The organism is Lentzea fradiae, assembly GCF_900100955.1.
Lineage (GTDB): Bacteria > Actinomycetota > Actinomycetes > Mycobacteriales > Pseudonocardiaceae > Lentzea > Lentzea fradiae.
The window spans coordinates 505,934-621,276 of the sequence record NZ_FNCC01000001.1; the positions used below are offsets into that span (position 1 = coordinate 505,934).

General features: G+C 71.7%; 102 protein-coding genes and 1 riboswitch (2 of these 103 running past the window's edge). Of the genes, 65 read left to right on the forward strand and 37 right to left on the reverse strand.

Features of this window, described 5'->3' with window-relative positions; translation table 11 throughout:
• The 3 genes in view from BLT23_RS02380 to BLT23_RS02390 are tightly spaced (each overlapping or abutting the next) and all read left to right on the forward strand, a layout consistent with a single transcriptional unit that may run on beyond the window.
• A protein-coding gene (locus BLT23_RS02380) for a phosphoglycerate dehydrogenase (RefSeq protein WP_090044979.1) crosses the window boundary here: on the forward strand, positions 1–635 show its 3' portion. It extends 337 nt beyond the left edge of the window; only the last 635 of its 972 coding nucleotides appear in the window; the start codon falls outside the window, past its left edge; the stop codon is at positions 633–635.
• Positions 632–1,999 carry an acyclic terpene utilization AtuA family protein gene (locus BLT23_RS02385; protein ID WP_090044980.1) on the forward strand — a complete coding sequence of 456 codons (1,368 nt, stop codon included), beginning with the start codon at positions 632–634 and terminating at the stop codon, positions 1,997–1,999. The genes BLT23_RS02380 and BLT23_RS02385 overlap by 4 nt, the downstream gene beginning before the upstream one ends.
• On the forward strand, positions 1,992–2,315 hold the full coding sequence (locus BLT23_RS02390; protein WP_090044982.1) for a DUF4387 domain-containing protein: 324 nt from the start codon (positions 1,992–1,994) through the stop codon (positions 2,313–2,315). The genes BLT23_RS02385 and BLT23_RS02390 overlap by 8 nt, the downstream gene beginning before the upstream one ends.
• Positions 2,316–2,570: 255 nt before the next feature.
• Here BLT23_RS02390 and BLT23_RS02395 read toward each other — a convergent pair whose 3' ends face one another.
• Positions 2,571–3,386, reverse strand: a complete 816-nt coding sequence (locus BLT23_RS02395) for a helix-turn-helix domain-containing protein (protein ID WP_090044984.1) — start codon at positions 3,384–3,386, stop codon at positions 2,571–2,573.
• Positions 3,387–3,463: 77 nt separating this feature from the next.
• On the opposite strand from BLT23_RS02395, the gene BLT23_RS02400 reads away from it, so the two are divergent.
• From BLT23_RS02400 to BLT23_RS02415, 4 genes are all read left to right on the forward strand, one after another.
• Complete coding sequence (locus tag BLT23_RS02400; RefSeq protein WP_090044986.1) at positions 3,464–4,306, forward strand: helix-turn-helix transcriptional regulator; 843 nt, start codon at positions 3,464–3,466, stop codon at positions 4,304–4,306.
• A 241-nt stretch (positions 4,307–4,547) separates the two neighbouring features.
• A complete protein-coding gene (locus BLT23_RS02405; RefSeq protein WP_090044988.1) occupies positions 4,548–5,384 on the forward strand; it encodes an SDR family NAD(P)-dependent oxidoreductase in 837 nt (278 codons plus the stop codon).
• Between the two features lie 29 nt (positions 5,385–5,413).
• Complete coding sequence (locus tag BLT23_RS02410) at positions 5,414–6,193, forward strand: SDR family oxidoreductase (RefSeq protein WP_090044990.1); 780 nt, start codon at positions 5,414–5,416, stop codon at positions 6,191–6,193.
• Positions 6,194–6,442: 249 nt separating this feature from the next.
• Entirely contained in the window at positions 6,443–7,831 is a 1,389-nt protein-coding gene (locus tag BLT23_RS02415; protein ID WP_090044992.1) for an amidohydrolase family protein, read from the forward strand.
• 76 nt (positions 7,832–7,907) lie between these two features.
• On the opposite strand, the gene BLT23_RS02420 is transcribed toward BLT23_RS02415, so the two are convergent.
• Together BLT23_RS02420 and BLT23_RS02425 are read right to left on the reverse strand one after the other, a co-directional pair.
• Positions 7,908–8,930, reverse strand: coding sequence for an alpha/beta hydrolase (locus tag BLT23_RS02420; protein WP_090044995.1), 1,023 nt, complete (start codon positions 8,928–8,930; stop codon positions 7,908–7,910).
• A 120-nt stretch (positions 8,931–9,050) separates the two neighbouring features.
• Entirely contained in the window at positions 9,051–10,208 is a 1,158-nt protein-coding gene (locus BLT23_RS02425; protein WP_090044997.1) for a mandelate racemase/muconate lactonizing enzyme family protein, read from the reverse strand.
• Between the two features lie 139 nt (positions 10,209–10,347).
• Here BLT23_RS02425 and BLT23_RS02430 point away from each other — a divergent pair, with 139 nt between their 5' ends.
• The 4 genes from BLT23_RS02430 (at position 10,348) to BLT23_RS02445 (ending at position 16,111) form a co-directional block, all read left to right on the forward strand.
• Complete coding sequence (locus BLT23_RS02430) at positions 10,348–11,034, forward strand: FadR/GntR family transcriptional regulator (RefSeq protein WP_245743470.1); 687 nt, start codon at positions 10,348–10,350, stop codon at positions 11,032–11,034.
• A 414-nt stretch (positions 11,035–11,448) separates the two neighbouring features.
• Entirely contained in the window at positions 11,449–12,831 is a 1,383-nt protein-coding gene (locus BLT23_RS02435) for an extracellular solute-binding protein (protein ID WP_245743480.1), read from the forward strand.
• 74 nt (positions 12,832–12,905) lie between these two features.
• Positions 12,906–14,837 carry an ABC transporter permease gene (locus tag BLT23_RS02440; RefSeq protein ID WP_245743482.1) on the forward strand — a complete coding sequence of 644 codons (1,932 nt, stop codon included), beginning with the start codon at positions 12,906–12,908 and terminating at the stop codon, positions 14,835–14,837.
• Entirely contained in the window at positions 14,834–16,111 is a 1,278-nt protein-coding gene (locus BLT23_RS02445; RefSeq protein WP_090045006.1) for a mandelate racemase/muconate lactonizing enzyme family protein, read from the forward strand. Before BLT23_RS02440 ends, BLT23_RS02445 begins: the two co-directional genes overlap by 4 nt.
• A gap of 12 nt (positions 16,112–16,123) precedes the next feature.
• On the opposite strand, the gene BLT23_RS02450 is transcribed toward BLT23_RS02445, so the two are convergent.
• Positions 16,124–16,864: a ribonuclease activity regulator RraA gene (locus tag BLT23_RS02450; protein ID WP_090045009.1), complete on the reverse strand. Its 741-nt coding sequence runs from the start codon at positions 16,862–16,864 to the stop codon at positions 16,124–16,126.
• A gap of 200 nt (positions 16,865–17,064) precedes the next feature.
• Between BLT23_RS02450 and BLT23_RS02455 the strand changes: the two genes are divergently transcribed.
• The 4 genes from BLT23_RS02455 to BLT23_RS02470 all read left to right on the forward strand — a co-directional run bounded on the left by BLT23_RS02455 (position 17,065) and on the right by BLT23_RS02470 (position 21,048).
• Complete coding sequence (locus tag BLT23_RS02455; RefSeq protein ID WP_090045012.1) at positions 17,065–18,294, forward strand: PucR family transcriptional regulator; 1,230 nt, start codon at positions 17,065–17,067, stop codon at positions 18,292–18,294.
• 293 nt (positions 18,295–18,587) lie between these two features.
• The gene (locus BLT23_RS02460; protein ID WP_090045015.1) at positions 18,588–19,646 is read left to right on the forward strand and encodes a baeRF3 domain-containing protein; all 1,059 of its coding nucleotides are present in this window, start codon (positions 18,588–18,590) and stop codon (positions 19,644–19,646) included.
• 26 nt (positions 19,647–19,672) lie between these two features.
• Positions 19,673–20,035, forward strand: coding sequence for a TraR/DksA family transcriptional regulator (locus tag BLT23_RS41505; protein WP_090045018.1), 363 nt, complete (start codon positions 19,673–19,675; stop codon positions 20,033–20,035).
• A 158-nt stretch (positions 20,036–20,193) separates the two neighbouring features.
• Positions 20,194–21,048: a universal stress protein gene (locus BLT23_RS02470; RefSeq protein ID WP_090045021.1), complete on the forward strand. Its 855-nt coding sequence runs from the start codon at positions 20,194–20,196 to the stop codon at positions 21,046–21,048.
• Here BLT23_RS02470 and BLT23_RS02475 read toward each other — a convergent pair.
• A complete protein-coding gene (locus BLT23_RS02475; protein ID WP_090045027.1) occupies positions 20,991–21,485 on the reverse strand; it encodes a cation:proton antiporter regulatory subunit in 495 nt (164 codons plus the stop codon). The genes BLT23_RS02470 and BLT23_RS02475 overlap by 58 nt on opposite strands.
• Before the next feature lie 146 nt (positions 21,486–21,631).
• Between BLT23_RS02475 and mbhE the strand changes: the two genes are divergently transcribed.
• The 8 genes from mbhE (at position 21,632) to BLT23_RS02515 (ending at position 28,379) form a co-directional block, all read left to right on the forward strand.
• Complete coding sequence (gene mbhE, locus BLT23_RS02480) at positions 21,632–23,905, forward strand: hydrogen gas-evolving membrane-bound hydrogenase subunit E (protein ID WP_090045029.1); 2,274 nt, start codon at positions 21,632–21,634, stop codon at positions 23,903–23,905.
• Complete coding sequence (locus BLT23_RS02485; protein WP_245743484.1) at positions 23,902–24,366, forward strand: MnhB domain-containing protein; 465 nt, start codon at positions 23,902–23,904, stop codon at positions 24,364–24,366. The genes mbhE and BLT23_RS02485 overlap by 4 nt, the downstream gene beginning before the upstream one ends.
• The gene (locus BLT23_RS02490) at positions 24,363–24,806 is read left to right on the forward strand and encodes a sodium:proton antiporter (RefSeq protein ID WP_090045032.1); all 444 of its coding nucleotides are present in this window, start codon (positions 24,363–24,365) and stop codon (positions 24,804–24,806) included. Before BLT23_RS02485 ends, BLT23_RS02490 begins: the two co-directional genes overlap by 4 nt.
• Positions 24,806–26,188, forward strand: coding sequence for a complex I subunit 5 family protein (locus tag BLT23_RS02495; RefSeq protein WP_176946556.1), 1,383 nt, complete (start codon positions 24,806–24,808; stop codon positions 26,186–26,188). Before BLT23_RS02490 ends, BLT23_RS02495 begins: the two co-directional genes overlap by 1 nt.
• Before the next feature lie 24 nt (positions 26,189–26,212).
• Positions 26,213–26,716, forward strand: coding sequence for a Na+/H+ antiporter subunit E (locus BLT23_RS02500; protein ID WP_245743486.1), 504 nt, complete (start codon positions 26,213–26,215; stop codon positions 26,714–26,716).
• Positions 26,717–26,722: 6 nt separating this feature from the next.
• Positions 26,723–26,992: an MrpF/PhaF family protein gene (locus BLT23_RS02505; RefSeq protein ID WP_090045035.1), complete on the forward strand. Its 270-nt coding sequence runs from the start codon at positions 26,723–26,725 to the stop codon at positions 26,990–26,992.
• Positions 26,989–27,351: a monovalent cation/H(+) antiporter subunit G gene (locus BLT23_RS02510; RefSeq protein WP_090045038.1), complete on the forward strand. Its 363-nt coding sequence runs from the start codon at positions 26,989–26,991 to the stop codon at positions 27,349–27,351. The genes BLT23_RS02505 and BLT23_RS02510 overlap by 4 nt, the downstream gene beginning before the upstream one ends.
• 134 nt (positions 27,352–27,485) lie before the next feature.
• On the forward strand, positions 27,486–28,379 hold the full coding sequence (locus tag BLT23_RS02515; RefSeq protein WP_090045041.1) for a universal stress protein: 894 nt from the start codon (positions 27,486–27,488) through the stop codon (positions 28,377–28,379).
• A 63-nt stretch (positions 28,380–28,442) separates the two neighbouring features.
• Here BLT23_RS02515 and BLT23_RS02520 read toward each other — a convergent pair whose 3' ends face one another.
• The 4 genes from BLT23_RS02520 to BLT23_RS02535 form a co-directional block, all read right to left on the reverse strand.
• Entirely contained in the window at positions 28,443–28,784 is a 342-nt protein-coding gene (locus BLT23_RS02520) for an STAS domain-containing protein (protein WP_090045043.1), read from the reverse strand.
• A 73-nt stretch (positions 28,785–28,857) separates the two neighbouring features.
• Positions 28,858–30,375: a hypothetical protein gene (locus tag BLT23_RS02525; protein WP_090045046.1), complete on the reverse strand. Its 1,518-nt coding sequence runs from the start codon at positions 30,373–30,375 to the stop codon at positions 28,858–28,860.
• Between the two features lie 195 nt (positions 30,376–30,570).
• On the reverse strand, positions 30,571–32,001 hold the full coding sequence (locus tag BLT23_RS02530) for an MFS transporter (protein WP_176946557.1): 1,431 nt from the start codon (positions 31,999–32,001) through the stop codon (positions 30,571–30,573).
• Positions 32,002–32,259: 258 nt separating this feature from the next.
• On the reverse strand, positions 32,260–33,756 hold the full coding sequence (locus BLT23_RS02535; protein ID WP_090045051.1) for a SulP family inorganic anion transporter: 1,497 nt from the start codon (positions 33,754–33,756) through the stop codon (positions 32,260–32,262).
• Between the two features lie 217 nt (positions 33,757–33,973).
• Between BLT23_RS02535 and BLT23_RS02540 the strand changes: the two genes are divergently transcribed.
• Positions 33,974–34,435: a hypothetical protein gene (locus BLT23_RS02540; protein WP_090045054.1), complete on the forward strand. Its 462-nt coding sequence runs from the start codon at positions 33,974–33,976 to the stop codon at positions 34,433–34,435.
• Between the two features lie 95 nt (positions 34,436–34,530).
• Here the strand turns inward: BLT23_RS02540 and BLT23_RS02545 are convergent, their stop codons facing one another.
• On the reverse strand, positions 34,531–35,814 hold the full coding sequence (locus tag BLT23_RS02545) for an extracellular catalytic domain type 1 short-chain-length polyhydroxyalkanoate depolymerase (RefSeq protein ID WP_090045056.1): 1,284 nt from the start codon (positions 35,812–35,814) through the stop codon (positions 34,531–34,533).
• A 147-nt stretch (positions 35,815–35,961) separates the two neighbouring features.
• On the opposite strand from BLT23_RS02545, the gene BLT23_RS02550 reads away from it, so the two are divergent.
• Together BLT23_RS02550 and BLT23_RS02555 are read left to right on the forward strand one after the other, a co-directional pair.
• The gene (locus BLT23_RS02550) at positions 35,962–36,795 is read left to right on the forward strand and encodes a PaaX family transcriptional regulator (RefSeq protein ID WP_090045059.1); all 834 of its coding nucleotides are present in this window, start codon (positions 35,962–35,964) and stop codon (positions 36,793–36,795) included.
• Between the two features lie 175 nt (positions 36,796–36,970).
• Positions 36,971–37,660, forward strand: a complete 690-nt coding sequence (locus BLT23_RS02555) for a glycoside hydrolase family 11 protein (protein ID WP_281248813.1) — start codon at positions 36,971–36,973, stop codon at positions 37,658–37,660.
• On the opposite strand, the gene BLT23_RS02560 is transcribed toward BLT23_RS02555, so the two are convergent.
• The 3 genes from BLT23_RS02560 to BLT23_RS02570 all read right to left on the reverse strand — a co-directional run bounded on the left by BLT23_RS02560 (position 37,647) and on the right by BLT23_RS02570 (position 40,649).
• Entirely contained in the window at positions 37,647–38,420 is a 774-nt protein-coding gene (locus BLT23_RS02560; protein ID WP_090045062.1) for a hypothetical protein, read from the reverse strand. The genes BLT23_RS02555 and BLT23_RS02560 overlap by 14 nt on opposite strands.
• Positions 38,421–38,447: 27 nt before the next feature.
• A complete protein-coding gene (locus BLT23_RS02565) occupies positions 38,448–39,308 on the reverse strand; it encodes a coiled-coil domain-containing protein (protein ID WP_090045065.1) in 861 nt (286 codons plus the stop codon).
• A gap of 162 nt (positions 39,309–39,470) precedes the next feature.
• Positions 39,471–40,649, reverse strand: a complete 1,179-nt coding sequence (locus BLT23_RS02570; RefSeq protein ID WP_245743488.1) for a multidrug effflux MFS transporter — start codon at positions 40,647–40,649, stop codon at positions 39,471–39,473.
• Between the two features lie 252 nt (positions 40,650–40,901).
• On the opposite strand from BLT23_RS02570, the gene BLT23_RS02575 reads away from it, so the two are divergent.
• On the forward strand, positions 40,902–41,372 hold the full coding sequence (locus tag BLT23_RS02575; protein WP_090045070.1) for a winged helix-turn-helix transcriptional regulator: 471 nt from the start codon (positions 40,902–40,904) through the stop codon (positions 41,370–41,372).
• A gap of 5 nt (positions 41,373–41,377) precedes the next feature.
• Here BLT23_RS02575 and BLT23_RS02580 read toward each other — a convergent pair whose 3' ends face one another.
• Entirely contained in the window at positions 41,378–42,553 is a 1,176-nt protein-coding gene (locus tag BLT23_RS02580; RefSeq protein WP_090045072.1) for a thiolase family protein, read from the reverse strand.
• A 112-nt stretch (positions 42,554–42,665) separates the two neighbouring features.
• On the reverse strand, positions 42,666–44,102 hold the full coding sequence (locus tag BLT23_RS02585) for an alpha/beta fold hydrolase (protein WP_090045721.1): 1,437 nt from the start codon (positions 44,100–44,102) through the stop codon (positions 42,666–42,668).
• A gap of 83 nt (positions 44,103–44,185) precedes the next feature.
• Between BLT23_RS02585 and BLT23_RS02590 the strand changes: the two genes are divergently transcribed.
• Positions 44,186–44,980, forward strand: coding sequence for an alpha/beta fold hydrolase (locus BLT23_RS02590; RefSeq protein ID WP_218133604.1), 795 nt, complete (start codon positions 44,186–44,188; stop codon positions 44,978–44,980).
• Positions 44,981–45,028: 48 nt separating this feature from the next.
• On the opposite strand, the gene BLT23_RS02595 is transcribed toward BLT23_RS02590, so the two are convergent.
• Entirely contained in the window at positions 45,029–45,364 is a 336-nt protein-coding gene (locus BLT23_RS02595; protein WP_143035784.1) for a winged helix-turn-helix transcriptional regulator, read from the reverse strand.
• A 157-nt stretch (positions 45,365–45,521) separates the two neighbouring features.
• On the opposite strand from BLT23_RS02595, the gene BLT23_RS02600 reads away from it, so the two are divergent.
• The 8 genes from BLT23_RS02600 (at position 45,522) to BLT23_RS02635 (ending at position 55,815) form a co-directional block, all read left to right on the forward strand.
• Complete coding sequence (locus tag BLT23_RS02600) at positions 45,522–46,253, forward strand: SDR family NAD(P)-dependent oxidoreductase (protein ID WP_090045077.1); 732 nt, start codon at positions 45,522–45,524, stop codon at positions 46,251–46,253.
• 72 nt (positions 46,254–46,325) lie between these two features.
• Positions 46,326–47,825: an FAD-dependent monooxygenase gene (locus BLT23_RS02605; RefSeq protein WP_090045079.1), complete on the forward strand. Its 1,500-nt coding sequence runs from the start codon at positions 46,326–46,328 to the stop codon at positions 47,823–47,825.
• Between the two features lie 297 nt (positions 47,826–48,122).
• Complete coding sequence (locus BLT23_RS02610) at positions 48,123–49,334, forward strand: NAD(P)/FAD-dependent oxidoreductase (protein ID WP_090045082.1); 1,212 nt, start codon at positions 48,123–48,125, stop codon at positions 49,332–49,334.
• 231 nt (positions 49,335–49,565) lie between these two features.
• Entirely contained in the window at positions 49,566–50,480 is a 915-nt protein-coding gene (locus tag BLT23_RS02615; RefSeq protein WP_090045085.1) for a polyphosphate polymerase domain-containing protein, read from the forward strand.
• Positions 50,477–51,154, forward strand: coding sequence for a DUF4956 domain-containing protein (locus BLT23_RS02620; RefSeq protein WP_090045088.1), 678 nt, complete (start codon positions 50,477–50,479; stop codon positions 51,152–51,154). Before BLT23_RS02615 ends, BLT23_RS02620 begins: the two co-directional genes overlap by 4 nt.
• A complete protein-coding gene (locus BLT23_RS02625; protein ID WP_090045090.1) occupies positions 51,154–52,884 on the forward strand; it encodes a CotH kinase family protein in 1,731 nt (576 codons plus the stop codon). The genes BLT23_RS02620 and BLT23_RS02625 overlap by 1 nt, the downstream gene beginning before the upstream one ends.
• A gap of 380 nt (positions 52,885–53,264) precedes the next feature.
• Complete coding sequence (locus tag BLT23_RS02630; protein ID WP_245743492.1) at positions 53,265–55,067, forward strand: DUF1996 domain-containing protein; 1,803 nt, start codon at positions 53,265–53,267, stop codon at positions 55,065–55,067.
• 166 nt (positions 55,068–55,233) lie between these two features.
• Positions 55,234–55,815 (forward strand): hypothetical protein, encoded by a 582-nt coding sequence (locus tag BLT23_RS02635; protein ID WP_090045094.1) that lies wholly within the window; start codon positions 55,234–55,236, stop codon positions 55,813–55,815.
• A 54-nt stretch (positions 55,816–55,869) separates the two neighbouring features.
• Here the strand turns inward: BLT23_RS02635 and BLT23_RS02640 are convergent, their stop codons facing one another.
• Positions 55,870–56,121 carry a hypothetical protein gene (locus BLT23_RS02640; RefSeq protein WP_090045097.1) on the reverse strand — a complete coding sequence of 84 codons (252 nt, stop codon included), beginning with the start codon at positions 56,119–56,121 and terminating at the stop codon, positions 55,870–55,872.
• A 120-nt stretch (positions 56,122–56,241) separates the two neighbouring features.
• Complete coding sequence (locus tag BLT23_RS02645; RefSeq protein ID WP_281248814.1) at positions 56,242–56,727, reverse strand: MarR family winged helix-turn-helix transcriptional regulator; 486 nt, start codon at positions 56,725–56,727, stop codon at positions 56,242–56,244.
• 145 nt (positions 56,728–56,872) lie between these two features.
• On the opposite strand from BLT23_RS02645, the gene BLT23_RS02650 reads away from it, so the two are divergent.
• On the forward strand, positions 56,873–57,811 hold the full coding sequence (locus BLT23_RS02650) for an NmrA/HSCARG family protein (RefSeq protein WP_090045099.1): 939 nt from the start codon (positions 56,873–56,875) through the stop codon (positions 57,809–57,811).
• Between the two features lie 53 nt (positions 57,812–57,864).
• Here the strand turns inward: BLT23_RS02650 and BLT23_RS02655 are convergent, their stop codons facing one another.
• Positions 57,865–58,812 (reverse strand): cyclase family protein, encoded by a 948-nt coding sequence (locus BLT23_RS02655; RefSeq protein WP_090045102.1) that lies wholly within the window; start codon positions 58,810–58,812, stop codon positions 57,865–57,867.
• A gap of 129 nt (positions 58,813–58,941) precedes the next feature.
• Positions 58,942–59,859: a LysR family transcriptional regulator gene (locus tag BLT23_RS02660; protein WP_218133605.1), complete on the reverse strand. Its 918-nt coding sequence runs from the start codon at positions 59,857–59,859 to the stop codon at positions 58,942–58,944.
• Between the two features lie 112 nt (positions 59,860–59,971).
• Here BLT23_RS02660 and BLT23_RS02665 point away from each other — a divergent pair, with 112 nt between their 5' ends.
• From BLT23_RS02665 to BLT23_RS02685, 5 genes are read left to right on the forward strand one after another with little or no spacing between them, the layout of a single operon-like run.
• Positions 59,972–60,934, forward strand: coding sequence for a fumarylacetoacetate hydrolase family protein (locus BLT23_RS02665; RefSeq protein ID WP_090045107.1), 963 nt, complete (start codon positions 59,972–59,974; stop codon positions 60,932–60,934).
• Positions 60,931–62,055 (forward strand): FAD-dependent monooxygenase, encoded by a 1,125-nt coding sequence (locus BLT23_RS02670; protein ID WP_090045109.1) that lies wholly within the window; start codon positions 60,931–60,933, stop codon positions 62,053–62,055. The genes BLT23_RS02665 and BLT23_RS02670 overlap by 4 nt, the downstream gene beginning before the upstream one ends.
• Positions 62,052–63,071 carry an amidohydrolase family protein gene (locus BLT23_RS02675; protein WP_090045112.1) on the forward strand — a complete coding sequence of 340 codons (1,020 nt, stop codon included), beginning with the start codon at positions 62,052–62,054 and terminating at the stop codon, positions 63,069–63,071. Before BLT23_RS02670 ends, BLT23_RS02675 begins: the two co-directional genes overlap by 4 nt.
• On the forward strand, positions 63,071–64,009 hold the full coding sequence (locus BLT23_RS02680; protein ID WP_090045115.1) for a VOC family protein: 939 nt from the start codon (positions 63,071–63,073) through the stop codon (positions 64,007–64,009). Before BLT23_RS02675 ends, BLT23_RS02680 begins: the two co-directional genes overlap by 1 nt.
• On the forward strand, positions 64,009–64,953 hold the full coding sequence (locus BLT23_RS02685) for a fumarylacetoacetate hydrolase family protein (protein WP_090045120.1): 945 nt from the start codon (positions 64,009–64,011) through the stop codon (positions 64,951–64,953). The genes BLT23_RS02680 and BLT23_RS02685 overlap by 1 nt, the downstream gene beginning before the upstream one ends.
• A 63-nt stretch (positions 64,954–65,016) precedes the next feature.
• Here the strand turns inward: BLT23_RS02685 and BLT23_RS02690 are convergent, their stop codons facing one another.
• Positions 65,017–65,580, reverse strand: a complete 564-nt coding sequence (locus BLT23_RS02690) for a TetR/AcrR family transcriptional regulator (RefSeq protein ID WP_090045123.1) — start codon at positions 65,578–65,580, stop codon at positions 65,017–65,019.
• An 81-nt stretch (positions 65,581–65,661) separates the two neighbouring features.
• Between BLT23_RS02690 and BLT23_RS02695 the strand changes: the two genes are divergently transcribed.
• The 6 genes from BLT23_RS02695 (at position 65,662) to BLT23_RS02720 (ending at position 71,224) form a co-directional block, all read left to right on the forward strand.
• Positions 65,662–66,123: a DoxX family protein gene (locus BLT23_RS02695; protein ID WP_090045126.1), complete on the forward strand. Its 462-nt coding sequence runs from the start codon at positions 65,662–65,664 to the stop codon at positions 66,121–66,123.
• 70 nt (positions 66,124–66,193) lie between these two features.
• On the forward strand, positions 66,194–67,453 hold the full coding sequence (locus BLT23_RS02700) for an SMI1/KNR4 family protein (RefSeq protein WP_176946558.1): 1,260 nt from the start codon (positions 66,194–66,196) through the stop codon (positions 67,451–67,453).
• A gap of 266 nt (positions 67,454–67,719) precedes the next feature.
• Positions 67,720–68,841 carry a sensor histidine kinase gene (locus tag BLT23_RS02705; protein WP_090045130.1) on the forward strand — a complete coding sequence of 374 codons (1,122 nt, stop codon included), beginning with the start codon at positions 67,720–67,722 and terminating at the stop codon, positions 68,839–68,841.
• Positions 68,838–69,542, forward strand: a complete 705-nt coding sequence (locus tag BLT23_RS02710) for a response regulator transcription factor (RefSeq protein WP_143035785.1) — start codon at positions 68,838–68,840, stop codon at positions 69,540–69,542. Before BLT23_RS02705 ends, BLT23_RS02710 begins: the two co-directional genes overlap by 4 nt.
• A gap of 54 nt (positions 69,543–69,596) precedes the next feature.
• The gene (locus BLT23_RS02715) at positions 69,597–70,241 is read left to right on the forward strand and encodes a DUF2306 domain-containing protein (protein WP_090045134.1); all 645 of its coding nucleotides are present in this window, start codon (positions 69,597–69,599) and stop codon (positions 70,239–70,241) included.
• Positions 70,238–71,224 carry an NAD(P)-dependent alcohol dehydrogenase gene (locus tag BLT23_RS02720; protein WP_090045137.1) on the forward strand — a complete coding sequence of 329 codons (987 nt, stop codon included), beginning with the start codon at positions 70,238–70,240 and terminating at the stop codon, positions 71,222–71,224. Before BLT23_RS02715 ends, BLT23_RS02720 begins: the two co-directional genes overlap by 4 nt.
• 4 nt (positions 71,225–71,228) lie before the next feature.
• Here BLT23_RS02720 and BLT23_RS02725 read toward each other — a convergent pair whose 3' ends face one another.
• Entirely contained in the window at positions 71,229–72,077 is an 849-nt protein-coding gene (locus BLT23_RS02725; protein WP_090045140.1) for a helix-turn-helix domain-containing protein, read from the reverse strand.
• Entirely contained in the window at positions 72,074–72,580 is a 507-nt protein-coding gene (locus BLT23_RS02730) for an SRPBCC family protein (RefSeq protein ID WP_090045142.1), read from the reverse strand. Before BLT23_RS02730 ends, BLT23_RS02725 begins: the two co-directional genes overlap by 4 nt.
• A 148-nt stretch (positions 72,581–72,728) precedes the next feature.
• On the opposite strand from BLT23_RS02730, the gene BLT23_RS02735 reads away from it, so the two are divergent.
• Positions 72,729–74,192, forward strand: coding sequence for a helix-turn-helix domain-containing protein (locus tag BLT23_RS02735; RefSeq protein ID WP_218133606.1), 1,464 nt, complete (start codon positions 72,729–72,731; stop codon positions 74,190–74,192).
• A gap of 504 nt (positions 74,193–74,696) precedes the next feature.
• Entirely contained in the window at positions 74,697–77,186 is a 2,490-nt protein-coding gene (locus BLT23_RS02740) for a helix-turn-helix transcriptional regulator (protein ID WP_143035786.1), read from the forward strand.
• Here the strand turns inward: BLT23_RS02740 and BLT23_RS02745 are convergent.
• From BLT23_RS02745 to BLT23_RS02755, 3 genes are all read right to left on the reverse strand, one after another.
• Positions 77,173–78,618, reverse strand: a complete 1,446-nt coding sequence (locus BLT23_RS02745; protein WP_090045148.1) for a dynamin family protein — start codon at positions 78,616–78,618, stop codon at positions 77,173–77,175. The genes BLT23_RS02740 and BLT23_RS02745 overlap by 14 nt on opposite strands.
• The gene (locus tag BLT23_RS02750; RefSeq protein ID WP_090045151.1) at positions 78,615–80,414 is read right to left on the reverse strand and encodes a dynamin family protein; all 1,800 of its coding nucleotides are present in this window, start codon (positions 80,412–80,414) and stop codon (positions 78,615–78,617) included. The genes BLT23_RS02745 and BLT23_RS02750 overlap by 4 nt, the downstream gene beginning before the upstream one ends.
• A gap of 138 nt (positions 80,415–80,552) precedes the next feature.
• Entirely contained in the window at positions 80,553–81,767 is a 1,215-nt protein-coding gene (locus BLT23_RS02755) for an IniB N-terminal domain-containing protein (RefSeq protein WP_090045154.1), read from the reverse strand.
• Between the two features lie 284 nt (positions 81,768–82,051).
• On the opposite strand from BLT23_RS02755, the gene BLT23_RS02760 reads away from it, so the two are divergent.
• Positions 82,052–83,854 (forward strand): Hsp70 family protein, encoded by a 1,803-nt coding sequence (locus tag BLT23_RS02760; protein WP_143035787.1) that lies wholly within the window; start codon positions 82,052–82,054, stop codon positions 83,852–83,854.
• A gap of 154 nt (positions 83,855–84,008) precedes the next feature.
• Here BLT23_RS02760 and BLT23_RS02765 read toward each other — a convergent pair whose 3' ends face one another.
• On the reverse strand, positions 84,009–84,638 hold the full coding sequence (locus BLT23_RS02765; RefSeq protein ID WP_090045160.1) for a superoxide dismutase: 630 nt from the start codon (positions 84,636–84,638) through the stop codon (positions 84,009–84,011).
• 224 nt (positions 84,639–84,862) lie between these two features.
• Positions 84,863–85,075, forward strand: a riboswitch (cobalamin riboswitch).
• Positions 85,076–85,186: 111 nt separating this feature from the next.
• Between BLT23_RS02765 and BLT23_RS02770 the strand changes: the two genes are divergently transcribed.
• Together BLT23_RS02770 and BLT23_RS02775 are read left to right on the forward strand one after the other, a co-directional pair.
• Complete coding sequence (locus BLT23_RS02770; RefSeq protein ID WP_245743494.1) at positions 85,187–87,523, forward strand: ribonucleoside-diphosphate reductase subunit alpha; 2,337 nt, start codon at positions 85,187–85,189, stop codon at positions 87,521–87,523.
• On the forward strand, positions 87,520–88,548 hold the full coding sequence (locus BLT23_RS02775; RefSeq protein ID WP_245743497.1) for a ribonucleotide-diphosphate reductase subunit beta: 1,029 nt from the start codon (positions 87,520–87,522) through the stop codon (positions 88,546–88,548). Before BLT23_RS02770 ends, BLT23_RS02775 begins: the two co-directional genes overlap by 4 nt.
• A 58-nt stretch (positions 88,549–88,606) precedes the next feature.
• On the opposite strand, the gene BLT23_RS02780 is transcribed toward BLT23_RS02775, so the two are convergent.
• On the reverse strand, positions 88,607–89,560 hold the full coding sequence (locus tag BLT23_RS02780) for a GlxA family transcriptional regulator (RefSeq protein ID WP_090045166.1): 954 nt from the start codon (positions 89,558–89,560) through the stop codon (positions 88,607–88,609).
• Positions 89,561–89,675: 115 nt separating this feature from the next.
• Here BLT23_RS02780 and BLT23_RS02785 point away from each other — a divergent pair, with 115 nt between their 5' ends.
• On the forward strand, positions 89,676–89,981 hold the full coding sequence (locus BLT23_RS02785; RefSeq protein ID WP_090045170.1) for a putative quinol monooxygenase: 306 nt from the start codon (positions 89,676–89,678) through the stop codon (positions 89,979–89,981).
• A 3-nt stretch (positions 89,982–89,984) separates the two neighbouring features.
• On the opposite strand, the gene BLT23_RS02790 is transcribed toward BLT23_RS02785, so the two are convergent.
• On the reverse strand, positions 89,985–90,965 hold the full coding sequence (locus BLT23_RS02790; RefSeq protein WP_090045173.1) for an NAD(P)H-dependent flavin oxidoreductase: 981 nt from the start codon (positions 90,963–90,965) through the stop codon (positions 89,985–89,987).
• A gap of 126 nt (positions 90,966–91,091) precedes the next feature.
• On the opposite strand from BLT23_RS02790, the gene BLT23_RS02795 reads away from it, so the two are divergent.
• Both BLT23_RS02795 and BLT23_RS02800 read left to right on the forward strand, forming a co-directional pair.
• The gene (locus tag BLT23_RS02795; protein WP_090045176.1) at positions 91,092–91,643 is read left to right on the forward strand and encodes a PadR family transcriptional regulator; all 552 of its coding nucleotides are present in this window, start codon (positions 91,092–91,094) and stop codon (positions 91,641–91,643) included.
• Positions 91,644–91,781: 138 nt separating this feature from the next.
• Positions 91,782–91,979 carry a hypothetical protein gene (locus BLT23_RS02800; RefSeq protein WP_090045179.1) on the forward strand — a complete coding sequence of 66 codons (198 nt, stop codon included), beginning with the start codon at positions 91,782–91,784 and terminating at the stop codon, positions 91,977–91,979.
• 6 nt (positions 91,980–91,985) lie between these two features.
• Here BLT23_RS02800 and BLT23_RS41990 read toward each other — a convergent pair whose 3' ends face one another.
• A complete protein-coding gene (locus BLT23_RS41990) occupies positions 91,986–92,117 on the reverse strand; it encodes a hypothetical protein (RefSeq protein WP_281248815.1) in 132 nt (43 codons plus the stop codon).
• Positions 92,118–92,385: 268 nt separating this feature from the next.
• Between BLT23_RS41990 and BLT23_RS02805 the strand changes: the two genes are divergently transcribed.
• Positions 92,386–93,540 (forward strand): SMI1/KNR4 family protein, encoded by a 1,155-nt coding sequence (locus BLT23_RS02805; protein WP_143035788.1) that lies wholly within the window; start codon positions 92,386–92,388, stop codon positions 93,538–93,540.
• 56 nt (positions 93,541–93,596) lie between these two features.
• Positions 93,597–94,523: a helix-turn-helix domain-containing protein gene (locus BLT23_RS02810; RefSeq protein ID WP_090045185.1), complete on the forward strand. Its 927-nt coding sequence runs from the start codon at positions 93,597–93,599 to the stop codon at positions 94,521–94,523.
• 28 nt (positions 94,524–94,551) lie between these two features.
• Here the strand turns inward: BLT23_RS02810 and BLT23_RS02815 are convergent, their stop codons facing one another.
• Positions 94,552–95,268, reverse strand: a complete 717-nt coding sequence (locus BLT23_RS02815) for a spermine/spermidine synthase domain-containing protein (RefSeq protein ID WP_090045188.1) — start codon at positions 95,266–95,268, stop codon at positions 94,552–94,554.
• Positions 95,269–95,617: 349 nt separating this feature from the next.
• On the opposite strand from BLT23_RS02815, the gene BLT23_RS02820 reads away from it, so the two are divergent.
• The 3 genes from BLT23_RS02820 to BLT23_RS02830 are packed head-to-tail and all read left to right on the forward strand — an operon-like array spanning position 95,618 to position 99,453.
• Positions 95,618–96,826 carry a hypothetical protein gene (locus BLT23_RS02820; RefSeq protein ID WP_090045191.1) on the forward strand — a complete coding sequence of 403 codons (1,209 nt, stop codon included), beginning with the start codon at positions 95,618–95,620 and terminating at the stop codon, positions 96,824–96,826.
• 13 nt (positions 96,827–96,839) lie between these two features.
• Positions 96,840–98,924, forward strand: coding sequence for a tetratricopeptide repeat protein (locus BLT23_RS02825; protein ID WP_090045194.1), 2,085 nt, complete (start codon positions 96,840–96,842; stop codon positions 98,922–98,924).
• A gap of 10 nt (positions 98,925–98,934) precedes the next feature.
• Positions 98,935–99,453, forward strand: a complete 519-nt coding sequence (locus BLT23_RS02830) for a flavin reductase family protein (protein ID WP_143035789.1) — start codon at positions 98,935–98,937, stop codon at positions 99,451–99,453.
• On the opposite strand, the gene BLT23_RS02835 is transcribed toward BLT23_RS02830, so the two are convergent.
• A complete protein-coding gene (locus BLT23_RS02835; protein WP_090045200.1) occupies positions 99,424–100,272 on the reverse strand; it encodes an AfsR/SARP family transcriptional regulator in 849 nt (282 codons plus the stop codon). The genes BLT23_RS02830 and BLT23_RS02835 overlap by 30 nt on opposite strands.
• A gap of 408 nt (positions 100,273–100,680) precedes the next feature.
• Here BLT23_RS02835 and BLT23_RS02840 point away from each other — a divergent pair, with 408 nt between their 5' ends.
• Positions 100,681–101,187, forward strand: a complete 507-nt coding sequence (locus BLT23_RS02840) for a hypothetical protein (protein WP_090045203.1) — start codon at positions 100,681–100,683, stop codon at positions 101,185–101,187.
• 214 nt (positions 101,188–101,401) lie between these two features.
• On the opposite strand, the gene BLT23_RS40495 is transcribed toward BLT23_RS02840, so the two are convergent.
• Positions 101,402–101,713 (reverse strand): hypothetical protein, encoded by a 312-nt coding sequence (locus BLT23_RS40495; RefSeq protein ID WP_090045729.1) that lies wholly within the window; start codon positions 101,711–101,713, stop codon positions 101,402–101,404.
• Positions 101,714–101,934: 221 nt separating this feature from the next.
• On the opposite strand from BLT23_RS40495, the gene BLT23_RS02850 reads away from it, so the two are divergent.
• Positions 101,935–102,606 carry a hypothetical protein gene (locus tag BLT23_RS02850; RefSeq protein WP_090045206.1) on the forward strand — a complete coding sequence of 224 codons (672 nt, stop codon included), beginning with the start codon at positions 101,935–101,937 and terminating at the stop codon, positions 102,604–102,606.
• 3 nt (positions 102,607–102,609) lie between these two features.
• On the opposite strand, the gene BLT23_RS02855 is transcribed toward BLT23_RS02850, so the two are convergent.
• On the reverse strand, positions 102,610–104,208 hold the full coding sequence (locus BLT23_RS02855) for an aldehyde dehydrogenase family protein (RefSeq protein WP_090045209.1): 1,599 nt from the start codon (positions 104,206–104,208) through the stop codon (positions 102,610–102,612).
• Positions 104,205–111,470 (reverse strand): type I polyketide synthase, encoded by a 7,266-nt coding sequence (locus BLT23_RS02860; RefSeq protein ID WP_143035791.1) that lies wholly within the window; start codon positions 111,468–111,470, stop codon positions 104,205–104,207. Before BLT23_RS02860 ends, BLT23_RS02855 begins: the two co-directional genes overlap by 4 nt.
• Positions 111,471–111,684: 214 nt before the next feature.
• Between BLT23_RS02860 and BLT23_RS02865 the strand changes: the two genes are divergently transcribed.
• Together BLT23_RS02865 and BLT23_RS02870 are read left to right on the forward strand one after the other, a co-directional pair.
• Entirely contained in the window at positions 111,685–112,827 is a 1,143-nt protein-coding gene (locus BLT23_RS02865; RefSeq protein ID WP_090045730.1) for a serine hydrolase domain-containing protein, read from the forward strand.
• A gap of 291 nt (positions 112,828–113,118) precedes the next feature.
• On the forward strand, positions 113,119–113,781 hold the full coding sequence (locus BLT23_RS02870) for a VldE C-terminal domain-containing protein (protein ID WP_090045214.1): 663 nt from the start codon (positions 113,119–113,121) through the stop codon (positions 113,779–113,781).
• Positions 113,782–113,987: 206 nt separating this feature from the next.
• Here the strand turns inward: BLT23_RS02870 and BLT23_RS02880 are convergent, their stop codons facing one another.
• A complete protein-coding gene (locus BLT23_RS02880; RefSeq protein WP_176946560.1) occupies positions 113,988–114,284 on the reverse strand; it encodes a DUF3040 domain-containing protein in 297 nt (98 codons plus the stop codon).
• An 86-nt stretch (positions 114,285–114,370) separates the two neighbouring features.
• A protein-coding gene (locus tag BLT23_RS39820; protein WP_143035792.1) for an ATP-binding protein crosses the window boundary here: on the reverse strand, positions 114,371–115,343 show its 3' portion. 959 nt of this gene lie beyond the right edge of the window; only the last 973 of its 1,932 coding nucleotides appear in the window; its start codon lies off the right edge, out of view; the stop codon is at positions 114,371–114,373.

The window sequence follows — 115,343 nt, forward strand, 5'->3', positions numbered from 1 at the left end:
TGCTGCTCGCGGGTGCCCGGCGGCTGGTGCAGTCGGCCAGGGGAGTGGAACGCGGCGAGTGGCCGCGTGAGGACGGCTACGAGCTGCGCGGTTCCGTTCTGGGCCTGATCGGGTACGGAGCTTCGGCACGGGCTGTGGTCCCGTTGGCGCGTGCCTTCGGCATGACGGTGCTCTGCACCACGAACGTGCCGGAGGACCAGCGTGACGGTGACGTGTCCTTTGTGGAGCTTGACGAGCTGCTCGCGAGCTCGGACTACGTGTCGGTGCACACGTCGTTGACGGAACGGACCGGAGGGCTGTTGAACGAGGCCGCGTTCCGGCGGATGAAGCCGACGGCGTTCCTCGTGAACACCGCCCGCGGCCCGATCGTCGACGAGACCGCGTTGGCGGAAGCGGTGTGGTCCGGGCAGATCGCGGGCGCCGCGCTCGATGTCGCGAGCGAGGAACCGCTGCCGCTGACGAGCCCGCTGCGGGACGTGGACAACATCGTCGTCTACTCGCACCTGGCGGGCCAGACCGCGAACGCACGGGCGGCCGCCGGTCTGCGGGGCGCGGAGGAACTGGTGGCAGCCCTCGAAGGCCGGGCGCGGTACGTCGTGAACACCCCTCCGAAGTCAGGGAGCAAGAGGCGATGAAGGAATCGGTCCGGGTGTTGACGCCCGGTGGCATGCTCGGCCAGGGCTGGGACCACGCGACGGTCGAACGCGGCATCGCGCTGGGCGCCGACGTGATCAGCATCGACGGCGGGTCCACGGACTCCGGCCCGCACTACCTGGGGTCCGGCAAGGCGAAGACGACGGCGAAGGCGGTGGCGCGCGACCTGCGCAGCCTGCTCACGGCCGCGGCGGGCGCGGGCATCCCGCTGATCGTCGGCTCGTGCGGCACGAGCGGTACGGACAGCGGCGTCGACTGGGTGGCGGGCATCGCCGCCGAGGTGATGGCGGAGGAGAAGCTCGACCTGAAGGTCGCGCGGATCTACAGCGAGCAGCAGGCCGCCGACCTCAAGGAGCACCTCTCCGAGGGCAGGGTGCACCCGTTGCCGCCGCTGGGTGAGCTCGCGGCGGAGACGCTGGAGAGCTGCACCCACATCGTCGGCGTGATGGGACACGAACCCATCGTCGAGGCGCTGCGGGCCGGTGCCCAGGTGGTGTTCGCCGGCCGCGCCACGGACACGGCGCTCGCCGCCGCCTACCCGCTGATGATGGGCATGCCCGCCGGACCGTCCTGGCACGCGGCCAAGATCGTCGAATGCGGCGGCCAGGCCACCACGAACCCGCGCAGCGGCGGCGTGCTCGCCACCATCGACCACGACGGCTTCACGATCGAGCCGCTCGACCCCGAGGTGTCGTGCACGCCGATCACCGTCGCCGCGCACATGCTGTACGAGACCGTGAACCCGTTCGAGATGCGGGAACCCGATGGCACGCTTGACGTCCGCGACGCCGTCTACACCGCCGTCGACGACCGGATCGTCCGCGTCGAGGGCTCGAAGTTCCACGTCGCCGACCAGTACACGATCAAGCTGGAGGGCGCCAGGATCACCGGCTACGAGACCATGTCGTTCACGGCGATCCGCGACCCGCTGATCCTGCGCGACATCGACGCCTGGGCGAACCTGATGCACGAGATCCTGCGCCAGCGCGTCGCGCAGACGCTCGGGCTGGAGGAGCACGAGTACGCCTACGACCTCCGTCTCTACGGCCACAACGCGGTGCTCGGCGACCTGGAGCCCGAAAGCGGCCCGCCGCGCGAGGTCGGCGTGATGCTGCTGGTGAACGCACCGGACCAGGCGACGGCCACCGCCGTCGCGAAGGTCGCGAACCCGTTGATGCTGCACCTGCCGACACCGAGCATGGAGTACCTGCCGAGCCTCGCCTTCCCGTCCTCGCCCGCCGAGGTCGAACGCGGCCCCGCCTACGAGTTCGTGCTGCACCACGTCGTCGACTGCGACGACCCGACGAGCCTGTTCCGCACCGAGATGGGGGAGACCCGTGCCTGATCCCGTTCCCACCCTCGCCGACCTCGCGCTGGAGGTCCGCTCGAAGAACGCGGGACCGTTCTGGGTCACGATGGAGCTGTTCATGCGCGACGCCGACGGCTACCGGATCGCGGCCGACGAGTCGTTCCTCAACGAACGCGTCATCGCCGAGCTGTACAAAGTGGACGAGAGCGAGATCCTCTTCTTCCGCATCCCGTCGCTCAACGTCGTGAAGATCTCGTTCCCCCGGCCGATCAGCCAGGGTTCGCTGCGCGACCGCGACATGCACGCGGGCCAGCACCACGTCCCGCTAGCCCGGATGCGGATCGCGGCGTGAGGAGGCGCCGGAACACCTCCGCCCTCAGGGGTGTTCCGCCACCGTCCGCCCCCTTGCAGAAGTGCTGTCCGTAACGCCCCGCCCACACCTGACTCCCTTTCGTGTTTCCCGTCGGGTACGCGGGGGCCCTACGTACTGTCTGCGGGTACGTAGGGCCCCCGCGTACCCAAGCAACGTCACGGAGAGGAGTCGGGACCGCTGTATGGATGACGCGCGGGCGGGTGGGAAGGAACGGCGGGACGGAATCTCAGGCGCTCAGCAGGCGACGAGTGTGCTCAGCAGCGTGAGTGCCTCCTCGCCGCGGGAACCGGGCTCGGCGGGGTGGGCGACGAGTCGCTGGCCGGGCGCGCTGGTGATCTCGAAGACCTCCGTGCGCAGGTCCAGCTCGCCGACGTCCGGGTGGACGAACCGGCCGCTCGGCACGGGCGTGTTCCTGGCCTCGGCCCACAGCCGGGCGAACTCGGGGCCGGCGAGCGTGAGCTCCCCGACGAGGTCGCGCAGCTCGCGATGACCGGTGCCGTTCTCGGCGGTGCGGCGCAGGACGTGCACGGCGTGACGCGCGGTGGCGGGCCAGTCCCGGAAGAAACGGCGTGCCGCCGGGTCGAGGAAGACCATGCGCGGCAGGTTGCCGGTGTGGGTGAACGGGCTGTGCAGCGCCGTCGCGAGGGGGTTGCGGGCGAGGACGTCGCCGTGCCGGCCGAGCACGTAGGCGGGGGCCGTCGTCCAGGCCGCGAGGAGGGTCGCCACGTCGGTGCCGACGCGTTCGCCGTGACCGCGCGACCGCCGGGGGGACGCCGACCGCGTCAGCCGGTGCAGCTCGACGGCACTACCCGCGTCCAGGCGCAACGCCCGTCCCAGGCATTCGACCGTCTCGTGCGTCGGCCGCTGGTGCCCCTGTTCGAGCCGGGCGTAGTAGCCGGGGCTCAGGCCCGCGAGGAGCGCGACCTCGTCGCGGCGCAGTCCCGGGACCCGCCGGTGGGCGCCCGCGGGCAGCCCCACCTGCTCGGGCCGCACGAGAGCACGACGTGCGCGCAGGAACTCGCCCAGCGCCTTGTTCCGCTCTCCGTCCATGAGATCGAGATTAGAAGAGTCCGCGAGTGGTTACCCGGGTGCAGGACACCCAGCGTTGCGCTGACAGGGGTTTGACGATGAGCACGACACCTTTGGGCGAGTTCCTGCGGGCGCGGCGCGAGGCGTTGAGGCCGCAGGACGTCGGTCTTCCCGAGCACGGGCGTCGCCGCGTCAAGGGCCTGCGGCGCGAGGAGGTCGCGATCCTCGCCGGGGTGAGCAGCGACTACTACATGCGCCTGGAACAGGGCCGCGAGTCGAGCCCGTCACCCCAGGTCGTCGACGCGGTGGCGCGAGCACTGCGCCTGGACGACGCCGCGACCGAGCACCTGTGGCTGCTGGTCCGCCCGCGCGAGGCGAACCTGTGGGCGAACACCGACGGCATCCCGGTCAGCCCTCAGCTGCGGCAGCTCATGGACACCTGGATCGGCTCGCCCGCGTTCGTCATCGGGCCCGCGCTCGACATCCTCGCCTGCAACGCGATGGCCACCGCCCTGCACGACGGCTTCGCCGCCGGGGACAACCTGGCGCGCATGGTGTTCCTGGACCCGGCGGGCCGCGAGTTCTACCAGGAGTGGGAACGCGCGGCCGACTCGTGCGTGGCGGAGATCCGTGCCGCCTACGGCCACGACCCCGCCAACGCGCGCATCACCGAGGTGGTCGCGGAGCTGTCCGCGGGCAGCCCCGAGTTCGCGCGTCGGTGGGCCGCGCACGAGGTGAAGCCCAAGACGCAGGAGGGCAAGCACCTGAGGCACCCGGACGTCGGCGACCTGCACATCCTGTTCTCGGCCTTCTCCGTCAACGGCGCCCCGCACCAGCAGCTCGTCGTGTACCAGGCCGAGCCGGCCTCGCCGACCGCGGAGGCGTTCGACCAGCTGCGCGAGCGCGCGGAACGTTCCTCGGGAGCCGTGCCCGCGCAGTGACCTTCCGGCAATGCCCGGTGTCCCTGTGGACGCCGGGCATTTTCGTGTGTCCGGAAAGCATTTCCGCGCCGTCAACCGAGTGAGGTACCCGCTGGTCAGCCGCCTCAAAGCCCCTTGCCCGGGTGCGTTTCTCCCAGGAAGTCCGCGGCCTTCTTCCGCTCGTCCCACCCGGACAGACTCGAACTTGTCCGCAGCGAGACCGACTCGCCGCACAGGGACGAGACCGGAAGGACGAGAGAGCATGACCACCTGGTTCATCACCGGAGCTTCCCGCGGCCTCGGCGCCGAGATCGCCCGCACCGCACTGCGCAACGGTGACGACGTCGTCGTCGCGGTGCGCAACCCCGACCGCGTGCCGGAGGACCTGAAGTCCGCCGCGCTGGTCGTCCGGCTGGACGTGACCGACGCCGCCGCCATCCCCGGCGCCGTGCGGGAGGCCACCGACCGCTTCGGCCGCATCGACGTGCTGGTCAACAACGCGGGTCGCGGCCTGCTCGGCGCGCTGGAGGAGATCAGCGACGCCGAGGCGCGCTCGTTGTTCGACCTGAACGTGTTCGGTCTGGTCAACATGACCCGTGCGGTGCTGCCCGTCATGCGCCGCCAGGGTTCCGGCAAGATCGTCCACATCGGATCGCGGTCCGGTTTCGAGGGCGAGCCCGGCGTCAGCATGTACAGCGCGTCGAAGTTCGCGGTGGCGGGCATCAGCGAGGCGCTGTCCGCGGAGCTCGCGCCGTTCGGCATCCAGTCGATGGTCGTGGAGCCCGGTGTGCTGCGCACGGACTTCCTGGACGCCAGCTCGCTGTCCGTGGCCGCCGAGCGCCTCGCCGACTACGACGGCACGCCCGCGCACGTGACGCTCGACTGGGCGGGCGAGGCCAACCACACCCAGCTGGGCGACCCGGTCAAGGGCGCCGCCCTGATCCACGAGGTCACCAGCGGCGCCGAGTTGCCCACCCACCTGTACCTGGGCCCGGACACGCTGGAACGCCTGCGCGTCAAGCAGGAGCAGATCCGGCGCGACCTGGCGCCGTGGCAGGAGAGGTCCGCCGCCACCGCGTTCGAGGAAGTCAGCGTCTGACCCCGGCCCGACCGGAAGAGGAGACCGCCATGTCTGCCGCACTGCTCACCGAAACCCCGCTCTCCGGCCGCGTCGCGGTCGTGTCCGGTGCCTCCAGCGGCATCGGCGCGGCCACCGCGACCCGCCTCGCCGAGCTGGGCGCTTCCGTCGCGCTCCTCGCGCGGCGCAAGGAGAAGCTCGACGCGCTCGCCGAAACCATCACCGGCGCAGGCGGTACCGCCGTCGCCCTCCCGGTCGACGTGACCGACCGCGAGGACGTCCACGCCGCCGCACGACGGGTCGAGGCCGAGCTGGGCACCGCCGACCTCGTCTTCAACAACGCCGGGGTGCAGCTCATCTCGCCGATCACCGACCTGCGCCAGGACGACTGGCAGCGTCAGATCGACCTGAACGTCACGGGCGTCATGAACGTGATCGGCGCGTTCGTGCCGCAGCTCACCGCCGCGGCCGAGGCGGGCAAGCCCGCCGACCTCATCACCACCTCGTCGATCGCGGCCACCCGCATCCTGGAGAAGTTCTCCGTCTACTCCGGCACCAAGGCGTACATCAGCCACCTCACCCGGCTGCTGCGCGTCGAGCTGGGGCAGAAGAACGTCCGGGTCGCCACGATCGAGCCCGGCATGGTCGACACCGAGCTGCCCGACCACGTCACCGACCCCGACGCCAGCACGCTGATGACGGACCTGATCGACCGGATCGACGTGCTGCAGTCCGCCGACGTCGCCGAGACCGTGGCGTTCATCGCCGCCGTGCCGCGGCACGTCAACCTCACCGAGATCACCATCCTGCCCACCGCGCAGGCCATCTGAGCACCGGGAGGAACGACATGACCGCGACGGACACCGGGCCAACCTGATGACCAGCGGCTTCACCATGCCGGTCGCGCACGGCGCTCATCGGCCCGTGGGACCACAGCTTCGACGCGCTGCGCGAGTTCCACCGCCGCGGCGGCGGCACGTTCTCCGCCAACGCGTCCACTGTGGACCTGCCAGACCGCGTGGCCAAGTGGCGCGATCTCACCCACTGACCAACCCCACTGCCGGAAAGCAGGGAAGACCATGTCCGCGAACGACCCCGGCGCCACACTCGACGCGTTGCGCCACCACGCCGCCGACCCGCACCGCCGGGTCCTGTTCACCGGCGCCACGATCGTCACGATGGACCCCGAGCTGGGAGTGCTGCCGAAGGGTGACCTGCTGGTCGAAGGCGACCGGATCGCCGCCATCGCACCAGAGCTGGACGTCGAGGACGCGATCGTCGTCGACGCCTCCGGCTCGATCGTGGCACCCGGTTTCGTCGACACCCACCGGCACGCCTGGGAGGCGCAGCTGCGGCGCGTCATGCCCGACGTCAACGACCTCGGCGAGTACGTCATGTCCACGCTGGCGGGCCTGGCACCGGCCTACCAGCCGGAGGACATGTACGTCGGCACGAAGCTGGCCGCGCTGACCGCCCTCGACAGCGGCATCACGACGATGCTCGACTTCTCGCACAACTCCCGTTCGGCCGCCCACTCCGACGCCGCCGTCCAAGCCCTCGTCGACACCGGCATCCGCGGTGTGCACGCCTCGATGCGACCGCACTTCGGCGAGTGGGACGGCCAGTGGCCCGCCGACGTGGCGCGGTTGAAGAGCACCTACGCCTCGTCGAACGGCCTGGTCAGCGTTCGGCTCGCCGCCCTGGCCACCGATGAGGTCGCGGGCCCCGACCTCGCCTACGGCAGGCGGCTCGCCGAGGTGGCGGACGATCTCGACGTCGGCGTGAGCGTCGACGCCGTCTTCGGCACCTCCTCGTCGGAGGCGATCCTGCGCTGGGCCGCCGAGGGCCTGCTCGGCCCGGACGTCTCCCTGATCCACTGCACGGGCCTCACCGCCGAGGCGTGGCTGGCGATGGCCGACACGGGTGCCGCGGTGTCCCTCGCACCCACCTCCGACGCCCAGATCGGCCTGGAGACCGCGGTCCCCGCCATCGACGAGGCACTCGCCGCCGGCATCCGGCCCGGGCTGAGCATCGACGTCGAGGTGGCGCTGGTCAGCGACATGTTCACGCAGATGCGCGCCCTGCACACGATCCAGCGGATGCGGGCCGTCAACGCCGTCTACGGCACCACCGCGGCACCCAGCCGGATCGGCGTGCACGACGTGCTGGACTTCGCGACCCTGCAGGGCGCCGCCGGCATCGGCCTCGGCGCCGTCACCGGGTCGCTCACCCCCGGCAAGCAGGCCGACCTCCTGCTGGTGGGAGCGGAGGACCTGAACAACATGCCGCTCAACGACCCCATCGGCACGCTCGTGCTCGGCACCGACCCGCGCAACGTCCACGCCGTGTTCGTCGCAGGCCGCGTCCGCAAGTGGGCGGGCACGGTCCTCGACGTCGACCTGACCGCGCTGCGCGACGACGTCCGGACCTCGCGCGACCGCGTGATGAAGGCCGCGCAGCCGGTGTGACCGCGGCCGGGCTGTCGCGTCCCGGCGACAGCCCGGCCACCAGTCGTGCTCGTGCTTCAGGGCAGGTGCTGAGCGGTCACGACGGCACCCGCTCAGTGATGGTCCGCGTCGCCCAGCGGTTGATCAGCGAGGTGGTGGAGGACGCGTTGCGGTGCAGCGCCAGGTCGTGCCCGGCGTCGCGGACCAGAGCCACCTGGACGCCGGGTGCGGCGGCGAAGGCGGTGCGCTGGTCGGGTTCGAACGCCGCCGGGTCGTTGCCCCGGTACAGGTGGTCGTGCTCGCCCACGACGACGAACACCGGCACGCGGACCGCCTTCGCGAAGGCACCGCCCAGGAACTCCTCGGTGAAGCCGGGGATCTCCGCCGCCGTCGTGGTCGACTTCGACCGCTCGTCCGCGGCGAGCACCGCCGGGCTCGTGTTCGGGACGTGGTGGAAGAACTTCCGCGACCCCGGCTCGGAGGTCAGGTAGTCCGCGGGCAGCTTCTTCTTCCGCAGCACCGGGTCGGTGGCCGCCGGCAACAGCTCGGGGAAACCCTCGAACGACGGTGCGGTCCGCCGGTACAGGAAGCCCGTGACCACCAGCGCGTCGACCTTGTCCGACCGTGCCGCCACGCCTTCGGCGACCACGCTGCCGTACGAGTGTCCGATCAGGACGATCGGCAGACTCCGGTACATCGCGTCGATCCGGTCGACGAAGCTGTCCAGCGACGCCACCTGCACCGCCGTCGTGACGGACGCGGCGGGCGGCTTCGACGACTCGCCGGTGCCGACCCGGTCGACCGCGATCACCAGCCAGCCCTGCTCTGCCGCCTGCCTCGCCTGGGACGGGACGGCGCCGATCCCGAGGTCGAAGTAGCGGTGGTCGTAGGTCGAGCCGGGCACCATGACCTGCACCCCGCGCGGCCTGCCCGCCGGGGTGTACCGCTCGGCGTGGATCTTCGCCGTCGCCACGCCGTCGACCCCGACCGAGACCTGCACGTCCAGGTCGTCGTTGTGCGGTGCCGGATGACCGGCGTGGGCCACGGCCGGGCCGGCGGCGACGGCCAGCGCGACGCTGACCGCGGCCGCCCGCCACCACCGGAATCCGTTGTCTCTCACTGCGTTCTCCTAGCGCACAGAACTGTCGTGCCGACAGTGAGAGTGTTCACGGCCCCGGACGATCCCGTCCAAGACCGATCGGATCATCTGTGATAGCCGTGGGGTATCAGGGATTTCCCGTCACTCGAACACGCCGTACCCCGCGACGGCGTGCCTGCGGACGCCGTCGAGGTCGAGCTCCACGCCGATGCCCGGTGTGTCGGGCAGCGTGATGTAGCCGTCCTTCACGATCGACCCGCTCCCGTCCGGCGCGTGCACGTAGCTGTCCCAGACCTCCCGCTCCTCCAGCGCGTGCCACTCCTGGACGTAGAAGTTGGGGATCGACGCGCACTGGTGCGCCGTCGCCATCGTGCCCAGCGGCGTCGACACCAGGTGCGGCGCGAACGGGACGTAGTGCAGCTCCGCCAGGTTCGCGATCTTCTTCGCCTCCGCGAGACCGCCGCACTTCGGCACGTCCGGCTCGATCACGTCGACCGCGCCGCGTTCGAGCAGCTCGCGGAAACCCCATCTCAGGTAGAGGTTCTCGCCCGCGCAGATCGGGGTGCGGGTCTGCGCCCGCACCCGCACCAGCGCGTCGACGTTCTCCGCCGGGATCGGTTCCTCCAGCCACATCAGGTTGAACGGTTCGAGCTCCCACGAGATCCGGCAGGCGCTCGGCACGTCGTAACGGGCGTGCAGGTCGATCGCCAGGTCGACGTCAGGGCCGATGGCCTCCCGGACGGCCGCCACCCGTTCGACCATCGACCGCAGCTCTGCCGCGTTCACGGTGTGGTTGTACTCGTCGAACTTCGAGGGGTGGCTGAGGTTGTCGATGTCGAACTTGAGCGCGGTGAAGCCCTCGGAGACCATCCGCTGCGCCCGGTCGACGCAGCCGGAGACCGAGCCCGCCGGGTCGTCGCCGTCGCCGCAGTCGGCGTAGAGCCGGATGCGGTCGCGGAACTTGCCGCCGAGCATCCGGTGCACGGGTTGTCCCGCAGCCTTGCCCGCGATGTCCCACAACGCGAGCTCGATGCCGGACAGGGCGATCACGAACACCCCGGCCTGCGGGCCCGCGAAGACGCGCTGGCGCCGCAGCTTCTCCCAGCACCGCTCGACGTTGCGGGGGTCCTCGCCGATCAGGAGGGGGGTCAAAAAGTTGATCATTCCGACGACGGCTCCCGCGCCGGCGTCGGGGTTGGCCTCACCGTACCCGCTGAGGCCCTCGTCGGTGTCGATGCGCACGAGGGTGGCCTCACCGTGGTAGGCGACCACTGCCGTCGTGACGTTCACAATCCGCATTTGCTCTCCCGCCGCTGGGTCGTGCATTTGAGACGGACTGTTGCTCTGTTGCCGGGTCCAACTTGTCCTATAAGCTGATGACATGCAAAGGGGACAAGAGTCTCCGGACGCTGTCAAGGTCCGGACTCTTCCGGTTCAGGTGGCGGCACACCTGACCCGGCGCATCGTCAGCGGTGAGATCGCGGACGGTCGCGCCCCCTCCGAGCTCGACATCACCCGGGAGTTCGGGGTCTCCCGGGTGGTGGCCAGGGAGACGCTCAAGATCCTCGCCTCGTTGGACATCGTCGACGTGGCGCAGGGGCGCCGGGTCGTCGTGCGTCCCCGCGCGGAGTGGGACTACCTGAGCCCTCTGCTGATCGAGTGGCTGCCGCCGGAGACCGTCGGCGAGCTGCTGCAGGAGCTGCACCAGATGCGCGTGCTGCTCGAACCCGAGCTCGCCGCGATGGCCGCCGTCAGCGTCTCCGACGAGACGCTGGCCCGGCTGGAGGACGAGATCGGCCGCATGGCGGCACTCGAGGTGGATCCCAACGCCTACCTCGAGGTCGACCACGAGTTCCACATGGAGATCTGCCGGGCGGCGGACAACCGCATACTCGACCGGATCATGTACTCCGCCCGCTGGCTCGGCACCGCCAGCAGGCGCATCACCAACGAGGCGCCGGCCGCGCTGCGCAAGGCCACCGCCGACCACAAAGCGATCTACGAGGCGCTCGTGGCGCGCGACCCGGACCGGGCCCGTGCGGCGATGCGCAAACACCTGGCCAACAACTCCGCGTTGCTCGCGGAGAAGGAAGAGCGGACCAGGCGTGCCGCACGGCGGCGCTAGGACACCTGCACCACCCGGATCCGGACCGATGACGAGGACGGACGAGGAATGGCGGCACCCGCGAACCCGCCCGCCAGGCGGACGCTGACCGGTACCCGGCTCGAAGCGGAGCCGCGCCGGGTGGCTGCGCGCGGGCGCGCCACAGGCACAGTGCTCATCCCCGGACGGGCGGCGTCGTGGCGCCGTCCGGCCCGGCGTTCGACATCCCGTTCGACGTTCTGTTCGACCTGAAGTCAGCACATCGCATCAGCAGTTCGGCGTTCTTCGCCGCATGAACGACCCGGCAGCGGGCCCCGAAACCCCGCTGTCCCGCCGGTTGCAGCGTCGCCCCGTCGGTAAGCGTCCGCTCGCTCGGACGCGAGAGGAGTGGTCATGGAAGAGAGAAGTGGCTTATCGAGGCGCTCGTTCTTCGGGGTGAGCGCACTGGGAGCGCTCACCCTGGCCGGGTGCGGGGGCGGTGGTCCCACCACACCTCAGGTCGACGTCCAAGTGCCCCAGGCATTGCTGGACGAAGCCGCCTCGTTGCGCGGCGGTTCCGTGGGGATGTTGTCGCAGAAGCTCTACTCGGAGACCGCCAACCAGGCGCTCGACAAGTCCTTGCAGGCGTTCGCCCAGGCCACCGGCACGACGATCAGCAACGACCTGGTGTCCGGGGACGCGGGCGACATGGTCGCGAAGATGCACGCCGAGGTGGAGGCGAACACGACCCGCGACCTGGCGTTCGTGAGCGACGTGCGGTTCGTCGGCCAGCTGCACAACCTGGGCGACCTCACCGACGTGACCGACGTCGTCGAGTCGATGCGCGGCCTCTACGGGGAACCCGCGGCGGAGGCGAAGAACTACTGCGTCTTCGACGGCCGCTGGTTCGCCATCCCGTACCACTTCATCGGCACGGGCATGTACCTGCGCAAGGACTGGTACGAGGAGAAGGGCCTGCCGATCAAGCCCTACTACTCGTGGGAAGAGCTGCGCGACAACGCCTTGGAGGTCTCCGACCCGGCGAAGCGGCGCTTCGGCTGGGGCCTCACGGTGAACCGCTCCGGTGACGCCAACGGCTTCATCGCGAACGTCATCAACTGCTACGGCGGGGCGCTCGCGGACAACACCGGCACCAAGGTGGTGTTCAACTCGCCGGAGACGGTCGAGGCCGTCACGTTCATCGGCGACATCTACACCAACCCGAAGTACCAGCCGATGCTCCCGCCGGGGGTGGGCAGCTGGACCGACTCGAGCAACAACGAGAACTGGCTGGCGCAGATCCTCGGGCTCACGCTCAACCAGTACAGCGTCTACGCCGACTCGAAGACCAAGAACAACCCGGTGTACGCCAACACCCACCCGTTCAACGGCGCCACCGGCCCGGCGATCGACAAGCCCATCGCGTTCGGCCAGTCCAACTCGTTCGTCGTCTTCAAGGGCGCCAAGAACCCGGACCTGGCCAAGGTCGTCGCGAAGTTCATGGTCGGCGGCAGCGCGCTGCTCGGCGTCGCGAAGGGCGCGCCGTGCCTGGTCAACCCCGCGTGGGAGAAGGTGTGGGACTCCGACCCGTACTACACCAGCGGTGACCCGGCGTTCGCCGCGCTGCGGGAGCAGACCCGCGTGCAGCTCCCGATCAGCACGAAGACCGGGTACTCGTTCCCGCAGGCACCGAGCCCCGGCGAGCAGGCGGCCACAGCGGCCTACCTGCTGACGGACATGATGCAGTCGGTCATCCAGGGCACCAAGCCCGCCGACGCCGTCGCGGCGACCCACGCCAGGATGGTCCAGGTCTTCGAGCAGCAGGGCTACAAGCAGTGACGGTCCTGCGCACGCGGCCGGCGCCGGTTCCCCCGGCGCCGCGTCCGTCTTCCTCGTTGTCGCCGTCCCAGCGGGTGCTGGGACGCGACTGGCGACTCGCGGCGGTGTTCATCGGGCCGACGCTGCTGCTCGTCGCGGGCCTGATCCTGTTCCCGATCGTCAGCTCGGTCTTCACCAGCACCACGGAACGCCACGGTGCCGAGACCGTCTTCGTCGGGCTGGACAACTACACGGCCCTCATCGGCGACACCCTGTTCCACAAGGGTGTGCTGAACTCGTTCGTCTTCACCGCGTACGCCGAGATCTTCAAGGTGGTCCTCGGCCTCATCGCGGCGCTGATGCTGCACCACATGCGCCGCGGCCGGGCGGTCATCGCCGGCGTGATCCTGCTGCCGTGGGTGGTGCCGACGGTCGTCACGGCCTTCACCTGGCGGTCGCTGTTCGACCCGATCTTCGGCAGCGTCAACGTGCTGCTCACCGACTCCGGCATCGGGCCCGCCCTCGCCGCGGTCGGGCTCGTCGACCGCTGGCCCGCGGAGTGGCTGTCCGACCCGGCGCTCGCGATGCCGTCGGTCATCCTGGTCAACGTCTGGAAGGGCATCCCGTTCTTCACGGTGACGTTCCTGGCCGGCCTGAAGGCCATCGACAGTGCCCTGTACGAGGCGGCGATCGTGGACGGCGCCACGCCGTGGCAGCGCTTTGTGCACATCACGCTGCCCGGCCTGCGCAACATCATGATCGTGACGGTGCTGCTGTCGTCGATCTGGACGTTCAACAACTTCGACCTGATCTGGCTGCTGACCCAGGGCGGGCCGGGGGACGCGACAGCTCCGTACGTGATGGTCGCCTACTCGAAGGCCATCCAACAGCTCCAGCTCGGCGCGGGCGCCGCGGTCACGCTGGTGATGCTGCCGGTCGTCGCGATCCTGGTCGTGATCCTCGTGCGGATGATGCGGCGCAACGACATGCCGAACGCGAAGGACCTCGGCCGCAGGCGGCTCACCCCGGCGCAGCGCGCCGCGATGCCGTGGGTGATCGTCGCCGTCTCGGTGCTCGTGCTCGTCTGGGCCTCGCCGCACATCGTGTGGAAGGCCGCGGCCGTGCTGGGCGTGTTCGTGCTGCTCGCCGCGCTCGTCGGACGGGTCGTCTCGGTGCTCGCCGCGCGGGGCAACCGGGTGGCGGCGCGGGTCGTCAGCGGCACCGGCAGCGGGATCGCGCTCATCGGCCTGCTGGGGTTCGTGCTCGCCCCGCTCTACTGGATGACGGTCACGGCCTTCAAGTCCGACAACCAGATCGTCGCGCGCACCGACGACCTGTGGCCCACCCCGTGGAGCACCGAGCAGTTCACGAACCTGTTCACCGGCAGGGCGTTCGGCACCTGGTACCTCAACACCGTCCTGGTGTCGCTGGCGTCCACGCTGATCGCGCTGGTCTGCGCGGCACTGGCCGGGTACGCGTTGGCGCGACTGAAGTTCCGGGGCTCGGAGAGCTTCACGGTGACGATCCTGCTCACCTACGTGATGCCGGGCGCGCTGCTGTTCATCCCGCTGTACCAGATGATGAGCGGCCTCGGCCTCAACGACTCGTTGTGGTCACTGGTGCTCGCGTACCCGACGTTCACCCTGCCGTTCGCGACGTGGCTGCTCGTCGGCTACTTCCGGTCGATCCCCGCGGACCTCGAAGAGGCGGCGCTGGTCGACGGCTGCACGCGGTTCGGGGCGTTCCTGCGGGTCGTGCTGCCGCTGGCCAAACCCGGTCTGCTCGCGGTCGCTCTGTTCACGCTCACCAACGCGTGGAACGAGTTCCTGTTCGCGTTCGTGTTCATCACCAACGACGACTACAAGACGCTGCCGGTCGGCATGCAGTCGATGATCTTCGGTGACGTCGTGCCGCAGGGACAGCTGGCGGCGGCCTCGCTGCTGATCAGCATCCCGGTCGTGGCGATGTACGCGTTTGGGCAGCGGTTCCTGACCGAAGGGCTCACGGCGGGGGCGGTGAAGGGATGAGCGAGACAGCGCCGGTCACGGAGGAACACGTCGCCACGGGCTCACGGCCGAGCGACCTCCGCATCACCGATCTGCGGGTGGCCACCGTGACCGGCGTGCCGTTCCGCTCGTCGATCATCCGCATCGACACCAACCAGGGTCTCGTCGGGTACGGGGAGGTGCGCGACCAGGCCAGCGCGACGTACGCGCTGGTGCTGAAGAGCAGGCTGGTCGGCGAGAACCCGTGCAACCTCGACAAGGTCTTCCGCAAGATCAAGCAGTTCGGGCACCACGGCCGGCAGGGCGGAGGGGTCTCCGGCGTCGAGATGGCGCTGGTGGACCTCGCCGGCAAGGCGTACGGGGTGCCCGCGTACGCGTTGATCGGCGGCAAGTTCCGCGACCGGGTCCGTTGCTACGCGGACACGCCGACGTTGCCCGACCCGCGCGCGATGGGCGCCCGGCTGCTGGAACGCAAGCAGCGCGGGTTCACGATGCTCAAGATGGACGTGGGCATCGACCTGCTGTGGGACGTGCCGGGGGCGTTGATCGCGCCGCCGGGCGCCCGCGAGAACCGGACGACGATGCACCCGTTCACCGGAATCCAGGTGACGGCCAAGGGGGTCGAGCATCTGGCGTCCTATGTGGACGTCGTCAGGTCGGTCGTCGGCTACGACGTCGCGCTGGCGGCCGACCACTTCGGGCACATCGCGCTCGACTCGTGCATCCGGATCGGCCGCGCGCTGGAACCGTTCACGCTGGCGTGGATCGAGGACCTGATCCCGTGGCAGTACACGGACCAGTGGCGTCAGCTCACCGAGGCCGTCGCCGTCCCCACCTGCACGGGTGAGGACATCTACCTGCTCGACGGCTTCCGGCCGCTGCTCGACGCCGAGGCCATCCGCGTCGTGCACCCGGACCCGGCGACGTCGGGCGGGATCGCCGAGACCAAGCGGATCGGCGACTACGCGCAGGACCGCGGAATCCCGATGGCGCTGCACCTGGCGGCGTCGCCGATCGCGACGATGGCGTCGGTGCACCTGGCCGCCGCGACGGAGAACTTCCTGGCGCTGGAACACCACGCGGCCGAGGTGGAGTTCTGGAGCGACCTCGTCACCGACCTGCCCCGGCCGCTCATCCAGGACGGCCACATCACCGTGCCGGACACGCCGGGGCTGGGCTTCGGCGACCTGGACGAGGACCTGCTGCGCCGGCACCTCGACCCCCGCGACCCGGTGTTCTTCGCCGAGACGACGCACTGGGACGGGGAGTCGAGCCACGACCGGTTGTGGAGCTGAGGATGCGGACCGTCAGCCCTTGCCCTGCTCGGCGCGCCAGCGCTCGTACTCGGGCCGGGCCTCGTCCGAGAGCGGGTAGTACAGCCGCAGGTCACCGCCCTGGGACAGGCGCAGCCGGGAGAACTCCTCCCACTCCGCGTGTTCCCGCGCGACCGCCACCAGCGCGGGCGCGAGCTTCACCGGCACCACGACCGCCCCGTCGTCGTCCGCGACGACGATGTCACCCGGCTCGACGATCGTGCCACCGCAGGCGACCGGCACGTTGACGGCGGTGGGCACGATGTCGGTCTGCGCGTGGTAGTTCGGCGTGGCACCGCGGATCCACAGGCCCAGCCCCAGTTTCTTGGCCTCGCCGATGTCGCGCAGGCACCCGTCGACGACGACACCGGCGCCACCGCGGCCTTTGAAGTACGTCAGCATCATCTCGCCGAACACGCCGCTGCCCATGTCGCCGCGGGCGTCGACGACGATCATGTCGCCGGGCTGCGCGTGGTACATGACGTGCCGGTGCAGCTGCTTCTCCGGTTCCTCGTACTCGTCGACGGGGTAGAGGTCCTCCCGTTTCGGCAGGAACTGCAGCGTGAGCGCCGGTCCGGCCACGCGCACGCCCGGAGTCACCGTCACGGGGCCGCGGATGAACGCGCTGCGGATGCCCATCCTGCTCAGCTCGGCGCTCGCTGTGGCACTGCCGATGGCGGCCAGTGCCGCGCTCAGCTCGGCGGGCGGGCGGGCGATGTCGTGCGTCTCGACCACGTGGGTGCTCCCTCGGTTTTCGTGCTACCGCAACAGATGGAGAGTGCGCTGTGGATCTGCCTCCGAGCCTAGCCGGGGTGAAGCCGTTGTGGCGTGAAAAAGTTCGCTCGTTCTGTCCTCGGGCCGACGTGTCCACATGGCACGGTTGCGGTGCGATCACACGGGGGTAGGGTCGGACCCGGCACACGTCGGGGGTGGGGATGAGCGGGCAGGCCCGCGGCAGGAGCCGCAGGGGAAGGCGGACCGACGTCGACGACTGGCTCGCCGGCGTGGCCCGTGACGCGAGCGCCGCGGCGGGTGACGTGCCGGTCGAGCTGCTCGGCGACTACCTGCCGTTGCTCGCCGACGCCGCCGCGACCGGCCGCAGGCCCAAGCGCGCCGAGCTGGAAGCGGTGGAGGAGCTGGGCCGCAGGGCCGCGGAGCTCGGGGTGTCCGCCGGTAGCGCCGTGCAGCTGTACCTGTCCGCGTCCTGGCGGCTGTGGCGGGAGCTCCCGGCGGTGGCCCGCTCCGACGACAGCGAGGTGGTGCGCGACGCCGCCGAGACGGTGCTGCGCGTGGTCACCGACGCGGTCGCGAACCTGGCCGACGGCTACAACACCGCACGGCGGCAGATGGTCCGGCGCGAGGAGACGTTGCGGCGCGAGCTGGTCGACGACCTCCTGCGCGGTGACGCCGACGTCGGCGGCATGGTGGAACGGGCGGAGCCGTTCGGCCTCGACCTGGCCCGCCCGCACCAGGTCGCGCTCGCCGCGCCGCACCAGCGCCTCCCCGACGTGGACGCGGCCACCAGCTCGCTCGAACGCACCGTGCTGGACCGCCTCGGCGACCGGGACGTGCTGGTGGCGACGAAGGACGGCCTGGTCGTCGTGCTCGCGCCCGGCGAACCCGAGGCGCTGGGCAGGACGCGCGCGGTGAGCGACCTGGGCGCGCTGATGCACTCCGAGCTGGAACGGCTGCCCGGCGGCAGGCCGTGGCAGGTGGCGGTCGGCAGGTCCTACCCCGGCTCGTACGGCATCGCCCGCTCCTACGAGGAGGCCCGCGAGGCGCTGACGATGGCGTCCCGGCTGAACCTCGACACCCCGGTGATCCGCGCCGACCAGCTGCTCGTCTACCGCGTGCTGGTCCGCGACCAGCCGGCCATCGCCGACCTCGTCACCTCCGTCCTCGGCCCGCTCCGGCGGGCCCGCGGCGGCGCGGAACCGCTGCTGGCCACCCTGGAGGCGTACTTCGCGACCGGCGGCGTGGCGACCGAGGCAGCCCGGCGGCTGCACCTGTCCGTGCGGGCTGTCACCTACCGGCTCAGCCGGATCAGGGCGCTGACCGGGTACGACCCGGCCGACCCCGCGCACCGGTTCACCCTGCACGCCACCGTGCTGGGAGCTCGGCTGCTGGGGTGGCCGGACCGTGAGCTGGACCCCACGTCGGGCTGAGCCCTCCGCTGGCGCCGGCTTGTGGAGGGCCGCCCCACGCCGGAGCGCCCGCCAACCGACCTTGCCGGTGACCGGCGGTCCCCGTGCGGCCTCCACCACACTGCCCGTGGCCTCCATCACCCGTCGCTCGAACCGATCAGGCCGCGCCCGGAGCCCACTGGCTCGCCAGGCCGACATTGCCGGTGACCGGCAACGTGGCGCCACCCCAGTTGGCCGGGCGGAGCCGCTGACCCGGCCGGTGCGCGAGGGCACGATGGAGGTCAGTCGGGTTCCCGAGCACGTTGGAGGGTGAAGTGCGTTCCGCTCAGGTTGCCGCGGCGCCCGGCAGCGGGCACGGCCGCGCTCAGGGCGCACCGGGTCTGCAGGCGGACCGGCTCCTGCGCCTCGCCGCCGACCGCGGTGAGGGCAGGGTGTCGTTGTTCCTGCCCGGACGGCGGGCCGGCCAGTCCTTCCCGGACGACCGCATCCGCTTCACCGGCCTGGTGCGGCGGGTGGGGAACACCCTGCGGCAGGACGGGTTCAGCGCCTCCGAGGCCGAGGCGGTCCTCGGTGGCGCGTGGGACCTGGTCGACGACCTGTGGCTGTGGGAGACCGCGGGCAACGGCCTGGCGGTGTTCACGAGCCCGGAGTCGACGCGGTGCTTCTGGGTGCCCGCGCCGTTGCGGGAGCTGGCCACGATCGGGGACAGGTTCGCCGTCGGGCCGCTCCTGCCGTTGCTGAACGGGACCGCGCCGTACCTGGTGCTGCTGCTGACCGGCGACGAGACGCGGTTGTTCCGCGGCACGCGGTTCGAGGTGGAGGAGATCCTGGCCAGCAGCCTGCTCTTCGACGACGGGATGTCGCTGCGCCTGCACTTCCGCCGCCTTGACGCGGTGGTGCGGGAGGTGGCGGGGGAGGAGAAGATGCCCCTCGTCGTGCTCGGCGCCCGTCACCTGCAACGCCTCTACCGGGAGGTGAACACCTACCCGGACCTGGTTCTGCCCGACGGCACCGGCGACGTGAGCCTCGACGAGGTCCACCGTCGTTCGTGGACGGTCGTGGAGCCGGTGCTCCTGGCGGACGAGCACGCGGCGGTCGCGGAGTGCGAGGCGGGCGGCGGCCGGGTCATCACCGAACCGGCGGAAGTGCTCGCGGCGGCCCGGGACGGACGCGTCGGCACGTTGTTCGTCTCGGCCGAGGCCGCCCGGTACGCGGGCATGTCCGTGGTGGTGCGCCTGAGCGAGGCCGGTGCCGCGGACGAGCTCGTCGACCAGGCCGTGGTCGCGGTGCTGGCGGGCTGCGGCTCGGTGATCACCTTGCCGGTCCTGCGGATGCCCGGCCGCGGCCCGCTGGCCGCGACGCTGCGGGCCTGACCGTTCCCTTCGACCCTGGAGTGCCCATGACCGCCGGGCTCGTGCTGCCGGCCGCACCCCGAGACGACCTGACCACCCTGCTGCCCGTGCTGCGGCGGCGCCTGGAGGAAGAACGCGCGTTCCGGCTCGACCAGCTCGCCGAGCTGGACGTGACCGATCCGGGCGACGCCGCGCGGCGGGAGGTCGCGGAGCTGGTGGCGGCAGGAGCGGCCATCGCGCTGGAGGACATCGAGATCGCGTTGCTGCGCATGGACATCGGCTCCTACGGCCGGTGCCACACCTGTCACGCGGAGATCTCCGTCCGCCTGCTGGAGGCCATTCCCCAGACGCGGTCGTGCGGCGCGCACTGGCGGACCGAGGAGGAGGCGCTCGCCGGTTCGCGGCCGTGAGCCGGGACCGGACGAGCCGAGGACCAGACGGGACCGACGTGGCGCCAACCGTTGCGGGCGGCCTGCGGTCTCCGTCCACCGCCGTGCCCGGTGCCACCGCCTCCGGCGCCGGGCACGGCCAACCATCCACATCGGACGAGTGAAGGAGTCGAACCACGGTGAGCGCTGAGCTGACAGCGCGCTACGAGAAGGAACGACCGGTCGTCGTGGGCTACCACGGCCGGCCGGACTCCCGGGCCGCCCTGGTGTGGGCGGCGGGGGAGGCGGACCGGCGGCGGGTGCCGCTGCTGGTGGTGAACGCCGCCGACTACCCCGGCATGACCCTGGGGCCGGGCAGGGGGCTGCTCGACCCGTCGCCGCGCGGCCTGGAGGCCGACGAGGAGCTGACCGCGCGGGGCGTGGCCGAGGCGCTGGCCGTCCGGCCCGGCCTGCGGGTGTCCGGGATGACGGTGCCGACCGCACCGGTGAGCACGCTCGCCGAGCTCGCCGGGGCCGCGTCGGTGCTGGTGCTCGGCAGCCGCGGGCACGGACGCCTCCGCACGGCGCTGCGCAGGTCGGTGGTCTGCGAGGTCACCGCCCGCACCCGCTGCCCGGTCGTCGTCGTCCGGTCCGGGCGGGAGAGGCCGGACGGGGAGGTGGTCGTCGCCCACGACGGGTCACCGGAGCCGCTCGGGTTCGCCGCGGACCACGCCGCCGCGACCTCCGGCCGCCTGCTGGTCGTCACGGCCACCGGTGAGGGCGCGGCGGACCAGGTGCTGCGGGCCGCCTCGAACCTCGCGGAGGAGGGCCGTGACGCGGTCGCCGGGACCCACCCGGACCTGACCGTGGTCACCGCCGTGGAGCCCGGCTCCGCCGAGCGCGCGCTGGTGAGCGCCTCGATGAAGGCCAGGCTCGTGGTCGTGGGGACGCGGGACCGCGAGGTGCTCCTCGGCTCCCGCTGCCCGGTGGCGGTGGTTCAGCCCTCGACGGCGCCCAGCAGCTTCGCGCGGACCTCCGCGATGTCGGCGCGGTAGCCGACGATCAGGAGCTGGTCACCGGCCCGCACCTGCTCCCCGGCGTCCGGCTTCATGACGGTGTGGTCGCCGCTCACGACCGCGACCACCATCCCGGACGCGTGGTCGGCGAGTCCCAGGTCGCCCACCGTCATCGGCGGGGTGCCCGCCTCGACGACGAGCCAGTCGATCGCCACGGCGCCGAAGACGGCGGGGGCGTCGTGGTTGCCGCCGGACGGTTCGAAGTAGACACCCGCGAGGACGGCGCCGAGGGTGCGCGCCTGCTGCTCGTCGAGCTGGACGGCGGTGGCGGCGGTCTCGGCGCCCTCGTCGAACGTGTAGAGGTGCCGCGCGCCGTTGTTCTGCACGACCACCGCGACCCGGCTGCCGCCGGCGCTGTCGATCTCGTACTGCTTGCCCAGGCCGGGCAAGTCACGCCTGCGTACCGGGACGTCCATGGCTCGACAGTGGCACACGAGTTAGCGCCGGGCAACTCTGGAGGATCTTGCTCCGAACGCCACCCCGGCACGTCCCGCGGCGTCATGCGAACCCGCGGGCCATCACGTACGGTCGTGATCAGTCCGCCGCTGCGGGAGGAGTTGCTGTGACCGGGAACAGGGCGGCGGCGCCCGAGGGCGCGGTCCGCACGACGGTCGACTGGCAGGGGTGGACGGCCTGCGTCGCCGCCGTCGCGGGGTTCGTGCTGTGCCTGCTGGGCTGGCTGGCCGGCGGCGGTGGGTTCTCGGTGCCGTGGGCGCCGAGCCTGGACCTGCGCCTGAGCTTCACCTTCGACGGGCTGAGCGCCCTCTACGGCCTGCTCGCCACCGGTGTCGGCGCGCTCGTCTTCGCCTACGGCACCCGCTACCTGACCGAACACCTGGAGCACCAGCGCCGTCCGATGCTGGAACGCTGGCGGTTCTGGCCGTGGATGCTGCTGTTCGCGTTGTCGATGGTGGGCCTCGCGACGGCACAGGACCTCGTGCTGGTGTTCGTCTTCTTCGACCTGACGGCGGTGTGCTCGTACTTCCTCATCGGGTTCGACCGCTCGGACCGCGAGGCGCGCACGTCGGCGTTGATGGCGATGCTCGTCACCGTCGTCGCCGCGGTCGCGATGCTCATCGCGGCGGTGGTCCTCTACGCGGTGCACGGGACGTTCTCGATCCCGGAGCTGTTGGCACGCGCCGATTCCTCCGCGACGACGACGCTCGCGGGCGCGCTGCTGGCGGTGGCCGCGCTGGCCAAGAGCGCCCAGGTGCCGCTGCACTTCTGGCTGCCCAAGGCGATGGCGGCGCCCACCCCCGTGTCGGCGTACCTGCACTCCGCCGCGATGGTCGCCGCCGGTGTGCTGGTGATCGGCCGGGTGCACCCGCTGCTGGCCCGCAGCGAGGCCGTGCTGACCGGGATGCTGGTCGTCGGCGCGGTGTCCGTGGTCGTCGGCGGTGTGCTGGCGTTGCGGCGCGACCGGCTCAAGCAGGTGCTCGCGTACTCCACGATCTCGCAGTACGGCTACATCGTGATGATGTACGGCATCGGCGGCAAGGAAGGCACCGGTGCCGCGGCGTTCTACGTGCTGGCACACGGTGTCGCCAAGAGCGCGCTGTTCATGACGGCCGGTGCGGTCACCTCCGCGACGGGGCAGGACCGCCTGTCGGAGCTGGGCGGGCTCGGCAGGCGGATGCCCGTCCTCGCCGTCGCGTCCGGTGTGGCCGCGGCGACGCTGGCCGCGCTTCCGCTGACCGTCGGCTTCTTCAAGGACGAGCTGTTCTTCAAGGCGGCACTGGCCCACGGCCCGGTGACGGCGGTGCTGTCCGTGCTCGCGGCGGTGCTCACGTTCGCCTACATCGGCCGGTTCTGGACGACGTTGTTCCTCGGGCCGCCGCGCGGCGAGGTGGGCACCCGGTCCGGTCTGCTCGTCGCACCGGTCGTGGTGATGGCCGCGGTCGCGGTGGCGGGCGGTGTGGTGGCGGAGCCGTTCACGCGGCTGGCGGAGGACGCGGCGGCGGTGTCGGCGGGCGGACCGGTCGACCTGTCCCCGGCCTACCACCTGGACGCCCGCCCGGAGAACCTGATGGCGCTCGCCGCCTGGGCGCTGGGCGTGCTCGTGCTGCTCCTGCCCAGGGTCACCGGCCGGGTGTCGCGCGCCGTGGCGGTCGCGGGGGAGCGGTGGGGCCCGAAGCGGGCCTACGAGGTGGTGCTGCACGGGCTGGACCGGCTGTCGACCGTGCTGCACGACCGCGAGGTCCGTGACCTGCGGACCAGCATCGCCGCCGTGCTCGTGCCGGCGGGCCTGCTGATCGGCCTCGCCTTCGCGGCCACGCCCACGGCGGGCGCGTACGTCGTCGGCACGGTCGCGGGCGCGGACTGGATGATCCTGCCGCTGCTCGTCCTGGTCGTCGTCACGACCGTGGTGATCGCCAGGTCCCGGTCCCGGATGGCCGTGGCGCTCGCGCTCGCTGTCGTCGGGTTCGCGCTCGCCGCCCAGTACGCCCTGCTCGGCGCACCCGACGTCGCGCTGGTCGCCGTCGTCGTCGAAACCATGCTCACGCTCGTCTTCGTCGCGGCGCTGTCACGCATGCCGCACGACGAACCGGTGCCGGACCCGGCCATCCCGCTGCGCAAACGGCGTCGCAAGGACGCGCTCTCGGGCGCCGTCGCCGGGCTCGCCGTGTTCGTGTCGGTGTGGGGCTTCCTGTCCCAGCCCGCGCCGAGCAGCGTGTCCGACGAGCACATCCGCCTCACGCCGGAGGCCCACGGCGGCGATGTCGTCACCGTGATCGTCGCCGACTTCCGCGGCCTGGACACCCTGGTGGAGATCACCGTGCTGCTCGCGGCGGTGGCCGGGGCGGCCACCCTGATCAGGAGGGGGAAGCTGTGGTGAGCCCCGGCGAGAGCGACGAGACCCCGGACTCGATGGTCAGGGTGGTCGCCCGGCGCCTGCCGGGACCGAGCCTCATGGTCGCGGCGGCGCTGATCGCCAAGGGCTACGCCGAGGTGGGCGACGGCTTCGCCGCGGGCGTGATCGTCGCGCTCGCCATCGCGCTCGTGTACGTGGCACTCGGCGGCGAGGCCGCGGAGGCCGCGCTGCCGTTGCTGCGGCACGCCCCGAAGCTCGCCGTCGGCGGCCTGCTCCTCGCCCTCGCCAGCGGGTTCTTCCCGCTCGCACTGGGTGAGCCGCCGGTGTCGCACCGGCCCGCTCCCGGCGAGCACGTCGTGAAGATCGGCGTGCTGGAGCTGTTCACGCCGCTGCTGTTCGACATCGGGGTGTTCCTGCTCGTCGTCGGCGTGCTCACGATCCTGCTGCACCACCTCGCCCGGCCCCGAGGGGAGGCCAGGCGGTGATCCTCGCGTTCGCCCTCGTCGCGGCCGTCCTGTTCGGCTCCGGTGCCTACCTGCTGCTCAAGCGCGACCTGATCCGCATGGTCGCGGGCATCATGCTGATCTCGCAGTGCGCCGTCGTCACGCTCCTCGCGTCGAGCCTCACGCGGGGCCAGGCGGCGATCGCCGTGCGGCCGGGCGACCAGGTGAGCGACCCGCTGCCGCAGGCGCTGGCGCTGACGGCGCTCGTCATCGGCCTGGCGACGGTCGCGATGCTGCTCGCCCTGGTGCACCGCGCCATCGTGGTCTTCCGGACGGCCGAGCAGGACGAGATCGCCGCGACCGAGTCCGAGCACGAGGCGAAGCTCGAACAGGAACGGCAGGCCGACCGCGAGGAGGTCGAGGGCTCCCCCGAGGACGAGGAGGAGCCGGAGACGGCGCGGGACGCGGGGAGGTCCCGCTGATGCTGATGTCGGTCGCGCTTCTCGTGCCGTGGGTGGCGGGCGTCCTGCTCGTCGCGTTCGACGGGCGCAGGCACGTCGTCGCGTGGCTCGCCGTCGCGTCGCTCACCGCCACCCTCGTGCTGGTGAGCGTCCTCGCCGCCGACGTTCTGGGCGGCGGCACCCAGCAGCTCGTCACCGGTGGCTGGCCCGCCGGGGTCGGGATCGTGCTGCGCGCGGACGCCCTGGGCGTGGCGTTCGCCTGGCTGTCGGTGCTGGTGCTGCTGGCCGGTGCCGCCCACGAGGCGGTCAGGCGGGTGCGGTCGCGGACGTTCCCCGGTCTGGTCGTGCTGCTCGCCGCCGGGCTGACCGGCCTGTTCATCACGGCCGACGTGTTCACGTTCTACGTGTTCTTCGAGCTGGCCATGACGGCCTCGTACGCGTTGAGCGCCTACGGCGGCAAACGGCGCCAGCTGCGGGCGGCGCTGGTCTTCACGGCGGTCAACCTGCTGGGTTCGTTCATCTTCCTGTTGTCAGTGGCGGGTGCCTACCGGGTGACGGGCACGCTCGCGATGGACCAGATCGCCGACCGGATGGTCGCGGTGAACCCCAACGCCTCGCTGCTCATCGCCGCCGGGTTCTTCATCGCGTTCAGCGTGAAGCTGGGCCTGTTCCCGTTCCACTTCTGGCTGCCCACCGTCTACGCGGGCTCCCGCCCCGCCGTCGCGGCCATCCTGAGCGGCGCCGTCGCCAACATCGGCGCGTACGGCCTGCTGCGCTTCGGCGCCGGGGTCTTCCCCGGCCAGCTGGAGAAGACCGGGGTCGCGCTCGCCGTCCTGGGCGCCGTGTCGATCGTCTACGGCGGCGTGCTCGCGATCGGCCGCGGTGACACCGCCGAGATGCTCGCCTACTCGGCGATCGGCCAGGTCGGCTACGTGCTGGTGGCGCTGGGGGTCGGCGGGCCGGTCGGCCTGACCGCCGCCGTGCTCTACAGCGTCGTCAACTCGCTGAACAAGGCGTTGCTGTTCCTCGCCTCCGGCACCCGCGGGCTGTTCATCGCCTCCGCGTTCGCGATCGGCGCGCTCAGCGTGGCGGGGGTGCCGCCCACGGCGGGGTTCGTCGGCAAGCTCGAACTGTTCCGCACCGGCGTCGTGGCGGGCAGCGTCGCGCTCGTGGTGCTGCTCGTGGTGGGCAGCGTGCTGTCGCTCGTCTACATGTTCCAGGTCTACCAGCGCGCCTTCTGGCGTGAGGGCCCGGTGGCCGCGGGGGCGGCGAGCCCGGTGGCGCAGCGGCTGCTGGTGGCCGTGCTGGCCGTGCTGGTCCTCGCCGCGGGCCTGTGGCCGGAACCGCTGCTCGCGCTCAGCGCCAGGGCGGTCGAAGCCCTGCTCGTCGAGGGGCCCGGATGATGAGGCACGGATGATGAGACACGGATGAGGGAGATCGGAATGCTCGCGCAGGTGCTCCGCGTCGTCGTGCTCACGACGATCTACCTCCTCGCGCTGACGAGCCTGCGTCCGGGGGACGTCCTCGTCGGACTCGTGCTGTCGACGGTCGTCGTGGCCACGGCGGCCAGGATCCGCACGTCCACCTCGGACCGCGGGCGGTCGCTGCGGCGGCGGCTGGCGGGCGTTCCCGGGCTGATCGGAGGGACTCTCGTGGACCTGGCGAAGGGCACGTGGGCCACCACGCGGTGCCTGATGGGCGGGGGACTGCCGCACGGCGGCCTGGTGGAGGTGCCGATCCCGCCCAGCGGGCAGGGGGCCGCGGCGGCGTGGGGCATCAGGGTGGGCTTCGTGCCGGACACCGTGGTCGTGGAGCTCGACGAGCGGAAGGGGACGATGTTGCTGCACGTGCTCGACGCGCGGGATCCCGACGCGGTGATCGCCGACCAGATCGACTCCTACGAGCGGCGCCAGCGCCGGGTCTTCCCCTGAGCGGCCATGCCCGGCTTCGTGATCATCCCGGCCCTGGTGTGGGCGACGTTGCTGCTGGTCGCCGGTGGCTTGGCGCTGGTGCGCGCCCGTGACGTGCTTCAGCGGATCGTCGCGCTCGACCTGCTCGCGGTCATCGTCATCGCCCTGCTGGCCCTGCTGAGCTACCTGCGGGGCCAGCCGTACTACCTCGACGCCGCCGTGGCCCTCGCCCTGCTGTCGTTCGTCGCCACCGTGGCCACCGCCCGGTACCTCGACAAGGGAGGTCCGTTCGGATGATCTCCGTCGTGCTCGACATGGCCGGGGGCGCGTTGTTGCTGCTCGGCCTGGTGCTGCTCACGATCAGCCTGATCGGCGTCCTGCGGCAGCCGGGCACCTTCGGCCAGCTGCACGCCCAGGGGCTCGCCACCGGGCCGGGGGTGATGGCGGTCCTGGCGTCCTCGATCGCGACCGAGAACGCCGCGACGATCACGTTCGCCGTGCTCGCGATCGTTTTCATCGCGCTGACCTCGCCGGTGTCGGCCCACGCGATCGCGAGGGCCGCGCACCGCCGCAGGCCCCGGCGGCACGGCGCCGCACCGAAAGCGGCCGCACCGGAGGGAACCGCACCAGACGGGGAGCCCGAGCAGACGCGCTGAGTCGTCGGCGGGGACTGCTCGGCCTCCTCCGTCCCGCCCGGGATCACCCTCGACGCCCGCCCCGGATGGTCCTGGCAGACTGGGCGCAGGCGCGCCGGACCCTCGGCCTGACCTGATCCGAACAGGAGCGATGCATGACGGAACCGACCGTGGCCAAGCCGATCGTCGTGGGAGTGGACGGGTCCACCTCGGCGCTCGACGCGACCCGCTGGGCCGCCGCCGAGGCGGCCAGGCGCAGCACCGGTCTCGTGCTCCTGCACAGCTACCCGCCCGTCCCCTTCCGCGGGCCGCGGCGGGGCGGGTCGACCGCGGAGTTCGGCAACGCCGTCCGCGACCAGGGCCGCCAGTGGCTCGACGCCACGGCCGCCGTCGCGCGGGAGGCCGCGCCGGGCGTCGAGGTGACGACGGAGCTCGTGGAGGGCGGCGCGGCCGAGCAGCTCGTGGGGCGTTCGGCCACCGCGGAGCTCGTGGTGCTGGGCTCGCGCGGGCTGGGCGGCTTCACCGGCCTGCTCGTGGGCTCGATCGCGGTGGCGGTCAGCACGCACGCCCTCTGCCCGGTCGTCGTGGTGCGCGAGGGACAGGCCCCGGCGCAGGACGCCCCGGTCGTCGTGGGTGTCGACGGCTCCGTGACCAGCGAGGCGGCGCTGGAGTTCGCGTTCCAGGTCGCCGAGCTGCGCGGGGCACCCCTGCTCGCCGTGCGCACCTGGTCGGACTCGCTGGTCGACGCGACGAAGCGGACGGTCCAGGTCGCCGCCGCGGTCGAGGAGATCGAGGCCGAGGAGCGGCAGCTGCTGGAGGAGGAGGTCGGCGCCTGCGCGAAGAACCACCCCGGCGTGACCGTGCGGCAGGAGCTGGTCCGCGGTGGCGCGGTGCGCGTGCTGACCGAGCAGTCCGCCTCGGCGCAGCTGGTCGTGGTCGGCACGCGTGGCAGGGGCGGGTTCCGCGGCCTGCTGCTCGGGTCCACCAGCCAGTCGCTGATCTACAACGCCCAGGGCCCCGTCGCGGTCGTCCCGCCGGCACACCAGTGACCGTCGCGGGCGGGTGACGAGACCCGGGAACGGCGTCGGCCCCGGCCGGCGCCGTTCGTGCGTTCAGCGGCCCGCCAGCGCCTCCGGCACCGTGCCGTAGATCTGGATCGTCTCGTTCAGCGTGGTGGCCCGCAGGGCGCGCAACGCACTGCCCGCCGGGGTGACCACCCGCAGCGGGATGCCCTGGTCCTCGCCTCGCAGGTGGTACTCGACCAGCACGGACAGGCCGGACGACGCGAGGAACGAGATGCCGGTCAGGTCGAGGACGACGGCCAGCCCGCCCTCGGCGGCCTCGGTGAACGCCTTGCCGAGGTGCTCCTGCAGCAGCGGCGCCGTGTAGGAGTCGAGCTCACCGGTGACCTGGAGGACGACCGCGTTCTCCCGCAGCTCGCTCGTGGCCTCCACCGGTGCGCCTCCTCGCGATCACGACGTGACTGTCGCCTTTGATCGTATACGGTGCGACCGTCACGCGGAGTGATCACTGGTAGGAGACCATCGACGGCGTCGGCTTGTAGGTCATGGTCTGCTCGGGGGTGAGCATGGGCTTGTCCTCGTCGTAGAAGTTCTTCCAGCCCATCGGCAGGTCACCGGGCCGCGCCGCCACCACGGAGTCCCAGGTGGACACCTTCTGACCGGTCGTGCCCTGCCCGTCCATGTGGATCAGCAGCTGCACCTCGTCGCGGCTGGTGTCGAGCGACTGCTCGTCACGGATCATCGTCAGCTGGAACTGGTGCACGACCAGCAGCTTCTGCGGCAGCAGCCGCTCGGCGGCCAGGTCGGCGAGCCACGTCGTGACCTCGTTCACCTCGGCGGCGTCGATGCCACCGATCTGCTGCAACGGCACCTGGGCCGGTCCGAGCTTCCACTCGGGGTCGACGGCCAGGCCGACGTGCGGCTGCTCCAGCAGCTCCTGGTAGCGCTTCGCCTGGTCGAGCAGCCGCGCGCGGCCCGGTTGCAGGTCGAGGATCACGTACAGGCCCTCCTGCCCGGCCTTCTCGACCCACGGCCGCAGCTTCTCGACCTCGGTCTCGCCCGAGTAGTCGCCGTCGGGGCCGGGGGAGCCGTGGGCGACCGTGACGATGATCTCCAGCGTCGGCACGACCGGCACGTCGCTCAGCGGTTCGTACTGGCCGGCCAGCTGCTTGGCGCGGGCGATCGTGCCGTCGAGGTCCTGCTCGCCGAGCGCGCCGAGCGCGGGCCCGTCCGGGTGGCCGTAGAGGGCGACGAGCATCCTGCCGGGGAAGAAGAGCTGGCCGCCGCCGGGCAGCTGCCCGCCGCGGACCGCCGTGTCGACCCGTCCGCGCAACCGGTCCGCCGGGCCGAAGTCCTCGCCCAGCGCCATCATCGACGCGGACGGCTCCGCGCGCAGCGCGTCGATCGCGGCCTGGTCGCGCCTGGGGTCGGCGCCCCGCAACAAGACGACCCGTGCCCCCGCGGCCTTCGCCGTGGCCAGCGCGGCGACGTCGTCACGGCTGTTGTCGGCCAGGACCGTCACCCCCACGGGCTGCGGCCGTTCGACGTCCGGCAGCCCCGCGGGCAGGTCCGTCGTGGCACCGTCGGTTCCGACGACCTCGGCGTCCGTCCCCCACGACTCGACCTCACGGCGTGCGTCGGCGCCCACGGCGAGAACCGCTTGCGGCGACAGCCTTTCCACCTCTTCCCGCACGCCGGGCGCGGGAACCTGGAGGACCGGAACGCCCAGCCGTTCGGCGAGGGCACCCGCGTTCGCGGCGGCACCGCCGTCCGTCACCACCACGACAGGAGCGCTGCGGAACAGCGCCGAGCTCATCGCGACTGCCGACGCCGCACCGGGTTCCGCGTTCAGGACGAAGGTCTTCTCGGCAGGCGCGGCCACCTCGGCCGTCATCGCGCCGGCCGCTCCGTCGGCGGTGAGCTCGAACGGCCCGGTGCAGCTCGCCACCAGCAGGCACACCGCCACCGCCAGGTGCCCGCGCCTGCGCGCGGACCTCCGGTCGCGGACTCGGTCGTCGTCCATCGGGGCACCTCGCACGGTCGTGACGGGTTCCGTCTCGCTGACCGGGGGATAACCCGGCCGGAGCGGAATTCCCGCCGCCGCGGTGCAATCACCCGAAAGTGGGCGTCCCCGTGTCCGGGGCAAGCCTGGGGCCGGTCTGCCCGCAGTACGCGGGCAGACCGGCGACAACTGTCCTATGTGGACTTTGGGAGGGCGTCACCGGTGCCCGGACGCGCCGAGGCTGCTGCGCCGGGTGACCACCATGACCAGCGCGGCCAGCCCGGCGAACGCGGCCGTCATGAACGCCGCCACCGCCTGCGTCGTCAGCGAGGTGATGTCCGCGGCGGCGTAGATCGCCGACAGGATGCCGATGCCGACAGCGGTTCCCGCCCGCTGCGCCGCGGTGACCAGGGCGCTCGCCACGCCCGCGTCCCGTCCCTCCGTCTGCGCGAACGACGCGTTGGTGTTGGGGCCGACGAACAGGCCGACCCCGGCGCCGGTGACCAGCAGGGGCACCAGCATCACGAGGATCGTCTGGTTCTCCGGGGCCACCACCAGTACGAGGAGGCCGACGACCGCGAGACCGGCGGCGATCAGCGTGAGGCCCGCGGTGACGACCTTGGTGCCGAACCGGCGGGTGAGGCGCTGCGTGAACACCGCGCTCGCCACGCTGCCGAGAGCGAACGGCAGCACCAGCAGGCCCGCGGACAGGCCGTCGTGCCCGAGCGCGTCCTGCCACATGAGCGCGAGCATCAGGAACGACGCGGTGAACCCGGCGAAGCCGAGGAACGTGGTGACGACGCCGATCGGCAGCGCGCGCTGCCGGAACAGCCGCAACGGCACCACGGCGAACTCGCCCCGCTGCTCGCGGCGGAGCTCCCACCGTGCGAAGAGGACGAACAGAACGACACCGGCGGCGAGGACGGCGAGCGACAGCGCGGTGATGCCCTGGCCGAGCGAGAACGGCAGGATCGTCCCGATGAGACCGGCGGTGAACAGCAGCAGGCCGACGGGGTCGTTGCCCCGCACACCCGCGGGTGCGGCCGACGGCAGCGCCTTCAGCGCGAACAGACCGGCCAGCAGGCCGAACGGCACGTTCACGAGGAACGTCAGCCGCCACCCGAAGTCGCCGCCCGAGTGCAGGAGCAGACCGGCGAGGATCGGCCCGGCGGCACTGGAAGCCCCGAACACGGCACCCATGATCCCGAACGGACGGGCTCGCTCCGGTCCTTTGTAGAGCAACTGGATCAGCGCCGTCACCGGGGTCATCGCGAGACCACCGCCGATCCCGGCGAGAACCCGTGCGGCGACCAGCTGACCGGGGTCGGCCGCGAGCCCGCACCACGTGCTGGCGAGCGTGAAGATCGCGACTCCGGCCAGGTACACCTTCTTGTGGCCGTACTGGTCGCCCAGCCGGCCCGCGAAGAGCAGCACGATCGCGAACGCGAGCGCGTAGGTCGTGAGGACGAGCGACTGCTGGACGGCGCTGGCCCCCAGTGCCGCGCGGATCGACGGCAGCGCGACGTTGACGCTCGTGACGCTGAGCAGGGTGAGCGCGGCCGGGATGAGCAGAACGGTGAGCGCGAGTCCACGGTGCTGGCCACCGGTGGCCGCGGTATGCGCCGACGCGGTTACCGAGGCGGTCATCGGATTCCTCCCCGTCGGGAAGGCTTTCCGGGCTCGGTGCACGCGCTCGTCAGCCTGCCCGACCGTTGAACGAGACGGTTGACAGAACTGCCGTGGCGTGGGGAATACCCGTGTCATGTAGCGAGTGGCACACACTCATCTTGCCCAAGCGTACCAACTGGGCAGCCTCATGACATTTCGACGAGGCCATTCTAGCAGCCGCCGGCCGTGCCTCCGCGTGGAACGGATCACCCGGCCGACGATCCGCAAGCCACCCGCTCAGTGCGAGCCGCTGAGCTGTCCGGACAGCTTGGCGTGCAGGTGTTCGCTGGCGGCGTTCAGCCCGACGATCTCCGTCTCGACACCGCGCGCGGCGAACTTCGCGGTCACCGCGTCCAGCGTCGCGACGGCCGAGCTGTCCCAGACGTGCGCGCCGGAGAGGTCGATGACGACCTTCGCCACGTCCTCGGTGTGGTCGAACGCGCGCACGAGCTCGTTGGTGGAGGCGAAGAACAGCTCCCCGGTGACCGTGTAGACGCGCACTCCGCCATCTGGGCCGAGCGCGCTGGAGACGTCGACGAGGTGGGCGACCCGGCGGGCGAAGAAGATCGCCGAGAGCAACGCGCCCGCGAGCACGCCGAGCGCGAGGTTGTGGGTGGCCACCACGGTCGCCACGGTCACGACCATCACCGCGGTCTCGCTCTTCGGGGTGCGGCGCAGCGTCGAGGGCTTGATGCTGCTCCAGTCGAACGTGCTGACGGACACGAACACCATGACGGCGACGAGCGCGGCCATCGGGATCAGCGACACGACCGGCCCGAGCACGAACACCAGGATGAGCAGGAACACCCCGGCCGCGAGCGTGGACAGGCGGGTGCGCCCGCCGGACTTCACGTTGATCATCGACTGGCCGATCATCGCGCAGCCCGCCATGCCGCCGAAGAAGCCGGTGGCGATGTTGGCGATGCCCTGGCCGCGCACCTCCCTGCCCTTGTCGGACCCGGTGTCGGTGATGTCGTCGAGCAGCTGTGCGGTGAGCAGCGACTCGATCAGGCCGACGGCGGCCAGCGTCAGCGCGTAGGGCGTGATGATCGCCAGCGTGTCCAGGGTGAACGGCACCAGCGGCAGGCCGAAGCCGGGCAGCGCGGTGGGCAGCTCGCCCTGGTCGCCCACGGTCGGCACGCCGATGTGGAGGAACACCGTCAGCGCCGTGACCACGACGATCGCGACGAGCGGCGCGGGCACGGCCTTGGTGAGCCTGGGCAGCAGGTAGATGATCGCGAGACCGAGCACGGCCAGTGCGATGACGGGCCAGCCGCCGCCGGTGATGTGCGGGATCTGCGCTGCGAACAGCAGGATCGCCAGCGCGTTGACGAAGCCGACCATCACGGTGCGCGGCACGAACCGCATCAGCCGGTGCACGCCCACCAGTCCGAACAGGATCTGGAACGCGCCGGTGAGGACCGTCGCGGCGAACATGAACTCGATGCCGTGGTCGCGGACCAGCTGCACCAGCACCAGTGCCATCGCGCCGGTCGCCGCCGAGATCATCGCGGGACGGCCGCCCGCGAACGCGATGATGATCGCGATGGTGAACGACGCGTAGAGCCCGACCTTCGGGTCGACCCCCGCGATCACGGAGAACGACAGCGCCTCCGGGATCAGTGCGAGCGCGACCACGAGCCCGGAGAGCAGGTCGGCGCGCGGGTTCGAGAACCACGTCGTGCGAACGCGCTGCGACAGCGCAGGCCGCTGGGAGGCCCGGAACGAGGACAATCGGCACCTCGGGAGATGGCGCGGCGCCGCGCAGCGGTACGTCGCGGGGCAGGAACGGGGTTGCGGCTGCTGCGGCGCAACGGGCGGGAACCCTACCCGTGCGCCGCTGCGTCGCCCGTGCCGTCCGAGGTGATCGTGAGCAACGTCTCCCGGCCGGAGTAGGTTCGGCTTCCGGCACCCCGTCCGCCGATCTCGACCCCCAGCGGAGGAACCTCAGATGTCCACGGACCCGATGACCCGCATCGGTGAAGCCGTTGCCCTGCACCACCAGCAGGGGCAGCGCGAGGCCGCCCGCGAGCAGTTCGCGCGGATCTGGGAGGACATCGGCGGTGAGCAGGGCGACCCGCTGCACGTGTGCGTGCTCGCCCACTCGATGGCCGACGTGCAGGACGACGTGCGCGAGGAGCTGGTCTGGGACCTGCGGGCGCTGGCCGCCGCCGACTCGGTCTCGGCGGAGAGCGCGGCACGGGCGGGCGTGACGCTGCCGGTGGCGGGCCTGTACCCGTCGCTGCACCTCAACGTCGGCGAGTGCTACCGCAAGCTCGGCGACCTCGCCCGCGCCCGCGAGCACCTCGACCTGGCGCGGGAGACGATCGGCGTGCTGGCCGACGACGACTACGGGAGGCTCGTCCGCGGCGGTCTGGAGGACCTGGAGCGGAAGCTCGACTCGGACCGGTGACGCGCGGCAGGCGATCCGCGGCCTCACGTCCACCGGCCGCCGGTGTGGTGCCGGCGGCCGGTGGACGTGGTCCTACCGGCTGGACGCGTGCTCGCTCAGCCCGTGGAGCAGGTCGCCCCGTTGAGGGCGAACGCCGAGGCCGCCGCGGTGTTGCCGTTGTGCGTGGCCTGGAAACCGAACTCGACCGACCTGCTGGGCGAGATCGTGGCGTTGTGGCCGACGTTGCGCGCGGTCACCTGGCCGGAGCTCGGCGAGAACGTGGCGTTCCAGCCGGAGCCGATGGTCTGGCCGGAGGGCAGCGTGAAGGTGAGCGACCAGCCGTTGACGGGCGTGGTGCCGGTGTTGGTGATGGTCACGCTCTCGGTCAGGCCGTTGTTCCACGGGTTGACCACGGCACGGACGGAGCAGGCGCCCGGCGTCGGCTCCGGGTCGGGATCGGGGTCCGGGTCGGGGTCCGGCGTGCCGGTGATGCCGAAGAAGTCCAGCGCCACCGCGGCCATCCCGCCCGACGGCAGGCTGTGGCCCGCGCCCTGGATGCTGTAGGTCTCGACCTTGTCGGAGTACTTGCCGCGGTTCCAGCCGGCCCGCGGGCTGTCGGTGGACGTCGGCGTCTGGCTGAGGCCGAAGACGTTCGTCCACTGCTCCATCGACTCCTGCAGCAGCGAGTACGGCACCAGGTTGTCGGCGGTGCCGTGCCACAGCTGGATCTTCGGGCGCGTGCCGCTGAAGCCGGGGTTGACCTGCCGGACGGCGTCACCCCACTGCTGCGGGGTGCGGTTCATGCTGCCGCCGGTGCACTGGCTGCGGCCGGGTGCGTAGTCGGCGGCGTTGGCGAAGCAGTTGAACGGCACGCCCATGAACGACGCGCCCGCCTTGAAGACGTCCGGGTAGACGGCGAGCATGTGCTGGGTCATCATGCCGCCCGACGACGAGCCGGTGGCGAACACCCGGTTCGGGTCGGTGTTGTAGCGCTGCTTCACGTAGTTGACCATCGACACGATCGACACCGGGTCGCTGCCGCCGCCGCGCCTCTTCGACGCCTCCGACCACGTGTCGAAGCACTTGCCGAACCCGGCTTCCTGCTGGGCGCTCGGGTAGATCACGACGTACCCGTAGCGGTCGGCGAGCGAGGAGAACTCGCTGCCGGAGTGGAACCCGGGACCGTTGCCGCCGCAGCCGTGCATGGCGACGACGACGGCGGGGTTGGCGGGGCGCGTGTCCGGCACGTAGACGTGCATGCGCATGCCGCCGGGGTTGTCACCGAAGTTCGTCACCTCGGTCAGCGACGCGGCGGAGGCCGCCGGTGTGATCACCGCGCCCGCCGCGGTGAGCAGGGCACTCCCCAGGAGTGCCAGGAACGTGGTTCTGCGTGCGGTCATCGTCGACCTCCGGTCAGGGGTCCGGATCTGCCAGGGCTCCGAAAGTATGCAGATTGGTGACGGACGTCAATTTTCTGACGAACTTCGACGGCGGCGTTCGACGAAACAACCGGTCGGGCGGCCGAACGAGGAGGGGGAGAGGTCGGGATGACGGCAGCGGTGCCACCACCGGACGCAGTGGCGGGAGCCGCAGTGCGGCCGGAGACGGCCGTGCTCGTGCTGCTCGGCGACCACGTGCTCGACCGGGGGATCGCGGTGTCGACGGGCGGCGTCGTGGCGGCGCTCGGGCGCCTCGGCATCGGCGAGCACGCCACCAGGACCGCGCTGAACCGGATGGGCCGCCGCGGCCTGCTGCACACGCGCCGCCGGGGCCGCCAGGCGTTCCTCGGGCTGACCGAGCAGGGCACCGCCGTGCTGCGCGACGGGCAGCGCCGGCTCGACGGCGACGTGGTGGACGGCGACTGGGACGGCCGCTGGACGCTGCTCACGTTCTCGGTGCCGGAGAGCCGCCGCGCCGACCGGCACGCCCTGCGCACCCGGCTCGGCTGGTTCGGGTTCGGGCCGCTGCGCAGCGGCCTGTGGGTGTCGACGAAGGCGGCGGACGTCTCGGCCACGCTCGCGGAGCTCGACCTGCTCGACCACGCCGAGGTGTTCCGGGCGGAGGCGTTCATGTGGACGGACCCCGCACGGGTCGCGGCGGAGGCGTGGGACCTGCCGTCGATCGCCGCGGGCTACGAGGGCTTCCTGGCCCGCTGGGGGAACGACGCGTCCGGGCACCTCGACGTCCTGTCCCGCCGGGTCCTGCTGGGCGCGGAATGGCTGCTGCTGATCCGCCACGACCCGGTGCTGCCACCCGCGCTGCTGCCGGAACGGTGGCCGGGCACGCGGGCGGTCGAGCTGTTCCGCGCATTGCGCACCAGCTGGGCGAATCGCGCCGGTGACCTCGCGGCGGACGCGCTGGAATCCGTTGTGGATGAATGACGGCGTTTTTTCGAAACTATGTCGAAAAGTTTCCGCTACCTTACGTGCCTGTTGCGTCACTGCTAGCGTCCATTGATGCCCGGCCGCCGTCGAGAACGGTTGGTCGAATTCGATTCGAAAGGTTGGAGTCGAACCGTCGCCGCACCATAGAAACTCGATGACGAGGAGCACTGACATGGTTGAGGCCACTGTCCGACCACGAAGCCGCAGGCGCGGCCGCTTCGGCATCGGCGCCGCCTGCCTCGCGCTGGTCATGTCCATGACGCCCGCCGTCGCCGGCGCGGACGTCGGAATCGCCGCCACCTGTTCGAGCCAGACGGGCAACCACGGCGGCTACTACTACTCGTTCTGGACCGACGGTGGTGGCCGCGCCTGCATGGAGTTCGGCAACGGCGGCAACTACAGCATGTCTTGGAGCAACGTCGGCAACTTCGTCGGCGGCAAGGGCTGGAGCAACGGCTCCCGCCGCACCGTGAACTACTCCGGCAGCTTCAACCCGTCCGGCAACTCCTACCTGACTCTCTACGGCTGGACGTCGAACCCGCTGGTCGAGTACTACATCGTCGACAACTGGGGCAGCTGGCGGCCCACCGGCGAGTACCGGGGCACGGTGACCACCGACGGCGGCACCTACGACCTCTACCAGACGATGCGGTACAACGCGCCGTCCGTCGAGGGCACCAAGACGTTCCCGCAGTTCTGGAGCGTCCGGCAGCAGCGGCGCACCGGCGGTTCCATCACGACCGGCAACCACTTCGACGCGTGGAGCAGGGCCAACATGCGGCTCGGCGACTTCCGCTACTACATGATCCTCGCGACCGAGGGCTACCAGAGCAGCGGCAACTCCAACGTCACGGTGTGGTGAGAGCCGTCCACTTCCACCAGGTGTAGTGGTGTTCGCCCTGCTCGACCTGGAACCGCCGGCCGCAGTCGCGGCACTCGCAGAGGCGGTCGGGCACCCACTGCCGGTCGTTGGGGACCGTCCCCACGACCAGGACGTGCCGGCCCTCCTTCTCCGGGTCGTAGAACAGGTGTGAGAGGTACGCGGTGCACAGGCAGGTGCCTTCGCGGAAGAGCCTGATCCGGCCGAGCACGTGGTCCAGGTTGTCGTTGTTGGACGCGAGCGCGCCTCCCAGGTCGAGGTCCGTCGCCTTCTCGATGGCGGGCAACGCCTTCACCAGCGGTGTGAGGACCTCGGGGTCGCGAGTCCTGAACACCGTCCACACCGCACCGAGGACGCGTCGGGCGTCGCCGGAAAGGAAAGCAGCGATGAGCGGGGACCGGTGGGCGTGCTCGCCGGGGTCCGGACCGGTGAGCCACGGCAGGGGCACCACGTGCACGGCGGCACCGGTGAGAACAATGGCGTGGTCGCCGTAGCGCCACCACGCCGCGTCATCCGCGCCGAGCGCCCGCGCCAGACCGGCGGGCGCTCGGTCGCGGACGCCCCACCGCCGGTCCGCGGGCCGGCCGAAGGGCGACATGCCGGTCAGAGGCAGCACGTGCGCGAGGAAGCCGGACCACCCGGTGAACCCGTCGACCTCCCAGTCGAGCCGCTCGTCGTCGCGCGGCCAGGGCAGGCCGGTCATCCGTTCCGCCACGGCCAGGACCTGCTCGTTCACCGGCATGGCACCAGCTTACGAAGTGTGCCCGTCTCAGACGCGAACCTCCTGCCGTGACGGCATCTCCGGTTGCCCGATCACGTCCAGCGTCACGACGGACTCGTCCGGCAGCGGCTTCAACAACGACTCGATGCCGGACAGCAACCCTTGTGCCGCACGCAGTTCCGCGGCGACGCGGTCTCGTTCGCGCCGCAGGACCTCCACGCGTTCCGCGGCCTCGGTGACGATCCGCCGGGCGTGCTCGGTGGCGTCACGCACGGTCTGCTCGGCGCGGGCCTCCGCGGCACGCTGCCGTTCCGCCAGCGCCTGCATGGCCTCTCTGCGGCGCTGGGTCATCGCCTCCTTGAAGTCGGACTCGACCTGCTCGCGGAGCCGTGCGGCCTCGTCGTCGAGCTCGCGGCGACGAAGCTCCGCCTGCCGGGTGATCGTGTCGACCCGGGCGTGAGCGCGGGTCATCAGCTCGCGGTGCTCGGTCTCCATCTCGGCGCGGCGGCGGTCCAGCTCGGTCACGAGGTGGTCGGCGCGCTCGCGCAACCGGTCCGCGGCGCGGCGGGCGGTCGCCCAGTCCTGCTCGGCGACGGCCCTGGCGCGGGTCGTGATCTCCTCGGCCTCGGCGTGGGCCAGCTCCACCTGGCGTCGCAGCCGCTCGGTGAGCGCCTCGGGATCGACCGGCGTGCGGCAGATCCGGTCGAGCCGGGCCCGCAGCTCGGCGTTCTCCATGCGGGCGGCTTCCAGCTGTCGCGCCAGGGAGTCGCCTCGTGCGGTGGCGGCGTCCCGGTCGGCGGCGAGCACCGCCAGCTCTTCCTCCGCCTGGCGCACGAAATGCCGGACCTGGTCGTGGTCGTAGCCCCGCCAGCGCACGTCGAAGTCGGTCCGCAGCGGCAACAACTCCACTTTTCCCCTGCTCCTTCCGGTACGACGGCGCCACCGGTCCCCGCCGGCGGCGCCGGGACGTCACCCGCCGCCGGGCCGCGAGGCCCGGCAGCCGGGAACCAGTACTCGCCCTGAAAGACGAACCCGCACCGTGGTTTGTTCCCGAACTTGAGCCGCGCGTGCTCAGGCGGCGCCGCGCCGCCGTTCCCGCAGGACGAGCCGTCCGGACAGCAGCAGCGCGACAGCGCCGCCGCCCGCCATGACCACCGCGGTCGCGGTGCTGTCGTTGCCGAGGACGCCCACCAGCGGAGCGACGGCGGACCCCAGTCCGAACCGGATCGCGCCGAGCACCGAGGCCGCTGTCCCGGCGGCGGAACCGTGCCGCGACAACGCCAGCGCCGCCGCGTTCGGCATGGCGAGCGCGATGCCGGTGATCGCGACGAGGAGCGGGACGAGGAAGTGCGCGAGGGAGTCCGGTTGGAGCCCCGTGGAGACGAGCAGCGCGACGGCACCGGCGGTCGCGAGGACCACGGCGCCGAACAGGACGTGCAACGGGGTGAAACGGCGCAGCAGCAACGGGTTCAGCTGCGTGCCGCAGGCCAGTGCGACGGCGCCGAGCCCGAACACCAGGCCGAACTCCCGTTCGTCCAGACCGTACTGCTGCTGGAACACGAACGACGCCCCGGAGACGTACGCCAGCGCCCCGCCGAAGGCGAGCCCGCCCACCAACGTCAGCAGGACGAAGTCCGCGTCCCGCACCACGGTGCCGAACCCGCGCAGCACCGGGCGGAGCGAGTGGGACCTGCGCCGCTGCGGCGGCAACGTCTCCGGCGTCGCGAAGGCCGCCACGGCGACCAGCACGGCGCCGATCACCGCGAGCGTGCCGAACACCCACCGCCACGACCCGGCCAGCAACACCGCGCTGCCGAGCGACGGCGCGAGGATGGGCGCCAGACCGGTCACGAGCATGAGGTGGGAGATCATGGTCGCCGCCGCGCGTCCCTCGTAGAGGTCGCGAACCATCGCCATGGCGACCACCGCCGTCGCCGCCGCGCCGATGCCCTGCACCACGCGCAAGACGTTGAGCACCACGATGTCCGTGGCGAACGCGCACAGCACGGACGTGAGCACGTGCAGCGAAGTGCCGAGGACCAGCGGAATCCGCCTGCCGACGGAGTCCGAGTAAGGCCCGATCAGCAACTGCCCCAGGCCGAGCCCGATCAGGCTGCCGGTGAGCGTCATCTGGACCAGCGGCGCCGTGGTGCCGAGGTCCGTGACGATCGTGGGGAACGCCGGCAGGTACATGTCGATCGTGAGCGGCCCGAGAGCGACCATCGCGCCGAGGACCACGGCCAGCCGCACCCTTTCCCGACGACTCGGCTGACCGGAAAGCGCGTTGCCCATCGGGACCCTTCGCCGAGAAACGGTGCGGGACGCTGTCTCTTGTGCGTTGCCCGGAGAACGGGCCCGGAAAAATTGCGGGCAGTGTAAAAAACCCGGAAAACACCAGTCAAGAATGCGCGAGGAATGAGAATTCCTCTTCTCATCCTCCGCGGAGAAGAGTGTTCGTTCTCGCTGGGTCTGCCCGGCGGAAGCCAGGTGTAGTCTCGCGGCATGGCCATGCGGATGGACGGCCCCCTGGCCGCGCTGGACCAGTGGAAGCCGGACGGGTGCTCGCTCGCGAAGGCGCTGGACGTCGTCGGCACCAAGTCCGCGATGCTGTTGCTGAGAGAGGCTTTCTACGGCGTAACGCGGTTCGACACCTTCGTGCGCCGAGTCGGCATCACCGAGGCCGTGGCGGCCAAGCGGTTGCGCGAGCTCGTCGAGTCCGGCCTGCTGGAAAAACGCCCTTACCGCGAACCCGGCGCCAGGACGAGGTACGAGTACGTCCTGACGGAGAAGGGCCGCGCGTTGCTCCCGGTGATAGTGGCCCTGATGCAGTGGGGCGACACGTACCTGCAACCCGGCGGCGCACGCCTGCACGTCGTGTCCGCGGAAACCGGCGAACCGGTCCGCGTCGTGGTCGCACCGTCCGCCGGCGACTCGCTGGAGCCGGAAGGACTGGCCGTCCGGCTCCAGCGGTAGACGCGTCAGACCCGCTCGATGACGGTGGCGTTCGCCAGCCCACCCGCCTCACACATCACCTGAAGCCCATAACGGCCACCGGTCTGTTCAAGGGCGTTCAACAGGGTGGTGGTCAACCGAGCGCCGGAGCCGCCCAACGGGTGGCCGATGGCGATCGCCCCGCCATGCGGGTTGACCTTCGCGAGGTCGGCGCCGATCTCCGCCTGCCACGCCAGCACCACGGGCGCGAACGCCTCGTTCACCTCGAAGACGTCGATGTCCCGGACGGACAGCCCGGCACGAGCGAGCACCTTGCGCGTCGCGGGAATGATGCCGGTGAGCATCAACAACGGATCGTCCCCCACAACAGCGAACGAGTGCACTCGAGCACGCGGCACAAGGCCAAGCCGCGCCGCCGCCTCCTCACTGGCCACGAGCACCGCGGCAGCACCGTCGTTGACGGGAGAACTGTTGCCGGCCGTGATGCGCCAGTCCAGCTCGGGAAACCGCTCGACCCAGTAGTCGTCGCGGAACGCGGGCCGCAGACCGGACAGGACCTCGACGCTGGTGCCCGGCCGGATCGTCTCATCGGTAGCAAGATCGGTGACCCGGACAACCTGGGAGTCGAAGAGCCCGTTCTTCCACGCCAAGGCAGCACGCCGATGGGACTCGGCCGAGAACTCGTCGAGCCGAGCCCGCGAGAGACCCCAGCGCTGAGCGATCAACTCGGCACTGATGCCCTGCGGCACCAGCCCGCCGGGATAACGCGCGGCGACCCGAGGCCCGAGGAAGTCCCGACCGGCGGCCTGCGACGTGATGGGAACGTGGCTCATCGACTCGACCCCGGACGCGATGACGACGTCGTAAGCACCCGCCATCACCCCCTGGGCAGCGAAGTGCAACGCCTGCTGGCTGGACCCGCACTGCCGATCGACGGTGACGCCGGGAACCGACTCCGGAAACCCGGCAGCGAGTGCGGCCCACCGTGCCGTGTTGCCCGACTGCTCACCGATCTGCCCGACAGCGCCGCTGATGACGTCGTCGACGACAGCGGGATCGATGCCGGTGCGCTCGACCAAGGCGGCGAGCACCGTGCTGTGCAGGTCGACGGGATGCACCCGCGAGTACGCACCACCCGGCTTCCCCTGGGCGAGCGGCGTGCGAACGGCGTCGACGATGACGGCCTGACTATGTGATGGCATAGCCAGGACGATAACGCCTGACTATGCACCAGCCAAGTCAGGCGTCCGGGACCCCGAACCTCCAGGCCAGTCGCCACGTGCCCCGACGACGAGTCACGACCCCAGGAGTTCCCTACGCCGAAGGCAGGGGAGCCCCGGCACAACTCCCGTTCGACACCTTCCCGGTGTCGAAGAACTCCACGGCCGCACTCGCACACGGCAGATCGCTCAACGACCCGTGCACGTCGTCCTCCACCACCAGCAAAGCCCCACCGATCCGCTGCTGCATCTCCCGGGCCCACCGAACAGGCGTGACCTGCTCGTACAAATGCCCCACCAGCTGCAACGGACTGGACCCAGCGGTCAACCGCCAAGGCTGGACGGGAAACGGCCACCCGACACACACAACGTCATACCAGCCGTAGGCCCCGGAAACGGGCAGCTCCGCGACCCGCCGCTCCCGAGCAGCCCAGATCTCATCGAAGTCCCGCGTACCGACAGACTCGTTGCAGAACACCGCACTCTGCTGGAACGAGCTGAACCCGGTCTGCGTCTCATCCCACCCCAGCGCCCCCTGGCGAGCCTCAGGCGCGGCGGACGGCCCAGTGGTCCGAGAAAGCTCGGCCAGCTTCCGGCCCATCTCCGGCCAGTAACGCCGGGTGGACGTGATCATCCCGTCGAACACGTCACGACGGACCAGCTCCCGCTCCCGCAGCCCGAGCAGCGCCCGGCTGACCGCACCCTGGGTGGCACCGAAGTGGTAGAGGTCGTCATGGCGGGCAACCCAAGCGGCGAACTCGGCGAAGGTGTTCTCGCGCGCCGTCGCCTGGGCGTGGTCCATCTCGATCATGTCGAAGTCCGGCGCCATCACCGAGTCGAGCAGCATCTTGTCGACGTGCGCGTCGAACATCGTGCGGTAGTGGGCGCCGAGCGCGGAACCCCAGGAGATGCCGTAGTAGCTGATCTTCTCCTCGCCCAGCGCGATGCGGATGCGGTCCATGTCGCGGGCGACGTCGGCCGTGGTGAGGTTGCGGGCGAGCTCCGGGTCCCTGGCGGCGCAGTCGCGGAGTCTGCGGCCGTCACGTTCGGCCTCGAAGCGCGCCTTCTCCTTCTCCGTCAGGCCGGGCTCCGGCTGGGTCCAGTCGTAGTCGCACATCATGGCGGAGCTGTAGGAGACCCCGCGGGGCGCGAACCCGATGAGGTCGTGGTGCACGCCGATGCCCGCCGCGTGGGACTGCCGGATGGAGCGCGGCAGGCCCATCCCGGAGCCGCCGGGACCGCCGGGGTTGAGCAGGACGACGCCGCGGCGCGTGCCGGACGCCTTCAGCCGGTTGATCGCGATGTCCATCGTGCGGCCCCGTGGGTTCGCGTAGTCGACGGGCACGGTGACCATCGCGCACTCGGTTTCCGCGTCGTCGGGGGACCAGCGGTTCGCGACCTCCGAGCACAGCCGCCACTCCAGCCCGCCCGTCCCGGAAGCCTCCGGTGCGGCGTGGGCCGCGACTCCCGGCGCGAGCGGGACGAGCACCAGCCCCGCCAGCGCCGTGCCGAGCAAACGTGTGATCTTCATGCCCGCCACCCTGGCCTCGGCGCCGGACCGGTACCTCGACCGATCGGTTGATCTCCGCCGCCGAGTGGCCGACCCTCGAACCCGTGAACGCACCCGCGAACGAACCCAGGACCGCCACGGTCGTCGTCGACGACGGCACGGAGATCGCTTACCACCGCTGGGACCCCGACGGAGCCGCGCATCCCGTTCCCGTCGTGCTGCAGCACGGTTTCACGGTCGACACGCGCGTGGAGTGGGCCAGTCGCGGCATCGTGCCCGCGTTGACCGCGACAGGACGCACGGTCGTCGGCATCGACGCGCGTGGGCACGGCCTGTCGCAGAAGTCGCCGGACCCCGGCCGCTACGGCGAGACGCGCATGGCCCGCGACCTGCTGACGGTCGTCGACCTGCTGGACGCACCGGCGTTCGACCTGGTCGGCTACTCGATGGGTGCGATCATCTCGTTGCTGGCCGCGACCGGCGAGCCGAGGGTGCGCCGGCTCGTCATCGGCGGTGTCGGCGCGGGCGTCGTCGAGGTCGGTGGCGTCGACACGCGCGTGCTGCGCAACGACGCGCTGGCCGAGGCGTTGCTCGCCGACGACCCCAGCACCCTGCCGCCCGAGCTGGCGGGCATGCGCGCGTCGGCGACGCAGTCGGGCGCCGACCTCCGGTCGATGGCGGCTCAGGCACTCGCGCTGCACACGGCCGGCGTCGACTTCGCCCGCATCACGGCCGATGCGATCGTCATCGCGGGCGACGAAGACCCGCTCGCCGTGCGGCCGGAGGTCCTCGCCGACGCGATTCCCGGCGCACGGCTCGTCCTGGTGCCGGGCGACCACGGCGCGGCGATCAACAGCGCGGAGTTCAGCACCGCGGTCGTGGACTTCCTGCGCGACTGAGCACACGGCACCTCCTGCGGAGTGCCTGGCGAGCACTCCGCAGGAGGCTCAGCCGTCCGCGCGCTCCGCCCAGCGCGTCACCCCGCGCATGGCCTCGACGAGGGACCGGCCGCGGTCGGTGATGTCGTAGAACACCTGCACCGGCATGGACGGCACCACCTCGCGGCGGATCAGCTTGTGCGCTTCCAGCTCCTTCAGCCGCACGTGCAGCATGCGGTCCGAGATGCCGTCGATCATGCGGCGGTACTCGATGGCCCGGCGTGCGCCGCGGGACGCCGCGTCGAGGACCGCGGGCATCCAGCGCTGGTGCATGAACGCGAGCGCGCTGTTCGTCGTGTCGCAGTCGGTCGCGTTGATCGTCGGCATCGTACGGGGACTCGCCACTTACCAATAGTAAGTACCTTACTTGCGAGTTGGCAAGACTCGCGCACCCCGCGAGTCTGTTGTCATGACCCCATCCGAAGTCCTCACCCGGAATGCAAGCGCGAACGAAAACCCTTGCGCCCCAACCGGTTCTCCTCTCCGAACGGAGGTCTGAGCCGTGGGACAGCTCGCGGGCAAGATCGCCGTCGTCACCGGGGGATCGGCCGGGATCGGCCTGGCCACCGCGCGGCGGTTCGTCGCCGAGGGCGCACGGGTGTTCGTCACCGGGCGCCGTCCGGACGCGCTGGCCGCCGCGTCCGCCGAGCTCGGCCCCGCCGTCACCGCGGTGCCCGGCGACGCCGCCGACCCCGCGGACCTGGACCGCCTGCGCGCGGCCGTCGCCGAGCACGGCCGCGGCCTGGACGTGGTGTTCGCCAACGCGGGCGGGGGCGAGTTCGCCCCGCTGGGCGGGATCTCGCTCGACCAGTACGACGACGTCATGACGGGCAACGCGCGGGGAGTCCTGTTCACCGTGCAGACCCTGCTGCCGCTGCTGAACCCGAACGCCTCGCTCATCCTGATGTCCTCCATCGCCGGGACCGCCGGGATGGACGGCCTGAGCGTCTACGGGGCGGCGAAGGCGGCGGTCCGGTCCTTCGCCCGCACCTTCGCCGTGGAACTGGGGGACAGGGGTGTTCGCGTGAACGCGATCAGCCCCGGCTACATCCTCACCAAGCCGGACGACCCCGCCGCCACGGCCTACCAGGAGGACGGCGCCGCCTCGATTCCGTTGCGCCGCGTGGGACAGCCGGAGGAGGTCGCCGCCGCCGCGCTGTTCCTCGCTTCCTCCGAAAGCAGCTACGTCACGGGCATCGAGTTGTTCGTCGACGGCGGCCGCAACCAGGTCTGACACCGACACGGTGCCGGACATGTCGAAGACGGGTCGGGGGACTCGTCACTTGCGAACGGAGGGCAGTTGCCCATGCATGACGTGGTGATCGTGGGGGCGGGTCCGGTCGGCCTGTTCCTGGCCGGTGAGCTGAGCCTGGTGGGATGTTCCGTGCTGGTGCTCGAACGCGGGCGGGAGCCCCGCTCGCCGTTGAAGGCGTTCCCGCTCGGGATGCGCAACCTGTCGGCGGCGTCGGCGGAGGCGTTGCACCGCAGAGGGTTGTTGCAGCCGCTGCTGACCGAGCTGGGCGCGGGCGAGGCGTCCGATGTGGACGGATCGGTCCGTGCGGCCGGTCACTTCGCCGGGATCACGCCCGACGCCGCCGGGGTCGACCTCGCCGCGCTGCCGCCCCGGCTGCCCAGCCCGGCGCTCGACGGCAGGCTGACGAGTCTCGAGGCGGTCGAGGTGGTGCTGGCGGAACGGGCGGTCCGGCTCGGCGTGGAGATCAGGCGCGGTGTCCAGGTCACCGCCGTCGAGCAGGACGAGGAGGGCGTGGTCGCGAGATCCGGCGAGGACGAGTACGCGGCGCGCTGGCTCGTCGGCTGCGACGGTGGCCGCAGCACGGTGCGGAGCTTGGCGGGCTTCGACTTCGTCGGCACCGAGCCGTGGTTCACCGGCTACGTCGTGCACGCCACGATCGGCGGTGCCGAGAAGCTGCGAAAAGGTTTTGTCCTCACGTCCGGCGGCTTGTACCTCAACGAGCCCGTCCCCGGGTACCTCGCCTTCGAGGACTTCGACGACGGGACGTTCGACCGCTCCCGCACGCCGAGCCGTGAGCACCTCCAGACGGTCCTGCGGCGGGCGTCCGGGACGGACGTGACGATCGACGAGGTGCACCTCGCCTCGTCGTTCACCGACCGGGCGATGCAGACGTCCACCTACCGGCGGGGCCGCGTCCTGCTCGCGGGCGACGCCGCCCACGTGCACTCCCCGCTGGGCGGTCAGGGACTGAACCTGGGCATCGGCGACGCGCTGAACCTGGGCTGGAAGCTCGGCGCCGTCGTGCGCGGCCGGCTGCCGGAGGCCCTCCTGGACACCTACACCCGTGAACGCCACCCGGTCGCGCAGCGGGTGCTCGACTGGACGCGGGCCCAGGTCGCCGTCATGCGGCCCGGCCCGTACGCCTCCGCGCTGCAGGAGGTCGTCCGCGACCTCCTCATGACCGGGGACGGGGCGACGTACGTCTACCAGCGGCTGTCCGGGATGTCCGTCCGCTACGACCTCGGCGGCGACCACCCCCTCGTCGGCCGGAGCGCACCGGAGTTCCGCCTGGAGGACGGCACCCGCCTCGCGGACCTGCTCCAGGACGGCCGCGGCGTCGCACTCGACTTCACCGGCGCGCAGCGGCTGCGCTCCACGGCGGGGGACTGGGCGGACCGGGTGCGCTACGCCTCCGGGAAGGCGGTGGACGACCTCGGCCACGGCGCCGTGCTGCTCCGTCCCGACGGCGTCGTGGTCTGGGCCGACGGGCACGAGCCCGACCTCGCGGCGTTCGCCAAGGCCGCGACCGAATGGTTCGGCCAGCCCGGCTGACACCGGACGCGAAAGTCCACATCGGACTCGGTCTCTGATGACGCCACTGTGGACGGTCGAGTCCTGGTCGGCGGATTCCCCACACCGGTAGCGACTCGCCTCGACCAGGCGGCTTCTCGCTCGTTGAGAAACCGGGTTCGTGCTGGGCGAGAGCGCCGGTAACGGCCGGGCGCGCGCCCGCGACGGGCGAGACGTGGAGCAACTTCTCCTCGGTCGCGGCGGGCACCGTGCTCGTGCCGTGCTGCCCGGCCGGGCCGGTCGGAGTTCCCGGCGGCCGCCGGGGCGTAGTGGTGGAGGATCGCCGTGCAACACCTCGTCGTGGTCGGAGCGTCGCTCGCCGGTCTGCGAGCCGCGGGAGCGGCCAGGGCCCTGAAGTTCCCCGGCCGGGTGACCCTGGTGGGGGACGAGGAGCACCTGCCCTACGACCGGCCGCCGCTGTCCAAGGCGTACCTGGAGGCACCGGACGGCCCGCGCGTCCCGCAGCTGCCGGGAGCCGACCGGCTGACCTCCGACCTGGACGTGGACCTGGTGCTGGGTGCCCCGGCGACGGGCCTGGACCCGCGCGCCCGCGTGCTGGCCGTCGGTGACCGGGAGATCCCGTTCGACGCGCTGGTGATCGCCACGGGCGTGCGGCCGAGGGCGTTGCCGGGCGCGGACGGGCTGGCCGGGGTGCACACGCTGCGCACCCTGGACGACGCGGTCGCGATCAGGCGGAAGCTCGACGCCGGTGCCCGCACGGTGGTCATCGGCGCCGGGTTCATCGGGTCGGAGGTGGCGTCCTCCGCGCGCAGCCGGGGGTTGCCGGTGACGGTCGTGGAGTCGCTGCCCACGCCGCTGGTCCGCGCGGTGGGGACGACGGCGGGGGCCGCGCTCGCCGGTCTGCACGCCAGGAACGGCACGGACCTGCGGTGCGGCGTGTCGGTGGAGGAGGTGCTCGGCGACGACCACGTGACCGGCGTGCGGCTGTCCGACGGCACGGTGCTCGACGCGGACCTGGTCGTCGTGGGCATCGGTGCCGAGCCGGCCACGGCGTGGCTGTCCGGGTCCGGCCTCACCCTCGACAACGGGGTGGTGTGCGACGCGACGCTCGCCGCCGCGCCGGGCGTCCACGCGGCGGGCGACGTCGCGCGCTGGCACAACCCGGCCTTCGACCGGCTCATGCGCCTGGAGCACTGGACCAGTGCCGCCGAGCAGGGTGCGCACGCCGTCCGCAACGCGCTGGACCCGGCGGCGGCGACGCCGTACCGGCACGTCCCGTACTTCTGGTCGGACTGGTACGGCAGCCGCATCCAGTTCGCGGGCGTCCCGCACGGCGAGCCGGAGATCGTCGACGGCGGCTGGGACGAGCCCTCGTTCGCCGCCCTCTACCGGGACGGGGATCGGCTGGCCGGCGTCGTGACGCTGGACAAGCGGGCGGACGTCATGAAGTACCGGGCGCTCATCACCCGCGGCGGGTCGTGGAGCGACGGGCTGGAGCTCGCGGCCCAGCGGCGGTCCGCCGCCGCTTGACACCCCCGCCCGGCCTGACGGTCCGGCACGCACAGCTCGTTCTCAGCCGAGGCCCGCGCACGCACAGCTCGTTCACAGGCAGCTGCACTAGAAAGGCTGTCGTGTTCGCGGCGACCGCGGAGCAGAGACTCCCGGGCCGAGGCCGGAACGCTTGGCGTGCAACGGGTCCCCTTCGCTCTCCTGGCGTTCCCCCGGCTGCCGCTGTCGATTGCGTCAGGAGGACGAAGGGCCATGTTCTTCCGGTCACGAACCCGCACCCGTGCGCCAGGAGCACCACCCCCGGACGGGGACACGGGTGAGGCGGGCGGGCCGGGGGCGGCGCACGACGGCGACGCGGGCCACGCCCTGCGCACTCCCCGCACGATCCGCAGCTTCAACCGGTACGAGATCAAGTACCTGGTGCCGGTCACGCAGGTCCCCGAGCTGCTGGCGGCGATCGAGCCGCGCCTCGACCGCGACCCGCACAGCGACACCACCGGCTACGGGGTGTGGAGCACCTACTACGACACCCGGCAGCTGCGGTTCTACTGGGAGAAGATCGAGGGGCTGAAGTTCCGCCGGAAGCTGCGGATCCGCCACTACGGCGACCGGCTCGCCGTCACCGGCGACACCCCGGTCTTCGTCGAGATCAAGCAGCGGGTCAACCGCGTCACCCAGAAACGCCGCGTCCAGCTCCCGTACGGGCAGGCGCTGCGGCTGTGCGCGGGCCAGGCCCCCGCGTCGGTGCCCGGTCGCGACCGCGCGTTCGTCGACGAGGTGCTCGACCTGGTCGGGCGGCTCGCCCTGCGCCCGTCGGCGATGACCGGCTACCAGCGGCAGGCGTACCTGGGCCGCGGTGCCGAGGTCGGCCTGCGCGTGACGATCGACCAGCGGGTCCGCGGGCGCGACCGCGACTTCGGCTTCGCCGAGGACGCCGAGAACCGCTTCATCGTGCCGCCCGGCAAGTCGATCGTGGAGGTGAAGGCGGACGAACGCGTGCCGTACTGGCTCACCGACCTGACCGCCGCGCGCAACCTCCAGGTCGTGCGGATCTCCAAGTACTGCCAGAGCGTCGAGGCGTTCGGCCGCGCTCCCCGTTCCGTCTTCCACGTCCCCGTCGACGAGCCCTTCGCCGTCGGCACCCCCACGGAGGCACCACACCGATGAACCTCGGCTTCGACGACCTGACCGGAACGTTCAGCGTCATGGACATCGTGGTCTCGCTCACGCTGTCGTTCCTGCTCAGCGTGATGATCGCCTACGTGTACCGGGCGACGCACCGCAACGTCTCCTACAGCCAGTCCTACGTCCAGACGCTGATCATCCTGGGCATGCTGATCTCGGTGATCATGCTCGTGGTCGGCTCCAACATCGCCCGCGCGTTCGCCCTCGTCGGCGCGCTGTCGGTGATCCGCTTCCGCAACGCCATCAAGGAGACCCGCGACGTCGGGTTCATCTTCCTGGTGATGGCGGTCGGCATGGCCGTCGGCACCCGCTTCTACGCGCTGGCCGCGATCGCCGCCGTGGTCATCTCGCTGATCATCTTCCTGATGTACCGCTTCAACTGGTTCCAGCTCGACGTGAGCCGCCAGGTCGTGAAGGTCCAGGTGCCGGCCGACGACGACTACGGCAACGTGATCAACGACGTGATGATCCGGCACACCGACGAGTTCCAGCTGGTCAGCATGGAGTCGATCCGCGGCGGCGCGCTCACCGAGCTGATGTACACGGTGCGGATCAAGAAGGGCAGCGAGCCCGGCACGCTGATGGCCGAGCTGCGGGAGCGCAACCGCGGCCAGGGCGTCACCGTCCTCACCGGCTACGACCAGACCGACCTCTGATGGACGGCGTCTCGTCCACCGGCGGGCCGCGCAGGCTGTTGCGGCACCGCGTCCCGGTGCGCGTGCGGCACAACTGGAAGCTCCTGGCGGGCACGTGCGCGTTCCTGCTGGTGCTGGTCGTGGGCTTCGGCACCGGCACGATCCGCCCGTACGCCACGTCGGCGGCGGTCAGGGCGCCCGCGGTCGTCACGCAGAACATCGAGGGCACCAAGGACCTCTTCGACACCTCGGTCGCGCACGACGTCAGCATCGAGTTCGCAGACGCGAACTACCAGAAGATGCTGAAGGAGTACTTCGACTCCGGTGAGAAGGACTACCTGCCCGCGACCGTCGTCATCGACGGCACCCGCATCGAGAACGCCGGCATCCGGCTCAAGGGCAACTCCACCCTCAGCGGCCTGACCTGGAACGGCGAGCGGCGCGAGCGCGGCGGCGGCAACGCCCCGCAGTTCCAGCCGCCCGCCGGGATGCAGCTCCCGGAGGGTGCCGAGCCGCCCGCCGGGATGCAGCTCCCCGAAGGCGCCGAGCCGCCTGCCGGGATGCAGCTCCCCGAGGGCGCCCAGCCGGGCCAGCGGTTTCAGGGACCCGGCGCCGAGCTGAAGGCGGAGGAGCCGGAGGACCTGCCGTGGCTGGTGAGCTTCGACGAGTACGTCGAGGGCCGCCGCTACCAGAACCACACGCAGATCGCGGTCCGGCCGGGCACCTCGCAGTCGGCGGCCCAGCTGAACGAGGCGCTCGCCATCTCGCTCGTCGACGCGGCGGGCGAACCGTCACAGCGCTACACCTACTCGGGCTTCACCGTGAACGGCAGGGCGTCCGCGCCGCGGCTGCTCGTCGAGTACCTGGACGAGGGCTACGCCGAGGAGCTGGGCGACGGCGTCCTCTACAAGGCGCTGGCCACCAGCCAGTTCACCTACCAGGGCGAGGACCAGACCGCCTACGGCGACGACTTCAAACAGGTCAACGACGTCGGCGGCAGCGACCTCCAGCCGGTGATCAACCTGGTGAGGTGGGTGGAGAACGCCTCGGACGAGGAGTTCGCCGCCGGACTCGGCGAGCGCCTCGACGTGGAGGCGTTCGCCCGGTACATCGCCCTGCAGAACGTGATGATGAACTTCGACGACATGGCGGGGCCCGGCAAGAACTACTACCTCTGGTACGACCGGGGGACGCGCAGGTTCACCGTCGTCAGCTGGGACATGAACCTCACGTTCAGCGGCGACGCCACCGCCGGGCCGCACGACAGCACGGGCATGGGCATGGGCGGACGCCGCCAGGCCGGTCAGCAGCCGCAGGCCGGGCAACAGCCGCAAGCCGGTCGGCAGCCGCAGGCCGGGCAGCCACCGAACGGCGTACAGCCGCCGGACGGCCAGCGGCCACCCGGCGGAATGCAGCCTCCGGCAGGCCGGCCCCAGGCAGGCCAGCTGCCCCAGGCGGGGCAGCAGCCACCCGACGGCGCGGTCCGGATGGGCATGGGAGGGAACAAGCTCAAGGAACGCTTCCTGGCCACCGAAGCGTTCAAGAAGGTCTACGAGGAGCAGTACCGCGCGGTCTACGCCGCCACCCTCGACGGCGGCAAGGCCGTGGAGACCCTCGACCGCATCGTCAGTGCCTACCGCCTCAACCAGGGCGCCAAGGACGAGGTCGCCGCGGAGGCGGACGCGCTGAAGTCCACCCTGGACAAGCGGGTCACGGCGCTGAGCGCGCACGAGGTCGTCCGGGGGAGCTGACCGCCGAGCCGGACGGCCTCGCCGTCCGGCTCGCGGCGTTCCCGGAAGAGTGTCCACTGTGGCCGGTCGTGGCCGCGCCGGCGACTGGTTGCACGAATGCACAGATCCGTTGGTGCCGCCGAGCGTCCCCGTCACGACCGCCCGCCTGGCCGACCGATCGGCGTGCAGAAAAACTTCGCCGTCATCGGGCCGCTGACCAGGCGCGACTCCCGTCTTGAGAGTCCTCGGGGAGATCGTTCGCGGAAAAAGAGTTGGTCTCATTTGAGCCGAAGTGTGACCACGTACGTACTCCCGATCATGCACGGCATGAGCGAGGAGGACGGATGACACACCGCGTAACCGACAGACGGAAGTTTCGCCTGATTGCTTCGTTGTCGGCGGTGGCCGTGGTCGCAGCGGGCACCGCCGCGGTGGCGCTCGCCGCCAATGACGGCGATCCGGCGCCGGTGAGCGCGTTCGTGCCCATTGAGCAGGTGAGCAAGAACGTGGTGACGCCGAAGACCGGCCCCAACGGGGCGTCCGGCGTGTTCACCGTGGACTGTGGCACGAACGAGAACGGCAAGTTCAGTGCCGACAACCCGGTGGCGCAGCCGGGTTTGCAGCACGGTGCGCAGCACGTGCACGACTTCGTGGGCAACCTGTCCATCGCGGCGGACTCCACCGACGAGAGTCTGGAGGACTCGGAGACGACCTGCCGCAACGGCGACCGCTCTTCGTACTTCTGGCCGGTGGTGCGGATCAACCCGAACGCGAACCCCGCGGACGTCGGTTCCAGCCCGGACAAGATCAAGGAGACGGGCCCCGGTTCGGTGGCGTGTCCCAGCGTCCGCAAGCGGCTTCCCGCTGTGCCGCAGCGGGCCCGTGACGAGGTGAACCGCAACCTGCAGCAGCTTTCCCAGCAGGTCAAGGAAGCCAACGGCAAGATGGCCGCCAACCAGAACCCCGGCGACCCGAACTTCGTCAACAACACGATCCTCGGTCCGTTGCGCGCCAAGCGAGTCGCCACGCTCGACCGCATCGCGACCGCGGTCAGCCGCAACGGTCGCAAGGTGAACCTGACCTCTCTCGCCGAGTGCGACGTGCGCTTCGGCCACGGCAACCACGGTGGCGGGCACAGCAACCACTCGAAGCCGCGCAAGTTCGCCGGCCAGCCCGAGGCGCAGGACGCGGCCACGCCGACCATCAAGTGCCCGTCGGTGCGCAGCGCCCTGCCGGGCGTGCCGGACCAGGCGCTCGACGAGGTGGACCGCGAGCTCGCGCTGCTGGACAAGCAGATCGCCGAGGCCAACCAGCGCATCGTGACCACCAAGGGCCAGGGCGGCCCGAACTTCATCGACAACGCGATCCTCGGACCGCTGCTCTCCAAGCGAGTCGCGACCCTCGACCGCATCGCGATCGCCATCGGCCGCAACGCCGAGAGGCCGCAGGGTCTCGAGCGCTTCGCCAAGTGCAACCTCGGCAACGGCGGCGGCCAGGAGAACGAGGACCCCGAGGCGCCCGAGGTCCCCGAGGAGGGTGACAACGGCAACGGCGACAACGGGAACGGCAACAACAACGGCGGCAACAACAACGGCGGTGGCAACACGACCACTCCCGAGGCTCCGCCCCTGGCCGCTCCCACCGGCAAGAACCTCGAGCTCGTCGGCAACGTCGGCAAGATCGTCCGCCCGGCGCAGGTGAAGATCGAGTACCGCGGCAACGCGACCAGCAAGGTCACCGCGATGCCGAAGTTCCTGAAGATGGTCACCGGTGACGCCAAGCCGACCAGCCGCGGTCCCGCGAACGCCCGTGCGACGTGGACCTGCAGCGGCTTCGAGGACAGGCTGTCCGACAAGTACGTGATCTGCCCGCAGGGCAGCAAGGTCATGCGAGTCCACGACTTCGCGGGCTGCTGGGACGGTCAGAACGCCGACAGCGCGAACCACCGCGACCACGTCCGGTTCGCCGACCCGCAGTCCGGTGCCTGCCCGCAGGGCTTCAAGGCGATCCCGCAGCTGCGGATCAGCATCCTGTACGACATCTCCCGCGACGTCCAGCAGAAGGGCCAGTACCAGCTCGACGCCTTCCCGGAGGAGAACCACAACCCGTTCTCCGACCACAACGACTTCGCCAACGTCAACTCCGACCAGACGATGGCCAAGATCGTGAAGTGCGTGAACGACGGGCGCCGCTGCAAGGAATGACCGGCGCCGGGTTCCGCCCCGATCCACGGGCGAACCAGCGGCAGTGACACAGGGTGGAGCGTTCCCGGCGGCGGGGCGCTCCACCTTTTGTCGTGTAGCGCTGGGCGGGTGCCGTGCGATGTACCCGCCAAGACGCTCGCTGGTGCGACTTCAAGGGGGATGCCCTGTGCGGAGGATCAACGAACGCTTCGACAACGTGGCGCATCTGCACGACCTCGATCCCCGGTACGACTGGGAGAACGACGACGTGCGCGACCGCGTGGAGTTCGGTGAGAACCCGCAACGCGAATGGGTCCTGTTCGGCACCCGCGGGCGGCAGGCCCCGCGACAGCAAGCCTCGCGGCAGCGGATTCCGCGGCAGCAGGCCCCGCGCCAGCGGAAGGAAGGCTGGGTGGAGGCCGTCCACAACTGGATGAAGCGCAACCCGCACTCCAGCTACAGGACTTGCGCGGCCGCGCTGACCGGCATGGGGTACGCCGGGATCACCAGGGCGAAGGTGGCGAGCGTGCTGAACGAGCAACCGCCGAAGCCGACGGCGAAGAGCCAGCCGAAGTCCGCGGACAAGAAGCCGCTCAAGCCGGCGGCCAAGAAACCGCTCAAGGCCGCCAAGAAGGCCAAGCCGAGGACCGTCCCCCAGTACCGGCCGTACGTGCCGCGGCCCCGGCCGCCGGAGCCGCCCCTGGTGAAGATCAGGTACTGCGACGGCTGCGGACTGGCCGTCAGCGACAGCGGGGCCTGTCGCTGCTGATCCCCGGCAGCGACGGGCTCCGCCCACAGCACGCAGGCCACCGGCCGGAACCCGTCACATCCGGTCGAGCAGTCCCGCGACCTCCGCCGGATGCGCGGCCGGACCGGCCGACTCGGCCCCGTTGCTCCACCCGAGCTCCTCGTCCCAGCGCAGCACGGGCCCGCGCCCGGTGATCACCTGCCCGCGCTTCGGCCGGGTGGGGGACAGTTCCAGGACCACCTGGGCCACGTCCAGGCCCTGCTGCGCGAGCCGGTCGACGACCTCGTCGAAGTACCGGGTGACGGCGACCGCGGTGCTCTGGTGCACGGGATGCCTCCTCGTGGGCCGGCTGGTCGCCACCACCTTCCGTCTCGCGGGGCAGCCGATCCAGGGGCCAAAGTCCCGAACCGCCAGGGTCCTGCACCAGGTGGAGTGGACCACCGAGGATCAGGGCGCGGGCCGGAGGCGGGCGACCGCGTCCGCGAGGTTCGCCTCCACCCTGGCCAGGCCCGCCAGCAAGGGGGCGACCTCGGCCTCGGTCATCTCGCCGACGGTCGCCACCTCCAGGTCGTGCCACATCTGCTCGATGCGTGCCCGCAGCTCCTCGCTCGCCGCGGTGGGGGCCACGAGGCTCGCCCTGCCGTCGGTGGGGTCGGGCACGCGTTCGACGAGGCCGGCCTTCTCCAGGCGCTGCACCATCCTGGTCATGGTGGGGGAGTCGGAGTCGAGCACCTCGATCAGCTCGGTCTGGCGCACCGGGCCCGAGTCCCACAGGTGCATGAGGAGGAGCTCCTGGCCGCGGTGCAGGCCGACGTCGCGCAGCAGGTGCCCCGCCAGCATCCGGTGCATCCGCGTCGCCCGGAACAGCTGGTGGCTGACCGGGCCCCGCGCCGCGGCGGAGGGGGTCTTGCGCACGCCTCGTTCTTGTCGCACGCGTTCATGCTCCCCGCCGGTCGTGCGCCCGGCTCGCCCGGGATCGGTGACCCGGATCACAACGGCGTGCGGAATGATCGCGGAAACTTACCTGTCTAACTAGGTAAGTTGCCGCAAGGGTGGCGGACACACAAGGGGAGCGAAGATGAGCGACAAGAAGATCATCGCGGTGCTGGGTGCGACGGGTGCGCAGGGCGGGGGACTGGTCCACGCCATCCTCGACGACGCCGACGGTCCCTTCCGGGTCAGGGCCATCACGCGTGACGCGGGGTCGTCGAAGGCGGCGGCGCTCGCCGAGCGCGGTGCCGAGGTCGTCGAGGCCACGCTGGCGGACGAGGAGTCGCTGCGGGCGGCGTTCGAGGGTGCCCACGGCGTCTTCATCGTCACGAACTTCTGGGAGACCTTCTCCGCCGACGTCGAACTGGCGCAGGCCGCGGCCGCCGCGCGGGCCGTCAAGGCGGCGGGGGTCTCCCACGTGGTCTGGTCGACGCTGGACGACACCCGCCCGGTCCTCCAGGGTCGCGTGCCGGTGCTCCAGGAGCGGTACACGGTGCCGCACTTCGACGCCAAGGCGGAGGCGGACGAGTTCTTCCGCGCGTCGGGGGTGCCGACCACGTTCCTGCGGACCACCTTCTACTGGGACAACTTCGCCACGCAGATGAAGCTGCAGCGCGGCGAGGACGGGAAGCTGGTGCTGGCGCTGCCGATGGGGGAGGCCAAGCTGTCCGGCATCGCGGCGGAGGACATCGGCCGCACCGCGCACGGCGTGTTCCTCGCCGGGGAGAAGTACCGCGGTGAGGTGGTCAGCATCGCCGGTGAGCACCTCACCGGCGCCCAGTACGCCGACGCGTTCGCCGAGGTGCTGGGTGAGCCGGTGACGTACTACGCCGTGCCCCACGACGACTTCCGGGCGATGGGCCTGCCCGCGGGGGACGAGCTGGGCAACATGTTCCAGTTCTACACCGAGGGCGAGCGTGACTTCGTCGGTGCGCGTGACCTCGGCGCCGTCCGGGAGATCAACCCGCGGCTCAAGAACTTCCGCACCTGGCTGGAAGAGCACGCCGCGGAGGTGAAGCAGGGCTGAGCGCGGTCGCGTGCCCGGCCGGTGGAACACGTCCCCCGGCCGGACCGCCCGGCTCACTTCACGGCGACGGGGTTCACCGGTGCGCCGACGGCGCCGGTGACCGGGATCGGGGCGGCGGTGAGCCAGAACGCGTGGGAACCGTCCTCTGCGCAGGCTTCTGCCAGCTCGTCGAGGTTCCACATCTCGCCCAGGAAGAGCCCGATGTGGGGGATCGCGACCTGGTGCAGCGGCTGGAAGGCGTCGTCGAACTCGTTGGGGCGCACCTCGCAGCCCCACGTGTCGGTGGCGAGGCCGGCGATCTCGGTGCGGTGCAACCAGTCCGCCGTCGAGAAGGACAGGCCGGGGGCAGGGCCTCCCGCGTACTCGCCCCAACCCTCGTCCAGCGCGCGGGTGAGACGGCCGGTGCGCACGCACAGCAGGTCGCCGCGCCGCACCTCCACGCCGTGTGCGGCGGCGGTCTCGGTGAGGTGCTGCTCGGTGATGGCGAACCCGTCCGGCAGCTGCCCGTCGCCGATGACGCGACCGACGTCCAGCAGGACTCCCCGGCCGGACAGGAGACCTCGCACGGTCTCGATGCCGGTCACGCCGTCACCGCGGCTGGTGACGACATCGCCTGCCCTGCGCCCGTTCCACGCGCGGCCGTGGTCGAAGATGTGGCCGAGCCCGTCCCAGTGCGTGGAGCACTGGAGCGGCATGGCGACGAAGTCGTCCGCCCCGCCGATGCCGTGCGGGAACCCCTGGGTGCCGTTCTCGGCGTCCAGTCCCGTGTCCAGCATGCTGTGCACCGGGTTGTTGCGGTTGCGCCAGCCCCGTTGCGGTCCGTCGGCGGAGTACGGCAGTGACAGGGAGAACGCGCGGCCGGTCCGCACGAGCTGTGCCGCGGCGACCCGGTCGGCGTCCCGGATGTGGTTGAGGGTGCCCAGAACGTCGTCCGGACCCCACCGCCCGACGTTGGAGCAACGGGTGGCGGCCGCGGCGATCGCGGTGGCGGCATCGGTCATCAGCTGTCACTTCTCCGGGACGGGACGACGAATCTCGCTGCCAGGTTCGCGGAGCGGCCGTCGCCGGGGAAGACACAACCGGTAATGATCGACATCGGTGCGGCCGATAGGCGCACGTCGCCGCGTGGTTCAGGAACCGGTCCGCAAGTCGGCTCCCGCTCGGGTGAACACACCGCGCAGCCACACGTGTTCGGCGTCGTGGGTGTGCGTGGGATGCCACCACATCGCTTCCACGAGCGGCACGACGTCCCACGGGCAGTCGAGCACGCGCAGCCGTTCGTCCCTCGCCAGGTGCCGCGCCAAGTGGCCCTGCACCAACGCGATCCGGTCGGTGCCGATGACGTAATAGGGCAGTGCGAGGAAGCTTTCCACGACGCACTGGACGCGCGGCGCGGCGCCGAGCAGCTGCAACTGCCTGCCGGCACCGGTGAACGCCGAAGCGCTGTGGTAGGTGAAGACCCACGGCAGGCGCTTGGCGTCGTCCATCGTCAACGACTCGCCGATGGTCTCCGCGTCGCGGTCGGCGATGACGACCCACGAGTCGGTGAACAGGTCGGCCGACGGCAGGTCGAACAGAACCCCGTGGGGGAGAAGGATTCCGTCGACGCCGCGCAGCGTCTCGGCCCCGGACTCGACCGCCGCCGGGCTGTGGTGCTCCAGCCGCAGCGTCACGGACGGGGCCTGCTCGGCGATCAGCTCGGTGACGCGCGGGCCCAGCACCGCCATCGGGTAGTCCGAGGCGAGGACCGTGAACGTGCGGCGTGAGGTCGCGGGCGTGAAGTCCGGCTCGCTGGCGAACACCCGCTCGACCCCGGCCAGCGCGAGACCCGTCCGCCTGCGCAGCTGCACGGCCAGCGGCGTCAGCTCGTAGACGTTGCCCGCACGGGTGAGGAGCGGGTCGTCGAAGTGGCGGCGCAACCGGGCGAGCGCTCCGGACAGCGCGGGCTGGGAGAGCCCCAGCCGTGCGGCCGCACGGGTGACCGACCGCTCCTCCAGCAGCACGTCCAGCGGGACGAGCAGGTTGAGGTCGAGGTTCGCCAGGTTCACCTCCGGCAGGGTAATCAGTTTCGCTGATATTGACCATAAGGACATTTGGCTTCCCTGATAACCATTGGTAGCGGGATGGTGGTCCGCGTCAACGTCGACGGAAGGACCGCACGTGGTCGCCCCTTTCGCTCTCGCCACCGTTTCGACGGCGCGCGGCACCGCCGAGGACTCGGAGGTGCCCGCCCTGGTCGTCGACATCGACGGCTCACCGCGCTGGCACGACCTGTCCGGCACCGCCCCTTCGGTGCACGCCCTCCTGCGGGACTGGGACGCCGTCCTGCCGCGCCTGCGCGACCTCGCGGCGGAAGCGAAGACACCGCTGGACACCGAGGACCTGCGCGCCCCGCTCGCTCCCGGCCAGATCCTCCAGGCCGGCGCCAACTACCGCACGCACGTGATCGACCTGGCCGTCAAGCACTCGCCGGACCGTCCGGAGGACGAGGTCCGGGCTGAGGTCGGGGCCCTGATGGACCGCCGGATCACCGGTGGGGAGCCGTACATCTTCATCGGCCTGACCTCGTCGGTCACCGGCCCGTACGACGACGTCGTGCTGCCCGCGTACTCGCAGCAGCACGACTGGGAGCTGGAGCTGGCCGTCGTCATCGGCCGCGAAGCGTTCCAAGTGGACAGTGCGGACGCGTTGGCGCACGTCGCCGGGTACACGATCGCCAACGACCTCACGACCAGGGACCTGGTGTTCCGGCGGGACATGCCGGAGATCGGCAGCGACTGGTTCCGCGCCAAGAACGCACCGGGCTTCACGCCGCTGGGTCCGTACCTCGTGCCCGCCGAGTTCGTGCCGGAGCACCCGCGGGTGCGGCTGGATCTCAACGGCGAGGTGATGCAGGACGAGTCCACAAAGGACATGATCTTCGACGTCGCCGCGCTGGTGGCCGCGGCGTCCAGGACCGCCGTGCTGCGACCGGGTGACCTGCTGCTCACCGGCAGCCCGGCGGGCAACGGCATGGCGCACGGCCGGTTCCTGCGCGCCGGTGACGTCATGACCGGTTCGGTCACCGGCCTCGGGACGCAGCGCACCCGAGTGGTGGCCCCGAAGACGGGAGAGGACGCATGAGCGCCGTGCGGTCGGTGGGTGTCGTCGGCGGCGGGGTCGCGGGGTTCGCCTCCGCGATCCTGCTCGCGGAGGCGGGGGTGGAGGTCGACCTCGTCGACGCCAAGCCCGACCTCGGCGCGATCGGCTCCGGGATCACGTTGCAGGGCAACGCGTTGCGCGTGCTGCACCGCCTCGGGGTGTGGGACGGCGTGCAGCGGCTCGGCTTCGGGTTCGACACGCTCGGTCTCCGCGCCCCCGACGGCACGGTCCTGGCCGTCATCCCGGACACCCGCACGGGCGGGACGGACCTGCCGGCGACCGTCGGCATGTACCGGCCCGACCTCGCGGTGCTCCTCGCCGCCCGCGCCACCGAGCTGGGGGTGCGGGTCAGGACGGGTGTCGCGGCGACGGCGCTGGCCCAGGACGGCGACACCGTCGATCTGTCCACTTCGGACGGCGAGAGCAAGCGGTACGACCTGGTGATCGGCGCGGACGGCGTCCGGTCGTGGACGCGCGCCGCCGCCGGGGTCGAGCTCACCACCGAACCGGTCGGCATGGGCATCTGGCGGGCCTTCACCCGGCGGCCCGAGTCGGTCACCCGCACCGACCTCACCTACGGCGGCGCGGCCTACATCGCGGGCTACTGCCCGACCGGCGAGGACTCCCTCTACGCCTACCTGGTCGAGGACGCGCAGGACCGCTCCGGGCTGAGCCCGGACGAGCGCCTCGCGACGATGCGCGCGTTGGCGGAGAACTACGGCGGTCCCTGGGAGGACATCCGCGCGCACCTCACCGACCCGTCCCGCGTCCACTACACCTGGTTCGAGGAGCACCTGCTCGACGGACCCTGGCACCGCGGCCGCGTCGTGCTGATCGGGGACGCCGTGCACTGCTGCCCGCCCACGCTCGCCCAGGGCGCGGCGCAGGCGCTGGAGGACGCCTTGGTCCTCAGCGAGCTGCTCACCACGCACGACTCTCTCGGCGACGACCTGTGGGCCGAGTTCTCCTCGCGTCGCCTGCCCCGCGTCCGCGCGGTCGTGGAGGGGTCGGTCCAGCTGTGCCGCTGGCTCCTCGCGGGGGAGCGCGGCGACACCCAGGCCCTGATCGGCCGGATCACCGGCATCCTCTCGGAGGCACCGTGACAGACCAGCAGAACGTCGCTGTCGTCGACGTGCACGCCCACTGCCTCGTCCCGGCCGTCGAGGAACTGGTCGCGGGACGGCCGGGGCTCGCCGAGCAGCAGGCGCTCGACGTCGTGCGGAACGGCGCCGAGTCCATGCGGGTGTCCGGAGTGATGGTCCGCGACGCGCTGCCGTCGCTCACCTCGGTCGAGCAACGGCTCGCGGACATGGACGCCGCCGGTGTCGATGTGCAGGTCGTGTCGCCGTCCCCGTCGCACTACCACTACTGGGCCGATCCGGACCTGGCGACGCGGGTGTGCCGTGCGGCGAACGACGGCCTCGCCGGGCTCGTCGCGTCGGCGCCCCACCGCTTGCAGGGCCTCGGTCTCGTGCCGCTGCAACATCCCGGCCTGTGCGCGGACCTGCTCGACCACGCGGTGGGGCTCGGGCTCAAGGGCGTGGAGATCTCGTCGTTCGCGCCGGGGGTCGAACTGTCCGACGACCGGCTCGACCCGTTCTGGGCACGGGCGGCCGAGCTGGGAGCACTGGTGTTCCTGCACCCGTTCGGCTGCTCCCTCGACGCCCGGCTCGACCGCTTCTACCTGTCCAACACCGTCGGGCAGCCCGTGGAGAACGCCGTGGCGCTCTCGCACCTGATCTTCGGCGGCGTGCTGGACCGCCACCCCGGGCTGCGGGTGCTGGCGGCGCACGGCGGTGGCTACCTGCCCACCTACCTCGGGCGTTCCGACCACGCCTGGCAGGTGCGGCCGGAGGCGCGCGGCTGCGCGGAACCGCCGTCGAGCTACCTGCGCAGGCTGTGGTTCGACTCGCTCGTCCACACGCCGGGCGCACTGCGCGCGCTCGTCGCCGCGGCCGGGGCCGACCGCGTCCTCCTCGGCTCCGACCACCCCTTCGACATGGGCGTCGCCGACCCCGTCGCCCGCCTCGACGCCGCCGGCCTGGACCCGGCCGACCGCGCCGCGATCGCCGGCGGCACCGCACTGGAACTGGGGCTCGTCCCCGGGAAGGAGTCGTGATGACCGAACGGCTCATCACCCACCTGCGCCACGTCGACCTCGCGGTGCCGGACCTGGCCTCGCAACGGTCGTTCTACACAGGACAGTGGGGCCTCACCGAGGTCGCGACGGACACCGGTTTGTCGTTCCTCGCCGCGGAAGGCTCACCGGAGCAGTACGTCGTGCGGCTGCGCCAGGCCACCGACAAGAGGATCGACCTCATCGCGTTCGGCGCGGCCACGCCCGCCGACGTCGACAAGCTGGCGCAAACGCTGGCGCGCAACGGGGTCAAGCTCGTCTCGGAGCCCGGCGCGGTCGTGACACCGGGCGGTGGCTACGGGTTCCGTTTCTTCGACAACGAGGGCCGCACCGTCGAGGTGTCCGCCGACGTCGCCCTGCGCGCGCACCGCAAGGTCGAGGAGGGCGAGTCGATCCCCGTCCGGCTCTCGCACGTCGTGATCAACTCGTTCGACCCGGAGGGCACCGTCGCCTTCTACGAACGCCACCTCGGGTTCGCGCTCTCCGACATCCTCACGCACCCCCGCATGGGCAACATGATGTGGTTCCTGCGCTGCAACGACTGGCACCACAGCTTCGCCGTCGCCCGCTGCCCGCACCCGTCGCTGCACCACGCGAGCTTCGAGATGCGCGGCATCGACGAGTACATGCGCGGCACCGGCCGCCTGCTGCGCGCGGGCGTCGAGAAGATCTGGGGCCCCGGCAGGCACAAGGCGGGCAACAACACGTTCACCTACTTCCTCGACCCGCAGGGCAACACGGTCGAGTACACGACCGAGCTGGAACGCCTCGACGAGGACACCTGGCACCCCGGGCTGCACGACATCACCGACCCCGCGGTGTCCGACCAGTGGGGCACCGCCAACCGCATGGACGAGTTCGTGGCCGCGAAGTCGTTCAACGACCCGGACCGGGGCCTCTTCCTGGCCCCGCCCGTCTGATGCGGTTCGCCACCGTCGAGGAGCCCGGCGGCGCGGTCCGCTGCGGCGTCGTCGACGGGGACACCCTGCTGCGCCTGCCGGAGGGGACCAGCGTCCTGGAGCTGCTGCGGTCCGGCACGCTCCTCGACGCGGGGGCGGCGGCCGGTGACCCGATCTCCTTGGCGGGACTGCGGTTGCTGCCCCCGGTCGAGGCCCCGACCGTGCGGGACTTCGCGGCGTTCGAGGAGCACGTCGAAGGCATCGCGGGTGCGGTGGACGACGCCTGGTACGCCGCGCCGACGTTCTACTTCACCAACCCGTACGGCCTCGTCGGCGCCCACGACGACGTCGCCGTCCCGCCGGGGTGCGAACGGCTGGACTTCGAGCTGGAGGTAGCCGCCGTCATCGGCGTCGCGGGCTCCGACCTCACCCCCGGCGAGGCACGCCACCACATCGCCGGGTACACGATCCTCAACGACTGGTCGGCCCGCGACCTCCAGTTCCGCGAGATGGCGGTCCGGCTGGGTCCCTGCAAGGGCAAGGACTTCGCGACGACGCTCGGCCCGTTCCTCGTCACCGCCGACGAGGTCGAGCCGCACCGCGACGCCGACGGGTTCCTCTCACTCGGCATGACCGTCGCCGTCAACGGCACGGAGATAGGCCGCGACCTGTTGTCCAACATGAGTTGGCCGTTCGAGGACCTGGTCGCCTATGCGAGCCGTGGCACCGAGGTGCGTCCCGGTGACGTCCTCGGCTCGGGCACCTGCGGCAACGGCGGCTGCCTCGCCGAGCTGTGGGGACGCGGCCGGGACCTGCCGCCGCTCGTGCCCGGCGACGTCGTGACCATGACCGTCGACGGTCTCGGCACCATCGCCAACACCGTCGTCGCGGGCGCCGACCCGCGCCCGATCCCGGTGGCACGCCGCCGGGGCCGGCGCAGGCCCTCAGGCCCCACGACGACGTGAGGTGCGGACGGCCACCGCCGTACGGGTGAGGACCTGCTGCGACAGCGCCTCCGGTGCTGCGCGCTACTCCTCGAACAGCAACGGCGTCACCTTCCGCGCCAACGCGAGCGGGTCACCGTCCGGGCCGGGGTCGAGGTTCCCCGTGTTCCACAACGTCGCGAACCCGTGCACGAGCGACCACGCCGCGACGCCCGCGACCCGGCGGTCCGGACCGGTCCGTTCCCCCTCGACGTCCGCGACACCACCGGCGAGCGCGGCGCCTGCCCGCTCCCGTGCGGCGGTCAGGTCCGGGTCGTCGGGGTGGTGCAGGTCCGGCCGGAACATCACCTCGAAGTGCGCCTTGTGCTCCACGGCGAACCGCACGTAGGAGACGCCCAGCTCGGCGAAGGAACCGGTGCGGCCGCGGGTGTCGGTGAGCGTGTCGGCCAGGAGCGCGAACCCCTCGGCGGCGAGGGCGGTGAGCACGCCCGCCTTGTCCTTGAAGTGGTGCACGGGGCCGGCGTGCGAGACGCCGACGCGGCGGGCCAGGTCGCGGAGGCTGATCCCGGCGGGGCCGTGCTCGGTGATCGCGTCGACGGCGGCGGCGAGGACGGCGCGGCGCAGGTCGCCGTGGTGGTACGGGGGCACGAGCCCGATCTTACCGTTGACAAGATCGGGCGGCCAGGTCAATCTTGTCAGTGACAAGATTCAGAACCGTGGGGGAATGGCATGGCTCCGTTCATCGCTTTGGTCGTCGTCACGTCGGCGCTGCTGCTCATCGGCGCGTTCGGGGTGCGGCGGGTTGGTTCGTTGCCGGTCGCGTTGCGCGGCGGGCTGACGGTCATGTTCGTGCTGACCGGGGGCGCGCACTTCATCGGGATGCGCGAGGAGCTGATCTCGATGGTGCCGCCCGCGCTGCCCGCGCCCGGCCTGCTGGTCACGGTGACCGGCGTGCTGGAGCTCCTCGGCGCCGCAGGACTGCTGTGGTCGCGCACGGCCGGTTGGGCGGCGGCCGGGCTCACCGCGATGCTCGTCGCGATGTTCCCGGCGAACGTGCACAAGGCGCTCTCCGGGGACGTGCCGTGGGACGACCAGCTCGTGCCGCGCACGCTGATGCAGGTGGTCTTCCTGGCCGCCACCGTCACCGTCGCGCGGCACCACCTGAAGCGGCCGGAACTCGCGCGCCACTGACGCGTCGTCCGGCCGCACTCGCCGGTGGATGCTTAAGGTGTGCTCCCCCGACCGAGTTCAGGAGCACACCATGCAGGCGGAACTGGCCGCTGTCGCGCACGACCTCGTCGCCGCGGTCGAACCCGGCTTCGGCCACCTGACGCTGCGCGCGTCCTGCGGCGGCGGCGGAAGCACCCACCGGCTGACGGCCGGACCGTCCGAACAGGACGTGTTCGCGCCGCTGGAGAGCCTGCGCGAGGTCGGTCTCGACCGGCCTGTCGTGTTCGAGATGCGGGTCGAGGAGAACGGCACCTTCCAGGCCGTCGCCACCAGGGACATCATCCAGGTCGCGTCCCTGCTCCCGCCGACGTACACGATCCTGCTGAAGCCGCCACCGCGGCGCGAGCGGCGGGAGGTGTCGACGCTCGCCGAGGTGGAGAGCGTGATCGGGGTGTCGCTGCCGCCGGAGCTGCACGACCTGCACGCGGGCCGGGCGCGGATCGACGAGGACATCACCCTGTACTCGCCCGACGACATCGTCCTGACGTGGCAGAGCTGCCTCTCGACGGAGGAGGAAGACCCGCGCGACTGGGAGACCCCGGTGCTCTACGCGGGGCCGCCTGACGCCGTGCGGACCGTGCGGTTCCACCCGAGGTGGGTTCCGTTCGGCTACAACGACTGGGGTGACGCGCTGTGCGTCGACCTCGCGCCGGGGCCGCGCGGACGGGCCGGGCAGGTGGTCCAGCTCGCGGGTGAGGGGCCGCTGACCTACCTGGCCGACTCGGTCGCGGGCCTGGTGCTGCCGGACTCCTACCCTGGAACGAGAGGGCTGAAGGACAGCTTCACCGTGGCCGACCGCGGGCTGGAAGGGATCGCGGCGCTGCCGGAGACGGTGCAGTCGCTCACCTTGCGCGAACCGGGCGACCTCGACTTCGGGGTGCTCGCCCGGCTGTCCTCGTTGCGGGAGCTGCGGATCACGCGCGGCGGGTCCGTCCGCCTCGGCGCGCTGGCACACCTCCCGTTGCGGCGGCTGGAGGTGAGCGGGTACGAGATCGAGCTGCCGGTGTGCGAGACGATCACCGCTCTCGTGCTCGACGGCGCGTTCGTCGACCTGCCGCCGCTGCCGAACCTCCGCGTGCTCGACGTGTCCAAAGCGGAGGTGGACGTCGAGTATCTGCCGGAGGTCGACTACCTGGTGATGAACGCCGCGCAGTGGCGGCGCTGCTCGACGAGTCCCGCCGCGGCCACGCTCACCGGGGAGTCCTCGCTGGCCGGTGCGCTCGCGTGGGCGCGGGAACGCGGCGTGGAGCTGCCGTACGAGGTGGTCAGCGGGCGGGTCTCGGCCACCTGACGGCCCATTGGACCCGGCCTCACCGACACCGGCCGAGCACTCCGCCGCAGGCTCTGCCTCCTTCTCCCGCCAGCCACCCACCCGCGCGTCCCCCACCCAGGCGGTCCCGCCCACTCCGCGTGACGCGGCTTGGGAACGCGGGGGCCCTACGTTTCCCTACATGGGACGTAGGGCCCCCGCGTACTACACGGGAAACACGAAAGAGAGTCGCGAACCGGGCGGGGCGTTACGGACGGCAGTGACGGAAGCGTGCTTAGGATGAGGCGGTGGTGGCGCTGCTGCGGTCGGTGTGGGACGAACCCCGTCCGGTGCGCGCGGCCGCGCGGCTGTGGTGGGACTGGGTGCTCGTCGCCGTGCTCCTGGGGCTCGCCGTGATCGAGGCGGTGGTCCGGTCCGAGCCGGGCGGGCTGGTCGTGGCGGTGGTGCTGCTGCCGTTGCTGCTGGTGCGCAGGGACAGGCCGCTGGTCGCGGTCGCCGCCGCGTTCTGCGTGGCCGGGGTCGCCGAGGTGGTGCTGGGGCGCGAGCCGGAGCTGAACGTCCTCGTCTTCATGGTGCTGTTCCCGTACGCCCTGTTCCGTTGGGGGTGCGGCCGGGAGGCGGTGCTCGGGGCGGCGGTCATGCTCGCCAAGATCGGGCTGTCGGCGGTGCTGGGGCACGTCGGCGCGGGTGACGCGGTGGCGGGGGTCGCCGTGCTGGGCGCGTCGGGTGCGCTCGGGGCGGCGGTGCGGTACCGGGCGAAGGCGCGGGCACGCGAGTTCGAACAGGTCAAGCTGCTCGAACGCGAACGGCTCGCGCGCGACCTGCACGACACGGTCGCGCACCACGTGTCGGCGATGGCGATCCGGGCCCAGGCGGGGCTCGCGACGGCGGCGGCACGGCCGGAGGCGGCCACCGAGGCGCTCCGGCTGATCGAGTCGGAGGCGTCACGGGCGCTCGCGGAGATGCGCACGATGGTGCGCGCCCTGCGCCGCACCGAGTCCGCGGACCTGGCACCCAGCCCGTCCGTCACCGACATCGCGCTGCTCGCGAGCCCGGGACGACCGGGACCGGAGGTGGACGTGCGGATGGACGGAGACGTCGGCGAGCTCCCCAAATCGGTGGGGACAGCGCTCTACCGCCTCGCCCAGGAGTCGGTCACCAACGCGCGGCGGCACGCCAGGAACGCCACCCGCATCGACGTCCTGGTGACCGTCGACGACACGGCGGCGCACCTGCGGGTGAGCGACGACGGCGACACCGGCGGCACCCGCGGGCCCGGCCGGGGACACGGGCTGATCGGCATGCGGGAGCGCGCCGACCTGCTCGGGGGCAGCTGCGAGGCGGGGCCCGGTCCCGGCCGGGGCTGGACCGTGACGGCCGTGCTGCCGCTGGCGGGAGCGGGCCGGTGAGCGTCACCGTCGTCGTCGCCGACGACCAGGAGATCGTCAGGACGGGACTGGCGATGATCCTCGGCGCCCAGCCGGGCATCGAGGTCGTCGGCGAGGCGCGGGACGGGCGGGAGGCCGTGGAGCTGGCCAGGCGGCTGCGCCCGGACGTGTGCCTGTTCGACGTCCGGATGCCCGGCCTCGACGGCATCGAGGCCACCCGCCTGCTCGCCGGCCCCGGTGGTCCCGCCGTCGTCGTGATCACCACGTTCGACCTCGACGAGTACGTCTACGCCGCCCTGCGCGCGGGCGCCAAGGGCTTCCTGCTCAAGGACGCCGGTCCCGACCTGCTCGCCCAGGCCGTGCACGCCGCGGCGGCCGGTGACGCGCTGATCGCCCCGAGCGTCACGGCCAGGCTGATCGAGGCGTTCGCCGACACCGCGCCCGCCGGTGCCGCCGCGCAGCCGGTCGACCCGCTGACCGAACGGGAGGAGCAGGTCCTGGCCGCCGTCGCGAGCGGGTGCACCAACAGCGAGGTGGCCAAGGAGCTGCACATCACGCTCAGCACGGTCAAGTCCCACATCACCAGCCTGATGGCCAAGATCGGCGCCAGGAACCGCGTCGAGATCGCGATCTGGGCCTACGAGACCAAGCGCGTGCGCGGCGGGGTGCGGCAGCGGTCAGCCGAAAGTACGACGACGGCGCCGGACCAACGGCCGGGATGATCGCGGCCCTTCTTCCGATGAGCTGACACCACCTCCCGCGCCACGATCTGGCGCATGACCTCGACGACGACACGGGACCGGCTCATCCCGGCCGCCATCATCCTGTTCAGCCTCGTCCCGGTGCTCGGCGGCGCGCTCCGGCTGGCCGAACTGGGCGGCGGCGCGGACATCACGCCGGACAACGCGCGGTTCTTCGCCTCACCGCTGCCCGTGGTGCTGCACGCCGTCACCGTGAGCGTGTACAGCGTCCTCGGGGCCTTCCAGTTCGCACCCGGTTTCCGCCGCCGCAGACCGGGGTGGCACCGCGCGGCAGGACGCGTTCTGGTCCTTTGTGGACTCCTGGGGGCGTTGTCCGGCCTGTGGATGACGGTCCTCTACCCGAAACCGGCCGACGTCGGCGCGTTCCTCACCGGAGTCCGCCTGGTGTTCGGCACCGCCTGGGCGGTGTTCATCGTGTTCGGCGTCGCCGCCATCCGCCGCGGGGACGTCGCCGGGCACCGCGCGTGGATGGTCCGCGCCTTCGCGATCGGTCTCGGCGCGGGCACGCAGGCCGTCGCGCTCGGGTCGTGGATCGCCGCCTCCGGCCCGCTCGGCCAGCTCACCAAAGCCGTGCTGATGCTCGGTTCCTGGCTCGTCAACCTCGCCATGGCGGAGTGGGTCGTCCGCCGCCCGGCCCTCGTGAAGGGGAACGCCCGATGAAGGCGATCGTGCAGGACAGGTACGGCTCACCGGACTCGCTGGAGCTCCGCGACGTGGAGCCACCCACCGCCTCCGGCACCGAGGTGCTCGTGCGCGTGCGCGCCGCCTCGGTCAACGCCTACGACTGGCACGTGATGCGCGGAGATCCTTACCTGGCAAGGCTCACCGGGATCGGCGTGACCGGCCCCGGCAGGAAGGTCCGCGGCCGCGACTTCGCCGGCACGGTCGAGGCGGTCGGACGGGACGTGCGGCGCTTCCGCCCCGGCGACGAGGTGTTCGGCGACCTCGGCACCGCGGACGGGGCGTTCGCCGAGTACGTGTCCGTGCCCGAGGACCTCGTGGAGACCAAGCCCGCCACCTGGACGTTCGAGCAGGCGGCGGCGGTACCGCTGGCCGGGTTGACCGCGCTGAAAGGCTTGCGCGACACCGGAAAGCTCCGGCCGGGCCGGCACGTCCTGATCAACGGGGCGTCCGGCGGCGTCGGAACGTTCGCGGTGCAGATCGCGAAGGCCCTGGGCGCCACCGTGACCGCCGTGTGCAGCGCCCGCAACGCTGGGCTGGTCGCGTCCGTCGGTGCCGATCACGTCATCGACTACACGCGGGAAGACTTCACCCGTGGCGGCATCCGGTACGACCTCGTCTTCGACCTGGTGGGCAACCACTCGCTGACCGGGTTGCGCCGGGCGCTCACCCCCGGTGGAACGGCCGTGCTGTCCGGCGGGGGAGTGTTCGACGGTGGCAGCCTCACGGGCCCCATGTGGTTGATGATGAAGGCGAAGCTGGTGGCGCCGTTCGTGCGGCAGCAACTGGTCGTGCTCACGACCGCTCCGGATCGCGAGGCGCTCACGGCACTGCGGCAGCTCGCCGAGGCGGGCGACCTCACCCCGGTCATCGACCGCACCTACCGGCTCGACGAGGTGCGTGACGCCCTCCGCTACGTCGAGACCGACCACGCCCGCGCGAAGGTCGTGATCACGATGTGAGCGGTCAGCGGGTCTCGCTCACCAGGGACCCGCGCAGCGCGTCGAGCTGGTCGGCGCCACGGGTCCCCGGCGCCGCCGTGTACGTGACGATCCGCAGGTCTGCGCCGGGCACGGTCAGCACGTCGCAGTCCAGCGTCACGTCGCCCAGCTCCGGGTGGCCGATCGTCTTCAGATCCCCGGCCAGCTGCTCGATCCCCGCCACCGGCCACAGCTCGCAGAAGAACGGCGACGTCTCGCGCAGGTCGTCCACGAGCGCGCGCAGGCCGGGGTCGGCGGGGTAGCGGGACAGGGCCTCGCGCAGGTCGGCGACGATCGAGGTCTCGAACGCGTACGGCCCGGCCGCCGACGTGATCGGGCGCAGGGACCAGCGGCCCTCGCCCGTGCCGAAGAGAGCACGCGCGAGGTTGCGTTCGGCGGGGGGCAGGACGGACGGGTCGCCGTGCAGCGCTGTCCACATGTCGTTCCACCACAGCAGGCTCCAGTCGGCGGCGAACACGCCGATGGGGAGGTCGCCGAGCCGGTCCACGAGCCGGTGGACGCTCGGTGGCACGCGGGTGCCGACGGTGCGGTCGCGGGGCGCGAGCAGGCCGGCCGCGCGGAAGAGCTGGTCGCGTTCGGTGGTGGTGAGCCGCAGTGCGCGGGCGACGGCCGCGACCACCTGGGGCGACGGGTTCGTGGCGCGGCCCTGCTCCAGGCGCAGCACGTACTCGACGGACAGGCCCGCCAGCTCGGCGAGCTCCTCGCGGCGCAGTCCCGGTGCGCGCCTGCGGGCTGACCGCGGGTAGCCCGCCTCCGCCGGGTCGAGCCGGTCGCGCCAGCCGCGCAGCAGGGCGCCGAAGGTCAGGTCGCTCACTCCTCCATGATCGCACCGGGCATCTCGTGCGTCTCGTGCACCACGGTCACCATGCGGGCCAGCGCCGCGCGCATGTAGCGGGTCCACAGCGGCTTGAACGGCCCGGCGACGATCCAGCGGCGGCCCCGCAGCGGCCGGAAGTCGTACGTCCACCGGATCGACGTGCCGCTGCCGTCCGGCAGGAACGACCACTCGCCGCGCACGCCGGAGACCAGCTTGGCCAGCACGTTGGTGAACCCGCTCAGCTCGTAGGCGAACCCGTGCCCCGGCACGACCTCGGTGAGCTGTTCGGCGGCGTGGGAACCGTCGGTGAACCAGGTCTCGCGGGACTCTCCCCGCCGGTCCCAGTCGCCGGTCTGCTCGCGCACCCCGGCGACGCCCGGGAACGGGCCCCAGCGCTGGAACACCAGGGAGAGGTCGATCGGCACGATCACCCGGTGGGTGTGCGCGGGGCTGGTCGTCGTGCGGGCGAAAACGGTGATCGGAACGCTCTTCGTCGTCATGTCCGAAGCTTGGGGCGTTGTTCGTGCCGCAGGCAGATACCTGCCAGTACCCACCCTCACGTCTCGTGCGTGAGAGGGTGCGGGACGACGGCTTTCCGACGATCGCAGCTCACGTGTCCCAAGGGGAGGTTTTCTTTTGACAGGCCGGGTGACCGAGTCCGTCGAGCGGGCCGAGGACGTCCTGGCCCTGGCCCGGTTGGCCGCGGAGCCGGACGCGGTGGGCGCGATGCTCGACTGGCTCGCGGACCGCACCCGCGGCACGGCGGCGTTGCTCGACGGCGAGGGCAGGACCCTGGCGACGCCCGCGAGACGGCCCGCTCCCGATCCGCCCGTGCTGGCCGGGGCCGCCGCCTCGGTGGCGGAGATGCGCCGTGACGGCACGTCCTCCGCGGTCGTCGAAGGCGAGTCCGGCGCGGTCGACGTCGTCCGGCTGGGCGCCGGAGCGGGGCCGTACCTGGTCGTGACGCACCGGGCGCAACGGCGCGGCGGGGTGCAGCTCACCGACGCCGCCCGCATCCTCGGCCTGTCCTGGCGCGCGGCCGAGGCCGACCGCACCCGCCGCCGGGTCGCGGCGGCGGAGGCGCGCAACCGCGAGGCCGTGCTCCACCTGCTCATGATCGGCAGCTTGGCCGCCGCGCGGCGGATCGCCGCGACCCTGGGGCCCCGGCTGCCCGACGCGGCGCGCGTGCTGGTCGTGGAGTGCCCGGCGGGCCGGCGCCTCGAGGTGGCCGGTCAGGTCGACAGCTTCGCCCGCGGGCGCGCGTGGATCGTGCCCTGTCCCGTCCGGCCGGGACACCTCATCGCGCTCGTGCCCCCCGACCCGCCCGGCCGCGCCCGCCCGCAGCTGGAGCTGCTGGTCGCCGGGCACGTGCCGGAGGCGCGGGTCGGCGCGAGCCGGGAGGTGCCGCTGCACGACACCGCCGCCGGGTACGAGCAGGCGTTCCACGCCCTCGCGGTGGCACGCGGCGTGCCCGGCCGGTACGCCCGGTTCGACCGGCACACCGACCTGGCGCCGTTCCTCGGCGACCGCGGCTTCGCCTGGGCCGCCGGGTTCCTGGCGCCGTGCCTCACGCACGTGCCCGCCCGGCGCGCCGACCCCGGCGCCGAGGAGCTCCTGGCCACGCTGAACTCGTGGCTCACCTTCGACACCGGTGCCAGCCGCCACCTCAAGATCCACCGCAACACGCTGTCCGCACGGCTGCGCGTCCTCGACGACCTGCTCGGCCTGGACCTCACCCGTGTCGCCGACCAGTCGGCGGCCTGGCTCGCCCTGCGCCTGCACGTCGCCCGGCCGCACCCGGCCGCACCACCGGACGTGGACGAACCGGGCGCGCTCGGCGACCTGCTCGCGACTGAGGCCGCCGTCGTCTGGGCGCGGTCGCTGGTGCGTCCGGTGCGTGAGGCGGGGCTCCCGGCCGCAACGGAGACGGTGCGGGCCTGGCTGCGTGCCGACACCAGGCTGAGCACCACCGCGTCGGCGCTCGGCATCTCCGCGCCCGCCGCCCGCAAGCGGCTGACCAGGGTCGAACACGCGCTCGGCCGGTCCCTGCTGCACTCGCCCAGCGTGCGACACGAGCTGTGGCTCGCGCTGCGGGCGCTCGGCGAGCTCTGACCCCGTTCACTGGTCAGCGGGAAACCGCCGCGGCCGATCACTGTGCAGTTCGTGACTCGCCCGGCCGGGTGGAGCCTCGTTACGGTCGAACCGGCCGCCGGGGGGGCGGTGGCCGGGCCGGAGGTAGCAGGGGGAGCTCCGCACAGGAGCGGCTCCGGCCGTGGCGGGAACGGCCGTCCGACCGGCCGCACAGGTGGGGGTCTGCGACGGCGAGGGTCCGGACGGCGTTCCCGCCCCGACAACGGTCCGCGAGATCATTGTTCGCACCTGATCATCTCGGGTTTCCAGGAATGGGACGCGGAATTTGACTGGACCATTCGGGAAACTCGTCGCGGCCGGGTCCTGGGGCGCGAAAAATATCGACAACGCGTGACCATCAGGCGTGAGACGCGGTTACTCGCCGTATTATTCCGCGTCCGGTCATAACGCCGCGACCCGCTGTGGCGATACGTGCAGTGCCGGTGCCGCCGCCACGCAGGGGAGAAGCGGATGAACAATTCGGTCGTGGCTTCCAGCGTGGAATCCGCCCGTCGTTTGTTCGCGGACAGCGAGGCCGCCAGAACGCTGTGCGAGGAGCTGGCCGCGGACCGGCGGACCGCCAGGGTCGTCACCGTCTCCGGCCCCGGCGGCACCGGCAAGAGCACGCTGCTCGCCCTGCTCTCCTCGATCACCGACGACGCCGTCTTCGTCGACGACGCCCACGAGCTCGGCGAAGCCGAGATGACCCGGCTCGCACGACTGGCCGGCGACCGCGACACCACGCTCGTCGTCGCGCACCGCCCGTGGCCCGTCGTAGCGGGCCTGAACTCGCTCCCGCTGACCCAGCACCCCGTCCTCCTGGAACCGCTCAGCCGCGCCGCGACCGCCCACCGCATAGCCGAGCACGTGCGGACCTCCCCTCCACACGCCCTGGTCGACGACGTGTGGCGGCGGACCGGCGGCATCCCGTCGCTGGTCATCCCGGTTGCCGAGGCGTTGCGCGACGGCGACCGAGTCCCCGCCGACGTGATGGACGAGGTCCACCGCATGGCCGGCCGCGTCCCCGCCCCGGCGCTGCGGGTGCTGGCGGCGGTGGCACTCGGCTGCCCGCCCGGCCTGCTGACCGCCGTGCTGGGTGTGCCGTCGCCGGAAGCCGCGGTGGAGTGCGCGCGGGCGACCGGCCTGCTCACCGCCGACGGGACGCTCGTCGAACTGGCCAGGGAGGCGGTGCTGGACCGGCTGCCGGTGGCGCAGCGGTGGGACGTCGAGGACCGGCTGGCGCTCACCCGGCCGGCGCGGCGCGGGCCGGTGGGGGACGCGGTGCGGGCGGGGGGAGTGCCGGGCCATGACCTGGCGGGGGTGCTGCGGCTGCCGGTGAACGGCGCCGACGGCTCAGCGGATGCGGTCGGGCTGCCGGTGGACGGTGTGTCCGGCCATGATCCCGCGAACGTGGTGCGGTTGCCGGTGGCGGGCCAGGGCCCGGCAGGTGGCGTGTCCGGCCTGGGCTCGGCGAATGTGGTGACGCTGCCGGTGAACGGCGCGTCCGGCAGCCCGGCGGACGCGGTGACGCTGGACGCCCGGCGGGCCGAGGAGGCTGTCCTGGCCGGGGACCTCGACGCCGCGCTGGCGCTCGCCGAACCGGCGTTGGAGCACCCGGACGTGCCGACGCGGGCGCTGGCCGCGGCGGTGAGCGCCACGGCGCTGGCCCACCGGGGCATGGCCGCCGAGAGCGCCGCGCTCTACCAGTGGCCGGAGCCGTCGGCGAGCGCTGTGCCGTTGCTGGTCGGGCTGGGCAGGCTCGCCGAGGCCGAGCTGGTGACCGGTGCGGCGGTGGCGGACCACCCGACTGTCGACGGTGCGGTGCGCGATCTGATGGCGCGCGGGGTGCTGGACTCGGTGACCGGGTCGCCGGTGTCGGCTTTGTCGGAGTTGTTGCGGGCCGCCGCGTTGCTGGGGCAGGGGGGACGCACGGCGCTGCTGCCGGACACCCCCGCCGCGCTCGCGGCGCTGGTCGCGGTGCACCTCGGGGAGCTGGACATCGCCGCGGCCGTGCTCAGCGGAGCGAACGCCGGGCTCGGTGAACAGAAGCGGCACGTGTTGTTGCTCAGCTGGATCTCGATGGTGCGCGGGGAGTTCGAACGGGCGGGGGCCGGGCTGCGGGAGGTGGGACCCGGGCCGTTGGCCGACCCGCGGGACGAGCTGTTCGCCGCGGCGATCGAGATCGGCATCGCCCGCAGGCTGGGCGCGCACGCCGGGGTGGCCGAGGCGTGGCCGCGGGCCAGGGACGCGGTCATGCGGTACCCGGTCGACCTGTACGTGCTTTTGCCGATCGGGGAGATCGCCGTCGCCGCCGCCCGGCTGCACGCCGACACGTGGACCGCGCCGCACCTGGAGGGCGCGGAGGAACTGCTGGAGCGCATCGGGCATCCGCCGTTGTGGTCGGCGCCGTTGCACTGGTACGGCACGCTGGCCGCCATCGCCGCCGACTCACCGGCACGGGCGGCGCACCACGCGTCGGTGTTGCGGAAGGCGGCCGGCTGCGGCATTCCGCTGGCCGAGACCCTCGCCGAGGCGGCCCACTGCTGGCTGCGGGTGCTGGGCGGCGACGTCGACCCGCGTGCCGTCGAGCACGCCGCACGCGGCCTGAACGCCGCCGGGCTGGTCTGGGAGGCCGCGCAGCTCGCGGGGGAGGCGGCCATCCGCACCCCGGACCGCCGCACCATGACCGCGCTGCTGACGTGCGCCCGGTCGTTGCGGGAACGGACGAAGGAACCCGCGCCCGGCGGCAAGCCCGACGCCGGCCTGAGCAGGCGCGAGGTCGAGGTGGCCGAGCTGCTGCTCGCGGGCATGACGCACCGGGAGATCGGCGAGAAGCTCTTCATCTCCGCCAAGACCGTGGAGCACCACGTCGCCCGCATCCGGCGGCGGATCGGCGCGGGCAACCGGGCGGACCTGCTGGCACAGCTGAAGGTCTGCCTCGCCGCCCGGAACGACGACCAGCTCAGTCGTCGCTGAGCCGGTTCACGACTCCCTCGCACGTGCGCACCACCACGCGCGCCAGGTCGATGAACGCCCTGCTGGACAACGGGCTCTCGGCCCACCGCTGCCAGCGCGCCAGGGTGTCGAGCGCCGCCTGGCGTTGTGCCTCACGACCGGCGTCCGGGCGCAGCGCCAGACGGGACCACGGAGCACCGCCCTCGCCACCGAGCAGCCGTTCCGCCTCCGCTTTCGCCTCCGCGGGCATCTGCACCGCACCGGAACGGAGGACGCCGATCGTGCGCAGCTCCGCGAGCTCGTGCGCGTCCGCGAGCAGGCGTTCCACAGTGGACAGCAGCCGGGCCGACTCCGGGCACTTCCGCTCCCGCAGCACGGTGTCGAGCGCCAGCAGCGCCGACCGGGCCTTCAGCAGGTCGCGCCGTTCGGCGAACAGCACCGAGAGCGTCTCCCGCAGCTCGTCCAGGCCGCTGCGCCGCACCAGCTCGGCCGACAGCCGCGGCGGGTCGTCGAAACCCTGCCGGATCAGCACCGTGGCGAGCCGGATGCCGAAGAGCCCGAACCGGGAGAGCAGCGCCGCGTGCCCCTCGCCCGCCCGCGTGAAGCGGTCCACGGACAGCAACGCGGACTCCAGCTCGTTCCTGGGCGCGGCGGCCAGCGCGGCGAGCGCCGTGAACTCGTCCTGCCGCAGCGTGCGGGCCGTCTGCGCGATCAGTCCCGCCACCGGGACGACGGTCTGGCACAGCTTGCGCAGCCGCGGGTCGGCGCGGTAGCGCTGGGCGATCTGCCGCGCCGACATCAGCGAGTCGATGCGGCCGACACCCATCTCGTCCGCCCGCGACAGCACGGCGATCGTGTTGACCGGGGTCGCCCGCGCCGCCCCGCGGTCCTGAAAGGACTCCAGCAGCCTCAGGTCCGCGCGGTGCAGGTGCCGCATCAGGTAGATCACGGCGTCCGCCTCACCGGGGGCGTCCTCCGGCGCCAGGAACCGGACGGCGGACGCGGCGATCTCCTCCGAGACCGACGCGATGCCGGGCGTGTCGATGAGCGTCGTGTCGCGCAGGCCCTGCGTCGGCCAGTCGACGGTGAGCCGGTCGACGGACTCGGGCGCCGCGCCGAGGTCGATGCGCAGCGCGCCGCCGTCACGGCTCACCGGCAGCTGCCGCGGCGGCCCTTCCTTCGGGTGCAGGGTGATGCGCGGGCTGTGGCCGTGCCGGTACCAGGTCACCACCCGCGTGCACTCGCCGGAGTCCGTGGGCGCGATCTCCTCGCCCACCAACGCGTTGAGCAGCGTGGACTTGCCCGCCTTGACCTTGCCGGAGATCGCGACGCGCAACGGCTCGTCCATCCGGTCGAGCTGGCGGCGCAGCAGGTCCGCGGTCTCCTGGTCGTCCCGGTGCGCCTCGATCGCCTCGCGCAGCACCGACCGCACCTCTCCCGTCAGGCTGCTCACGAGGCGGACCCGACCGGCTCGGCCAGCGCGTCCGCGGCGGCCGCGAGGTGCGCGACGCGCTTCAGCTCCGCCCGCACGTCCAGCAGCCGCTTGTCGCGTTCCTCCCTGCCCGCCTCGGCCGCGCTCTGCGCCGACCTGATCGACTCGCCGAGCGACCGGGACAGCTCACCGGCACGGGTGGTGAAGTGGTCGCGCAGGTCGCGCTGCAACTCGCGCAGCAGGTCGCGGGAATCCTTGCCCAGCTGGAAGACCACGTCGTCCAGCGACCGCCGCACCGCGGCCTTGGCGTCGGCGCGCCGCTTCTCCAGCATGCGTTTCCGTTCGTCCTTCACGACCTTGCCGCCCAGCAGCACACCGGCCGCGAGGGACAGCGGGTTCAGCAGCGCCAGCCCGCCCACCGTGCTCAGCATGCCGACCATCAGCGTGCCGCCGTAGCCGCCGCGGACGCCCACCAGCAGCTTCTTGCCGAAGCCGAAGCTCTCCGGCGCGTCGAACGCCAGCGGGACCGCGCGGCCGAGCGTGCTGTCCGGGTCGCGCGAGTGCAGGTCGGGCAGCACCTCGCCGCCCTCGTCGGCGAAGTGCTCGCCGACCTGCCCCGCAAGCCATCGGGCGCGCTGGTGCGTCCAGACGAACGTCGCCGACGCCGCGGCCGACACCCGTTGCCGCACCCAGCCGGCGAACTGCTCCTCGACCAGCGCCGGGTCGATCCCGTCCAGCTCGGCCTCCGCCTCCCTGGTGATCTGCCGCATCCGGTCGCGCAGGTCGAACTCGACGTCGGAGATGAGGTCGGCGATGCCGTCGCCGAGCGTCTGCTGCCAGCGCGCGGACCGTTCCCGCAACGCGTCCGCGCGCTGCTTGGCGACCTGCAACCCGCCCACCAGGTCCGTGGCGCCCTCCGGGTCGCGCAACGCCGTCAGCTCCGCCTCCATCGACGTCGTCAGTTGCAGCACCACCGCCCGCACGTCGTGCGCGACGGACCGCCGCGCCAGGTCGGCGGCCCTGCCCACGATGCGTTCGCGCAGGTGCGTGAGCAGCTCGGGGAACCCCGACTCCTGGTTGAGCGCCTGGTCGGTCGTCCGGACGGCGTGCAGCCGCAGCGTGGACGACACCGGGAACAGCTCGGCCGGGACGTCGGCGGTGGCGAGGTGGGCGCGGTCGCGGTCGGCGACACGCCGCCAGTCCGGGTACAGGTCGATCTTGGTCAGCACGCACACCACCGTCGGGCACACCCGCGCCGCCTGACGGAGGAACTCCAGCTCGGTCGCCGTGTACTCCTGCGCGGCGTCGGACACCACGACCACCGCGTCCGCGGCGGGCAGCGCGGCCATCGTGACGGCGCCGTGCACCGAGCCCAGCCCGCCGACGCCGGGAGTGTCCACCAGGCACAACCCGCCGGCGAGCACCGACCTGGGCAGGCCCACCTCCGCCTCCCGCAGCCCGCGCCGGTTGCCCGGGTTGCCGGCCTCGGACACGTGGTCCTCCAGCCGGTCCACCGCGACCCCGGTGCGGGAGCCGTCCTCGCCCACGAGCGTGGCACCGGGCTCGTCCGCGTACCGCACGGCCACCGGCACCGCGGTCGCGACGTCGTCGTCCACCGGGCACACCGGCGCGTTCACGATCGCGTTGACCAGCTGGCTCTTGCCCTGCTTGAACTCACCGACGACGAGGACGCGCACGGCCGGGTCCAGCAACCGGTGCCTCGTGAGCGCCAGCCGGGCCGCGAGGTCCTCGCGCCGGTAGGCGTCCACCGCCTTCAGCGCGAGGTCGACGACCTCGATGGGCGTGCGTGTGCTCACCCACGTCTCCTTTCTGGACACGCGAGTCCGCGTCACCCCTCGGTGGAGCCGGGGTGACGCGGGCTCGTCACGTGGTCCCAAGGGGACGACATCTCCCAGGACGCCGCCACTCGGAACGATGGCTGGTCCGGCGAGTCGTCAGATGACCACCACGTCCACGTCGAGCTCGTTGTCGGACAGGATGTCCGTGCTTGTGTTGAGCGAGTCGTCGATGGTGAAGGAGTCCTCGACGTCGACGCTGGAGTCCGGGTTGAAGGAGTCGTTGACGCTCGCGTCGGGGTTGAACGAGTCGTTGATGCTCGCGTCGGGGTTGAACGAGTCGTTGATGCTCGCGTCGGGGTTGAACGAGTCGTTGATGCTCGCGTCGGTGTTGGTGGTGGTCTCGACCTCGCTCGTGAACGAGTCCTCGACGGTGAACGAGTCCTCGATATCGACCTCGACGCTGTTGTCGACGCTGTTGTCGATGTTGTTCTCGACCTCCGTCTCGACCTCGCTGGTGAACGAGTCGTCGATGTCGACGTCCGGGTTGTAGGAGTCGTTCGTGCTGTTGTCCTGGTTGTACGAGTCGTTGGTGCTGTTGTCCTGGTTGTAGGACCCGTTGGTGTTGTACGACCCGTTGGTGCTGTTGTCGCTGTTGTCGGTGTCGTGCGAGTCGACCTGCGTGGTCGTGCTGCCGTTGGTCGCGACCGCGACGTTGCCGGAGCCGAAGTTGTCGACATCGGTGGAGGAGTCGTTGGCCTCGTAGTTGCCGGTGGCCGTCCCGTCGCCGACCACGACGGCACCACCGGTCGTCGCCGAGGCGGAGCCCACGTGGTTGACGTTGTTGCCGTGGCCGACGACGTTGCGGTCACCCGTGGTCACGGGGCCGTCGATGTCGTCGCCGGCGGCCACGGCGCCCTCGCCGGACGCGATCACCGGGTCGTTGTCGAACCACTGCAGGACGTCGCCCTGCGCCCAGATGTTCTGGTTCACCGAGTTGTCCAGCACGGTGTTGTGGCTGTCGCTCCACGAGTAGTGCTGCGTGATGTAGTTGATCTCCCGGATGGCCCCGTCCATGCCGTCGTGGTCGTGGCCGCCACTTCCGCCGTGGCCGCCGCCGTGGGAGGGCGGCGGCGGGGGCGGCGGGGTGTGGTGCACCTGCATGCTGTTGCCGCCGCCGTTCAGCTCGCGGGCGAACGAGTTGCTCTGCGCGGTCTGCACGTTGTCCACGATCAGCGGTCTCGCGTCGCGGACGTCGTCGCCGCAGAGGTCCTCGAACCCGTTGTCCCGCAGCATCTGCTGCGGCTGGGCGTGGAACTCGGCGCGCGCTTCCTCGTTGCTCAGCAGGCTGAGGATGAACTGGAGAAGGCTCATGTTGGTCATCGGAGGCACCCATCTGCTCGGAGGCTGATGACGGTACGTAGCGCGCCCGGCCGCGCCATCGGGATGACGCCCCAGTTCGCGGTGATGACCCGTTGGGGGCTTCGGCTGCTCCGTTAGGGGATCGCGCTGAGCGCAATTAGGGGACGAACAGGCTAATGAGCGCGCCCTTTCGGTCGATGTGGTGGGTGGGGCAACGGCGATGTCGTCGCACGACGTGACGGCTCCGCCGATGACTTTCCGTGATTTCCCGGTGCTTGATCGGAGGCGACGCGCGGATGTCCTACGTGCTTGGTGTCGACCTGGGAACGACCTTCACCGCGGCCGCGGTCTGCCGGAAGGCCGCGGGGGAGTGGGGGAAGGCCGAGGTGCTGCCGCTCGGTTCGAGGGGGAGCGCGACGGGGTCGGTGCTGTTCCTCGGCGCCGACGGGTCGGTGCTGGTGGGCGAGGCGGCCGAGCGGCGCGCGCTGACCGACCCGCAGGCGGTCGCCAGGGAGTTCAAGCGCCGCATCGGCGACCGCACGCCGCTGCTGGTCGGCGGCCGGCCGCACACCGCCCACGCGCTGGCGGCCCGGCTGGCCAGATGGGTCGTCGACCGCGCCACCGAACGGGAGGGCGGCTCGCCCGACAGGCTCGCCGTCACGCACCCCGCCGGGTGGGGCGAGCACAAGAAAGGACTGTTCGCCGAGGCGCTGGCCGGCGTGGGGCTGGGCGACGCCGTCCTGGTGCCCGAACCCGCCGCCGCCGCGTTCGAGTACGGCGCCGCCGAACGCGTCGAGGCCGGCCGCACCGTGGCCGTCTACGACCTGGGCGGCGGCACGTTCGACGCCGCCGTGCTGCGCAAGGTGGACGACAGCCGGTTCGAGCTGCTCGGCGAACCCGCCGGCGCCGAACGCCTGGGCGGTGTCGACTTCGACGAGGCGGTCTTCGAGCACGTGCGGGCGATGTTCGCCGACGGGCTCGGCGACCTCGCCCCCGACGACGAGGTGGCGATGTCCGCCGCGGCACGGTTGCGCCGGGAGTGCACCGAGGCGAAGGAGGCGCTGTCCACCGACACCGAGGTCACGATTCCCGTGCTGCTGCCCGGCGTGCAGGCGCGGGCGCGGATGACCCGCGGCGAGTTCGAGGCGCTGGTCCGCCCGGCGCTGGAGGAGACCGTCGAGCTGCTGCGCGGCACGGTCCGGTCGGCGGGGCTGGCCGAGGCGGACCTCGACGCGGTCCTGCTGGTCGGCGGTTCCTCGCGGATACCGCTGGTGAGCCAGCTGCTGTCGGACCAGCTGGGCCGAGCGGTCGTCGTCGACTGCGACCCCAAGAGCACCGTCGCGCTGGGCGCGGCCAGGAGCGTCGTGCCCGTCGAGGAGGCCGCGGTCCCGGTGACCGCCGCCGCGGAGCCGCCGCCCAGGCCGGAGGTGGCCGACATCCCGCTCGTGCTGACACCACCCGAGCGCCGCCGGAAGCTGCTGCGCCCCAGGGTTCTCGTCGGTGCGGCGGTGCTCGCGGCGGGCGGGATCGTGCTCGCGGGCGGACTCCCGGTCGCGGTCGTCCCCAACGGACTCACGTCGCCGTCGACCGCCCCCGCCGCTCAGGCGCCGGGGGACCAGCCGCAGACGCAGAAGCAGAGCACGCCCGTGGCGCAGACGCAGCAGGGCCGGCCGAACCCCGTGGCCCAGCCCGGCAATCGCAAGGCGAGGGGCGGGCCCAACATCCCGGACGAGGGCCTCACGTCCAACGAGCCCGCGGCTCCCGGCGCGACCACGACCTCGCGGACCTCCACCACGACGTCGCAGGTGTCCGCCCGGCACGACACCACGGGTACCGCGCAGGACCGGAGCGAGGAACCGGCTCAAGATCCGACCGAGGACCCGGCCCAGGATCCCACTCAAGATCCGACCCAAGAGCCGCCGATGGACACGCCCCCTGTTCAGGAGCCGCCGTCCGTGACGCAGGAGCCGCCGCCGGTCGACCCGGCGACGACCACGCAGGACCCCGTGCCGACGACCCAGGACCCGGTGCCCACCACCACCCAGGAACCGCCGGTCACGAGCGAGGAGCCGCCGGCGGATCCGGCGCCGACGACCTGATCCGGTCGGGGAGGGAACGCGGTGGACAGTCCTGTCCGGACTGTCCACCGCGTTCGCCTGTGCGACGGGTCCTCGCCTCCCGCGGGAGACGAGGACCCGTGACGGCAGCCGGGTGGTTTGTCGGAGCACCCACTGCCGGGATTCGGGGCGTGTCCTACTTGGACGGTGCGTGGAGCCCGCTGCCGCCGGCCCTGGCGGCGTCGAAGCGGCGGGTCACGTCGGCCCAGTTCACCAGGGACCACAGCTTCTGGACGTAGTCGGGCCGCACGTTGCGGTACTGCAGGTAGTACGCGTGCTCCCAGGCGTCGAAGACGAGCACGGGGGTGGTGTTCATGCCGACGTTGCCGTGGTGGTCGTAGACCTGTTCCACGACCAGGCGCTGCGACAGCGGCTCCCAGGCCAGCACGCCCCAGCCGGAGCCCTGCACGAGGGACGTCGCGGCGCTCAGCTGCTTGGAGAAGGCGTCGAACGAGCCGAAGTGCTCGTCGATGGCCGCCGCGAGCTCGCCGTCGGGGCGGTCGCCGCCGTCGGGGCTGAGGTTGTCCCAGAACATCGTGTGCAGGACGTGTCCGGACAGGTTGAAGGCGAACGTCTTCTCCAGGCCGACGATGCCGGAGTAGTCGTCCTTCTCGCGGGTCTCGGCGAGGCGTTCGAGCATGTCGTTGGCGCCCTTGACGTAGGCCGCGTGGTGCTTGCTGTGATGCAGCTCCAGGATCTCGCCGGTGATCGCGGGCTCCAGCGCCGCGTAGTCGTAGGGCAGGTCCGGCAGCACGTACTGGGTCATGGGCTCTCCGAGAACGACTTCGTGGTGGCTGTTGCAACTCTTTCGCAATTGCAGATCATTGGCAAGTAGGTGATCGACCGCGACTGCCTTGATGACTTCAGTGTTTGCTGAAAACGCACCTTGCGTCCCGCGCGGCCGCCGGGGTGAGGACAAGATCGGGGACGTTGCTCCGACCAGGCGACACGCCCACAAGATGTGGGTGTCGATCAAGTCCGGCCGCCCATGTATTGTGCCGCGAAGCTGGTTCGGCCGGTCCTCCAGATCGGTCGTCGCAAGAGGGAACCCGGTGTGAGTCCGGGACTGCCCCGCAGCGGTGAGTGGGAACGAAAGCCGTCATCGAGCACTGGACGCCGAAGGTCCGGGAAGCGACGGCCGGTAGGAGCCTGTCGGCAGGCACGCCCACGAGTCCGAAGACCTGCCAGCACCCCGCACGCGAGCACGTGTGCGGGGCGTCCAGGGCCCCGAGGGAGGGCGGGAGGACGTGGCGGTCGCGCGCGCCCGTCTGCTCCTCGCTGCTCTCGTGGCCCCGAGCTCGCGAGGAGAGAGCTGTGACGGCGGTCGGCACAGTCGCCACCACCATGCGCGTCAAGAAACGCGACGGTTCGCTGGAACCGGTCGACCTGGACAAGATCGTGCGCGCCGTGGAGCGCTGCACGTCCGGTCTGCACGACGTCGACCCGTTGCGGGTCGCCACCAAGACGATCAGCGGCCTGTACGACGGCGCCACCACCGAGGAGCTGGACCGGCTGTCGATCCGGACGGCGGCCTCGCTCGTCGCGGAGGAGCCCGAGTACTCCAAGCTCGCGGCGGGTCTGCTCGCCGCGTACATCGAGAAGGAAGTGCGCCGTGAGGGCGTGCTGTCGTTCAGTCAGAGCATCGCGCTCGGTCATGCCGAGGGCCTGATCGGCGACGTCACGGCGGAGTTCGTCGCGGCCAACGCCCGCGAGCTCGACGACGCGATCGACGCGGACGGGGACCGCGGGTTCGAGTACTTCGGCCTGCGCACGGTCTACGACCGCTACCTGTTGCGCCACCCCGTGAAGCGGTCGGTGATCGAACGGCCGCAGTACTGGCTGCTGCGCGTGGCGTGCGGCCTGTCCCGCACCGCCGCCGAGGCCGTCGGCTTCTACCGGCTGATGTCGTCGCTGGCGTACCTGCCCAGCTCACCGACGTTGTTCAACTCCGGCACGGTGCACACCCAGATGTCGTCGTGCTACCTGCTGGACTCGCCGCGCGACGAGCTGGAGTCGATCTACGACCGGTACCGGCAGATCGCGCGGCTGTCGAAGTTCGCCGGCGGCATCGGCGTGCAGTGGTCACGGGTTCGTTCGCGCGGTGCGTTGATCCGCGGCACGAACGGCCATTCCAACGGGATCGTGCCGTGGTTGCGCACGCTCGACGCGTCGGTCTCCGCGGTCAACCAGGGCGGCCGGCGCAAGGGTGCGGCGTGCGTGTACCTGGAGACGTGGCACCCGGACGTCGAGGAGTTCCTGGAGCTGCGCGACAACACCGGGGAGGACGCGCGCCGCACGCACAACCTCAACCTGGCCAACTGGATCCCGGACGAGTTCATGCGCCGCGTCGAGGCGGACGGGGAGTGGTCGCTCATCGACCCGGACGAGGTGCCGGAGCTGACCGACCTGTGGGGTGACGAGTTCGACCGCGTCTACCGGGCCGCGGAGGAGGCGGGCCGGGTCGTCCGGACGGTGAAGGCCCGTGACCTCTACGGGCGGATGGTCCGCACGCTCGCCCAGACCGGCAACGGGTGGATGACGTTCAAGGACACGGCGAACCGCACGTGCAACCAGACGGCGTCGCCGGAGAACGTCGTGCACCTGTCGAACCTGTGCACGGAGATCCTCGAGGTGACCAGCGACGAGGAGACCGCGGTCTGCAACCTCGGCTCGGTCAACCTCGGTGCGCACGTCTCCGGTGGCGGAATGGACTGGGAACGCCTGCGCGCCACCGTCCGCACGGCCGTGGTGTTCCTCGACCGCGTGATCGACATCAACTACTACCCGACCGAGCAGGCGGCGCGGTCCAACCCGCGGTGGCGTCCGGTGGGCCTGGGCGTCATGGGGTTGCAGGACGTGTTCTTCCGGCTGCGCCTGCCGTTCGACTCGCCGGAGGCGCGGGAGCTGTCGACGCGCATCGCCGAGGAGGTCTACCTGACGGCGCTGGAGTCGTCGGCCGAGCTGGCCGCCGCGGCGGGCGCGCATCCGGCGTTCGCGGAGACCCGTGCGGCCAAGGGGGACCTCCAGCCGGACCTGTGGGGCGTCACGCCCACGCAGACCGAGCGCTGGGCCTCGCTGCGGGAACGCGTCAGCCTGCACGGGCTGCGCAACTCGCTGCTGGTGGCCATCGCGCCGACGGCGACGATCGCCTCGATCGCGGGCTGCTTCGAGTGCATCGAGCCGCAGGTGTCGAACACGTTCAAGCGCGAGACGTTGTCCGGCGAGTTCTTGCAGGTCAACTCGTACCTGGTGCGGGAGCTCAAGTCCCGCGGCCTGTGGACGGAGGCGGTCCGCGCCCGGCTCAAGCAGGACGACGGCTCCGCGCAGGGCCTCACCGAGCTGCCCGAGGACGTGCGCGCGTTGTTCCGCACCGCCTGGGAGCTTCCGCAGAAGGCGCTGATCGACCTCGCGGCGGCTCGCGGCCCGTACGTCGACCAGAGCCAGTCGCTGAACCTGTTCGTCGCGTCGCCGACGATCGGGAAGCTCTCGTCGATGTACCTCTACGCCTGGAAAGCCGGGCTCAAGACCACGTACTACCTGCGCTCCCGCCCGGCGACGCGCATCCAGCAGGCCACGGTCCCCGCGGTCGCGCCGACCGAGGCCGTCGCCTGCTCCCTGGAGAACCCCGAGTCCTGCGAGGCATGCCAGTGACCACTTTGGACAGCACCACCCGCCGCCACGCCCTGCTCGACCCCGGCATGGACCTCACGCTGCGGCCGATGCGCTACCCGTTGTTCTACGACCGGTTCCGCGACGCGATCAAGAACACCTGGACCGTCGAGGAGGTCGACCTGCACTCCGACCTCGCCGACCTCGGCAAGCTCTCGGAGGCCGAACGGCACCTCGTCAACCGGCTCGTGGCGTTCTTCGCGACCGGGGACACGATCGTCGCGAACAACCTGGTGCTCAACCTGTACGAGCACGTGAACGCCCCCGAGGCGCGGCTCTACCTGTCACGGCAGCTGTTCGAGGAGGCCGTGCACGTCCAGTTCTACCTGACGCTGCTCGACACCTACCTGCCCGACGAGAACGACAGGGCGGAGGCGTTCGCCGCCGTCGAGACGATCCCGTCGATCCGCGCCAAGGCCGAGTTCTGCTACAAGTGGATCGACTCGATCTCCTCGCTCACGGAGTTGCGCACCCGTGAAGACCGGCGGTCGTTCCTGCTCAACCTGATCTGCTTCGCGGCGTGCATCGAGGGCCTGTTCTTCTACGGCGCCTTCGCGTACGTGTACTTCCTGCGTTCGCGCGGGTTGCTGAACGGGCTCGCGTCGGGCACCAACTGGGTGTTCCGCGACGAGTCGATGCACATGGCGTTCGCCTTCGACGTGGTGGACACGGTGCGCCGCGAGGAACCCGACCTGTTCGACGACGCGTTGTACGACCAGGTGAAGGAGATGCTGCGCGAGGCGGTCGACGCCGAAGTGCAGTTCGCGGAGGACCTGCTCGGTGGCGGGGTCGCCGGGATGTCGGTGGCGGACATGCGGTCCTATTTGGAGCATGTCGCCGACCGGCGGTTGCAGGTGCTCGGCATCGAACCGGTCTACGGCTCCAAGAACCCGTTCGCGTTCATGGAGCTGCAGGACGTGCAGGAGCTGTCGAACTTCTTCGAGCGCCGGGTCTCGGCCTACCAGGTCGCGGTGAGCGGCACGGTGGCGTTCGACGAGGAGTTCTGAGCCGTGGCGTATTGGGGGCCGGGGCGGACGCCCCGGCCCTCCTTCGCGGTATCACCGGTCATCCGTTGCGCAACGCCTCCAGTGTGACGCCGCGCCGCCGCCGGACCAGCTCCCGCAACGTGCCGGCGTTGCGGTACCCGACTCGTCCAGCGATGGCGTCCGCGCTGAGCGTGGTGGTGCGCAACAGGTGCGTCGCCTCGTCGAGCCGGATGTCCTGGATGAAGTCGAGCGGTGACTTGCCCAGGACCGTCTGCGCGGTGCGTTGCAGGGTGCGTGTGCTGACGCCCAGGGCACGGGCGGCATGGGTGAGCGGCGGCGGGTCGGCGAGGTGCGCCCGTGCCCACCGTTCGAAGGCGGTCATCAGCGGGTCCGCCCGCGCCAGCTGGGTGGGGAGGGCGAACGCGGCCTGCGACGGCCGGTCGCCGATCAGCAGGTAGCGGGCGACCAGGTCGGCGAGGTCGAGGCTGCGCTGCCGCACGATCCACAGCGCCAGGTCGATGTGCGCGAAGGCCGCTCCGGCGGTGGTGCGGTGGTCCTCGTCGACCAGCGTCCGCGAGTCCTCCAGCTCGACGGACGGGTAGCGCTGCCGGAAGGCGGGGCCCAGCCACCAGCTCGTCGTGGCCCGCCTGCCGTCCAGCACCCCTGCCTCGGCGAGGAAGAACGCGCCGCTGCATGCCGCCGCCAACGCGGTTCCGGTGGCGGCGGCGGACGTCGCCAGGTCGAGGACCCAGGCGTGGGCGGGGTCGCGCATCGCCGCCACGACCTGCTCCGGTGTCCGGAACCCGACCGCGGGCAGGACGACGAGGTCCACATCGGACTCCAGCTCCGTGACCGGGACGGTGGTCAGGACGAGTCCGTTGCCCGTGCGGACCTCCGTTCCCGCGCCGACCACCGTCACCGAGGTGAGCTGCCCGTCGCCCGCGCTGAGCGCGTTCGCGGCGCCCAGCACGTCCATGATCGCCGCGAACCCGGAGTCGAACGTGCCGTCGATGGCCGCTACCGCGATGCGCATGTCGCAAACGATACTCAGAACGTCGTTTACGCCACTCCTCGCAGCCCTGCCGGTCTCCTAACTTGATCAGCGAGCCGGGACACCAGGTCCGCGGCGAGCGAAAGAGGAGATCGTCATGGCGCTGAAGCTCGGTGTGCTGGCCCTGCTGACCGCGGAGAAGGGCAAGGAGGCGGAGCTGGCCGCCTTCCTCAAGTCCGGCCGCGACGTCGTCGAGGACGAGCCGGGCACCAAGGTCTGGTACGGCTTCCAGGTCGACGAGTCGACGTTCGGCATCTTCGACGCCTTCGACGACGAGGAGGCACGACAGGCCCACCTCACCGGCAAGATCCCCGCCGCACTGTCCGAAGTGGCCTCCGGCCTGCTCGCCACGGCCCCGGACATCCGCGCGGTCGACGTGCTCACGTTCAAGCACACCGCCTGAGGGTCAGGCGCCGGGCTGCCAGGAGGCGAGCAACGACGACCGCGCCTCCTCGTACTGCGCGGCCAGCTGCTCGACCAGCTCCGCCACCGTCGAACGGCGCCGGATGGCGCCGATGCCCTGACCGGAACCCCAGATGTCGCGCCACGCCTTGGCTTCGGTGTTCCCGCCGGAGCCGAAGTTCATGACGGACGGGTCGGACTCGGGCAACGCGTCGGGGTCGAGTCCCGCGGCGGCGATGCTGCCGCGGAGGTAGTTGCCGTGGACGCCGGTGAACAGGTTGCTGTAGACGATGTCGCGGGCGGTGCTGTCGACGATCATCTGCTTGTACGCGTCGGCCGTGCGCGCCTCCTCGGTGGCGAGGAACGCCGAGCCGACGTACGCGAGGTCGGCACCGGCCGCCTGCGCGGCGAGCACCGCGCGTCCGTGCGCCAGCGCCCCGGACAGCAGCAGCGGTCCGTCGAACCACTGCCGGATCTCCTGCACCAGCGCGAAAGGCGACTGCGTGCCGGCGTGGCCACCCGCTCCGGCGGCGACGGCGATGATGCCGTCGGCGCCCTTGTCGACGGCCTTGCGGGCGAACTCGTTCGTGATGACGTCGTGCAGCACGATGCCGCCGTACGAGTGCACCGCGTCGTTGATCTCGGGCCGCGCGCCCAGCGACGTGATCACGATCGGCACCTTGTGCTCGACGATGACCTGCATGTCCTGGTCGAGCCGGTCGTTCGAGCGGTGGACGATCTGGTTGACGGCGTAAGGCGCGACGAACCGGTCGGGGTGCTCGGCGCGGTACTTGTCGTTCTCCTCGTCGATCTGCTGGAGCCAGTCGGCCAGCAGCGACGCCGGACGCGCGTTGAGCGCGGGGAACGACCCGATGACGCCCGCCCGGCACTGCGCCCCGACGAGCTCGGGCCCTGAGCAGAGGAACAGCGGCGACGCCACGACCGGCACGCGGAGGTCGCCTGCGAGAGCTGGGGGCAGTGCCATCGGGAGTCCTTTCACGGGGAGTGCGCACCGCAGGGGTGCCTACTGGACAGTAACCAGCCGCGGCCGTTTATGCAACGAGTTGCACAAACGGCCGCGCCGCCGTGGTCGACCTCCTAGGATGAACGGGTGTCACTGCGGTTCGCGATCATCACCTCGTTGCTGGAGCGAGAGGCCACGGGGCTGGAGCTGACGCGCCGCTTCGACCGCTCCTTCGGCTACTTCTGGCCCGCGTCGCACCAGCAGATCTACCGCGAGCTGCGCAGCCTGCTGGACGCCGGGCTCATCGAGGAGAAGGGCGACCCCGCCAGGCCGGGACGCGGCCAGCCGCGCGTGGTCGGCGTCACGGAGGAGGGCGTCGCGAGCCTGCGGCGGTGGATCGGCGAGCTCGACGAGCCCCGCCCCGAACGGTCCTCGCTCGCGGTCCGGATCCGTGCCGCGGCGGCGACCGGTGAGCTCGGCGGCGTCGAGGACGCGGTGAGGCGCCACCTGGCGGCGCACACCGCGACCCTGGAGACCTACCGCGAGATCGAGCGCCGCGACTTCGCCGACCGGCTGCTCGACGCCGAGGGGGAGCTGCACCACCTCGTCCTGCGGTCCGGGCTGGCGAACGAGCAGGCGTGGATCGGGTGGTGCGAAGACGCCTTGGAGCTCCTCCAACGCCTGCGCCGCTCCGAGTAGACCCGGCTCGTTGTCCGAAACCGAAAACCGGTGACCCGCGGTTGTCGGGAACGGACAACCGGTCCGGTCCCGTGCCGCGGCACCCTGGAACCAGGTGCTCCGGACTTCGGGCACGACGGTCTCACAGGAAGGGTCGACATGAGCTCCAGCCAGGCAGGACCACACCTCGCGCCCATCGGTGACGGGCCGGTCGTGGCCGACGACGGGGCGCGCGTCGCGCTGCTGTGGGACGAACCCGCTCACGTGACCGCCGAGATCCCCTCGCCAAGGCACGACGTGGTCGAGGTCTGGGGTCATGGCTCGTTCCCGGCCAGCGACCCGCCCGCCAACTGGTAGCCCGCCCTACGCCGGTTCCACCCGCAGCGTCACGGTCCGGTTGAGCGCGGGATCGGCGCTCGCGTGCGGCAGGTCCGCCTGCTCTGCCGACCGCAGCACGAACGCGGCCGGTGGCTGCTCACCCGCCTCGGCGAGCACCTCGGCCGCTGCCGCCGTCGAACCGCCGGTCGCCGGGGTCGCACGGACCGTGCACCGGGAGCTGAAGTCCGTCCGGCTGGTTCGGGACGTGCTGACGGACGGTGGTCTGTCCGAACCGGACGGTCGCGGCCGAGCGGGAGGGGGATCTGGCGCTTCCGCCCGTCACGTGAGGCATGTGCCCACAAGCCGACCGGGGTCCGGACGTACACTCCGGACCCGGTCAGGACGAGAGCATCCGCCTGCCGGGTGACATCGGGAGGCGGTAGTGGTGCACGAGGCGGTACGTCGGCTCGCGGAGGCGACGGGGTGGACCGGACGGTCCTACGTGGACACGGACTGGAACGTCGTGCACGCGAAGCTAGGATTCGAGCTGCCGTCCGACTACCGCGACCTGCACGCGGTCTTCCCGCCCGGCTCGTTCTGCGCGGCGGGTGTCCTGAACGGCGTGATGGTCCAGCCGCCGTACCGGGTGGACGGGGAGCCGGACCTGCTGCACCAGTTCGAGGTCGAGGCGCAGGAGACCGAGGACTGGCGGCGGGAGCACCCGGAGGACGTGCCGGAGGGCATGGTCCCGTGGGCGCGCGGGGATCGCGAGGGGCTGTTCTGGGTGCGCCGGTCGCCCGACCCGGAGCAGTGGACCGTCGCGGTCTCCAGCGCCGGGATCTGGGGGGATGACGACGCGCCGGTGGTGGAGGAGTTCGACTGCGGTGCGGCCGAGTTCCTCCTCGGCTTCGTGACCGGCCGCCTGCACAGCCGGGTGCTCGGACCGGTCGAGCCCGATGGCGGTGCCGCGGGGTTCCGGCCGATCGACGAGGCGGAGTGGCTCGGCTTCTGCGAGGTCAGCTCGCCGACCCTGCGCAAGGTCTCGCTGCCCGCGCGGGACGGCGGGAACCTGGCCGAGGTGCTCGGGTGGTCCGGCACACCGAAGTGGCTGCCGGACTGGGACGTCGCGGAGAGGCTCCTCGGCCTGGCGTTGCCGGGCGACTACAAGGAGCTGCTCAGCACGGTGCCCGTCGGTGTCTACGCCGGCACGGTGCTGCTCGGACCTCCGACGCCCAAAGGCCACCAAAACGACCTGCTCGCCGAGCACCGCGCGTTCATGTCGGAGCTGAGGACCAGGGCCGACGACCTGCCGTACGCGGTCTTCCCGGAACTTCCAGGGCTGCTGCCGTGGGCCGAGTTCAGCCACCGGATGGCCGGTGAGCTGTTCTGGCTGGCGGACGAGGGTGACCCGGACTCCTGGCCGGTGGTGGTGCGCGGCGCGGACGGCAACTGGGAGGAGTTCGACGTCGGGGTGGCCGCCTTCCTGGCCGCGCTGGTGCGCGACGAGCTGCCCAGCGAGCTGGTCGCGTACAAGCCGGGTGCGCCCGCCTATCGGACGCTCCAGGACCTGCCGGGGGCACCGAGTAACACCGGCAGCTAGAAGGGTCGCGCCGCAACGGTTGACCTTCCAGTGGCTGCAAGGTCGAGGATTCCTCCGTGGACGAAAGCACTGAACTCCTCACCATCGGCCAGCTGGCCCGCCGGACGGGCCTGTCGGCGCGCACGCTGCGGTTCTGGTCGAACGAGGGCGCCATCACCCCTGCGGGCCGCACGGCGAGCGGCTACCGCCTCTACGACTCCGAGTGCGTCGCCCGCGTCGAGCTGGTCCGGACCTTGCGGGAGCTGGGTTTCGGGCTCGACGACGTGCGCAGGGTGCTGGAGCGCCAGGTCACCGTCGCCGAGGTCGCCTCCGCGCACGTGGCGGCGATCGACGCGCAGATCCGTTCCCTCAAGGTGAGCAGGGCCGTCCTGTCGACCGTGGCGAAACGCCGCTCCACCACCGAGGAGACAGCACTGATGAACCGGCTTGCGCGTCTGTCCGCCGCCGACCGGCTGCGGATCGTCGAGGAGTTCAAGGAGGAGGTGTTCGGCCGGCTCGACCTCGAACCCCGGCTGCGCGACCGGGTCCGCGAGCTCACCGTCGACCTGCCCGACGATCCCTCGCCCGACCAGGTCGACGCCTGGGTCGAGCTGGCGGAGCTCGTGCGGGACCCGGGTTTCCGCGACCGGATGAGGACCTTCCTGGAGCTCAGCCTCCCCGTGTCCGGTCAGACGGCGAAGCCGCCCGGCGCGAACATCTGGTGGGCTCGTCAGGTCGTGCAGGACGTCGCGGAGGCCAGGTCCCGCGGCACGGAGCCCGGCGACCCCGCCGCGGCGGAGCTGGTCGCGGCCTGCTTCCCGGATGCCGATCTCAGCGCGGTGCTGCGGTCGGTGGAGGCCGGGATCGCGGCCGGGGCGGAGCGGTACCGCTCGCTCGTCGGTCGTGTGCAGGGCAGGCGCGCCGCGCCGGAGGCCACCGAGGAGCTGCACTGGCTGGCCGAGGCCCTCCGCGCGGCCGTCGACCGCGAAACCGGTCTGCGGTAGCCGCGGCGGTCCACTGAGGACAGCCGGGTCAGGGGCGGCGGGCGAGGTAGACGGTGTTGGTGGAGTCGGTGCCCTGCAACCGGTTGGGGAAGCGGACGACCTCGGCGCGCACGTCGGTGAAGGCCGTCGCGAGCGTGTCCGCGTACTCGGTCTCCGGCGGGTCGTTCGACCACAGCGCGAAGATCCCGTCCGGCCGGAGCAGCTCCGCGAGGCGCCGCACGCCCTCGGGCGCGTAGAAGTCGGCGTTGTCCGGGTGCAGCAGGTGCCGCGGGGAGTGGTCGATGTCCACCACGATCGCGTCGAACGTCCTGCCGGGCAGCTCCGGGTCGAACCCCCGCCCGGAGCGCAGCATCGCGAAGAGGTCGCCGTGGACGAGCCGGCACCGCGGGTCGGCCGCCAGCGCCTCCCCGCCGGGGACCAGGCCCTGGCGGTGCCAGTCGATCACCTCGCCGAGGGCGTCGACGACCACGAGCGAGCTGACGCGCGGATCTTCCAGCACGGTCTGCGCGGTGTAGCCGAGGCCGAGGCCGCCCACGGCCACGTCCAGCGAGGCGCCGGGCAGCCCGGCGAGCGCGAGGCGGGCCAGCTCCACCTCGGCGACGGTGAACAGGCTCGACATCAGGAACTCGTCGCCGAGCTTGACCTCGTGGATCTCCTCGCCGGTGCCGGGGTCGACCCGGCGGCGCAGGGTGAGCTCGCCCAGCGGCGTGCGGTGGTACGCGAGTTCCCGGAAGCGTGAGCTCATGCGGCGGCACAGTACCTCCCGGCCCGGGACCCGTTCGGGCGACCCCTTCCGGCGATACCGCCCATCGGTTTTTTCGCGCACCATTCGGAGCAATCGAATTTTGGAGCGCCGTTGGAGATTTCTTGGAATGGGCGGGCAGACTCCTCGATGTCAGTTGAACAGCGGAGGGAGGAACTCTCATGAAGCCCCAGGCGAAGATGAAGCGCATCACGATTCGCAAGGTGGGTCCGGTCCGCCTCACGGCGGCCGCCTGCTCGCAGTACAACGTCAAGCCGGCCTAAGGCGCGACGCGGACGCGCCGGGCCACCGCGCCCGGCGCGTCCGACCTGACACCAGGGGAGGAGACGGCGTGACCGAGATCGACCTCGACCGGCCGGTGCCGCTGCACCCGCTGGTGTTCCTGGAGGACGGCGACGAGGTGACGATCGGCCGTCCCGACATCGACTCGTACGGCATGTTCCCCGGTGAGGGCGCCGCGCTCGTGCGCAGGCTGGTCGAAGGCGACACCCCGCGCGAGGCCGCGGCGTGGTTCGAGCGCGAGTACGGCGAGGAGGTCGACATCGAGGACGTCCTCGCGGGCCTCGACGAGCTCGACCTGGTGCGCAGGACGGGGGAGGAGATCGTCGCCACCACCGCTCCCGTGCGGTTCGGGCGGCTCGGCGCCGCGTTGTTCTCGCCCTTCGCGTGGGCCGCCTACGCCGTTCTGGCGGGGTGGGCGTTGTTCGTGATGGTGGCGAACGCGGATTTGCGGCCGACCTACCACAACATTTTCTTCTCCGATTACTACATGGTCATCCAGGTCGGGCTGTTCCTGGCCGCCATTCCCCTTCTTTTTCTGCACGAGTCGTTCCACGCGCTCGCGGGACGAAGGCTCGGCGTCCGGTCGCGGTTGCGGATCGGCAGACGCCTCTACTTCATCGTCCTGGAGACGTCGCTCGACGGTCTCGTGGCCGTGCCACGCGCGAAGCGGTACCTGCCGATCGTCGCGGGGCTGCTGGCCGACGTCCTCGGCATCGCCGCGTGCACCGTCGCCGCCGACCTGACGCGCCACCCGGACGGCTCGCTGTCGGGTGCCGGGAGGTTCCTGCTGGCCGTGGCGTTCGCCGCGCTGCTGCGGGTCATCTGGCAGTTCTTCCTCTACCTGCGCACGGACGTCTACGTCCTCGTCAGCACGGTGCTGGGCTGCGTCGACCTGCACGGGGCCGCGATGCGGATCGTGAAGAACAGGTTCCGGCGGCTGGCCGGCAAGCCGGAGGAGGACGAGTCGGTGCTGCACCCGGTCGACCGGCAGGTGGCGCGCTGGTACTCGTGGCTCGTCGTCGTCGGGTACACCGCGAGCCTCACGACGTTCGCGCTCGCGGGTGCCCCGGTGCTCTACCGGTTCGTCACCGGTGTCCTCGGGCGGCTCACGGGTGACGGCGTGCCGACGGCCCAGCTGCTCGACTCGATCGTCTTCGGCGGTGTCGCGCTCGCGCAAGGCGCCGTGCTCGGCTGGCTGATGGTCAGGGAACGCGTGCGGGCGCGCCGCGACCGTCGCCTGCACCACGTCATTCACTGAAAGGACGCACCCCATGGACAGCCGCTACTGGATCCGCGCCGACCGGCGGCGCGACCGGGCCCACGCCCTCGCCGCACTGGACCTGCCGCCGGTCTGGGCGGTCCTCGACGCCCACCGGCGGCTGCGCGGACCGTACACGGCTGCCGGGACGCTGCTCCGGCAGATCGCCGACGACCTGCTGCGGCGGTGCCCCGAGCTGGGGGAGCGGCACAACATCGAGCTGCTGACCAGCACGCCGGAGCTGGCGGGCCGGGTGCCGAGCGCCTGGCACACGCTGGAGTGGGCGGTGCAGGACAACGAGCGCACCCGCTACTACTCCCGCCTGCACACCCGCAACATCGCCAACGGCCTGGCCGAGCTGCTGCGCGACTACCTGGCCGCCCTCGGCGGTGGGCCGCGCACGCTCGTGTTCGAGAACGCCCACGAGGCCGACCCGTCCGACCAGGAGCTCATCGCCGTGCTGCTGCGCCGCGGCGACCTCCCCGGCCTCTGCGTCGTCGTGGGCACGAGCCGGGAGCCGCTCGTGGACCCGCGTGGCGAGATCGACGTGTCGCTGGCGGCGACGATCGCCGCGTGCGCCGAGGTCGTCGAGGCGCAGGCAGGCGAGGACGAGCCGCTGCCGGAGAACCCCGCCCAGACCTATGTGGACAGTGACGGCACGGCGGACGACCCGCGGCTGCTCGCCGCCTACCTCGACCTGCCCGCCGAGGCCCGTGCGGCACTGCACGACGCGAGGGCCGAGCTGCTCTCGGCCGAGGACGGGTTCTCGTTGCGCCTCGGCGCCATCCCGTACCACCTGGAGCACGGCAGCGACCCGGCGGGAGCGGGCGCGCAGGCGCTGCGGGTCGCGCTGGACCACTGCCACAAGGTCGGGCTCTACCAGGGCGCCGCGGAGCACGGCCTGCGCGGCCGGGCGGTGGCGGACCGCGAGGCCGACCCGGACCTGTGGTGGCACCTCACCTTCCAGACCGGCATCGTGCTGGCCGCCGTCGGCCGTGCCGCCGAGGCCGACGCGCTGTACCTGGAGGGGCGCTCGGCCTCGACCGACCCGGCCGTCCAGCTGGAGCTCGCGTACTCGACGGCCATGCTGCACGCCCGGCACTACCCGGAGGCCGAACGCGACTACGTCCGTGCGAGGGCGTGGATGAACCTCGCCATCGCCATCGCGTCGCAGCTCGACGACCCGAAGAAGGAAGCGTTCCAGTCGGTCTTCACCCGCAACGGCCTCGCGCTGGTCGAGGTGCGGGAACGGAAGCCGGAGGTGGCGCTCGCCCTGGTGAACGAGGGGATGGAGCGGCTCGACCGCGAGCTCGACGCGGACGAGCACCGGCTGCACCGCCTGGTGCTGCGCTACAACCGGGCGCAGGTCTACGGCGCGATGGGCCGCCTGGACGAGGCGCTCGCCGACTACAGCTACGTCCTCGAACGCGACCCGAACTTCCCCGAGCACCACTTCAACGTCGGCAACGTGCTGCGCCGGCTCGGCCGCGTCGAGGAGGCGATCGAGGCGTACCAGGAGGCGCTGCGCCTCTCCCCGCCGTTCCCCGAGGCGTACTACAACATCGGAGACTCCCGGCTCGCGCTCGGCGACGTCGAGGGCGCGATGGCGGACTTCGGCTACGTCATCGAGCTGGACCCGAAGCACGTGGACGCCAGGATCAACCGCGCGGGCCACCTGCTGGACCAGGGCGACGCCGAGGGCGCGTGGCGCGACGTCTCCGCCGCGCTCGAGGTCGCGCCGGACAACGCGCACCTGTTGTGCCTCAAGGGCCAGCTGCTCGCCGAGAAGGACGAGTACGCGGCGGCGTCCGAGGCGCTGGAGGAAGCGGTGCGGCGCAACGACGGGTTGGCCGAGGCGTGGGCGATCCGCGGCACGATCGCGGTGGCCTCCGGCGAGCTGAACGCCGCGATCAACTACCTGAGCAGGGCGATCACGCTCGACGACAACCCGGAGGTCCGCTACAACCGCGCGATCGCCTACGAGGAGTCCGGTGAGCTGGCCGCGGCGATCCTCGACTACGACGCGGTCCTCGCGGTGAGCGACGACGAGGACGCGAGGCAGCGCAGGGAACTCTGCGCCGCGGCGGCAGTGAGCTAGGGGAGACGCCGTGACCGCAACGGAGGACGTGGCCGCCGGACTTGCGGTGGCCACGTTCACCGACGCCATGAGCAGGCTCGTCTCCGGCCTCGCCGTCGTCACCACCCGGCAGGACAACGGCACGCCGTGCGGGCTGCTCGTCTCCTCGATCTGCTCCTACAGCGTGAACCCGCCGTCCGTGCTGGTCGTCGTCGACCACGCGTCACGGTGCCACGAACCGTTGAGGCGCAGCACGGAGTTCGGCGTGCACCTGCTCGGCATCGCACAGGAACGCACCGCGCGGACCTTCGCGAGCAGAGGAGCCGACAAGTTCGCCGACGTGGCCTGGGAGTGGGACGGCTCCGTGCCGCGGTTGTGCCCGGCGCCCATCTACCTGCGGTGCACCACCACCGCGCTGTTCGGGCACGGCGACCACACCGTGCTGATCGGTGAGGTGACGCGCACCGAGGTGGAGGACGCCGAGCCGCTCGTCTTCTACCGCCGCCTGCTCGACTGGCGGCTACGGGGAACCGGTGCCCGCCGGCGGTAGCCCGGAGAGCGCCCGTTCGTGCCGGTGCGCCCGGTCGAACGGGTCCTCGCCGTTGAGGATCAGCTGGTGCAGCGCCTTGAGTCGCGGCCCCGGCTCGATGCCCGCCTGGTTGGACAGCAACCGGTAGGCCCTGGCGTAGGCCGTCAAGGCGTCCGCGCGCCGTTCCGCCTGGCACAGCGCCAGCATCAGCTGCTCGTGGAACCTCTCCCAGCACGGGTAGGTCTGGCATAGCTCTTCCAGGTCGAACACGGCCAGGTGCCCGTCACCGGCGCACAGCATCACGTCGAACCGGTTGCGCAGCAGCTCCAGGTACTCCTTCTCCAGCCGGGTGACGTCGTGGTCGAACATCCCCGTGTCGTTGAGGTCCGCCAGCGGCGACCCCCGCCACAGGCACAGGGCGGTCGTGAACTTCTCCCTCGCGGTCCGGCAGTCACCCGCGGCCATCGCCACCTGGCCCTGCCTCGACAGCTCCCGGAACCGCGTCAGGTCGAGCTGGTGCGGCTCCAGGCGGAGCACGTAGCCGGAGGGACGCGTGCTCAGCACGGGGTGCGAGGCCCGTGACCGGCCCCAGCCGGGCGTGAGCACCCGCCGCACGGCCGTGACGTACCCGTGCAGGGCCGCGACCGCTGACCGGGGAGCGTCACGGGACCAGAGCTGGTCCACGATGCGACTGGTCGGAACGAACTCGTTGGCGTGCAACGCGAGCAGTGCCAGCAGCGCCCGTTGCTTGGGCGCTGACGGTGTGCAGCGCCGGGCGCCTCTTGTGACTTCGAACGTGCCCAGGACCCGGAAGTGCGGCGGTTCATCTTCCGTTGCCACCTGCTCACCTCCTTCCGTTATGTCGGACTGCGAGTGTCAACCAGGTGCCGACCGTTAGGTAGGGCCCTCACCGAAACTGCCGGTGCGCGTGGAATGGCTTGCAACGCAAAGGATTCGGCATTCAGCCCACCCGTCACCCGACTGGCTCGCCGACCCGACAGACGGCGTGGTCCGAACGCCGGTCAAATGGGGCCGTCCGATGTAACGGGCGCGGACTCCGCGCGGCGTGCGGCGGTTTCGGGCGGCAGTAATCCATCCACAGTGGACTCTGCCGGTATCGGCAGGACGTGACCCGGTCGGCGCAACCTGTTGACACGCGCCCGAGTTCAGTGGCCGTTCACTCCGCGTCCAGACCGCGGGAGCACCGTGACCGCAGTGGTCCTCGACAACTTTGGAGGTGCTCCACAGATGTTCCGGAAACTGGCGGCATCACTGGCGACGGCACTGGTCGCCGCGGCATCCGTCGCGCTACCCGCCGCGCCCGCACAGGCGGAGCCGGTCCGTGCCGGCACCGGAGACGGCCCTGTCGTCTTCACCAGGTCCACCGGCCTGGGCATGCAGGACGTGATCACCTGCACCGGCACCTCGGACAACCCGCACAACTCCTCCGGCACCCCGAGCGCCGTCACGGGCAAGTCGCGCAGCTCCTGCACGGCACCCGTCGCCGAGATCCGCGCCCAGGCGGAGCTGTGGCGCTACCTGGAGGGCTACGGCTTCGTCCAGACGGCCATCGGCTCGCTCGCCGCCGCCCCCAACTCCGCGGGCCCCATGCCGTCCACCGCCTTCGACATCTGCCAGGGGCGCCTCGCCTACTGGGTGACAGTCGGACGCCACACCTTCTACGCGCCACCCGGCTACTCGCCGCCCAAGATCACGCTCGTGACCGAGACGCCCCCTGTCGGCGTGAACTGCTAGGCACGCTTCCAGAACTGCTGTCCGTAACACCCCGCTCCGTTCGCAACTCTCTTTCGTGTTTCCCGTGTAGGACGCGGGGCCCCTACGTACCATGTACGGAAACGTAGGGCCCCCGCGTTCCCAAGCCGCGTCACGCGGAGTGGGCGGGACCGCCTGGGTGGGTGACACGCGGGCGGGTGTGTGGCGGAGAGGGACAGCGCTTCCGGCGGAGTGCTCAGTCCCCTGACTGGCTCAACGCGTCGAGGCCGTCCTGCCACCGCTGCCGCCGTTCGCCCGCCGACTGCTCCCACCACGGGGTGCCCCGCTCCCCGAGGGCGGTCTTCGCGAGGTGCACCCGTGCGCGAGCTTCCCGCTCCGCCTCGGCGTCCTGGGCGCGCAGGGCGGCCCCGACGTCCCTGCGCGCCGCCATCAGGAGGCGGCGCAGCCGTGCCGCGGCCTCGGGCGGGATCTCGGGGTCGGTCGCCCGCCACCGCCTGCCGTCGATGACGACGAAGTGCCCGTCCGGCGTGTGCTCCTGCTCAGCCACCACCCCAGGATCGCACCGATCCGGGGGCCGGGCAGCGAGGCCGTTCCGCTCGGGCCTCGTGGAACACCATGTCCACTGTGGAACAACAGGCCCACGTCGCCGAGCGGCGTGCGTCTGGCTGACCGCCGGTCCATTCCGGACTTCCCGCGGCGGCGCCACCGGTGATCCACCATCGTGTCATTTTTCCGCACCAAACCGCGGAAGTGCCCGATACTCGGCCGATGGGCATCACTCGACGTGTCTTCGTCAGCGGCGCGGTGGCAGCGCCTCTCGTCGCGCAGCTGGGCGTCACGGGGGTCGCGCACGCGGCCGCCCCCGGCGACCAGAGGCTCACCGCGCTGGACGGGCTGGCGGAGCTGCGGCTGACGGACGTCGCGCGCACCAGGCTCGCGGACAACGGCATCCAGGTTCAGGCGGTCGCACCGGCCACGCCGATCACCGGCGCCGACGGCACGACGGTGGAGGGCGTCAAGCTCACCCCGGAGTACGCCACCGGCACGGTCACCGCCCTCGGGCAGCCCGGGCAGGGCAGCGGGCGGGCGCTCGGCGGGATCGTGCTGTCGAACTCGGTGGCGCGCATGGAGATGGCGGGCATGCGGGTCCTGCTGCCCGAAGGCGTGGTGTTCGGCTTCCTGAAGGTGGACGACGACTGGGTGGGCGAGCTGCCGCTGTACGCGGCGGACCCGGCCACGATGAGGGTCGACCTGCAGGCGGGGGCGCCGGGCCAGCCCGTCGTGGTGCGGGGCAACCGCATCCAGGCCAAGCCGACCCGGGAGGGCGTCGAGGCGTTCACCGACGCGTTCGGCGTCGCCCTGTTCACCACCGACGACGTGGTGTTCGCCGCGGCGGTCCAGGGCAACGCCTGGCCGTTGCCCACCCTCCCGGGCGTCTGACGGTCAGCGCGGGCCCAGCGTCGTCTCCCTCGGGTCGGTCCTCGTGGTCGCGATGGCGACGACCTGGAGGCGGCTGGCGCGCAGGAACGGGTAGGCGGCCTCGCCGTGGGTCCCGCCGCTGTGCCCGGTCCCGCCGAGGCCGGGCAGGAACGGGGCGTGGCCCAGGTGTGAGTCGTTGACCTTGAGCGTGCCGCCGTTGCGCACCTCCGCCGTGAACCGCCGGATCACCTCGGGGTCCTCGGTCCACAGCGAGTTGCGCAGGCCGTAGACGTTGCCGTTGAGGAACTCGATGCCGCGGTCGAGCAGGTCGGGGCAGTCCTCGGGCACCACGACCGACAGCAGCGGGAAGAACGTCTCGTCGCGCACGGCGGGGACGGCGGCGGCCCGTTCGAAACCGTCGACGCGCAGCACGGTCGGTTCGATGAACAGGCCCCGCGGGTCGGGTTCGCCGCGCAGGTCCACCTGGCGGCCACCGCAGATCTTCGTGGCGCCCGCGGCGAGCGAGTCCTTCAGGCAGCGGTTGAACGCCGTGGAGCGCAGCACGGGGCTCAGCACGGTGTCCGACAGCTCGGGGTCACCGGGGCGCAGCTCGGAGGCCGCGACCGCGAGCCGGTCGAGCAGCTCGTCGGCGATGGCGGGGTGGGCGACCACGTACTTCGGGCTGAAGCACAGCTGGCCGGAGGCGTAGAACGCCTCGGTCAGCGCCGCGGTGGCGTAGCCGAGGTCGGCGTCCCGCCACACCAGCACGCCGTCGTTGCCGGACAGCTCCAGGATCGCCCTCTTGCCGCGTTCGACGCACTGGCGTTCCAACGCGAGACCGTGCTCGCTGGAGCCGAAGTAGTAGACGGTGTCGACCAGCGGGCTTTCCACCCACTGCCGCAGCGTGACCTCGAAGTCGGCGCACACCACGTTGAGCGTTCCCGGCGGGGCGTTCCGCTTCTCCAGCGCCGGGATGATGATCTCGTGCAGCGCGTAGCTCAGCGAGGTGGCGCAGCTGCGCGGCACGCGGATCACCACGGCGTTGCCCGTGGACACCACGAGCAGGGCGGCCAGGCCGAGCAACGGCGTGTTGGCGGCAGGGGCGACGCAGACGACCCCGTCGGGCTGGCGTTGCAGCACGATCCGGTGCCGGTCCGTCGTGATCTCCTGGTGCAGCTGCGACCGGGCGTGCTCGAGGCCGTCCGGCCGGTACAGGTGCTCCAGCACGTCGAGCTGCGCCTCAGCCAGCCGCCGCGGGCAGCCCTCCATGCGCAGGATGCGGGCCAGCTCCTCGCGGTGCGCCAGGAACCCCGAGTACAGGTCCTCGGAGCAGCCGAGCCGGTCCTCCAGTGTCATGGCCTGCAACAGCGGCACCGCGTCCGCCGCAGCCCGCAGAGCGGCATTCCCCAGCTCCGGGGTGGCCAACGCGACCGAGCACAGCACGTACGGGTGGGCGTGCAGCTCCTCCTCACTGCCCTCGCGCAGCAGACGGGACAGCCTCGCCGTCTCGGCGCCCACCGGGTCCAGGACGGTGCGCACGCTCATGCCGTAGGCCCGCTCGTCGGTGTCGATGCGCTCACCCCCGACGTAGAGGGGGAAGTGGCGGACAGCGGTCTGGGTCATCGGTTTTCCTCGGTCTTGAAGTAGGTGGCCAGCGACCTGGCCAGGTCGTCGATGCCGCTGCTCGCGACCACGCGCATCAGCGGGATGTCCCTGTTGAACCGGCGCCGCATCTTGGTGATCAGCTCGGCGCTCATCAGCGAGTCCACGCCGAGCTGGTCCAGCGGCCGGTTGCGGTCGATGCGGTCCGGGTGGACGCCGAGCACCTGGGCGAGCGTGCTCACGACGGCGTCGGCGATCAGCACGGCCGCCTCCTCCTGCGAGGCTTCCCGCAGCCGGTCGAGCAGGTCGTCGTACTCGTCGTCCCCGGTCTGCTCCCCGCCGGCGAGCTCACCCAGGCGCGGCGTCGTCAGGTGGGCGTAGAGCCTGCGCACCAGCTCCGTGTCGCGGCTCCACACCAGCGAGACCGCCGCAGCGCGCTCGCCGACCAGCTCGTCCAGCGCCCTGCGGACCTCGTGCAGCGGCAGCAGTCCCATGCCCGCCCTGGTGACGGTCCTCGCGGTGGCCTCGTTGCGGGCCACGTAGCCCACCTCGTCCAGCGCGCCCCAGACGATCGTCTGCCCGGTCAGCCCACGGGCCCGCCGCGCCCTCGCCAGCGCCTCCAGGAACAGGTTCGCCGCGCAGTAGGCGGCCTGCCCCGCGTTGCCGAACACAGCCGCCGCCGAGGAGAACATCAGGAACAGGTCGAGGTCGTGGCTCTCGGTCACCCGGTCCAGCACCAGAGCGCCCGCCATCTTCGGGGCGAGCACAGCCTTGAACCGCTCGGTGGTCAGGTCGGTGGTCATCACGTCGTCGAGCACCATCGCCGCGTGCACCACCCCGCGCAGCGGTGCCCCGGTGCCGTCGATGGCCCCGACCAGCTCGCGCATCGCGGTCTCGTCGGTGACGTCGGCGGCGTGCACCGACACCGTGACGCCCCGCGCGGTCAGCTCGGTGACGAGGTCCTCGGCGCCGGGCACGGCCAGGCCGCGCCGGTTGACCAGGGCGACGTGCCGTGCCCCGCGACTGGCCAGCCAGCGGGTCGTCTCCGCGCCGAAACCACCGGCGCCGCCGGTGACCAGGTAGGTGCCCGCCGGGTCGAGGGTGACGGCGGGAGGCGTGGAGTCCTCGACGGGCGGGCGCCGGTCGAGGGAGATGACCAGCTTGCCGATGTGCCGGGAGTGCTGGATGGACCGGAACGCGTCGGTCACCCGCGTGCTCGGGAAGACCCGGTACGGCACCGGCCAGCAGCCGCCGGACCTGACCTGGTCGAGGATCCGGTCCTGCTGGGGCGCGAGCGCGTCGAGCCGGTGCCTGCCCAGCTGGTCGATGTCCACGGCGAAGTAGCTGATGTTGTTCCGGAACAGGCGGAGCGAGACGTTGCGGTCGCCGTAGAGGTCGCGTTTGCCGAGCTCGACGAACCGCCCGCCCAGCCGCAGCAGCTCCAGGCTGCGGCTGATGAACTCGCCGCCCAGCGAGTTGAGCACCACGTCGACGCCCTGCCCGCCGGTGACCGCCAGCACGTCCGGCGCGAAGGCCGGGCTGCGGGAGTCGAAGACGTGCTCGACGCCCAGCAGCCGCAGGAAGTCCCGCTTCTCCTCGGTGCCCGCGGTGGCGACCACCGTCGCGCCGCGCAGGCGGGCGACCTGGATGGCGGCCAGCCCGACACCGCCCGCGGCCCCGTGGACCAGCACGACCTCGCCCGCGCGGAGCTGGGCGAGGTGGCCCAGGCCGTACTGGGCGGTGAGGAACGCGGTGGGGGCGCCGCTGCCGGAGACCATGTCGCACCCCGGCGGCACGGGCCCGACCAGGTTCTGGTTCGACACGACGTGCGAGGCGAGCGCGCCCGCCATGAACCCGCACACCTGGTCGCCCGGCCGGAACCTGGTCACGCCGGGACCGGTGGCGACGACCGTCCCGGTGCACTCGCCGCCGAGCCGGGTCCCGCCCATCCCGTTCGCCATCACCCAGTCCGGCAGCATGCCGATCGCGATCAGCCCGTCGCGGTAGTTCAGCCCGGCGGTGTGGACCTCGACGAGCACCTCCTCCCGCCCGGGTTCCGGCATCTCCGCGGACACCCACGCCAGCCGGAAGGCGGGGCCGGGGTCGCGCACGACGAGCCGGTACGGCGTGGCCGGGTCCCCGGCGGGGGCGGGGGGCAGGTCCAGCAGCCGGGGCACGAACCGGCCCTGCGCGGTGAGCACCACCTCGTCCTCGGCGGACGGGTCCAGCAGCTCGCGGACGAGGCCGTCGAGCGGGGCGGCGCGGTCCAGCGAGATCCGGCGGACGCCCAGGGTGTTGTGCTCGGCGGCGAGAGTGCGCGTGGCGCCCCACAGGGCGGCGTCGACGGGGTCGGTCGCGGCCTCGGGCGCCGGGTGCGCCCCGGACGGCCTGCCGACCAGCCACAGCCGGGCGTCCGCCGCGGCGGGCAGCGCACCCGCGCTGACCGCGAGCGCGCGGACCAGGTCGAACCGGCGGGAGGTGGCCTCGACGGCGGAGGCGGGACGCGTGTCGTTCGCCGCGAGCACCACGACCACGTCGGTCGTGGTCCCGTCGAACCCTGCGGCCTCCGCGACCTCGCACGCCCACCCGGCCGCGTCCGCGCCGCACTCGGTCAGCCGTGCGACGAGCGCGTCGGCCAGCTCGGCCTCGGTGCCGTCCTCCGGCACGACCACCACGCGCCCGCACTGCGGAACGGGCAGCGGAGTGGGCAACGCCGTGGGACGCGGAGCCCGTTCGGCCACGGTCACCGAGTACGGACCGTCGTCCAGCACCGTCGTGGAAGCCGCGAACCCTTGTGACGCCAGCACTTCCCGCCACCGCGCCGGGGACAGCAGCGGCGAGTCCGGGCGCAGGCCGGGGTCGGTCGCCGGCCAGAAGCCGGGCAGCAGGCCGAACGGCAGGGCCAGGGCGAGCGGGTCGTGCGCCTCCACCAGCAGCAGCCGGCCGTGGTCGGTCAGCGCCTCCGCCAGCGCGGCCACCGCCGCCCGTACGTCCCCGGCCGCGTGCAGCGCGGTGCCCGCCACCACCAGGTCGGCCGTGCCGGGCTCCACCTCCGGCCGGTTCAGGTCCAGCTCCCGGTACTCGACGAAGTCGTAGCGGCCGAACCGGGCGGCGGCCGCGGTGACGGCGGTCTGCGAGACGTCGGTGAACGTGTAGTGCGTGCGGTCCGGTGGCAGGAGAGGCAGCAGCGCGGCGGTCAGCGCCCCCGTCCCGCCCCCGACCTCCAGCACCCGCAACGGCCGGTCGGACGGCCACGCCTCGGCCAGCGCGCGCACGACCTCCGCCGCGGCCCGGTGGTACGGGCGCAGCGTCGGTGACAGCTCCTGGTGGTGGGCCAGGGTGTCGCTGCCGTGGGTGGGGTGCAGCAGGTCCACGACGTCGCGCTCGCCCCGCAGCAGCTCGGCCAGGTGCAGGCCGGCCCGGCCGGTGAGGGTGAGCTCGGGGGCGTGCTCGGGGAAGTCGGCGACCAGCCGCTCGAACTCCGGCTCGGGACAGGGGAGCATCCGCCACCGCGTCCTGCCCTGGAACTCGCCCAGCCACTCCAGCCGCCCCTGGTCGGCGGCGAGACCGGTCAGCGCGGCGAGCAGCCGGGTGAGGCCGGGGCGCACCCCGGCGGCGAGCAGGTCGTCGGTGAAGAAGACCTCGGCCCCGTCGAGCAGCGTCCGGAACGCGCGCAGGGTGAACGAGGTGACCATCGCCAGCCGCCTGCGGTGGAACTCCTCGTAAGCGGGGTCGAGCCGTTCCTCCGTGACCGGCAGCGGGCAGCTCACCGCAGCGGCCGGCGCCGGTCCGCGCGGAGCGGCGCGCAGCGCGGTGGCCTGGCGGCGGACCCCGCGCTTGCCCGGCAGGTCCACCCGCAGGAACCGGCAGTCGAGCAGCTCCAGCAGGACCGCGCCCGACTCGTCGGTCATCGTGATGTCGGCCGTGGCGGAGGTGCCGGAGATGGCCCGGCAGCGGAAGTGCACGGCGCCCGTGACCGCCGGGGCACCCCACAGCCGCGCGGAGCCGACCGCCACCGGCAGGTACGAGTCGTCCGCGGTGACCACGCCGCGCAGCATCCTGCCGAGCTGCACCGCGGCCTGCGGGGCCGCGTCGGTCCAGGCCGGGTGCGCGTGGAACCCGGACAGGTCCAGGTGCGAGCAGTCGTAGTCGGCCAGCACCTCCATGCCGTCGACCCACAGCCGGGAGAGCACCAGGAACTCGGAGCCGTAGCCCAGGCCGAGCCGTTCGGCGTCGGCGTAGTGCGCCGCCCTGTCGACGTGCCTGCCGCGTTCGGCGAAGCGGGCCCGCATCGCCGCCAGGTCGAGCGGCGGCGGTGCGGCGTCCACCCGGCGGCGCACCCGGCCGCGCGCGTGGGTCTGCCAGTGGCGGTTGTCGCTGTTCCTGGTGGCCACCCGGAACACACCGTCCTCTTCGGACAGTGACACCTGCAGCGCCGGCAGCGCCACGTCGTCGTCCGGTTCGACCATCGGCCTGGTGATGTGCAGCTCGCACACCTCGGCCGGTCCGTCCAGCACGAGCTGTCCCGCCGCCCAGCCCATCTCCAGGTACCCGGCGGCGGGCATGATGGCGGCACCGCCCGCCCGGTGGCCCCGCAGCCACGGCAGCCGCGCCGGGTCCACGGTGGACTGCCAGGTCGGGTCGGACACCGCCGCCCGGTCGCCGAGCAGCACGTGGTCGGGCGCGCTCCCGGAGCGGCTCCACTTGTACTTGTCGCCGACGAAGAACCGCTCGCGCTGCCACGGGTAGCGGGGGAGCGGCACGACCCTGCCCCGCCGCGGGAAGTGGTGCTCCTCCGGGACGTCCGCACCGGCGGCCAGCGCCGCCTCGACCGCCGTCCGCAGGGCCACCGGTCCCGGCTCGGCCATCGTCAGGGTCGGCAGCACGGCGACGACGCCGTCCCCCGCCGACCGCTTGAGGTAGGTCTGCAGCACCGGGCGCGGGCCGATCTCGACGAACGTGTCGAACCCCGCGGCCAGCAGGTGCCCGGTGGCTTGGGCGAACAGGACGGGTTCGCGGATGTTGCGCCACCAGTACCGCGCGTCCATCCGGCCGGTCGGCAGCGGCCCGCCGGAGACCGTGGAGACGAACTCGGTGGTGGGCGGTTTCGGCGCCAGGTCGGCCAGCGCCTCCAGCACGCCGGTCCGCAACGGGTCCATCGCCGCGCTGTGGAACGGGTAGTCGAGGTCGAGCGGGCGGCAGAACACCTCGCGCTCGCCGAGCCGGTCGGCCAGGTCGCGCAGGTCCTCGCGCGGACCGGCGACCGTGACGTCGGCGGGGCTGTTGACCCCGGCGATCTCGACGCGCCCGTCGTACCGCGCGAGCAGCTCCCCGGTCTCCTCCTGCGAGAGGTTGACCGCGGCCATGCCGCCGGTGCCCGCGGTCTCCGCCTGCGCCCGGCTGCGGGCCACCACGAGCTCGACGGCCTGCGGCAGGTCGTAGATCCCGGCGACGAACGCCGCGGCGATCTCACCGACGCTGTGCCCGTACACCGCCTGGGGCCGCAGGCCCTGTGCCGCCAGCACCGCGGCGACGCCGATCTGCACCGCGAACAGGACCGGTTGCACCACCCTCGTGTCGCCCAGGCGCGACTCGGCGGCCCGCAGCTCGTCGGCGACCCGCCAGCCCACCAGCGGTTCCAGCAGGGCGTCGGTCTCGGCGACCACCCCGGCGAACACGGGGTCGCCGAGCAGCCCCGCCGCCATGCCCTGCCAGGTCGCGCCGTGCCCGGAGAAGGCGAACGCCACCTTGCCGTGCTCGGTCGCGCGCTGAGCAGCGCCCGGCTCGGCCAGCCGCCGGCGTGCCTCCTCCGCCGTGCTCGCCAGCACCACTCGCCGGAGGGCGTGCTTGCCGCGCCGCCAGGTCGTGTAGGCCAGGTCCGGGAAGTCGCGGCAGTCCGCCAGTCGTTCGTCCATTGTGGACAAGGCGGCGGCCAAGGCGGCCTCGGTGTGCCCGGACACCACGACCGGCACCACCTTCTCGCCCCTGCGCGGAACCGGTGGCGTCTCCGGTGGCGCTCCGAGGACCACGTGCACGTTCGTGCCGCCGAACCCGAAGGAGCTGACACCGGCGAGGGTGCCGTCACCGGCGGGCCGCAGCCGGTCGACGGTGGTCAGCCCCAGTCCGTCGAAGTCGATGTCCGCGTTGCGCGGGCTCGCGTGCGGCGTCGGCGGGATCTGCCGGTGCCGCAGCACCAGCAGCGCCTTGCACAGGCCCGCCATGCCGGAGGCAGGTTCGAGGTGCCCCAGGTTGCCCTTGACGGACCCGATCGGCAGCGGCTCGCCCGACCGCCGCACCCCCAGCGCGGTGCCGATGGCCCGGCACTCCGCCGGGTCGCCGATCGGCGTCCCGGTGCCGTGCGCCTCCAGGTAGACGAGCTCGTCCGGGTCCAGGCCGAACCGCTCGTACACCTGGCGCAGCAGGCTTTCCTGGGCCTGCGCGCTGGGCAGCACCAGTCCCGCGGTGTGTCCGTCGCTGTTGGTGCCGGAGCCCTCGACGACCGCGTGCACCCGGTCGCCGTCGGCCTGCGCGTCCGCCAGCCGCTTGAGCACCAGCACCCCGGCGCCCTCCGCGCGCACGTACCCGTCGGACTCCGCCGAGAACGGGCGGCAGCGCCCGGTCGGCGACAGGAACCCCGCCTTGGCGAACCCGATGAACGTCATGGGGTTGAACAGCAGGTTCACCCCGGCGGCGAAGGCGACCCCGCTGCCGCCGTTGCGCAGGTGCTCGCAGGCCAGGTGCACGGCGTTGAGCGCGGAGGCGCACGCCGTGTCCACCTTCAGGCTCGGGCCGTGCAGGTCGAGCTGGTAGGACAGCCGGTTCGCCGTGTTGGACAGCGCAGAGCCGGAGTTGGTGTACGGGCCGATCATCTCCGGCGCCGCCATCAGCTGGCCCGCGTAGTCCATGACGGACGCGCCGACGAACACCGCGCTGTCGGAGCCCCGCAGCGACGCGGGGGCGATGCCGGCGTCGTCGAGCGCCTCGATCCCCAGCTCCAGCAGCAGCCTCTGCTGCGGGTCGATGCTCAGCGCCTCGCGGGGGCTGATGCCGAAGAAGTCCGCGTCGAACCCGGCGACGTCGTCGAGGTAGCCGCCGGCGAACGTGTAGGACCGGCCGGGGCGCAGCTGGTTGGTGTCGTGGAACCGGTCGAGGTCGAACCGCTCCGGTGGCGGCGGGCCGACCACCTCGCGCCCGTCGGACAGCAGGGCCCACAGGCCGTCCAGGTCGGCGACGCCACCGGGGAAGCGGCAGGCCACACCGACGATCGCGATCTTGTCAGACATCCGGCCATGATGTCGCCGCCGCGGTGCACGACCCGTCCCGAAGCGGGGGTTCACCCGAACCTCCACTCCACCAGGTGACATCCAGGCGTTGATCACCACCCGAACGGCTGGAGCGGGGGCTCGCCGGGTTTCCGTCGTACCGGGGCGCCCCGAAGTGCGTCTCACTTCGCACTTTTCCGGCCCCTGCGGCGAATCCGGACCTAGTGTGGTGATCATGACCGAGATCCGGGGCAGCAACGACGCCCGATTCGACTCCGTGCGGTCCGCTCTCGAACAGAACGTGGCCTCCGGCGAGGAACTGGGCGCGTCGCTGGTCCTCGACATCGACGGCGAGGTCGTCGTCGACCTCTGGGGCGGCTTCCGCGACCAGGCCCGCACCACCCCGTGGGACGAGCACACGATCACCAACGTGTGGTCGACGACGAAGACCGTCACCAGCCTGGCGGCGCTGATGCTCGTCGACCGCGGCGAGCTCGACCTCCGCGCGCCGGTCGCGAAGTACTGGCCGGAGTTCGCCGCGGCGGGCAAGCAGGACGTCGAGGTGCGCCACCTGCTGTCGCACACCTCCGGCGTCGCCGGGTTCGACCAGCCCGTCCTGCTGCGGGACCTCTACGACTGGGACGAGGCCACCGCCAGGCTGGCCGCGCAGGCCCCGTGGTGGACGCCGGGGACCGCCTCCGGCTACCACGCGTCGAACTACGGCCACCTGGTCGGCGAGGTCGTCCGCAGGGTGAGCGGCAAGCCGCTCAAGCGGTTCGTCGCCGAGGAGATCGCCGGGCCGCTGGGCGCCGACTTCCAGATCGGCGCCGCCGAGCGGGACTGGGACCGGATCGCGGACGTGGTCCCGCCGCCCCCGGTGCCGTTCGACTTCGCCGCGCTGCCCGCGGACAGCGTGGTCGTCAGGAGCCTGACCGGCCCCGTCATCAAGGCCGAGGACGCCAACAGCCCCGACTGGCGCCGTGCGGACATCGGCGCGGCGAACGGCCACGGCAACGCCCGTTCCGTCGCACGCGTGCTGTCCGTCCTCGCGCGCGGTGGTGAGGTCGACGGCGTCCGCCTGCTCGGTCCCGCCACGATCGACCTGATCTTCGACGAGCAGGCGAACGGCGTCGACCTCGGTCTCGGCATCCCGCTGCGCTGGGGCGTCGGCTACGGCCTCCCCGGCACCCTCGACTGGGTTCCCGCCGGGAAGGTCTGCTTCTGGGGTGGCTGGGGCGGGTCGGTGGTCATCGCGGACCTGGAGCGGCGCCTGACCATCGCGTACGTGATGAACAGGATGGCTCCCGGCATCATCGGCTCCGACCGGAGCGGCACGTACGTCAAGGCCATCTACGACGCACTCGGCCACGACGCCTGACCAGGCGATTTCCCGCTCGCTTCCGACAGGTCGCGGAAAAATCGTCCGCTCGTGCAGCCGCCATCCGCACTGGAAATGATTTCAGTGCGGATGGATATGGGCAGAAGAATTTCTCGACGCGTATCGCAACCCCTTCTATGTCGTGAAACACAGGAATCTGTCACCTTCTGTAGCGACGTGTTCACCAGGGGAGATGTGAGCATGAACACTGGTCTGTGACATCCTCGTGTTCGTTTCGTAATGTGGCCCGCCGTGTGATCATGCCCCGTCCCCAACGCAAGGTGTTCCCGAATGTCGGGCCGACATAGAGCGAACCAGACCCCCAGCAGGAAGCTGCCCGTCGCAGTCGCCGCCACCCTCACCGCGGGTGTCGTCGCGACCTTCTGGGTGGTCCGCGCCACCGACCAGGAGGTCGATCCGGCCGGAGCGGCCGCCCTTCTGACCGCGCCGTCGACCTCGGTCAGCCAGGAGCTGACGTCCGTCACGACGTCGACCACGGCGCCGTCGTCCTCGGAGACTCCGACGACCACGACGGAACCGCCGGTGACCACGACGACCGTCGAGACCACCACGCCGCCACCGCCTCCGCCCCCGCCGCCCTGCCCGACCACGCTGGCGGGCGTGAAGCCGCACGTGGCGCAGGTCGGCCACCACCTCGCCGGCAAGTTCGGCGTCGACGACATCGGCGGCGCGACCGGCCGCGGCGGCTCGGGCGACCACCCGACCGGCCTGGCGCTCGACTTCATGGTCGACACGGCCACCGGCAACGCACTGGCCGAGCACGTGCTGGCCAACCGCAAGGCGTACGGCGTCACCTACGTGATCTGGCTCCAGCGCTACAACGACGGCAGCGGCTGGTCGGCGATGGAGGACCGGGGCACCCCCACGGCCAACCACATGGACCACGTGCACGTGTCGTTCGCGGCGAACGCGACCGTCAACGTCACCTGCTGACCGGTCCCGGCCGAGCGGGTGCCCTCACCAGGCCCACGGCGGCTGCCCGGGTGACGGACCACAGGCGCTCGCGGGCCATGGCGTCGTGAGCGCTTTCACGGGTCGCTCGTGTTCGTCCACGTAGATGCCGGTCGCGACGTCGTCCGTCCGGTCGGCGTCCACCCGCGCGGCGGGCACTCGGACGCACGTCACGTCCACGGCTCCCGTCACGGTCTTCCGCGCAGGTCGCGCCACGCCCTGAACGCCACCAGCACCGGGAACGCCGCCGTGATGAGGGCTCCCAGCACGATGAGCACGACGGACCCGACCGAGGCACCTCCCGCCAGCGTCGACAGCCCCACCGTGTAGGCCGACAGCAGCAGCACCACGGACATGGCCTTGCGCGACAACCGCTGGTGCGGCGGGGGCGTGCGCGTCAGCCGGGCGACGAACGCCGGGTCCTCCTCTGCCAGCTGGTCCTCGATCTCCTGCAACTGGCGCATCTCGTTCTCGGGAAGTCCCACTCGACCACCACCTCCTCCACAGACAACGCACGGCACCCCGCACATGTCGCACCACGGGCCGCATTTGTTCTGCCGGGGAGAACGCGTCAACCGCGCGAGCGCTTGCCGCGGCTGGCGCTCCGGAACTGGCGCCACAACTGCTTCGCCTTCCGTTCGTGCCCGCCTTCGAGGAAGGCGGCCTCGGCGGCGTGCAGGTGGTGCTGCACCTCGTCCTGCCGGTCGCCGTCGTACGCGATCAACGCGAGGTGCTTGTGGGCGCGTCCGACCAGGTCGTGGCGGCCGATCGCCGCGGAGGTCTCGACGCAGCCCGAGAAGTGCCCGGCAGCGCTTTCCTGTTGTCCCGCCGCTTCGGCGAGCACACCGAAGCTGTAGAGGACCTGGGCCTCGCCGGTGCGGGATCCGGCGCCGCGGTGCCGGGCCAGCGCCTCGTCGTAGAGCCGCCACGCCGTGTCGAAGTCCTTGTGGCGCCAGGAAAGCAGCCCGAGGTTGTGCAACGCCGTGCCGAGGCTCTCGTCGTCGCCGAGTTCGCGGCTGAGCGAGGCAGCCGCTTTCAACCGGATGCGGGCCTCCTCGTCGTGGCCGACCTCGCGGTGCAGACGGCCCAGTCCGAGCAGAGCCTGGACCTCGGCCTTCCGGTCGCCCAGGCTCACTGCGGCGTCCAAGGCCATCTCGTGGATGCCGAACCCCTCCGCCGACGTGCTGCGGCTGAAGAAGAAGTGCAGGAACGTGTCCAGGGACGACGTCAGGCGCAGCACCTGCTCGTGACGGCCGGTCCGGTGTGCGAGCGCGATGATGGCGACGATGGCGGCGCGTTCGGTTCGCAACCAGTCGTGGGCACGCTTGCGCGCCTCGCCGCGGGGGTGCTGTCGCGAGGCTTGCTCCGTCGCCGCGACGTAGTGGTCGACCAAGCGGGTGAGGGCGGCGTCGCGCACGTCCTCCGCCTCGGCTTCGCAGTGCTCCGACGCGTACAGCCGCAGCAGGTCGTGGAAGCGGAACCAGCCGGGCGCCCCGCCGTTCTCGATCATGTGCGCGCGCCGGAGGTCTTGCAACAGCTTCCGC

What these genes read in the sequence shown, in the direction of transcription:
- BLT23_RS02455 (WP_090045012.1), top strand. Translation starts at nt 17,065, where the DNA reads ATGAGCGGGCAGGCCCGCGGCAGGAGCCGCAGGGGAAGGCGGACCGAC.
- BLT23_RS02650 (WP_090045099.1), top strand. Translation starts at nt 56,873, where the DNA reads ATGAGCGACAAGAAGATCATCGCGGTGCTGGGTGCGACGGGTGCGCAG.
- BLT23_RS02395 (WP_090044984.1), bottom strand. Translation starts at nt 3,386, where the DNA reads ATGGACGGAGAGCGGAACAAGGCGCTGGGCGAGTTCCTGCGCGCACGT.
- BLT23_RS02505 (WP_090045035.1), top strand. Translation starts at nt 26,723, where the DNA reads ATGCCCGGCTTCGTGATCATCCCGGCCCTGGTGTGGGCGACGTTGCTG.
- BLT23_RS02425 (WP_090044997.1), bottom strand. Translation starts at nt 10,208, where the DNA reads ATGCGGATTGTGAACGTCACGACGGCAGTGGTCGCCTACCACGGTGAG.
- BLT23_RS41505 (WP_090045018.1), top strand. Translation starts at nt 19,673, where the DNA reads ATGACCGCCGGGCTCGTGCTGCCGGCCGCACCCCGAGACGACCTGACC.
- BLT23_RS02790 (WP_090045173.1), bottom strand. Translation starts at nt 90,965, where the DNA reads ATGGCACTGCCCCCAGCTCTCGCAGGCGACCTCCGCGTGCCGGTCGTG.
- BLT23_RS02410 (WP_090044990.1), top strand. Translation starts at nt 5,414, where the DNA reads ATGTCTGCCGCACTGCTCACCGAAACCCCGCTCTCCGGCCGCGTCGCG.
- BLT23_RS02760 (WP_143035787.1), top strand. Translation starts at nt 82,052, where the DNA reads ATGTCCTACGTGCTTGGTGTCGACCTGGGAACGACCTTCACCGCGGCC.
- BLT23_RS02560 (WP_090045062.1), bottom strand. Translation starts at nt 38,420, where the DNA reads ATGCCGGTGAACGAGCAGGTCCTGGCCGTGGCGGAACGGATGACCGGC.
- BLT23_RS02825 (WP_090045194.1), top strand. Translation starts at nt 96,840, where the DNA reads ATGGACAGCCGCTACTGGATCCGCGCCGACCGGCGGCGCGACCGGGCC.
- BLT23_RS02495 (WP_176946556.1), top strand. Translation starts at nt 24,806, where the DNA reads ATGCTGATGTCGGTCGCGCTTCTCGTGCCGTGGGTGGCGGGCGTCCTG.
- BLT23_RS02605 (WP_090045079.1), top strand. Translation starts at nt 46,326, where the DNA reads ATGCATGACGTGGTGATCGTGGGGGCGGGTCCGGTCGGCCTGTTCCTG.
- BLT23_RS02585 (WP_090045721.1), bottom strand. Translation starts at nt 44,102, where the DNA reads ATGAAGATCACACGTTTGCTCGGCACGGCGCTGGCGGGGCTGGTGCTC.
- BLT23_RS02445 (WP_090045006.1), top strand. Translation starts at nt 14,834, where the DNA reads ATGAGCGAGACAGCGCCGGTCACGGAGGAACACGTCGCCACGGGCTCA.
- BLT23_RS02700 (WP_176946558.1), top strand. Translation starts at nt 66,194, where the DNA reads ATGCAGGCGGAACTGGCCGCTGTCGCGCACGACCTCGTCGCCGCGGTC.
- BLT23_RS02400 (WP_090044986.1), top strand. Translation starts at nt 3,464, where the DNA reads ATGAGCACGACACCTTTGGGCGAGTTCCTGCGGGCGCGGCGCGAGGCG.
- BLT23_RS02785 (WP_090045170.1), top strand. Translation starts at nt 89,676, where the DNA reads ATGGCGCTGAAGCTCGGTGTGCTGGCCCTGCTGACCGCGGAGAAGGGC.
- BLT23_RS02670 (WP_090045109.1), top strand. Translation starts at nt 60,931, where the DNA reads ATGAGCGCCGTGCGGTCGGTGGGTGTCGTCGGCGGCGGGGTCGCGGGG.
- BLT23_RS02625 (WP_090045090.1), top strand. Translation starts at nt 51,154, where the DNA reads ATGGACGGCGTCTCGTCCACCGGCGGGCCGCGCAGGCTGTTGCGGCAC.
- BLT23_RS02405 (WP_090044988.1), top strand. Translation starts at nt 4,548, where the DNA reads ATGACCACCTGGTTCATCACCGGAGCTTCCCGCGGCCTCGGCGCCGAG.
- BLT23_RS02870 (WP_090045214.1), top strand. Translation starts at nt 113,119, where the DNA reads ATGTCGGGCCGACATAGAGCGAACCAGACCCCCAGCAGGAAGCTGCCC.
- BLT23_RS02510 (WP_090045038.1), top strand. Translation starts at nt 26,989, where the DNA reads ATGATCTCCGTCGTGCTCGACATGGCCGGGGGCGCGTTGTTGCTGCTC.
- BLT23_RS02540 (WP_090045054.1), top strand. Translation starts at nt 33,974, where the DNA reads ATGTCCACGGACCCGATGACCCGCATCGGTGAAGCCGTTGCCCTGCAC.
- BLT23_RS02715 (WP_090045134.1), top strand. Translation starts at nt 69,597, where the DNA reads ATGACCTCGACGACGACACGGGACCGGCTCATCCCGGCCGCCATCATC.
- BLT23_RS02530 (WP_176946557.1), bottom strand. Translation starts at nt 32,001, where the DNA reads ATGACCGCCTCGGTAACCGCGTCGGCGCATACCGCGGCCACCGGTGGC.
- BLT23_RS02815 (WP_090045188.1), bottom strand. Translation starts at nt 95,268, where the DNA reads ATGAGCTCACGCTTCCGGGAACTCGCGTACCACCGCACGCCGCTGGGC.
- BLT23_RS02695 (WP_090045126.1), top strand. Translation starts at nt 65,662, where the DNA reads ATGGCTCCGTTCATCGCTTTGGTCGTCGTCACGTCGGCGCTGCTGCTC.
- BLT23_RS02525 (WP_090045046.1), bottom strand. Translation starts at nt 30,375, where the DNA reads ATGGACGACGACCGAGTCCGCGACCGGAGGTCCGCGCGCAGGCGCGGG.
- BLT23_RS02840 (WP_090045203.1), top strand. Translation starts at nt 100,681, where the DNA reads ATGTTCCGGAAACTGGCGGCATCACTGGCGACGGCACTGGTCGCCGCG.
- BLT23_RS02860 (WP_143035791.1), bottom strand. Translation starts at nt 111,470, where the DNA reads ATGTCTGACAAGATCGCGATCGTCGGTGTGGCCTGCCGCTTCCCCGGT.
- BLT23_RS02515 (WP_090045041.1), top strand. Translation starts at nt 27,486, where the DNA reads ATGACGGAACCGACCGTGGCCAAGCCGATCGTCGTGGGAGTGGACGGG.
- BLT23_RS02655 (WP_090045102.1), bottom strand. Translation starts at nt 58,812, where the DNA reads ATGACCGATGCCGCCACCGCGATCGCCGCGGCCGCCACCCGTTGCTCC.
- BLT23_RS02550 (WP_090045059.1), top strand. Translation starts at nt 35,962, where the DNA reads ATGACGGCAGCGGTGCCACCACCGGACGCAGTGGCGGGAGCCGCAGTG.
- BLT23_RS02580 (WP_090045072.1), bottom strand. Translation starts at nt 42,553, where the DNA reads ATGCCATCACATAGTCAGGCCGTCATCGTCGACGCCGTTCGCACGCCG.
- BLT23_RS02555 (WP_281248813.1), top strand. Translation starts at nt 36,971, where the DNA reads ATGGTTGAGGCCACTGTCCGACCACGAAGCCGCAGGCGCGGCCGCTTC.
- BLT23_RS02765 (WP_090045160.1), bottom strand. Translation starts at nt 84,638, where the DNA reads ATGACCCAGTACGTGCTGCCGGACCTGCCCTACGACTACGCGGCGCTG.
- BLT23_RS02680 (WP_090045115.1), top strand. Translation starts at nt 63,071, where the DNA reads ATGACCGAACGGCTCATCACCCACCTGCGCCACGTCGACCTCGCGGTG.
- BLT23_RS02415 (WP_090044992.1), top strand. Translation starts at nt 6,443, where the DNA reads ATGTCCGCGAACGACCCCGGCGCCACACTCGACGCGTTGCGCCACCAC.
- BLT23_RS02855 (WP_090045209.1), bottom strand. Translation starts at nt 104,208, where the DNA reads ATGACCCAGACCGCTGTCCGCCACTTCCCCCTCTACGTCGGGGGTGAG.
- BLT23_RS02755 (WP_090045154.1), bottom strand. Translation starts at nt 81,767, where the DNA reads ATGAGCCTTCTCCAGTTCATCCTCAGCCTGCTGAGCAACGAGGAAGCG.
- BLT23_RS02730 (WP_090045142.1), bottom strand. Translation starts at nt 72,580, where the DNA reads ATGACGACGAAGAGCGTTCCGATCACCGTTTTCGCCCGCACGACGACC.
- BLT23_RS02780 (WP_090045166.1), bottom strand. Translation starts at nt 89,560, where the DNA reads ATGCGCATCGCGGTAGCGGCCATCGACGGCACGTTCGACTCCGGGTTC.
- BLT23_RS02800 (WP_090045179.1), top strand. Translation starts at nt 91,782, where the DNA reads ATGAGCTCCAGCCAGGCAGGACCACACCTCGCGCCCATCGGTGACGGG.
- BLT23_RS02500 (WP_245743486.1), top strand. Translation starts at nt 26,213, where the DNA reads ATGAGGGAGATCGGAATGCTCGCGCAGGTGCTCCGCGTCGTCGTGCTC.
- BLT23_RS02615 (WP_090045085.1), top strand. Translation starts at nt 49,566, where the DNA reads ATGTTCTTCCGGTCACGAACCCGCACCCGTGCGCCAGGAGCACCACCC.
- BLT23_RS02575 (WP_090045070.1), top strand. Translation starts at nt 40,902, where the DNA reads ATGGCCATGCGGATGGACGGCCCCCTGGCCGCGCTGGACCAGTGGAAG.
- BLT23_RS02720 (WP_090045137.1), top strand. Translation starts at nt 70,238, where the DNA reads ATGAAGGCGATCGTGCAGGACAGGTACGGCTCACCGGACTCGCTGGAG.
- BLT23_RS02865 (WP_090045730.1), top strand. Translation starts at nt 111,685, where the DNA reads ATGACCGAGATCCGGGGCAGCAACGACGCCCGATTCGACTCCGTGCGG.
- BLT23_RS02850 (WP_090045206.1), top strand. Translation starts at nt 101,935, where the DNA reads ATGGGCATCACTCGACGTGTCTTCGTCAGCGGCGCGGTGGCAGCGCCT.
- BLT23_RS02620 (WP_090045088.1), top strand. Translation starts at nt 50,477, where the DNA reads ATGAACCTCGGCTTCGACGACCTGACCGGAACGTTCAGCGTCATGGAC.
- BLT23_RS02385 (WP_090044980.1), top strand. Translation starts at nt 632, where the DNA reads ATGAAGGAATCGGTCCGGGTGTTGACGCCCGGTGGCATGCTCGGCCAG.
- BLT23_RS02685 (WP_090045120.1), top strand. Translation starts at nt 64,009, where the DNA reads ATGCGGTTCGCCACCGTCGAGGAGCCCGGCGGCGCGGTCCGCTGCGGC.
- BLT23_RS02545 (WP_090045056.1), bottom strand. Translation starts at nt 35,814, where the DNA reads ATGACCGCACGCAGAACCACGTTCCTGGCACTCCTGGGGAGTGCCCTG.
- BLT23_RS02475 (WP_090045027.1), bottom strand. Translation starts at nt 21,485, where the DNA reads ATGGACGTCCCGGTACGCAGGCGTGACTTGCCCGGCCTGGGCAAGCAG.